We start from the raw sequence: 115,343 nt of genomic DNA, 5'->3' as shown, positions 1-115,343 counted from the left end.
ATGATTCCATTTTCGTTGTATGTAAATGAGGTACTTAACGGTGGCTGTCACGGATACGACAATAAACAGACTTAGAAAAAGAAAAGTGTCTATATCGTTATGTCCATATCTCATCAATATAGCCGAGACGCTGATGATCAGACTAAAGGCTGCCGCTGCGAGGTAAAAGGTACTTTTCATACGTCTGGAAAACCATATGGCTGCACCTATCGTTACGATATATAAGGGTGATAAAATAATTGCAAAGGAAGATAACTGCTCCATTATTTGGTATATTACTGTTAGCGTCAGAAAAGCAATAGCCGTCAAAGAGAGGGTCTGTATGAGCCATTGTGCGGTCATGACCTTTTTCATGTGTTTTAGGTATAGCGATCCGATAGCTATAGTAGTGTTAAGAGCAAATAACAAGGTACATATGTATTCAAAATTCCAATCCTTTGCTACTTGGTTACTATATAAGATGAAAGTGGTATTGATCAGAATGACATAGAGTAAGGTCAGCGGTGCAAAACTGCTGATGATCACCCAGATACTTATAAATAAAGTCCAGGCCAGAAAGAAATCGTAAGCATCGGCACCAGTCTGGTAGATCTGTCCGAATACGGCGAATAGAACCCCGACCATCAATGATGCAACTGTAAGGATAATAGATCTTAGGATAGGTTTTCGAAAATAAATTAATGCCAATAGGGTGCTAAGGGTCAATAGTCCTTCGGCAATGCCTATTTTTGCAAATTTGGGAAGATCGGTCCAATTATATGCGAAGAAGAAAACAATACCTGCTGTACAGAAACCGCAACCTAATACCAACAGAAGGTAATTCACGAATCGTTGCCAGTCACCCGGGCTGGCATGGGTATGTCGTTCAAGACTATTTTTTAAGTCTTGTGTGGTCATATCGCTATGCCGGCTTATTCGAAGTAGATCTTCTTTTGTGATTTTACCCATTTATCTTGTGATTTCATCCTTTTTGAATAGGCCCCCTGTTGTTTAACGTACTTTTTTGCTTAAAAATAATACTTTTATTTAGGAGATCAGTATATCGAGGAGATAAAAGTTTAATGTGTCGAATCTCTTTGCGATGACGCTCATCGGGTTACAATCGACTTTTAGTTGGGAACTTGGGATATTGTGTACGATAAGATCAAACGATTTAAATAATTGGGAATAGCTTGGTCTCTAACTCCTTGTCGAACAACTGTAATTTATCAAAAAAGAGCTTATTTTGGGGGTCGTCCTGTAGTAGGTAGGGGATATAGATTTGCTTGGTTCCTATTCGTAATTTATAATACCCCAACAATAAGCCATTATTTTTCTGTACGGCACGGACCTCCTTCACTTCGCTGACATCCTGGAGCAGGTTGAAGCGTATCAGCTCGCCTTTTAAGTTTTCTATACTAATATTGTCCGTGTTCGTGTCGTATCGTATGTTTTGCCCTTTCACAGCATTTGCATGATTGTTGAATACGAAAAATTGACCGATGAGGTATAAACACACCGGAAGTATAATTAAGGCGATCTTAAATTTTGCAGCGATCAGGAAGATAATAAATAGCAATAAGATGCCTGTTCCAACACTGTATAAAACCGCTCGAAGGCTTCGTTTTAGGACTTGTGTTGATACGGCCAGCAACAGGATCTGGTTGGGACGTACTCGTTTCTCTTCGATGCTTGCGCTGAAAAAATTTAGTCGGCGGAAGATATAGTATACCAATACCGCCAGCAGGACACCTATGATGATTATTTTCCCCAATGTGGATTAATATTGTTCGTTTTCTCCCGGATAATCTTGCGATTTTACATCCGCAACATATTGTGCTGTAGCCTTAGCAATATCCTCAAAGAGATGGAGGTATTGCCTCAAAAATTTTGGTTTGAAGTCTTTTGTCATACCCAGCATATCGTTAACCACCAGTACCTGCCCATCACAGCTATTCCCGGCACCGATACCAATAGTCGGAATGTGCAGAGATTCGGTTACGTCCTTCGCTAATTGTGCTGGTATCTTTTCCAGCACAAGGGCAAAACATCCCGCCTCCTGCAGCGCCAATGCATCGGATTTTAATTTTGTTGCTTCAGCCTGTTCTTTAGCGCGAACACCAAAATCTCCAAACTGGTAAATAGACTGTGGTGTCAGTCCGAGGTGACCACATACAGGAATTCCTGCCTGTACAATTTTTTTAATATTCTCGATGATCTCGATACCTCCTTCCATTTTGACAGCATGAGCACCGGATTCTTTCATCATGCGTACTGCAGCATCATATGCCTTTTCGGTGGAGCCCTGGTATTCCCCAAATGGAAGATCAACCAACACCATTGCCCGCTTGGTCGCCCGGCTCACCGCAGAGGCGTGATAGATCATATGATCCAAGGTCATCGGTAACGTGGTTTCGTAGCCCGCAAATACGTTAGCAGCCGAATCGCCTACGAGGATGACATCTATTCCTCCTTCGTCCAACGCTCTTGCCGTAGAGAAATCGTATCCCGTCAACATGCTTATTTTCTCACCACGAGCCTTCATTTCTTTAATAGTAGAAGTCGTGACACGTTTAATGATCTTGTTTACCGACATAAATTCGTGTTTGTTCTACTGCAAAAGTAGGAATAATATATATGAATTGTTTTGTTATTTTTGCACCATGATTGAAAACGAAGTCCGTACATTTAAGTTCCCTAAGTTTCGTGATCTGATTATTTATGAAGACGAGAACCTGATTGTCATCAATAAACCGCCCTTTATTGCTTCATTAGACCAACGCGAAGGAGGGGCTGTTCATATTCTTGGCCTGGCAAAAAAATATCATGCCGACGCGCAAGTCTGCCATCGTCTGGACAAAGAAACGTCTGGCCTGTTATTGATTGCTAAAAATCCGGAGACCTATCGTTCAGTATCTATCGAGTTTGAAAAAAGACGGGTGAATAAAGTGTACCACGCTATCATAGATGGTACCCACACGTTTGAAAATTTAAAAGTAGATCTCCCGATATTAAATCAGGGCAATAAAAATGTGAGCATCGACCGTGCAAGAGGTAAGCAGGCAGAAACGATTTTTAACAGTCTTCGCTATTTCAAACATTATACATTGGTAGAATGTAAGCCAATTACGGGCAGGATGCACCAGATACGTATTCATTTGGCAACACAACATGCTGCCATCGTGGGGGATGCGATGTATAAAGGTAAACCCGTGTACTTGTCACAAATCAAAAAACGTGGTTTTACGCTATCCAAAGGGGAGGAGGAAACGCCCATTATTAAGCGGTTTGCCCTACATGCAAAAACAATATCCTTTACTTTACATGGGAAAGATTATGCTTTCGAAGCGGAATATCCCAAAGATTTTGCTACCTTACTCAAACAATTGGAAAAATTTGATCTATAGAAATATGCGTGTTCACAAAAACAGATTAGCCGGGCTTTTCGTCATTATGGTACTCCTATTAACAGCATGTAACAATAATGCCGATAAGAATAAAGAGACAGCCAATGAAACAACGCCAGAGGCGACTACAACTCCATCCACCGCTCCGACACAAAATGAAGTAAGCGTTTCTGCTACATTCAAAGATGAACAAGGTACGATTGTAAACACCGCGGATTTGAAAGGAAAGGTTGTATTCATAAACTTTTGGGCAACCTGGTGTCCTCCCTGTCGGAAAGAGATGCCTTCTATCCAAACTTTATATAACAAGTTTAAAGATAACACGAATATTATCTTCCTTATCGTAGAGATTGAAAATGACGTGGAAGGAACCAAGCGTTTTCTGGCGGAAGGTGATCTTCAATTGCCTATTGTCTATCCACAGGACGACATTCCTAAGGAATGGTTGGGAGGTGCTATTCCTACGACGGTCATTTTGGATAAGAATGGGGTAATAGCAGCTAAACAAGAAGGTATGTATGACTTCGGTACACCAGCCGTAGAAGATTTTATTCAAGAGCTTATAGACGACTCAACCACAGAATGACCAGAGAAACGCTAATACAGCAAATTAAAACAAAGCGATCTTTCCTTTGTGTAGGACTTGATACAGACATAACGAAAATTCCCGAGCATCTGCTTGGTGAAGAGGATCCTATTTTTGTGTTCAACAAAGCTATTATTGAGGCTACGGAGGATCTGTGTGTAGCTTATAAACCGAATATTGCCTTCTATGAGAGTTATGGCGTTAAGGGGTGGCAAACTTTAGAGAAGACTTGGCAAGTACTACCGTCCACTTGCTTAAGTATCGCCGACGCCAAAAGAGGCGATATCGGCAATACGTCCAAGATGTATGCACAGGCCTTTTTTGATCAGACACTATCGGGAATGAGTTTTGACGCGATTACAATAGCCCCTTATATGGGCAAAGATTCGGTAACACCTTTCTTAGACTTTCCGGATAAGTGGGCCATCGTGCTCGCATTGACTTCTAACGAAGGAAGTAAGGATTTTCAGAATTTCGCCAATCCGGCACAAAAGCAATTGTTTGAAGAAGTTATCGATCGCACGAATAGCTGGGGCACGATAGACAATCTGATGTATGTTGTTGGCGCTACGCGGGGCGAAGCCTTTCTTAAGATTCGTGAACATGCACCTGATCATTTCTTGTTGGTGCCGGGTGTAGGTGCTCAGGGAGGTTCATTACACGAGGTGTGCAAGTACGGGATGAATAAAGACTGTGGCCTCTTGGTCAATAGCACACGCGGTATCATTTATGCTTCCTCTGGTAAAGACTTTGCTGAAAAGGCTCGGGAAGAAGCGGTAAAGCTGCAACAGGAAATGGAAACCGAACTGATAAACGCCGGCGTTATATAGTCTTTCTAATCCTATTTGTTCCTATTTCTCGTTGTGTCTTTATTAATATATACTAATTTGGTAGATTATATAGGACTAATTGAAAATATTTTTTTACCTTTGCTTCGTTGTTCCAAAAAAAGAATAGACAACATGTGTGGAGTGAACTATTAATTATTGAATAAAAAGTACAACAGAATTTAAGTATGCTAAGCTTTCGAACAGAATTGGAAAATCCGGTTGTCCCGCAGGAAATCATTGATTTAGACAACAACATCCGAGCCTATAGAGAAGGGAAGATTGTTGAAGACAAATTTAAATCATTAAGATTGGCTCGTGGTATTTATGGTCAACGTCAACCGGGCGTGCAAATGGTGCGTATCAAGATACCTTTTGGCAGACTGACATTCAAACAGTTGCTCAAGATTGCTGATGTCTCCGACGAATATGCTTCTTCTAATCTGCATTTTACCACGCGTCAAGATATACAGATTCACTTTGTGAGCTTAGATCGTACACCTGAGTTATGGGCTAAACTATCGGAGGACGATATTACCATTCGAGAGGCCTGTAGTAATACGGTAAGGAACGTGACCGCTTCCTGCATCGCTGGTATCGATCCGGATGAACCTTTTGATGTGGCTCCTTATGCTCACGGCTTCTTTAAATATTTTCTTGGAAATCCTGTCAGCATGGAACTCGGCCGGAAGTTTAAGTTTGGCTTTTCTTCCAGTGAAAAGGATACAGCACTTTCTTTTATCCATGACATTGGTTTTATTCCAAAAGTGAAATATGAAAACGGTGAGGAAGTAAGAGGGTTTAAAGTTGTATTGGGTGGTAGCTTGGGTGCACAGCCTTATATTGGACAGTCGGTATCTGAATTTATGCATGAAGATCTGATTATTCCGTTCTCGGAATCTGTTGTACGCGTATTTGGTATATACGGTGAGCGTGCCAACCGTAACAAGGCCCGTTTAAAATTCTTGCTAAACAAGGTAGGCTTTGATGAATTTGTAAAAATGGCGGCGGAAGAACAGATTGCCAATAAAGTAAAAACGTACAAAATAGACCGGAATACGGTACAAGAACCTGTTATTCCAGAACCTGTGGTAACACAGGTGGAAATTCCGGCTGATCGCCAATTAGCTTATGACTTATGGTTAGCCACAAATATATTTGAACAAAAGCAAGCTGGTTTTTACGGTGTCTTTATAAAAGCCAAAACCGGAGATATGTCTACAGCTACAGCGCGGAAACTTGTGGCGTCTGTAAGACATATCGTAGCCGATGATATGCGTGTGACTATCAATCAAGGCTTATTACTGAAATATGTCCGGAAAGACAATCTCGCGGAATTATTCTTAGCATTGGATGCATTAGGATTGACCGAACCGGGACATGACAGTATCGCGGATGTGACAACTTGTCCCGGAACAGACACCTGTAATCTGGGAATTTCGAACTCTATGGAATTGTCCCGCGTATTGGAATCTGTGATATATGAAGAGTACGCCGACTTTGTGTATAACAAAGAAATTAAAATAAAAATCAGCGGTTGTATGAACAGCTGTGGTCAGCATGGTATTGCACACATCGGCTTTCACGGTAGCTCGATGAAAGTGAATGGAAAGATCATGCCAACAGTACAAGTATTGTTAGGCGGGGGGGCTGTCGGCAATGGTGAAGGCCGGGCAGCAGATAAAGTGATCAAGGTTCCGTCAAGAAGAGCACCGGAAGTGTTGCGTACGATATTAGATGACTACAGTTCCAAAGCACAGGATTATCAAAGTTTTCTGCATTACTACGATGGGTTAGGCAAAGACTATTTTTATCAGTTGTTGAAGCCTATTGCCGACCAAAGTACAGTAGTGGCTGAAGATTATATCGACTGGGGGCAGGATGAGGAATTTGTAAGAGCTATTGGTGTTGGCGAATGTGCTGGTGTCATTATTGACTTGGTCGCAGCGCTACTAAACGATTCCGAAGAAAAACTGTACTTGGCAGACCTCTCTATTCAAAATCAAGCATATTCTGACGGGATCTATCATACGTATAGTTCCTTTATCAATGGGGCAAAAGCATTACTGTTAGACAAACAGGTGCATAGCAGTACACAAATAGGCATTATCAAAGATTTTGACAACTACTTTGTGGATTCAGGAGAATTTAACTTTGGTCAAAGCTTTTCGGAGTTGGTGCTTCAGATGAGCAAAAATGAGCCGACAGAGGATTTTGCAAAGGCTTATTATGCACAAGCTCAACAGTTTTTAGAACAAACTAAGTTACAGCGAGAAGCTGTATTAGCAAAGTAATCATGCAACAAAACAAACATATTGAACCAAAAGTAACATTAGTAGGGGCGGGCCCGGGAGATCCTGATTTGATTACCTTGAAAGGTATAAAAGCTATACAGGGTGCAGATGTTATTCTTTATGATGCTTTAGTCAATAAAGAGATATTGGAGCATACTAAATCTACATGTACCAAGATCTATGTGGGAAAGCGGGCGGAGAGGCTATCGACCTCGCAGGATTATATCAATAAGCTCATGGTGGATTACGCCTTGACATATGGACATGTTGTTCGGTTGAAAGGAGGCGATCCTTTTGTATTTGGCCGAGGAGGCGAAGAGTTAGATTACATTCGTCAATTTGATATTCCGACCGCGGTTATTCCTGGTATTTCCTCGTCTGTAGGGCTTACCGGGCTACAACAAATTCCGTTGACATATCGCGGTATTAGTGAGAGCTTCTGGGTGATTACGGGGTCAACTTCTGATGGAAGATTGTCAGACGATCTATACAAGGCCGTCCATACCAATGCAACAGTGGTTGTATTGATGGGATATTCCAAACTTCAACAGATAATAGCTTTATATCAAGAAAACGGGCGTGGCGAATTGCCTATCGCATTGATCCAAAATGGATCGTTGCCTACGGAGCGCGTAGCAGTAGGTACAGTAGATACTATTTTGGCGGAAGTACATAAGAATTTATTGGGTGTTCCTGCTATTATTATTTTAGGAGAAGTAGTGAGTAAACATCAGTCTTTCAATAGACTACGTAACGAAATACAGTTGCTTGAAATTTAATGAACACGTTGTTTCCCATATATGTCAAGATGGATCAGGTCCGGACGCTATTAGTGGGAGCGGGGCCGGTTGGATTGGAAAAGTTACAAGCTATTTTTCGAAATTCACCGCAAGCACATGTATATATCGTGGCCGAAAGAGTAGATGAAGAGGTCCGTGCATTTCTGGCCGACAAGCCTACAGCATCTTTAAGTCAGCGAAGCTTTGAGGTAGAGGACTTGGAAAATATAGGATTAGTCGTTTTAGCAACCAACAACGAACGGTTGAATGCGCAGATCCGGCAATTAACAATAGCGAGAAATATACTACTTAATGTAGCAGATAAGCCGACATTATGTGATTTCTATTTAGGTTCGGTTGTACAAAAGGGAAATTTGAAAATTGGTATTTCGACCAATGGCAAATCACCAACAATGGCCAAACGATTGAAAGAAATTCTCCAAGCTATCGTACCGGAGGAAATTGATGAAGCTTTGGTTCTTATGCAACAGATGCGAGACCAGCTAAAAGGCGATCTTCAAGAGAAAATTAAAGTACTCAATGCACATACACAAGAATTAGTAGATAAGAACAGATCATGATAGCGAGTTTAAAAAAGGAATTAGCAGCGTTAGATGCTCGCCAAATTATTCAATTTATCTCAGACAAATACGGCGAAAAGGCAGTTTTTTCCACTTCGTTTGGCATTGAGGATCAGGTTATCACACATATGCTTGCTGAAGCCGAAACCAAAGCGTCGGTTTTTACCTTGGAGACCGGTCGATTGTTTCCGGAGACATATTATGTATGGAACAGAACATTGGAAAAATATGGATTGCCGATTAAAGCGTATTATCCAAATACAACCGCGGTAGAACGCTTAGTGACAGAAAAAGGTCCATCCAGCTTTTATGAAAGTGTGGAAAACCGCAAAGAATGCTGTTACATCCGGAAAATAGAACCACTTAAACGGGCTATCCAGGGATATGAAGTCTGGATCACAGGTATCCGCGCAGAGCAGTCAGCCAACAGAGAAGATATGGACTTTATCGAGTGGGATGATGCGAACCAAATCATAAAGATTCATCCTTTGTTTCACTGGACCTTATCCGAGGTGGAAGACTTTCTAAAACAACATCACGTTCCCTATAATCCCCTACATGATAAAGGTTTCCCAAGTATAGGATGTCAACCTTGCACAAGAGCTATACTGCCGGGAGAAGATTTTCGTGCCGGCAGGTGGTGGTGGGAAGATAGAAGTAAAAAAGAATGTGGATTACATGCAACAAATTAAAATTAGCATAACCCTTGTAACTTATTAAAATTAAGAATGGATTACTTAGATCATTTAGAAGCAGAAGCCATTTATATACTCCGGGAAGTTGCCGGACAGTTTGAAAATCCAGCGCTTTTGTTTTCCGGTGGGAAAGATAGTATTACTTTAGTTCATTTAGCAAAAAAAGCATTCCGTCCCGGAAAATTTCCTTTTCCGCTCGTGCATATCGATACAGGGCATAATTTCCCCGAGACGATTGCTTTTCGAGATTGGCTGATCGAACAAACAGGAGAGAAGCTCATTGTGGGCTTGGTGCAGGATAGTATCAATGCGGGCAAAGTTATTGAGCAGAAAGGAAAAAATGCCAGTAGAAATCCATTGCAGATCGTCACCCTATTAGATACTATCGAAAAACATAGTTTTGACGCTTGTATAGGAGGTGCCCGCCGTGATGAGGAAAAGGCCCGTGCTAAGGAACGAATTTTTTCAGTAAGAGATGAGTTCGGTCAGTGGGATCCTAAACGACAACGACCAGAGCTATGGAATATATTTAACGGCCGAATCCATAAAGGTGAGAATGTGCGGGTATTTCCCATCTCCAACTGGACGGAGTTGGATGTGTGGAATTACATCAAGCGAGAGAACATAGCACTTCCCTCTATCTATTTTAGTCACGAGAGAGATGTTGTTTTACGTAACGGACAGTGGATGGCTGCAGCAGATTGCCTTAATATCGATGCAGAGGATAGAGTAGAACATAGATCAGTAAGGTTTAGAACAGTAGGTGATATGACATGTACAGCTGCTGTAAGTTCGCAAGCGGTGGAGTTGGATGATATTATTGCAGAAATAAAAGCTTCAACGGTCAGTGAACGGGGAGCGCGGATGGACGACAAGGTGTCGGAGGCGGCGATGGAAGAACGAAAGAAGCAGGGATATTTTTGATATGATAAGCGTATTGCGAACTATAAAGATCTCAATACTCAATACTCAATACTACAATAAAATGAATATATTAAAATTTATAACGGCAGGATCGGTAGATGACGGTAAGAGTACACTGATAGGCCGTTTACTATACGATACAAATTCTATTTTGGACGACCAGCTGGAGGCTATTCAAAAAGCAAACCGCAAGAATGATGACGGAACGGTAGATTTAGCTATCCTGACAGACGGATTGAAAGCGGAGCGTGAGCAAGGTATCACCATCGATGTCGCTTATAAATACTTCCAGACAGAGCGGCGCAAATTTATCATCGCAGATGCACCCGGTCATATTCAATACACAAGGAATATGATAACAGGAGCGTCCAATTCAGATTTGATTATCATTTTAGTCGATGCACGTAAGGGGGTTATCGAACAAACCAAACGACATTCTTTTATTGCAAAACTATTGTCCTTGAAACAGGTGCTTGTGTGTGTCAATAAAATGGATATGGTAGACTATGAGCAGGCCGTATTCGAAAATATCAAGACAGATTATGAAAAATTAGCACGCAATCTAAAACTCGAACATGTAGACTTCATTCCTGTTTCGGCATTAAAAGGGGATAATATTGTTGCGAAGTCGGATCGTATTTCGTGGTATACGGGGCCAACGTTACTTGATTATCTCGAAAATGTTGAGTTTGAGGAAAAAAATAATTCTTCTTGGCGTTTCCCTGTACAATGGGTTATACGTCCACAAACTGCAGAATTACCTGATTATAGAGGTTATGCGGGAAGGGTATTAGGAGAGGGGCTGACAGTAGGTGACGAAGTCGTTGTATTGCCGAGTGGTGTGCGGAGTTCCATAAAAAGTATCGAACTGAATCAAATCGAGTTGGATGCTGCGCATAACGGACAGTCGGTGATCTTACATCTGAGTGACGACATTGATATTTCCAGAGGAGATTTCATCGTCAGCGCAACAAATGCGGCTCTTTCAGAACGGTCGTTTGAAGCCAATATTAGCTGGTTTGAAAATAAGGCATTAGATATGAATCAAGTTTATCTGCTGCAAAATCACAGTAAGGTTACCAAAATCAAAATTCCTGAGATTCTGTATAAGTTTGATGTGAATACGCAAGAACGCATTTATGATGAAGATATTCGCTTAAATGACATAGGCCGTATTGTTGTTAAGGCTGCAGATGATGTAGTATTTGATTTAAATCGAGATTTTCCGGAAAATGCAAGAGCAATTATTGTCGACCCGCGTAATAATCTGACTGTTGGTGCATTAATTGTAGAAGATTTTGCATAAAAATATAATACAATCCGTAAATAAGAAAGCTCTCAATGTTATTTTTGAGGGCTTTTTTACCCTTGGAGGTAAGCGGTAAAAAAAGCGCATGCAATACTATTTAACATAATATGAATTATTTGACTTTCCATTATCTTTTTTCTGAGAACGAACTCTCAATTTATTTTATAGCTTTGCATGCATGAATCATCATGCTACAAAACACCGCATAATCATTAGCGCTGCTCAGCATATGGAACAGCTGGAAGACAATTCTATTGCGTTGGTAGTTACATCACCGCCATATCCAATGATAGCCATGTGGGATGAGATTATGGCGAAACAAAATCCGGCAGTTCAAGATGCATTAGATCAAAATGATGGGCATCATGCTTTTGAACTGATGCATGCCGAACTTGATAAAGTCTGGGCAGAAGTTGAAAGAGTCTTAATGCCAGGCTGTTTTGCATGTATTAATATCGGTGATGCGACCCGGACTATAAATGGTGAATTTTCATTGTATCCCAATCATTCAAGAATTATAGGCGCATTTCAAAAATTAGGCATGTCAAACTTGCCAAATATCCTTTGGCGGAAACAAACCAATGCGCCGAATAAATTTATGGGATCAGGAATGCTTCCCGCAGGCGCTTATGTCACCCTAGAGCATGAGTGGATCCTGATTTTCAGAAAAGGCGGAAAAAGACAATTCAATACGGAAAGCGAAAAGTTGCGACGAAAAGAAAGTTCCTTCTTCTGGGAAGAAAGAAATGTTTGGTTCTCTGACTTGTGGGATTTAAAAGGAACAAAACAAAAAATAGACAATTCGGATACACGAAAACGAAGCGCTGCCTATCCTTTTGAGATACCTTATAGATTAATCCATATGTATTCCTTACAAGGTGATACTGTTTTAGATCCATTCTTGGGTACGGGGACAACATGCTTAGCAGCTATTGCTTCCCAAAGAAACAGTATTGGCTATGAAATTGATCCTTTGTTTTTAAATATTATAACAGATAATATCGTGTCTACGCCAATTAGCTTTTATAACGCCATTATACAAAACCGTATTGATCAACACGCTAACTTTATTGCTGAACGAAGGACAAATGCCAAAAAGAGTGAAGTCAAACACTTTAATAAAAACCTAAAGATCCCTGTAATAACCAATCAGGAGACAGAAATAAAATTTTCAAATGTAAAAATGGTAACTCACACAGATAATCAATTGATTGCAACTTATCATTTACCGGATTCTAAAACGTAAATCGCTGTATCGACCGCATTCAAAATATTAAATAAATTATGTATTTTGCATTAAAATCAAGGGGGTGATGTCGAGTAACGCAGATAAGGCTATCCGTACAGCATATTTTAGTATCATTGGCAATTTAGGTTTGGCTGTTGTAAAATGGTTAGCGGGTTTTTTCGGGAATTCGTTTGCTTTGATTGCCGATGCCATCGAATCGACAACCGATATTTTCTCATCCGTCCTCGTTTTATTGGGCATTAAATACTCTAAACGACCTGCGGATGATACGCACCCCTATGGACACGGCCGTATTGAACCGTTAATTACCTTTGTCATTGTTATCTTTCTGGTTATCTCGGCGACAGTCATCGCCTATCAAAGTATCCTCAATCTAAGAACGCCGCATGAACCGCCCCAGGCCTGGACGCTAATTGTCTTAGGTGTCATTATTTTGTGGAAAGAGGCGTCTTACCAAGTTGTCATCCGTAAAAGCAAAGCTTTAAATAGTAGTTCTCTTAAGGCCGATGCCTGGCACCACCGAAGCGATGCCATTACCTCTATTGCTGCATTTATCGGTATCTCCGTCGCATTATGGTTGGGAGAAGGTTATGAATACGCGGACGATTGGGCAGCTCTTGTGGCCTCCGCCTTTATCCTGTACAATTGTTACCGTATTTTCCGTCCCGCCTTAGGCGAAATTATGGATGAAAATTTATATGAAAATTTAGTCGATAAGATCAAACAAAAATCATTGCAAGTCCATGGTGTGATCGATACGGAAAAATGTTTTGTCCGGAAAATTGGAATGTCTTTTATCGTAGATATCCACGCCGTTGTCGATCCCCATCTCAGTGTTCGCGAGGGACACGCGATTGCACACGCTTTGAAAGACTATTTGATGGATCAGATACCCAGTATATCTAATGTTTTTGTGCATGTCGAACCCTTTGAAGGTAATAGGATAATGAATTGACAACAATAGACTGAATAAATTGCAAAAATTTAATACAATTAGCATGTTCCATATATTTTTATTAGATTCGCAGACCTTCATATCAAAAGTTTATAAATAACAATGCTATCTCTTAAAAATTTCATCAAACACGTAGAACTGCGTAACCCACACGAACCCGAGTTTTTACAAGCGGTCACTGAAGTCGCTGAAGATATTATCCCTTATGTCAACGAACATTTTCCTGATTTCGCATCCTTAAAGATATTGGAGCGTATGGTCGAACCCGAAAGAGTAGTTTCCTTTCGTGTGACTTGGTTAGACGATAATAATCAGATTCAGGTTAACAGGGGCTACAGAGTACAGATGAACAGTGCCATAGGCCCATACAAGGGTGGTCTACGGTTTGCTCCGGATGTCAATCTGAGCATTTTGAAATTTTTGGCATTCGAGCAAGTCTTTAAGAATTCGCTGACAAGTCTACCTATCGGTGGTGGAAAAGGTGGTTCTGACTTTGATCCTAAAGGAAAGTCCGACAATGAGATTATGCGTTTTTGCCAGTCTTTCATGACCGAACTTTACCGTCACATTGGTGCTGAAACTGATGTGCCAGCAGGAGACATCGGCGTCGGTACACGCGAAATTGGCTATTTATTCGGGCAGTATAAACGGATACAAAACTGCTTTACGGGTGTCTTAACGGGCAAAGGCGTGCAATGGGGTGGTTCATATATTAGACCTGAAGCGACCGGATATGGTCTTTTGTACTTCGTCGAATGTATCTACGACTTTAACAATGAATCTCTCGAAGGTAAAGTAATAACGATATCAGGTGCCGGAAACGTAGCCTACTTTGCGGCAGAGAAAGCAATTGGTCTCGGCGCAAAAGTAATCACGCTATCCAATAGTCAAGGTACGCTGTACGATAAGGAGGGATTAACATTAGAGAAATTGGCGTATATACAAACATTAGGCAGAGATCTCAACAAATATCCACGTAAATTCAAATCGGCCACCTATCATGAAGGTGAAAAGCCTTGGCAGTTCAAATGCGACATCGCTTTGCCGTGTGCTACACAAAATGAGCTCGATGAAGCTGATGCGAAGCGGTTAATAAAAAATGGATGCAAATGTATCGGAGAGGGAGCGAACATGCCATCCACCGCAGAAGCTATTAAAGTATTCCATAAAGCAAAAGTTCATTTTGCACCTGGTAAGGCTGCAAATGCCGGCGGTGTAGCGGTATCCGGACTCGAAATGTCTCAAAATTCTATCCGTCAGCAATGGGCGACGAGCAAAGTAGACAGCCGTCTTAAAGCTATCATGGAAAATATCCACAAAACCTGTGTTCGGTACGGTAAGGAAGATAACGGTTATATTAATTACCTAAGAGGAGCTAACGTCGGTGGTTTCATTAAAGTGGCGAATGCCATGAAGGCACAAGGTGTAGTGTAACGATGAGAGCACTTGCCGAACTACCCCACCCCGACTGCAAAATTTCAATTTTTGGCATGAACCAGAAGTTTATCGTCAAATTTGAGCAAGGCAACCTCGAACAGTCTTTTAAAATCGCCGAAATGGATATTATCGGCGGTGTAAACGGCGTGTTCGAGTTGTTGGATGAAACGTTTATCAATGGAGTCTTGGAAAATTTTGTCCGTATGCGTAAAGATTTTATTGGAGCATACGACCGTATTTACAATTCCACCGGATAATATATTCTGCCCAAGCTATTCAGATCTTCCAGATAAGGCTCTTCTTCAAAGATACCAAATATTGCAGATCCTGACCCGGACATCGCCGCATATAATGCTCCTTTCTCATAAAGAGTATATTTAATTTTCTCGATGTGCGGGTATTTTTGGAATATGCCGAGTTCGAAATCATTCACGATATGGTACTTCCATTCCTGTATAGGTAGGCGCATCGCCTCACGTAGGTCGACAGTCGGTCTCTGTGGAATAACCGACCGATAGGCCTCGACAGTAGAAATATGGATATCTGGCTTAATAATGACAATACAATAGGATGATAACTGTATATCGATGGCCTCGAAAGTGGTGCCTATCCCCGATGCAAATACCGGTTTATTGTCAATAAAGAAAGGGCAATCGGCACCTAGCTGTACCGCATAGGCCTTCAATTCTTCATCGGACAACCCCAGACCATTCATTTCATTCAGAAGTTTTAAGACATGCGTCCCATCTGAAGAACCTCCCCCCAGCCCTGCCCCTATAGGAATATTTTTCAGCAGATCAATGACGACAGGTTTTATATCAAAATCCTGATACAGCAGGCGATAGGCTTTTTCGCACAGATTTTGTCCATCTGGCGTAATTACTAAGCCTTCCGTACGGAACTGAAATACATCAGCGGCCGTAATCTCAATCACATCATACAGTTTGATAGGATAAAATATAGTTTCGATATTATGATAACCATCCTGCCGCTTCTCCGTAACCAGAAGTCCTAAATTGATCTTGGCATTCGCAAATGTAAGCATAGTACAAGGTAATAATTATTTTATAATTCAAACCCCATGATATCTTTCTTCTTCTTTGTCTTAAACCGTTCGGGAACGACTTGCAGAATTTCGTTCTTCAAAGACGTGACTGCATGTTTTTTGACATAGTTTTTGGTGGTCACGAGGCTTATTTCGCGTACAGGCTCAGGTGACTTAAAATACCGGACGTGCGCCAGTTGGTCTTCATCGTAATTTGCGATACTCAATTCGGGTAATATCGTTACGCCGGAATTCAGCTCAACCATCCGTTTTAACGTCTCGACACTACCCGTATTGTATTCGAAACTTCCGGAGGACGACTGATTGTGTCGGTAACTGCATAGACTCAAAACCTGCCCCCGCATACAATGTCCCTCATTGAGCAGCCAAAGTTTCTCTTGGGCAATATCTTCAGGTATCAGCATCTTCTTTTTATACAATTCACTTTGATCCGATACATACGCAACAAAAGTTTCATAAAACAACGGCTGTTCCTGAATGGCACTCTCTCCTAAAGGCGTTGACAGCAGCCCGCAATCCAAAAAACCATTCTTCAGCTCTTCAATGATACGCTCCGTCGTATGTTCCCATATCTGAAGCTGTACATTAGGATATTTTTTCATGAAAGCCATAATAACATCGGGCATCAAATAGGGTGCAATGGTGGGGATAACGCCCACCTTAAGCTCGCCTGACAGTTCGCCCTTTTCCACCTGAATGATTTCTTTTATCTTTTGACTTTCCCGAAGGATGGTACGCGCCTGTTGGATGACCTGGGCGCCGATCTCTGTCGCAACGATAGGTTGCCGACTGCGGTCAAATATTTTAATACCTAACGCATCCTCCAGCTTTTGGATCTGCATGCTTAGTGTCGGTTGTGTGACGAAACATTTTTCAGCAGCGGATACAAAACTTTTATAGGTATCCACGGCGACAATATATTCAAGTTGGACTAATGTCATGCGGTAAATTTAAACACAAAAAATTGCTATTTTTGAAAAAAGTCAAGATATGAATAGCCATTTAAAGATTTTCGCGTTAATTGCTTGTTTTGGATTAACAGCTTTTCGTTATCCGGCATACGCTCCCGATGAGGGTATGTTTCCATTGAGCGAATTGAATCGTGCAGGGTTAAAGCAAGCAGGATTGAAAATCAGTGAAAAAGATATATACAATCCCGGACAGATCAGTTTGGTTGATGCCTTGGTCCGGGTAGGTGGATGTACCGGATCATTTGTTTCACCCAACGGTTTGGTCATTACCAATCATCATTGCGCTTTTAGTGCTGTGCAATTGGCTTCCACCCCAACACACAATTATCTGGAAAATGGATTTGTCGCCCGCTCACACGAGCAGGAGATCGAAGCGCAGGGATTAACGATCCGCATTACTGAATCGTATGAAGATGTGTCCGATAAAATACTTTCCGCTGTAGCGCAGGTCAAGGATCCCGTAGAACGTATCGAAATCATCAAAAAAAGACGGGCTGAACTAACACAGGAAGCCGAAAGGGAAGATCCGACGATAAAAGCCGAAGTATCGGAAATGTTTATGGGCAAAAGCTACGTTCTCTTCCGCTATAAGACCATTGAAGATGTCCGCTTGGTGTATGTTCCTCGTCAGGATATCGGTGAATTTGGTGGTGAAACGGACAATTGGGTATGGCCTCGACACACGGGAGACTTCTCTTTTCTCCGGGCTTACGTAGCTCCGGATGGCTCTTCGGCCAAATATTCAAAAGATAATGTACCTTATACACCGAAGAAATTCCTCCATGTGAATCCCAAAGGTGTCGATGAGGAAGACTTTGTTTTTATATTGGGATATCCGGGGCGAACATTCCGACATCGTCCCTATCAATATCTGGAATACCAACAGCAATATTTGCTTCCTTTCACATCTGAACTGTATGATTTTCAAAATCAGCAGATGCATAACGCAGGTAAAAACGATAAAGCCGTTGAATTGGCCTTAGCTACACGTATCAAGCGTAATGCGAACGTGATGAAGAATTATCGCGGTAAGCTAAGGGGCCTGCGTAATATTGATCTTGTTAAGCAAAAACGTCAAGAGGATGAAGCATTAGCCCAGTTCATAGCCAGTCACCCGGATCTAAAAACGGCATACGGTACACTTATGCAAGATATAGATATGCATTATAAGCAGGTTTTTCAAGATGCAGAAAAAGAGCTCTGGTTTAGTCATTTATATTCTGGCATCCGCAGTATGCAAATCGCACATATTATCGGCACTTTCCAAGAAGCCATCGCTCAGCAGTCTACTCCAGGCCTTCAAAAGCAATTGTTCGATTATAATATTGCAGCTGTTAAGAAACAACTCGAAAAAATATATGAAAGCTATCACACAACTGTAGACCAAAATATAGGCAAACATTTGTTTGCGCTGGCCTATAACTTTAAGGGCGAAAATACGATAGCCACCATTCAGAAGAAAGGTTTTCCCGACAGCAATGCAGCCGGAACGTTTATCGCTCAAACAATTGATAGTTCCAAGCTAAAGGATAAAAACAAGCTTTTTGCCGACGTGCTCAACAGCGTATCCACCCTTCTCGCCTATCGGGATGACCTATTGAACCTCCAACAACAATTCGCCGAGGAAAGTGAAAACTTCGATACGGAACTGACACGGCGTGAAGGCGTATTGAATAAGCTTATGGCAGATTATGTCGCTGTAAAAGAAATTTATCAGTCCAAGAACTTTATCCCGGATGCCAATTCCACGCTGCGCTTGACTTTTGGTTATATCAAAGGTTATAGCCCCGCTGACGCAACCTATATGTCGCCGTTTACATCCATCGGCGGATTGATAGAAAAGGGAAATAGTGGAAATCCCGAATTCATTTATCCTCAAGCGATTAAAGAGGAGTGGTTAAAGAAGAACTTTGGCGCCTATTACAAAAAGGAAATCGATGATGTGCCGGTCAATATCTTATACAATATGGATACCACGGGTGGCAATTCAGGTTCGCCTATTATGAATGCATACGGCGAACTCGTGGGAGTGAACTTCGACCGCGCCTATGAAGCGACGATAAACGATTTTGCATGGAACGAAAGCTACAGCCGATCCATCGGTGTCGATATCCGTTATGTATTGTGGATCGCCGACAAGATCGACAACGCCCAGTTCATATTAAAAGAAATGGGGGTTTAGTTATAATTCCCCAGCTTTTAGGAGTGCTGCAGCATAATCCGCAGCCCGAGCACTCAACGCCATAAAGGTAAGCGACGGATTTTGATTGCCTGTACTGATCATGCAGGCACCGTCTGTTACAAAGACGTTTTTACACGCATGCATCTGGTTGTATGCATTCAACAAGGATGTATTTGGATCATTGCCCATCCGGACACCTCCCATGTCATGTACTTCAAGGCCTGGCTGCCGGCCAAAGGCCTCGTGTTGATCGAGGCTGACAATATCACGACAGCCCGCTTTTGTTAGCATGTCCGTCCCCTCCTTGAAAAAATCCTCCATCATGGCGATATCGTTCTGATCATAATCTACCGAAGTAATCAACTGTGGAATTCCATATTTATCCACTTTGGTATCACTCAACCGGACATGGTTGTCCAGTCGGGGCAGCACTTCGCCTTGCATCATCAAAGACACTTGCCAACCTCCAGCTTCGGATAGCGCATCTTTAAAGGCAGCGCCCAACCCCAGGTTATCTACATTTTTGTTCCAACTGTCCCGACGTGCAGAAAGTGCCATCAGATAACTTCCGCGAAAACTAGCCGTTTCGGTATGTATGTTCTTAAACGCAGGTATAAACACCTGTGTAGGTCGTCTCCCGTAATAATACTTATCTTCAAAACCCGGCATCATCGCCTGTAGACGACCACGGTAATTATGAAATGTGATATATTTACCCAGCAGACCGTTCGTGTTGCCCAGCCCATGCGGAAAAGATTCGGATCGGGAGTTTAGAAGTATAAGGTTAGAATTTAGCGTTGCTGCGTTCAAGAATATTACCTTCGCCGTATAAATCCTTTTCGAGCGGTCTTTCGTATTGATTACACTTACACCGACAGCCCGTTGCGCTTTCTCGTCGTAAACGACCTTATCGACCACCGAATCGGTGACAATCGTGAGATTGCCTGTCTTTTCCGCATGCGGTAACGTCGACGCGTTGGAGCTGAAATAGCCACCGAACGGACAGCCTCGCTCGCACATGCTTCGCGCCATACACTTTGTACGCCCTTGCCGGCTCTGTTCCTCACCAAGCTCAGCCAGATTGGCACAACGTCCGATGATAGCCTGCCGATCAGTATAGTTTTCCCGGATAGATGCCGCGATATGTTTCTCGACAGCATTCATTTCAAAAGCGCCTACTACTTCGCTGTCCGGCATATTGTCTATACCGTCCCGTGTTCCGGATATACCGATAAATTTCTCCACATGCGTATACCAACGTTCGATATCTTTATAGCGTATAGGCCAATCCACCCCATAGTCAAAACGCTTGGGGCTATTGAATTCATAATCACTCCAACGTTGGGTCTGCCTCGCCCATAATAGGGATTTTCCGCCGACCTGATAACCCCTTATCCATTGAAAAGGTTTTTCCTGGATATAGTTCTGTTCACCCGGCTGCATATAAAAATGTGACGTGGACTCATTAAAAGCATAGTGTGCACCCACGACGGGATTTGCGGCTATTTCCGCACGCGTCGCCCTATTCCGATGTTCAAATTCCCAAGTGTCCATATTGGCCGTCGGATAGTCTTTGATGTGTTTTACCATCCTTCCACGTTCAACAACCAAGGTTTTAAAGCCTCGATCACAAAATTCCTTCGCCACCCAGCTACCACTTATCCCAGAGCCAACGACAATAACATCAAAATCTTCGTTTCGGTACATAGGTCATAAAATTAATTATCTTAAGCGAAAAGGTCAAGAGGGATGATATAAATGTTACAAGAGAGGGCCGCTCGAGCGACATCATAACCCTTTATACAACTCCAGATACCTCGAAATAGCTTCTCGTTTTTTATCGGTGAGGTGAAAGTCCAAGCTGTTCGTCAGGTAATCGAGATAATCGAAGTCTTGGTATCTCGGAAGGCCTTCAATGACATCCGCGGCATGTGTTATACCATTTGCCAATGCCCGGTTAAATCCCGTTACAAATACCGGAGGCAGTTCTTTATTGGCCACCCATACAGCAAAAGCAAATGGAAGACCCGTAAATTGTTTCCAGTAATAGCCAAGGTCGTAGGCAAAAGTCACTTCATCTTTCTTGCCAAAAGTACGATCGCCAATCAATACATAGGCATCCGCCTCTCCTTCCTGCACGATTCGGACATCACGCTTCCAATAATGTTTAAGGAGTATCCTCGCCAACCCGTTAGAGGTTTTCGACTGGTAATCCAGCCTTATTGAGTCGATTTCTTCTATCGGCTTATCGGAAAAGATAAAAACAGAGTCAACCCTGCCTTCGGTTCCGATACAATAATCGCCTATGATATGAGCATCCTCTATCTCCAGTAAAGCAGCGACCGGTATAATACCCATGTCCACCTCATTGGCGATAACTTTCCGGGCACACTCTGCCGGATAGTCCAAGCTCAGATCAATCTGATCCATAAGGGACGACGCGCGTATACCTTGAAGAAAAGGCAGCGTATTGGTATAACTAACTGCGGAAATCTTAATCTTAGTCATGGAGATCAGCTAAATGAGCAGTATTATAATAATCTACAATAGAAAATTTACCATCCTCGTACTCCAAAATATACAAGCAGGTGTTGGTATGCGGGAAATCATCCATACGACAAACCGGAGTTTTGGTCAGGTGGCAAAGAAGAATACGCAAGGCCCTGCCATGCATACAGACCAATATCGTCTTCTCATTCTTTTGTTGCAGCATATACGCTACCGCTTCCTTTTGGCGGGCGACTAACGTATTGGGCGATTCGCCCCCTTCTATGCAGTAATCCAGATCATTGTTCCGCCAGCAGGTCACTACCGTTTCAAAACCACTCATAATGCTTTCATCTTGCGGCTTTCCTTCGTATATACCCCAGCTGATCTCATCTAAACCCTCCAAATCCTCCCGGGGTATACCCAGATTGACAAACGGTTCGACCGTTTGGTGCGTACGCAGTAACGTCGACGTGTATATCTTGTCAAAAGGTACATCTTTATAGGCCTGAAAAAAATCTTCCGCCTGCTTTCGCCCATTTTCGTTGAGCGGTGTATTCACGCCCCTCCCCTGTACTATCCCCTTTAAGTTAAGGTCTGTCTGTCCGTGTCTGATAAAATAAAAAGTCTTCTTCAAAATAGCTATAGCGTATCAATTTACAACAGGAAGTGCATAATATTTAGGTGCATGCTCTTCTTCGAATACCACGTCTTTGTAGTCCGTGACAACATGATACAGTGTATCCCGTTCCACTGGATGGCGCCCGACATGTCGGATGAGCTCGACCAATTCCTTTGTCGTCATTACCGGATTCTGCTCTTCCGCACCCGCCATACTATAAATTTTTGTAGTATCATCCAGCGTTCCGTCGATATCATCCACGCCATAGGCCAAAGAAAGCTGGGCAGTATCACGCGAAATCATCGCCCAATATGCCTTGATGTGCGCAAAATTGTCCAGATATATACGTGCCACGGCATAATTACGAAGATCTTCGATTACCGACACTTCGGCAACATCCGACATCTGATTGTCTTTATTTCTAAATTTTAAGGGTATGAAAGTCTGAAAGCCACCCGTACGATCCTGCAGCTGACGGAGACGGTCCATATGATCTATGCGATGCCAGAATTCTTCAATATGTCCATACAACATTGTGGCGTTCGTATGCATACCCAGTTTATGTGCCTGCTCATGAATATCCAACCACTGCTCGGCATTACATTTATCGTGTGCAATCTTTTCCCGCACTTCCGGGTGAAATATCTCCGCGCCACCTCCAGGCATAGAATCTAATCCACAAGCTTTTAGATATTTCAGACCTTCATAGTGGCTCAGTTTTGCCTTTTTGAAAATGTAGTAGTATTCAACAGGTGTCAGCCCTTTGATATGAAGATCTGGGCGATGGGCTTTACAGCGTTTAAAAAACTCCGCGTAAAATTCCAGATTCTGCTTGGGTACGACCCCCCCCGTGATATGCACCTCCGTCACCGGTTCGCCGTCATATTTCCTGACCACCTCCATCATCGTATCGACGTCCATCTCCCAACCGTCTTCCCGTTGTTTGATAAGACGGGAATACGAACAGAATTTGCAATCGTATACGCATACGTTAGTGGGTTCAATATGAAAATTTCGGTTGAAATATGTGTGATCACCGTGCTTTCGTTCGCGGATATAGTTCGCCAGTACACCGAGGTAACCCAACTCCCCTTTCTCGTACAGCAATACACCCTCCTCAAAAGTGATGCGTTCCCCCTCTTTTACTTTTTCAGCTATTCGCTTTAGATCAGCATCTAAACCCTTGTTGTTTATTAAAAAACCTAACTTTTGCTCAGCATTCATAAACTCTCTCCTGCATATTATACAAACTTACACAAATTATGTAATACGCGACTCCTTAGAACAGTGTAAAAAGAATCTTTACACCTCAACAAACTGCTGCATATCGATCAACCTTTTGTATAAACCGTTTTGGCTTATCAATTCCAGGTGGGATCCTTCCTCCACAATTCGTCCCCCTTCGACCACCACAATTTTATCGGCATTCTGTATCGTACTTAAGCGGTGGGCTATAACGACAGTGGTTCTATTTTTCATCAATTTGTACAACGAATCCTGCACCAGTCGTTCCGACTCGGTGTCCAAGGCAGAAGTCGCTTCATCCAATAACATGATCGGCGGATTTTTCAATACCGCACGGGCGATACAGATACGTTGCTTCTGTCCACCCGACAGCTTTGATCCGCGGTCACCGATATTGGTGTGATAACCGTTGCCCAGTCGGGCAATAAATTCATGTGCATTAGCAATTTTTGCCGCGGCGATAACTTCCTCTTCGGTAGCAGACTGATTGCCAAAAGCAATATTATTAAAAATAGTGTCATTGAATAAAATGGATTCCTGATTAACGACACCGATTAGATGACGCAAAGAGTCTTGTTTCAGGTCACGAAGATCCCGGCCATCAAAATAGATTGCTCCAGCGTTGACGTCCATAAAGCGCGGTATCAGATCGACCAAGGTCGATTTTCCTCCACCTGATGGACCCACCAAAGCCACAGTTTGTCCCTTTTTAATTTCAAGGTTAATATCAGACAAAACCTCCTTCGTTTCGTAGGCAAAATGCACCTGATCGAATGCAATGGAATCCTGAAAAGAACGCACTTCGATCGCTCCTTCCCTATCCACTACCTCATTTTTTTCATCGATCAATTGGAGCACGCGCTCTCCTGCTGCCAGACCATGGTGAATATTAGCAAATGAATCGGTTAATGCCTTTGCCGGACGCATGACCTGTGAAAATAACGCAATATAAGCGATGAACTCCGACGCTTTCAATTCCCCTTGCCCGGTCAGGACGAGATGCCCCCCATATAAGAGGATAATTGCAACCATCACCACGCCTAAAAGCTCCGAAACGGGTGATCCCAGTTGCTGCCTGCGCACCATTCGCCGCATGATCTTAGCGTAATAGCTATTCTCGTTGTGGAAACGCTGTTTGACAAAGCCTGTTGCGTTGAATGCTTTAATGATGCGAACGCCCGATAGGGCCTCGTCGAGAAAAGAAATCATATTACTATAGGACTTCTGTCCTTCAATAGCTTGTGCCTTCAGGGTTTTAACGATCCTTGAAATCACAAAGGCCGATATCGGAATAACCGTCAGTGCAAACAACGTGAGTTTGCCCGATATGGAAAACAACGCGTATACATAGGCAAGCAACTGAAGGGGTTCTTTAAAAACTACCTGCAATGTACCTGTAACAGAGTATTGTACCACCTGAACATCCGACGATACCTTAGACATAATATCGCCTTTACGCTGGTTGGAAAAGAATCCCATATGCATATCCATCACGTTATCAAAGACCACACGTCTCAGATTCAACAGGGTGTTGATACGGAAATTTTCCATAACGCGCTGCGAGAAATAGCGGAACAGGTTACTGATGAATACCGAAATAATAATTCCTATACAAACATATTTTAACGCATCATAGGCACCGAGCTCGGTATATAGCTTATCGGCGTAATACGTGAACCAATCCAAAAAATCAAATGCACTGTCCGGTTTGGTGATGACCATATCTTCCGCAGCGATATCCGAATTTGAACCTTTGAAGAGTACCTGTAGCAAAGGAGCCAGCAGGGCAAGATTTAAGGTACCGAAGATAACAGCGACAACGGTAAAGATAATATATGGAATAGCATATTTCTCTATGGGCTTTGCAAAAGATAATAATCTAAAATATGTCTTCATCTATTCGATTAAGCTACAAACTTAGTATAAAAAAAGGGACTACTTTATTCATATTCAAAAAAATGTTGAATTTTTTACGATTCAACGATAATTGGAATTAACTATATAACGCATTTTTATATGAATTATGATTTTATGTGTGTAACTTTTATACCGCAGGCATATAAACTGTCCCCCGCGGCAAATACACACTATTTATGTTAAACGTAAAAAGTATTTTTATCGACTTTATGCTTATACAAAGCAATTTAAAGTGTCAAACTCATCTGGCGGTACAGCCCCGTGTGTTTATAGAAGAAGGGGTGTCCTTTCTGCGTACATGCCGTGCAACTTTGACAACACACAAAACATTTTTGCGTATAGGCGAAACGACACTGCGTATACGCAAAACTGTTTCGCATGTATGCGATGCAATATGACATGTATGCGATACGACATTGCGTGTATGCAATGCAGGAAAATATAGTATCCCCGCAGTTTTGCGTGTATGCAAGAGCACGTCACGCACACGTTGCGTTGCTTGGCATACACGTTGTGTTGCATCACGTATACGTGATACAACATGGACATCACGCCGAACGTCATGGCATAGTGGCAAAACGGAATAACGTATACGGAAAACGCCACAACCTATAGGTTGTGGCGTTTGGCGTGTATGCAGCGGCTTCATGTATATATGCGAAATTGCAATGCATGTTGTCAAAAGACCGTTCCCTTTGTCTCAACAAGGGAACACATTTTTTTACAAAGGGTTCACCTAATGCCACAAAGAGATCACTTATGAACTGTTTTTTTGGGGGGCATTTTTTAGGTTTTTATCGTTATATAACTCACGTATATAAAAAAATAGGATAATCGAAATATTTTCGATTATCCTATCTGAAAAATACATGTATGTCAGAAACGCTTACTGATGCTTCACTTCCATCTCATCGACGTAATCTTCATTCGGCACGTAGTCGGCTACTATAAGTTCCTTATAATCGACCTTCTCTCCTTTTCCAAAACGCCGCTTGAAGCTATCCATCAAGGAATAGACCACCGGAACGACAACGAGTGTCAGGAAGAGCGAGGAAAGTAAGCCCCCGATAATCACAATCGCTAATCCCCGGTTGGTATCTGCGATACCTCCTGTTGCCATCGCAATAGGGATCATACCGAAAACCATGGCAATGGTCGTCATCAAGATCGGACGAAGCCGGGCATGGTTAGCGGCAACCAGTGCATCGTGGGTATTATCGCCTGCCTCTTTTCTATGGTTGGCAAAGTCCACCAATAGGATCGCATTTTTCGCTACCAGACCGATGAGCATAATAATACCCAGGATGGTAAAGATATTCAGCGTCTGATTGGTCAGCGCCAGCAACAGTAAGGCACCGATAAACGACAATGGAATAGAGAATAAAACCACAAATGGTGTTGCAAAGCTGTCATATAAGGCTACCATAACCAAGTACACCAAGATAATGGAGGCTAACAAGGCAATACCTAAGGTACCGAAACCCTCTTCCTGATTTTCCATGTTACCGCCCCATAGATAAGTCACTCCCGGTTTGCGCGGCAATTCTTTGAACTTCGCTTCCCATTCTTGGGCAACAGTCCCTGCCGGACGGCCGATGACCTGTCCTTTTACGGATACAGATGGTGTTTTATCCCGACGTTCCAACAATGTCGGACCAGATCCGTAGGATACTTCGGCAAACTGATCTAAGGTAACCGATGTACCTTGGGCGTTGATAAACTTTAGCTTACGCACATCTTCGATACCTGTACGACCCTTGTTGTCAAACTGGATATTAATATCATATTCGTTATCACCTGCACGGAATTTGTTATCTGTATTACCCGAAAATGCCGTCTGCATGGTCATACCTACGGTTGCTACATTGAGCCCCAAGGAAGTCATTTTCTCCCGGTCGACCTGCACGTTGATTTCGGGGTTACCAGCCTCTGAGGATAGTTTCACCTGAGAGGATCCCGGTATCTCATTCAGCAGTTTCATCGCTTCGGTAGCAAACTCCAATGCATCGTCCATGGAAGGGCCTACGATAGTCAATGTCAATGGTGCCTGCTCGGCTCCCATCAATCCCATGTTGACAGTGCGTACTTTAGCGCCGATCAACTCGTTTTCTAACTCGCGTTTTAGATCAGCAGAATACACCTTTGAATTCAATACACCGATATATTCGTCTTTGAGGATCACGTGGATCTCCGATTTATACCGTGTGCCGGAGACACCACCGAAACCACCGTCGCTAGACTGACCTACCGTCGTAATCAGACGCTTGACTTCTGGCTTTGCAGCAATATAGTTTTCAGCACGTTGTGTAAGCTGATTGGTCACTTCCAATGAAGCGTCTTTTTCGAGTTCAAACTGTACCATAAACTCACCCTTATCATTCGCGGGGAAAAAGTCGGATCCAATGAATCCCATTCCCACCAATGTAATAGAGCCGAAGAATAGGACTACAGCAATCACCAAGGTGAGGAATTTATTTAACCGCGTAGCCAACGACCATTTTAAGATACCCGACACCCAATGCGTAAATTTGCTCAATCCTCTCTCAAAGCCTAATATAATCCGACCGAAGAAGGAAGAAGAACTGATATGTTCCAATTTTCCAAAGCGGGAATATAACCAAGGTACGACCGTAAAGGAAACCAATAGTGACAGTAAGGTCGATATAATAACGGTCACACAGAACTGTGCGAGGATATTGGCTACCAAACCGGTTGACATGGCTATGGGTAAGAACACCACCACGATAACCAACGTAATCGCACTGACGGTAAAACCAATTTCTTTTGCACCATCAAATGCCGCCCGCACCCTGTTTTTTCCCATCTCCATATGGCGGTGGATATTCTCAATAACGACAATGGCGTCATCCACAAGAATACCAACCACCAAGGACAATCCCAATAAAGACATCAGATTTAAGGTATATCCCATGAAGAGGAACCCGATAAACGTGGCAATCAATGACAAAGGTATTGCGACCATCGTGATAGCGGCATTACGCAGACTATGCAAGAAAAACAACATGATAAAACCCACCAGCACAATAGCCAACATCAAATCTTTCATCACATGGTTGGCCGCACTCAAGGTGTATTCACTGGAGTCGTTGGCCACTAATATCTGTATACCGTCTTTTTCATAGTCTTTCTCGACACCACCGATCACATTTCCTTCATCGTCCTTAACGGAAATGGTCTTCTGCACCAATTTGGATACGGCTACGGCATTCGCATCGGATTGCTTATAGACCTGCATCAAAATGGTATTTTTACGATCCAGACGGGCGATTTTCTCGATTTCGGCAATACCGTCCTGTATATCGGCAATATCGCGAAGGTATATGGTAACTCCCTGCGGTGTCGTAATCGGCAAGGCACGCAGTTCATCTACGGTTGTCACTTTACCGGCCAGACGGATGGTGTTCCGCTTTTCTGCCGACTGTACGCTTCCTGTAGGGAAATCCAGATTAGAAGAAGCGATGACCTGTTGTACTTGGGTGATGGATAACCCGTAACCTTCCAGTTTCTCGGGATCTACCTTCACCTGGATTTCGCGCTCTTCTCCCCCTACCATATCAACCTTGGCAACACCGCTGATACGGGCGAATACAGGTTGTATTTTGTTGTCCAATAAGTCGTATAATTCCTTTTCGGACAAACTGGAAGTAACCGCCAGACTCATGATCGGCAGGTCATCGAGAGAGAACTTATTCAAAGTCGGTGGATCTACATCCTCCGGCAAATCGTTCAATATAGCGTTGATCTTCCGCTGTGCGTCGGTCAGCAAAAAGTTGACATCAGCTCCGTCGTTTAATGTGACCGCTACAACGGAAACGTTTTCCAACGACGTGGACTCAATCTTCTTGACCATCTCCAGCGATGATATGGCGTCTTCTATCTTCTTCGTAACCGTGTTTTCCACCTCTGTCGGCGATGCACCGGGGTATACCGTCTGCACCATGATCACATTGATCTCGAACTTCGGTATCAATTCGTATCCCAATCGGGTATAGGAAAAGATACCACCAAGCACCAAGATGATAAACATCACGATGATTAAGCTTGGTCGTTTTATTGATATTTCAGAAATCTTCATACTACTCGTTCGTTCAGATTATTTAATGATAGTAATAGGCGTTTGATCGAATACGTTTATCTGTCCAGAAATGATAACCTGATCTCCAGCTTCTAAACCGCTTAAAATCTCAACGTAGTTCCCAAAAGTACGTCCTCCGACAACTTCTGCTGCTACCGCTTTTCCATCTTTGGCGAGGAATACTTTGTTGTCACTTACGCTGCCCACAAAAGCCGTACGGGGAACCACCAACACGTCGGCAGCAGATTTTCCGCCGAAGTTAGCTGTTCCGTACATACCTGCACGTAACGCATTCCCGGGATTGGCAATCTCAATCTCTACGGGGAAGTTTAAACTACCATCCGATTTAGGAGCGATAAAGGTTATCCGTCCTTTGATATCCTTGTCCGGATATACGCTTACAGATACATCGACACTTTGGCCAACCTTCAAAGAAGCAACATTCTTTTCATCCACATTGACACGAAGTTTGAGAGTACTCACATTGACAATTTCAAAAGCAGCTGTTCCGGGACTTACATAAGCTCCTGGCTCAATCTGGCGTGCGTTGACGATACCACTTACTGAGGTTTTGATCGTGACATCACCCGCCGTAAGTTTGGCGCTCCGCAGGTTATTCTTTGCGGTTTCGAATTGTAATTTTACCTGATCCAACTGTTGTTTGGTCACCCCTCCTGTTGCATAGGCGCTTTCAAAGCGCTGTACATTGGCCGCTGCATCATCGTATACGGCCTGTGCATTGGCGACATTCACATTCAGTTTATCGCCTTCGACCACAGCCAATGTCTGTCCGGCACCTACATACGAGCCTTCATCGACCAAAACCTTGACCACACGTCCGGACGCTTCTGCCGACACGGTCACTTCCTGCTTGGGTGTAAGTGTTCCATTCGCTACGTAAGAAAGATCGACCGCCTGTACACGAGCTGTATCGATGCGAACAGCAACAGTTTCGTTGGTTACGGCAGCCGCCTCTGTTACAGCCTGGTTCTTTGCCTTATTTTTATTTAAGATGTAAATTATACCTGTTAGTACCGCTGCGACAACAAGTACAGTAATAATTGCGCGTTTCATATAGTTGTTTGTGTGTTAATTATTCGTTTATTAATGATCTTAAATTTCCGTTGGCTTTGATCAATTGGATCTCTGCTACCTTATAGTTTAGTAACGATGTTGTGTAGTTATTTTGCGCATCAGCAAAAGCTTTTTCTGCATCCAGTAGATCGGTTAATGTAGCTAGGCCGTTTTTATAGTTGTTTTCTGTATCTTCTAATACTTCTTTCGCAAGCGATACATTCGAACGATTTGAATTGATTGTAAGCAATGAATTCTTAATCTGCGCCCTTGCATTTTCATTGGCTAAATCTAAAGCTAATTTCGTGTCATCCAAATCCACTTGTGATTGCTTCAGCTGTATTGTCGCTTGATTAATTTTAGCTTTAGTAGCTCCACCATTGAAGATTGGAATGGATAAATTGAGCCCCAAAGCAGAAAATGCGGATTTACTCGTTGCATTTCCAAAAAAAGGCAGTTTTTCTCCAATTGCCGTGTAACCCAAGTTGCCCGAAAACGAAAGCGAGGGATAATAGGCTGCTTTCATACTCTGACGGTTCAATTCCAAAAGTTCTATTTGTTTCTCTAGCATTCTTACTTCTGTCCGTTCTGCTAAAACCAAACTTTCCGTTAATGCTGCGGAAGGATTTACTTCAAATGTCTCTTTCGGTAAGACAATATCTTGTACCATTGGCATACCCACAGCAAACTTCAACGCGTTTTCTTTCAATTCTAATGCATTTACCACAATTTGACGATTAGCCTGCAGGTTATTTACCGCTACATTAGTACGATCTAAGTCAATCTTTCGACCGAGACCAGCGTCAACCAACCCTTGGATAACATCTCTGGTTTTTACGGTGCTATTCAAATTATCGTCAATTGTTTGTAACTGAAGTTGCGTCTGAAAAACATCATAATAGGAATTTGCTACTTTTTCTATTAACTGTTCATCCGTCAATTCTTTGTTGATTAAATAAAATTCCTTCGTCGTTTTAGCCGCCTTCAATCCTGTAAATAAAGATTGATTAAATAATTGCTGATTTACCGTAAAGTTTCCTGTGGCTTGCCAAGGTTGTCCAAATTTTATAATCATCAACGTAGGCTGCCCACCTTCTGGTGTCATTGTTATGGCGTTCTCTTGAATCAAGGGATTATAGGTCAAACTTCCAGATCCGCTGATTTGAGGAAGGGCACCTGCTCTTACCTCGTCGATTTGGTATTCGGCATTTTCTAAATCTAGACTGCTTTTCTTTGCCTCTGCTTTATGCTCCAAAGCATATTTAACAGCTTGCTGAAGTGTCAGCACTTCCTGAGCTTTCAACAGCGATCCTGAAAATAGCCCGATTATTAATAACGTTGTAATTTTACCCGTTTTCATCCTTTTATTTCGTATTTATTCGATTTTCAAATATTAATTTTGTTGCTCTTTTCTGACTGCGAAGTATCTTATCTACGTTTTCGCTATTCGGAATCCCGGTGATAATATCATGGACGTTGTGCATAATACTGATTCCCTTAATGATCTCGATGTAGGCCGAACACGTTTCATCCACATCTTCAATGACAACTTCTCCCGCATCGACAGCCCGAGTAATCAACAACTTCAGCTGATTGAGATCCTCCTTGTGACACTCCTTTAGAAACTCGTTGATCTCCACACCCTTAATCCATTCCAGATTCTCGTTGATGTGCAAGACATAGTACTTTTTAAGATAAGATGAGCGCACCTCCAGCAGAGAAAACATCGTTTCAAGAAAATTGTTACGGTAAGTAGCGATGATTTTCTTTTCTTTCTGGTGGATTTCATTCGTTACATGTTTGATGACATCTTTAATTAATTCCAACTTATCGGGATAATAATAATAAAGATTCGCCTTCGTTATGTTGAGGTCCTCCGCAATTTCGTTCATCGTCGTTTTGTTGAACCCATAATGTGCGAAACGTTTTAACGCAACCTCAACTATTTCCTCCTTACGTTTGTCCATTTTATCTTCTGACTTTTCTTAAAAATTGTTCAAAAGTACAAAAACTCAAATACAAACTCGTAGAAAACGAGTAAAAAAACATTTTCGTGACAAACTGAGAAAAAAAATTAGGAGAAGAGCTTTAAAAACTTCTTACGGTCGACTTTATACAAGCGTGCAGCACGGTAAGAGACGCCGGTCTGGCATTCATCAAGCTCTTTCAGATATCCGAGGTTAACCATCTTTTTCCGAAAGTTTCTTTTATCTAGTGTTTGACCTAAAATCGATTCGTAGACTTGCTGGAGTTGCGTAAGCGTAAATTTTTCGGGCAAGAGCTCGTAAGGTGTAAGCGTGTAGGATAAATTAGTCTTCAACTTCTTCATCGCTAACATCAGGATATCTTTATGGTCAAAGGCCAATTCGGGCAGGTCATCCATGGAAAACCATTTCGCCTGACGCATATAGTTGGTAATGGGTTTAACTTTGTTCTTCACGTTTTCATATTTTACAAAAGCCAAGTAGGCTACCGTGAGGATACGTCCTTCTGGATGCCGTTTTACGCCGGCAAAGGCCGCAAGTTGCTCCATATAGATATCTTTCAGGCCAGTCATTTCATAGGCAATACGTTTGACGGCTGCCTCCATTTCTTCGTCCTTCTCCACAAAAAAACCGGGAATTGCCCACCAGTCTTTGTATGGATATTCATTTCTTTCTGTCAGCAGTACTTTTAAGTCTCCCTCGTGAAAGGTAACAATCACACAATCGATGGTAAAATATGATAACAAAGCCCTGAGATTAAATTATTATTTCAGTTAAAAACTAAACAATAATGGACAAAATTAGTAAAAGAAGCAAAAAAATAACCAAAAAATTTATTAGTGTAAAAAATACACACTATATTCGTGTGGTCTAAATTCTAGTAAATCTTGATGAACATAAAAAAAATAGGAGTTTTTACATCTGGAGGCGACGCTCCGGGAATGAATGCCGCTATACGGGCAGTGGTACGCACGGCCAAATACAAAGGTTTAGAAGTAACAGGGATTTATCGGGGATATGAAGGTATGATGGAAGCCGACTTTGTCGAAATGTCGCGACGGTCGGTCAGTTCGATCATACAAAAAGGCGGTACCATATTGAAATCTGCACGTTGTCTGGCGTTTAAAACCAGGGAAGGGCGACAGCTGGCTTATGATAATCTTAAAAAACACGGCATTGATGCATTAGTCGCTATCGGTGGAGATGGAACATTTACCGGTGCTCACCTATTCTCACAGGAATTTGATATCCCGGTCATGTGTATTCCGGGCACGATAGATAATGATCTATATGGAACGGATTATACATTAGGCTATGATACGGCCAATAATACGGTGATCGAAGCCATCGACAAGATCAGGGATACAGCATCGTCACATAGCCGGGTCTTTTTCATCGAGGTGATGGGCCGCGATTCGGGTTGCATTGCCCTGAATGCGGGTGTGGGTGGTGGCGCGGAAGCAATTTTACTGCCTGAGATCGATTCGGGTATCGACACGTTGTTGGAAGAATTGTCATTTGCCGAGGAGCGGGAGAAAAGTTCCATGATCGTCGTCATTGCCGAAGGCGATCAAAATGGTGGAGCATATAATGTAGCTAAACGTGTTAAAGAAAAATTTGGGCATTTTGACATTAAAGTTAGTATATTAGGACACTTGCAGCGCGGAGGTGCCCCAAGCAGCTTTGATCGGGTACTTGCAACACGGATGGGATACAACGCTGTAAAGGAATTACTCAAAGGAAATACACGGGCTACAGTTGGACTTCGGGGAACTGAAATAATAACGACTCCGCTGGAAGAAGCTCTCCATAGTAAGGAATTTAAACTGGATGAAGAATTGTTGGAAATCGCCAACATAATGAATAAATAGTACATGATATTAGTTATTTTCACTGGATCAAGGTATGCGGACTGGCGTTTAGCCGAGAAAGGAAGAGTATTACATGGCTTCCGGACAGTGGGTATCAACTCGTACATCCAAGATGAAAATTTCATTAATCAGCTATTGAACAAGAATACGGAACTGCTTTATAATGCGGAACGTATCAAACGGATTTTCTTTTTCGGGGCCGGTGCATCGTCGAAGGAAAGGCAGGATAAAATCGCCCGCGTGTTTTCGAGTTTCTTTAAAAATGCGAGAGTCAAGGTATCGCATGACCTTGTTGCCTCAGCGCTATCTACCTTTGGTGATGAAAAAGGCATTATAGGTATCATCGGCTCGGGGTCGAATGCCGCCTATTATACGGGAAAGAAGGTTGTGGAGAACAATTACGGTCTGGGGTATATCCTGGCGGACGAAGGTTCGACCAACTGGTTGGCCCGGATGATGCTTAAGGATTTCCTTATCGACTCCTTACCGTCGGGCATCAAGGAAAAACTACTCGCGAAGCATAATATTGACCGAAAGGTTATTTTGGATCGGATCTATAACAGTCCCAATCCTAACATTTTCTTGACGTCTTTTGCGGAATTTTTCTTCGAAAATAAAACAGATCCGTATATCACAGCGTTAGTGAAAAGAGGATTGAATTTGTATGTGAAAACGTATCTTCTTCCACTGGCCGACAGTTATCCCGATTCGACGATACATTTTACCGGATCGGTAGCGAATAATTTTCCCGAGTGGATCAGAGAAATAGGAGCCGAAAATGGTTTACATATTAAAACGATTATACGGGAACCTATACAGAACTTAATAAAATATTATATCAATAAAAATTAGTAAAAATGAAAATTGGAATCAATGGATTTGGCCGTATCGGCCGTCTGGCTTTTAGAGCAGCAGTAAATCGTAAGGATATCGAAATCGTGGGCATCAATGATCTGGTAGAGCCGGATTATATGGCGTATATGTTAAAATATGATTCTACACATGGTCGGTTTGACGGCACGGTTGAAGTTAAAGACGGTCATTTGGTAGTCAATGGGAAAACAATCCGCGTAACCGCAGAAAGGGACCCTGCAGATTTAAAATGGAATGAAGTGGGTGCTGAAGTTATCATCGAGTCCACAGGTCTTTTCTTAACGCAGGAAGCTGCGCAGAAACATCTTCAGGCTGGCGCAAAGAAAGTTATCATGTCGGCTCCTGCAAAAGACGACACACCTACTTTTGTAATGGGTGTCAACCACAAGGAACTAAAAGCCGACCAGCATATTGTATCAAACGCTTCGTGTACAACAAACTGTCTTGCTCCGCTTGCTAAAGTATTGCACGACAACTTTGGTATTGTAGAAGGTTTGATGACGACAGTGCATGCGGTGACGGCTACACAGAAAACGGTAGACGGCCCATCGGTAAAAGATTGGCGCGGTGGTCGCGGTGCGTATCAAAACATCATCCCCTCCTCTACCGGAGCAGCAAAAGCTGTAGGGTTGGTATTACCTTCACTTCAAGGGAAATTGACAGGTATGTCGTTCCGCGTACCGACAGCAGATGTATCGGTCGTCGACTTGACGGTACGTTTGGAGAAGCCTGCTTCGTACGAAACGATTAAAGCAACCATGAAAGCTGCTTCTGAAGGTGAGCTAAAAGGTATATTGGGTTATACCGAAGATGATGTGGTATCGACCGATTTCTTAGGGGATTCCCGTACGTCTATCTTCGACGCGAAAGCGGGTATCTCATTGAGTGACAACTTCGTTAAAGTGGTATCTTGGTACGATAACGAATGGGGTTACTCCAACAAGATCGTCGACCTGGCGCAAGAGGTCGGTAAATTCATCTAAGAAGGCGAACGTCACCATCATTGCGAGGTAACGAAGCAAACTGGTGATGTAGAAACCCTATAGGAAAGGGCTGTATCAAGAGTAGAAATACTTCAGATACAGCCCTTCTTTTTGTTGATTTATTGAGAATCGGAAATATTGACAGGAAATAATAAAAAATAGCGACAAAATTACAGCATTCTGCCCTTTCAAACCAAGAGGCATCTAATTTGTTTAAAGTTTAAAACAGTTCAAAACATTTACTTTTTAATCTTTTAAAATGAATTTTAACAATTATACAATCAAGGCGCAGGAAGCTATTCAAAAAGCTTCCGAAATTGCTACAGGTAATCAGCAACAAGCCATTGAGCCCGTACATATTTTGAAAGCCCTCCTGACAGTCGATGAGAATGTCATCGGACATTTATTGAAGAAACTCAATGCCAATATCAATTACATCAGCACGGAGGTCGACAAACAGATAGCGGCATTGCCCAAAGTAAGTGGAAGCAATGTTTACCTCAGCAATACCACGGCCTCGGCATTGCAAAAAGCACAAAGTTATCTGAAAGAGTTCAATGATGAATTTGTTTCCATCGAACACATTCTTCTGGGATTATTGTCCACAAAAGATAAGGCAGCAGAACTCCTCAAAGATCAAGGGGTTAACGAAAAGGATTTAAAGCTAGCCATTAAGGAGCTGCGGGGCAATAGCCGGGTAACGGACCAAAATGCAGAAGCGACTTACAATGCGCTGAGCAAATATGCCCGTAATCTGAACGAATATGCGGAGTCGGGAAAGCTTGATCCGGTTATCGGCCGGGATGAGGAGATACGTCGGGTGATGCAGATCCTCTCGCGCAGAACGAAGAACAACCCTATTCTTGTAGGCGAGCCAGGTGTGGGTAAAACAGCCATAGCGGAAGGTATTGCCCATCGTATTATCAAAGGAGACGCACCGGAGAATCTGAAAACAAAAACGGTATTCTCGTTGGATATGGGAGCATTGATTGCAGGAGCTAAATATAAGGGTGAGTTTGAGGAACGGCTAAAAGCTGTCGTCAAAGAGGTGTCTGATTCGAACGGCGAAATTATCTTGTTTATCGATGAGATACATACCCTAGTCGGTGCAGGCGGTGGCGAAGGTGCGATGGACGCCGCCAATATTCTAAAACCGGCCTTAGCACGAGGTGAACTGCGGGCTATAGGGGCGACAACATTGAACGAGTATCAAAAGTATTTTGAGAAGGATAAAGCATTGGAACGTCGTTTCCAGAAAATTATGGTCGAGGAACCGGATGCACAGGATGCGATTTCTATATTACGTGGCTTAAAGGAGCGGTATGAGACGCATCATAAGGTGCGTATCCTGGATGAGGCGATTATAGCCGCCGTGGAATTGTCGCAGCGTTACATTACTGACCGCTTCCTGCCGGACAAAGCAATAGACCTGGTGGATGAGTCGGCCTCCAAGCTACGGCTGGAAATGGATTCGGTACCGGAAGCGGTCGATGAACTGGATCGCCGTATCATGCAACTGGAGATCGAACGGGAGGCTATCAAACGGGAAAATGACGACAAAAAGGTTTCCGAGCTGTCGGAGACGATTGCGAATCTTTCCAATGAGCGGGATTCGTTGAAGGCTGCCTGGCAGTCGGAAAAATCCTTGGTGGATCGGGTGAACCAAGAGATACAGAATATCGAAGATTACAAATTGGAGGCTGATCAGGCGGAACGTGCAGGGGATTATGGGAAGGTAGCTGAGTTGCGTTATGGTAAGATCAAGGAGGCACAGGATAATGTGGAGAAGCTGAAGGCGGAACTGACGGAAAAACAAGATAGCAGCCGTATGTTGAAAGAGGAAGTGACGGCGGAAGATATAGCGGATGTGGTGTCCCGGTGGACCGGTATACCAGTTAGCAAGATGATACAGTCTGAACGGGAGAAACTGCTTAATCTGGAGGAAGAGTTGCACAAACGTGTTGCCGGGCAGGACGAGGCAATCGAAGCGATATCGGATGCGATACGCCGCTCGCGGGCCGGATTGAGCGATGCGAAACGTCCCATAGGATCGTTTATCTTCTTAGGAACAACGGGCGTAGGTAAGACAGAGCTGGCCAAGGCTTTGGCGGAGTTTTTATTTGACGACGAACATGCGCTTGTCCGTATCGATATGTCAGAATATCAGGAACGTCATGCGGTATCGCGACTTATCGGTGCGCCTCCGGGATATGTAGGATATGATGAAGGTGGGCAGCTGACAGAGGCGATACGTCGTCGCCCCTACTCGGTGGTCTTACTGGACGAGATTGAAAAGGCGCATCCGGATGTATTCAATATTCTGTTGCAAGTGTTAGATGATGGACATCTGACGGACAATAAAGGTCGGGTGGTGAACTTCAAGAATACAATCATTATCATGACCTCCAATACGGGATCACATATCATTCAGGAGAACTTCTCGACATTGACGGAGGATAACCATGACGAAGTGCTGGCGAAGACCAAAGATGAGGTTTTTGAATTGCTACAAAAGTCTATTCGTCCGGAGTTCCTGAACCGTATCGACGAGGTGATTATGTTTACACCATTGAGCCGTGATGAAATCGGTGATATCGTACGGATGCAATTTGACCATGTGCGTCAGCAGCTTGCCGAACAGCATATCTTTTTATCCGCAAGTGATGATGCACTGGATTGGCTGGCGCAACTGGGGTACGATCCTGTATACGGCGCGCGCCCGCTGAAGCGTGTCATCCAAAAGCGTGTCTTAAATGAATTGTCCAAGGAAATACTGGCGGGAAAGGTAACCAGTGATTCGATAATCCAACTGGATGTGTTTGACGGCAAGTTTGTGTTTTTGAATAAAAGTGAGTAGGTTGCATGGATGGAAATCAAATTTATTTCAACCCCAGAAGGCAACATTGCGGAAATCATATCAGATGACGTACTCATCAAAAATCAGGAAGAAGCGCTGGATATTATGATGAATTGCTTGTACCAGGGAGCAGATATATTACTACTGTACGAAAAAAACATGAATCCGGCCTTCTTTGATCTCAGCACAAAATTGGCCGGAGACATTTTACAAAAGTTCTCAACCTATCGTGCAAAATTGATTGTTGTAGGGGATTTCAGTAAATATAGCAGTAAAAGCCTGAAGGACTTCATCTACGAAAGTAATGCACAAAAGCGTATTAACTTTGTATCCAGTCGGGATGAAGCCCTGAAAATTTTCAAAAGCAATTAACGGGAATAGAAAGAAGGCGACGTCAACTGGGCCCGATTATTTACGAACTTAGCGAAGCGTTATTAATTCAATAATGCGATCGGCGAATTCGCTGGTTTTTAATAGCGTGGCGTCTTCCATCAGGTTGTAAAAGTCCACCGTGACTGTCTTCTCTCTAATCGTTTTTGACAGCGCAGCAACAATCGTATCGGCAGCTTCCTGCCATCCCATATATTCGAGCATCATGACACCACTGAGTATCACCGAAGAGGGGTTCATCGTATCGGTATTCGCAAAGCGTGGTGCTGTGCCATGGGTGGCTTCGAAGATCGCATGCCCGGTCTTATAGTTGATATTTGCTCCCGGAGCAATACCTATCCCACCTACCATAGCGGCCAAGGCATCCGATATATAGTCTCCATTGAGATTGAGCGTGGCAATGACGGAATAATCTTGCGGAGCCAATAGAATCTGTTGCAGGAAGTTATCGGCAATAATATCCTTTACAATAATTTTTCCTGCCTGCTCAGCTTCTTGCTGTTCCCGATTAGCGGCCTCCTGCCCTTCTTTTTCTTTTGTTCGCTCCCACTGTCCCCATGTATAGGTGTAGTCCCCGAACTCCTGTTCGGCAACTTCAAAACCCCACTGTTTGAAGGCACCTTCCGTAAATTTCATAATATTTCCTTTGTGAACGATGGTTACGGAAGGTCGCTTATGTTGAATAGCATATTCTAACGCCGAGCGAATAAGTCGTTTTGATCCTTCTTCGGACACAATTTTGATGCCCACGGCTGTCGTAGGGGTAAAATGATAATCCACATGGAGAGCATGGTTTAAAAATTCCTTTAACTGTTGGCCTTCTTCTGTACCCGCAGCAAACTCAATCCCGGCATAGATATCTTCTGTATTTTCCCGAAAAACAGCCATATTCACTTTTTCGGGAGATTTGACCGGTGAGGGAACACCTTCATACCATTTTGTTGGTCGTAGACAGACATAAAGATCCAGAGCTTTACGTAAGGCTACATTGAGCGAACGGATTCCACCGCCTATAGGAGTCGTCAACGGCCCTTTGATGCCGACTAAATATTCTTTAAATGTGTCCAATGTTTCGTCAGGAAGCCAGCTTCCGGTTTCATTAAACGCTTTCTCGCCGGCAAGAACTTCTTTCCATTGGATCTTTCGCTTGCCGTCATAGCTATGCGCGACTGCAGCATCAAAAACCCGAACAGATGCCTTCCAGATATCCGGTCCTATACCGTCACCGATAATAAATGGAATGATAGGTTGATCCGGGACCTGAAGATTCCCTTCCTTATGCATTGTAATCTTAGCAGCCATAACTACCTATTTTTCTTTGTTAAACATATTACCTATCTCCCGACTGATCTTACGGAAAATAGGTGCGGTTTTGACATCTTCGTATTCGTCTATATTTTGATCTCCACGATGACTTGGGTAAATCAGAATCAGGTTTCGGCCCTGGTAGTAACTACCAACTCTCTTCCCAAGATTGTCTAATGAATCCCGATAGGATATATCTCCATATCGGGACGATACAAAAACAAGCAGTGTATCTTTATCACTCAAACGCGACAGACCGGCGATATTGTCCCAATCTTCGTAATTTGTAAAGCTCGCCGGTACACTGGATTTTGTTTCTTCCATCTCGCGGCTGATATTCTTTTGCGTCCTCCCATTACACACAAATGTAATAGGAAAGGACAATTCCTGGGCCAATTTAAGTATCTTCTCCATCCAATACTCAAACCCTAGCTCCACCTCGGCCAAAGGAGGAACAAAAACGGTAATAGATTTGTGTGATAAAAGCGGATCATCCAATCGACACATAAATAGGTTCGCATCCGTTTTATTTAATATACTTTCTGCTTTTTCGCCGATAATTTTATCGAGAAAGCTCGTTGCACTGGGCCATCCCATGATAATACAATCTGCAAAAGTCTGTTTGGCCATATGGCTGATACCGCTCGGAATATTAAAGTCAACCGTCGTTAGCATCTCGACCTCAGTTTCTGAACCTGAGGCATATCGTGCCATACTGTCCAAATTCCGACGAGCGTCGATCAAATTCTTTTCAGCCTGTTTATCGTCTGGTACGACACTCAGAATACTTATGGGAAAATGGGACTTTTTGGACTTGACTAAGGTTGCAAAATCAAGTATAGGCTCCATAGTTCCTAAATTGGCGATCGGAATAAGTATCTGTTCTTCTTTTTCATTGACGACATCGATGTGGGTGTCGTCTTGGCGTCCTTCCAGAACAGCCTTTTTAGAAGCATTCTCTGTAATAAGTGACGCGATGATACAGGTTATCAATATTAAAACGATGGTGCCGTTCAACACATTTTCATCAATAATACCGTTGCTATATCCCACCATAATAACGGCTAAGGTAGCGGCGGCATGGGCATTGCTCAGACCGAAAATCAGATTGCGTTGACTGTTGGTATATTTAAAGACCAACTGGGTCGCTGTAGCGGCGAGGAATTTGCCGGAGACCGCTACGACAGTCAACGTAGCGGCTACAATGAGCGCCATCGGACCTTTTGTGAGCACACTGATATCGACAATCATACCTACAGAGATCAAAAAAAACGGAATAAAAATTGCATTTCCAATAAATTCTATCCGGTTCATCAATGCCGAAGAATGTGGTATCAATTTATTTAGTGCTAATCCCGCCACGAATGCACCGATAATAGGCTCGAGCCCGGCCACTTCCGCCAGGAATGCTGCAAAAAAGACAACTGTTAGGACAAAGATGTAATGCCCGGTTTTTTCACCTGCGACGCGTTCGAAAAACCATTTTGCAATTCTTGGAATAACGCCGAACATGATAAATAAAAATACAGCAAAAGAAATCCCCAACGTCACCCAAAACTCCTGATTGATGCTTCCCTGGGAAGCTCCCGTGATAACCGCAAGAATAATCAAAACAGCCGTATCTGTGAGAATAGTTCCTCCAATGGTAATGGCTACAGCTTCGTTTTTAGAAATACCGTATCGGCTGACGATCGGATACGATACCAATGTATGCGTAGCGAACATACTCGCTATAAGTATACTTGGCAGTACATCGTATCCGAGTAGATAATGACAAACCGGAAAACCGATGATAATCGGGATGATAAACGTAAAAAACCCGAAAGCTAAACTTCTATTTTTTGTCTTTTTGAACTCATTCATATCGAGTTCCAGACCGGCGATAAACATGATATAAAGCAAGCCAATCGTCGAAAATAGATCGACAGCAGAGTTTTTTTCCAGCCAGTTGAGGCCATGTGGGCCGATAATGACTCCGGATATAATCAGGCCAATGATACCCGGAACTTTGATCGGGCGAAGTAATATCGGCGACAAGAGTATGATGAACAGGATTAACGCGAAAATTAAAACCGGGTTGCTTAATGGTGCATGAAACGCATCTACTAAATGTTCTATCGCCTTATTATTCATATAGATTGTTTAGATCGTCAAAATTTTATTTTGCTTTAAGACCGAAATATACAAAAAATAGCGGATTTACCTATGAAAATGATAAACCTTTATTTAAACTGTATCGTCTTTATCGGAGAAATACGGGTTATGAGCATAGACGGTATAAACAACACCAATAAGGCAATACCGACCAAAGCTACGTTCAAGAACATGACATCCTGCCACCCAATGGACATGGGTATATATTCGATGTAATAAATCGAGGGGTCGAGTTTAAAGAAATGTGTCTGGGTCTGAAAAACATAGAGCGTTATGGCGAGAAAATTGCCGATCAATAGACCATATCCAATGAGGTAAAAGGAGTTATACAAAAACACCTTTCGGATAGCCCGGCTTTTCATACCTAACGACTTCAGGATGCCGATCATGGAAGTGCGCTCTAATATGGTAATCAGTAAGGCTGAAATCATGTTGATGATCGCCACGATTACCATTAATACAAAAATGATATCGTCATTCATGTCGAGCATATTTAACCAGTTGAAGATATCTGCGAGGTGCTCCACCACATTAGTGGCCTTCATATCGACGGGTAACACTTCATTGACCTGTTCGGTCGTCTGTGCCAAGGCTTCAAAATCCGCCACACGGATTTCATAGGCACCGGCTTCATCGCCTTCGAGATTATTCAGCTTACGTATGAGGGGCAGTGATCCAATGACATAAGAATTATCCAGCTCCTCTGAGTTTGTCCGGAAGATTCCTTTTACCGTGAACTTTCGTTTCCGGTTTTGGTTTTCTTGGACAAAATTCATAATAAAACTACTATCGACGTCGAGGTTCAGACGATTGGCCGTGTATTTTGATATCAGGATCTGATTATCAGCATTGTCTGCGCCAAAATCAAGGGTATCCCCTTTGATGAGAATATTGTCAAGATATTTTTGATTGTAATCCTTATCTACGCCTTTAAGGACAACACCTTCTACTTCTCCGCGGACATTCATAATCCCAATTTTAGTCGCAAAAGGAGATACCGAGACGACATTGGGTAAATGTTTTATTTTTTCGAAATCAGTTACCGAAAGCATAATGGGTGTACGGTCTGCCGTTTGCCCGAGCTCCTGCTTCACGACGAGAATATCACTGAAGAAGCCCCGTTGTTTGGCAGTAACCTCATTCTTGAACCCTCGTAAGATGGCTACAGAAAGAATGATAGCCAGAATTGCCAATGCCAGCGCACCAATAGTCACCCGAACGATCAGTTTCGAAAACGTTCGTTCGCCCTGGAAAATGATCCGCTTTGCTAAGAATAATGGAAAATTCAAGCTTAATTTAAAATTTGTAACTTCGCAAAGTTAACAATTTTGGGCGTCGAAAGATAATTCATATGCGGATAATATTTATGGGAACACCTGCATTTGCGGTAGAGTCCCTCAAGGCTTTAATACAAGCAGGCGAAAATGTGGTTGCAGTTGTCACAGCTCCGGATAAACCGGCTGGAAGAGGACAAAAAATGCAACAATCGCCTGTAAAACAATTTGCATTAGAACAGCATATCCCTGTCTTGCAGCCCGACAAATTGAAGGATACTGTATTTTTAGAAACACTTAAATCCTATCAAGCGGACTTACAGGTTGTCGTTGCATTCCGTATGCTGCCTGAGGTGGTATGGAACATGCCTCCGCGTGGTACGATCAACGTACATGCCTCGCTACTACCCCAATATCGTGGTGCTGCTCCGATCAATCATGTGCTTATCAATGGTGAAAAAGAGACGGGGGTAACAACTTTTCTGTTACAGCACGAAATCGACACAGGTGATATCCTGCTTGCAGAGAAAGTCGATATTCTGGATACGGATACAGCGGGCAGCTTACACGACACACTCATGTATGCTGGTGCCGAAGTGCTCTTAAAAACAATCAAACAGCTTAAAGAAAATAGTTTACATCCTATTCCACAACGTGCCATCGCGGCGGAAAGTCTCCGACACGCTCCTAAAATCTTTAAAGAGGACTGTAAGATTGACTGGAATCAGGATGTAGAGATTATTTATAACAAAATCCGCGGATTAAGCCCTTATCCTACCGCGTTTACGACAATAGAAGGGAAAGTATTAAAGATATTTGAGGCAAGGAAAGAGCGTACTGTACATCACCTTGAAGTAGGAACGTATCAAACAGACGAGAAAAGCTATTTAAGATTTGTCGCGAAAGATGGCTATATCAACCTGCTTATTGTACAGGTTGAAGGCAAAAAGAAGATGGAAGTCAGTGAGTTTTTAAGAGGGTTTCGGTTCAATTCATAAATCATTCATACACAATAATATCTCCCGGCTGACAGTCCAAAGCCTGACAAATGGCGGCCAACGTACTCAAGCGAATCGCTTTCGCTTTTTGGTTTTTTAAGATGGAAAGATTGGAAAGTGTAATACCTACACGACGACTTAACTCGTTTAGGGAAACATTTCTTTTCACCATCATTTCGTCTAATCGTATAATTATTTTCATCTGTGTGTGTTTTTGTTAATGGTGATGAAGCCCTGCCTACCGCAGGCAGGTATCAGATTTTTTCATCTTCCTGTGTAATCCGAATAAATTCTGATGGTTTCATCGTATATGTTGTTTATTGATGTTCAAGTTTTAACCCGCTAAGATATCGACCGAATCGTTATATCGAATATAGAATTAAAGCTTGGTAAAAAAACAAATAGTCGCTCAAATAGTTTTTATAAGAGTGGACATAATATTAAATTCTGTTAAAAGCGTTAAAAACAGGATAAATGGAACGGTTTTTGATGTAAATAAATAATTTTATTCAAACCAGTAATCCACTCATAATGAGGAGATAAATTACATATTTTTTACAAAAGAGTAATACTATTTTTAGTATTTTTGCATTTCATTTCAGAAGAAGTTATATAAATTAATGAGACAGCTCAAAATTACACAATCGATCACTAATCGTGAATCTCAATCCTTAGACAAATATTTGCATGAAATCGGAAAGGTAGATTTAATTACCGCTGAAGAAGAAGTCGTCTTGGCACAGCGTATTCGCGAGGGAGATCAAGTGGCATTAGAGAAGTTGACAAAAACCAATTTACGTTTCGTAGTTTCCGTCGCAAAACAATATCAAAATCAGGGTCTTACTTTGGGTGACCTGATCAATGAAGGAAATCTTGGACTTATCAAAGCAGCAAAACGATTCGACGAAACAAAAGGGTTCAAATTTATTTCTTATGCGGTGTGGTGGATCCGTCAATCCATTTTACAAGCTATTGCTGAACAATCACGTATCGTACGTTTACCTCTCAATCAAGTAGGTTCATTAAGCAAGATCAGCAAAGCTTTTTCAAAACTGGAACAGGAATATGAGCGGGAACCATCTCCGGAAGAATTAGCAGATATTCTGGAAACGACTGTTGACAAAGTGTCGGATACACTTAGTAATTCGGGACGTCATGTATCTATGGACGCACCTTTTGTACAAGGTGAAGAAAATACACTTTTAGATGTATTGGAAAATGCAGATCCGGATACGGATAGTTCGCTGATCGATGAGTCGTTGTCGGAAGAAATCAAACGTTCGTTGTCGACTTTAACGGAAAGAGAACGGGAAATAATTATTTTATTTTTCGGTATCGGTTCTAATCACCCTTTGTCACTTGAAGAAATTGGTGAGAAATTCAGCTTAACGAGAGAGCGCGTACGCCAAATAAAGGATAAAGCCTTACAGCGGTTACGTCATACTTCTCGTAGCAAAATTTTAAAATCTTATTTAGGCTAATACGAATAGCACATACAGGCAAAAGCACAAGTAACCCTTGTGCTTTTTTTATGCTATTTATTATTGTAGATTTTATTGTTGCTTGGCACGGATTTCCAGGTTGACAATAATATCGCGTTTGCGTCCTTCTATCAGCGAAAGATCGCCAGCTACAAATACACCTTTCTTTCCCGAAACCATATTTCGTATACCATATACTGTTGATTCATCACCGGGATCGGACGCTCCTTCGTAACGATAGAGATAATCTATCGTATAATCGTCTGTATAGTCAAATAATTCATCAAACTCCTTATTATAATCTTTGGTGTAACCTCTTTCTCTGAGTTTTTCCAACGCAATACTTGGTGAGTCATAATTAAATATCGTTTCCATATGCTATTCCTTTTTATTAACTAAACAGTTAAAACACAATAGTTGTTTAGCCATAGGCTGCTTTTTGTCAAAAATGCCTTAAATTTGGTTTTTATTTTATCTACATGGCACAACATCACGCACCAGACACTGGACAAACTTCCGCAACGGCTTTTGAACGACTGCTCAGCATCATGAATACGCTTCGTGAGCATTGTCCCTGGGACCGAAAACAAACGATGCAAAGCCTGCGCCACCTGACAATCGAAGAAATGTACGAGTTAGCGGATGCTATTTTGGAGGAAGACGATGAAGAAATTAAAAAGGAATTAGGCGATCTGATGATGCATCTGGTGTTCTATGCACGGATAGCGGAGGAACGGGCTGCTTTCTCCATAAAAGATGTGCTCAATAGTGTGTGTGATAAATTGATAGAAAGACATCCGCATATCTATGGTGATACACAGGTGCGGAATGAAGAGGATGTCAAACAAAATTGGGAAAGTATCAAGTTGAAAGAGGGGCATAAGTCCGTATTATCCGGTGTGCCTTCAGGTCTCCCCTCTCTGGTCAAGGCTTTCCGCATCCAGGATAAAGTCCGTGGTGTAGGATTTGACTGGGAAGATAAAAGTCAGGTCTGGGAAAAAGTAGAAGAAGAGTTGTCAGAGTTTAAAAATGAGTTCGATATACAAGATAAAGAGACTATAAACCCTGACCGAGCAGAGCAGGAGTTTGGAGATCTGCTCTTTTCACTCATCAACTACGCCAGACATCTGGGAATCAACCCTGAAAATGCTTTAGAACGCACCAACAAAAAATTTGTTCGACGCTTTACCTATCTGGAAGGTCGAGCAAAGGAAAATAACCAGAAAATCCAAAATATGTCTCTGGCCGAGATGGACGTCTATTGGAACGAGGCTAAAGCACAAGGATTATAGCGAAGCTATCGGCTTCCTGAGGCCTTTTCCAGTTCGCGAACAAAGTCTTTACCCCAATATTCGATATCATAATGGGAAACCGTATCATATAGGCGTTGCATACGTATCCTTCTTTCATTTTCATCCATAACAACTGCTTTCAATAAGGTTTCTATCATATTTTTTGGATCGTAGGGATTCGTCAATACGGCATAGGGTAATTCGACAGAAGCACCGGCGAATTCAGACAACACCAATACGCCATCCCAATTCTGTAATTTCCCTTTGGTACCCACGAATTCTTTTGCCACTAAATTCAGGCCATCTCTTAAAGGCGTAATCCAGGCGATATCGCATACCCCATAGTGTACGACCACCTCTTCAAAAGGCAATGCACGATAAAAATATTTGATTGGCATCCAATCCATCGTGGCGTATTTACCATTAATCTCTCCGATGGCCTGATGCAGTTCATCTTTGATGCTATCGTAGATTTTCATCCCTTGCGACGGAGGTGTACAGATATTGATCAGTTCGACGCGTTCGCGAAACTCGGGGTACATATCCAAAAAGGCATCGAATGCTTTCACTTTTTCTAACGGCCCTTTTACATAATCTAACCGCTCGATGGAAAGTATCGTTTTTAAGTTCTTTTTCTTATTGATTTCGATATGCTTCGTGATCTTATCGGTCACCTTCTTTTTGTCCAAGCTCCTTTTAATACTCGGCATATTTACCCCCACGGGCTGTGCACCTAAATAAATCTGACGACCTTCGACTTCGATGATTTTTGTCATTTTATCGACGCCTAACGCACAGCTATACGTTAGAAACTGTTTGGCCGCATTGATTGTTTTTACGACTTTAAATGGCACATGGCTACGCAGAACATCGACAAAGTTCTCCACATAGCGCGGAATATGAAAACTGATAAAATCACACTGCAATAAGGAACCGATGATTTCCCGGCGCCATGGAATGATATTGAAAATATCGGCAGCAGGGAAAGCAGTATGATGGAAGAAACCTATTTTTAAATCGGGCCGCAACGGTTTTAAATAGGCTGGAACCATCCAAAGATTGTACTCATGAATCCACACCAAAGCTCCTTCATCGGCCTCTTTTGCTATACGTTCGGCAAAAAGCTTGTTGATTTTAAGATAATGATTCCAATCGTCATGATTGAATTTTGCCTTGTCTACAAATGAAAAGATCGTAGGCCAGAATGCTTCCTTAGAAAAAACACGATAGAATTGATCGATGTCTTTTTTAGAGAGTGAAATCGTCGAACTAATAAGATGCGGGTATTTATCTTCATTAATTAAGGCGTTAGGTACTTCCTTCTTATCTTTCCCCATAACATCCTCGCCTATCCACACACCGGATCGCCCTTTTTCAAATAAACCTAACAGCGAAGGAATGATGCCGTTCGGGCTTTTTGGTGCTGTACGTATCTCTTTGCCGTTTACGATACTTTTCTCATAAGGTAACCTATGGTAGACAATCACGAGCTGATTGCTGTTTTTTGTATGACGTTTCACCTGCTGGGGTTTCTGGCCTTTAAGATACTTTCGAAAGTTATCAAAATGATACATGGCCTCCAGGATACCGCCCGCTCCTGCCGAAGAAGCACAATAAATATGCTCGATATCCCCGACTTTAGCAAGCAGTGTTTCCTCCGACTTTCCTACAGCCACTCCTTTTAATCCAATCTGAAACATAGCCAGATCGTTTAACGTATCGCCGGCTACTAAAACATCTTGTTCGGGCACATTAAGATAATCCACCAGTTTACGTAACGTGCTCCCTTTATTCACGCCTTTGGGCAAGAAATCTAAATATTTGTCAACAGACGTGATAATATCCAGATCATGTGTCTTGGCAATAGCATGTATTTGTTCAAGATCCGTGTCCCGGGAATAAAAATAGGAACTTCGCCGTTGTTGCGGGACTTCCTGAAAGCTGATGCCATCAATTTTTAGGACATCTTCCTGAATAGCATACACTTTGGGCCAACGGGCTTCAATATCAGCCTGTATACCTTCTACTTCTTCTAATGTGTGCCCGTTTACGACAGTGGCTCCTACGTCTGCAATGATGTAATCGGGCGTAGGAATTAAAGGATCACTCAATAATGGAATTACGGACTCCAGACCTCTTCCGGTCACAAATACCAGCTGTATATCTTTCGTATGTTTTATTATTCTATATAAACGAAGGCGGTCTTCTGTTTTTCCGCCCAAAAAAGTTCCATCTAAATCTGTTGCTAAAATCATCTTCTATTTTATGTTTGTCTCTAATATTTTAAATTCTGTCTGCGCCGACATATGTTTGTAAAGAATACGGTATATAGTCGTAAGGATGGGCATTTTACATCCAAGGTGCTTAGCGGTCTCATACAACCCTTTTGTGGCCCAGTAACCTTCAGCAACCATATCCATTGTTCTTTTCACTTTCTCCACGCCCATCCCTCTTCCGATCAACTCACCAAAATTCCGATTACGGCTATACGTGGAATAGGCCGTTACGAGGAGATCACCTATATAGGAGGAGTTTGCAATATCCACATCGGTATGCATCGATAGGAGCAACTTCCGGAGCTCCTCAATGGCATTCGCCACCAATACTGCCTTAAAGTTATCGCCATAATGTAAGCCATCCGAGATACCGCATGCAATGCCGATAACATTTTTATAAATTGCCGCATATTCAATACCCAACAGGTCATCTTTGAGCGAAATATCGATATAAGAGGCATTAAAATAATCGACTAAAGAGTTCCGGAGAGCCTCATTCTTGGAACAAATCGTCAGGTAGGTTTTCTTATTACGAGCAATCTCTTCCGCATGGCATGGTCCCGCAAGTATAGCCTGATCCTGAGAATTGATCTGTAATCGCTCGCTCAGATACACCGAAGGCAGTACATTATCCACGCCAACTGTTCCTTTGATCGAACTCATGACTTTTTTATTTTCAAACCATACTGGATCGAGCTGATCGACGGTTGACTCCAAGTAGGCACTCGGAACAACGAACAGGATTTTGGTAGATTTCTCGATGACATGTTGTATATCTGTACTGGGATATACGAATGATTTATCCAATTGGACGTGATTGAGATAATCTGGATTTCTACCTTCCTGGGCAATACACGCAACTTGATCAGGTCGTCTTAGAAACCAGTTCACCTGAACACCATTTTCTGTAAGGATTTTGACCAACGCCGTGGCCCAGCTACCGCCCCCTATAACACTTATCTCTTTCAATTTCTACGGGTTTTTTCGGATTCACGAATAACATTGTACCGATACAATGTCGTATTAGGTGGACAAAGGTATAAAAAAATAGCGTATTTTCAAACCATTAGTTTATTACACCCAAAATAGCTAACTATTCGTTACTTTTTTTGATTTAAAATAAACGGAGATATAAACAGTAGATTTGGATAAAATAAAGTCTGCACAACAAATTAATTTGTATATTGTTGAGTATATAGGTAAACACCAAATAAATACATGAAGAGAACAATCAAAACGCACAAAATACGTATTGGAGATATTAGCATTTCGTATTATCTGAAAGAGGCAACAGCACAAAGCAATAAAACCATAGTCTTTATTCACGGGTTCCCGTTTAACAAAAACAGCTGGCGCCCTCAGCTCGAAAGTTTAGCAGATGACGTAACCGGTATTGCTATAGACGTGCGTGGACACGGGTTGAGCACGATGGGACATGGCTTTTTTAGCATTGACGTATTTGCCAAGGATCTGAAAGTTTTCATAGAAAAACTGAAATTGGATCCTATTATCTTATGTGGTGTATCCATGGGAGGGTATATAGCACTGCGTGCGTATGAGCTGTTTCCAGAAAAAATAATCGGGTTAATTCTAAGCGATACACATCATCTGGCAGATAATAATGAAGGTAAACAGAAACGGTTTGATAGCATACAGGCCTTGCTGGAACACGGCAAGAGACCTTTTGCCATTGGGTTTGTCAGCAATCTGTTTGCAAAAAAAACAATCGAAAATCTGCCGGAAACTGTTGAACTGATAAAAAGTAGTATCCGGAGAAATAATATCCGTAGCATTTGTGCGACCTTATTAGCCTTGGCATCGCGTACGGGTACAAGTGCGGTACTCTCCAAAATAAATATACCGACCTTGATCATCCGAGGCAGCGAAGACAAGATTACACCGCGTCCACATATGGAAGAGCTCCATCAAGCCATTGCTCATTCGCAATATGTCGAACTTGAAGGCTGTGGGCATCTACCCAACCTCGAGGATGTCGCAGGCTTTAATAAACTGATGAATGATTTTCTTACGGAAATTTAAAAAACAATACGATTGCCGACGGTTAAGCCATTGTTTTTCGCCATCACCCCGCACAAATGAAACAACAGCCTTGCTCCTACGTTTCCGTCCCATTCGTCGTCACCAGGAGCTACTTCGACTAAATCAATACCGATAATTGTTTTCGTCGATTCGGTAAGTCGGTTGAGTAGATAAATCGCCTGTTCATAAGACAGCCCTCCGGGAACAGGTGTTCCGGTATTGGGGCAATACCATTGCTGGAGAACATCGATATCGAAACTAACGGCAACATGCTCGGGCAACGAATCGATAATCTCGTCTGCCTGTTCCTGCCATGTTTTTCCTTCAAAAAGGCGTCTTTTTAAATCGGCATCAGTAAATACGGTCACTTTATCGGAGGAAAGAGCGACCTCTACTTCTTCTGCACAAAAATCCCGAATACCCACCTGTGTGAGCTTGCTTACCTGTGGAAGTTGCAATGCATTATACATAATGGAAGCATGGGAATAGGTAAATCCTTCGTAGGCTTTACGAAGATCCATGTGTGCATCGAAATGTAGGATACCAAAATCTGGATATTTTGTTCCGAGCGCATCGTAATAGCCTAATGGTGTGGAATGATCTCCTCCTAATAGGATGACAAGTTTGTTCTTCGCCTGCCAAGACAACACACGTTCTTTTAGTTCAGCTCGAAGCTGAGCCGAAGCAGCGTTGATACTTGACAAACTTTCCTTTAATTCGGAATCTTGATCGATATCTTCGCCATTTTCCAGGGCTTCGATTATAGGCTGTGCCTTCGTTTTATAAAAGTCGCTAGTCGCTTTCCAATGTGCTGGTCCTTCGTCGAGATAAATGCCGACTTTCCATAAGTCAGGGAAATCCTGATGTGACAAATCGACCTGATAAGATGCATCAAGGATAGCCTTTGGACCTTCAGAAGCGCCGGCACCGTAGCTTACCGTGACTTCCCAAGGTACGGCGATAATGACAATGTCACTTTCTTCTGCTGTAAAAGGTAGCCCATAGATGCTTGCATCCGCCAATCCTGGCTGGGATGGGTCAAAGTTTTTGATTTTTTCTGCTTTTGTCGACGTCGTCTGCATAACGATTTCCGGTTTATTGTGCGTACACATAACGTACTTCTTCCCGTAAATTATAACGGGAAGCCATTACTTCTCCATAAGCGCCAGCCGTACGGATCGCAATCATATCACCTCTTTTGCTTATCGGTAATTCTACTTCTTTACCAAAACAGTCTGAACTTTCACAAATCGGCCCTACCACATCATAGTTCAACATCGTACCCTTTTGGTATTCACCTATGCGCTCAATCTTATGATAAGCTTGATATAATGCCGGCCGCATCAATTCGGTCATACCGGCATCGACTATCAAGAAGTGTTTTTTTATACCGCTTTTTGTATAAAGTACTTTACTGACAAGACTGCCACATTGCGCTACCAAAGCTCTCCCCAGTTCAAAATGGACTTCCTGCTGTGCGTTTCTTTCTAAAAACCTGTCAAAAACATCAAAATAAGCCTCAAAATCTGGAATGGGATTTTCATCGGGAGCTTTATAATCGACACCTAGCCCGCCACCGACGTTGATCACTTTAATGTACGTCCCACGGTCTTCAAACCAAGTCTTCCACTCATTTACTTTAACACACAGGCTCTTAAAAACGTTCATATCTAAAATCTGTGATCCGACATGAAAATGTAAACCCACCAAGTTTAGATTAGCACAAGCACGTAATACAGATGCCGCCTTCTCTAACTCAGAATTGGGTACACCGAATTTATTTTCGTCCAATCCCGTTGTAATATAATGATGGGTATTCGCATCGATATTGGGATTAATCCGTAAAGATACCTGAGCGGTTACACCGGCTTGTCCTGCAAGCGTATTGATAACTTCAAGCTCCTGTATAGATTCCACATTGAATGCAAAAATACCATGATGCAATGCCGTATTGATTTCCTTATCCGACTTCCCCACTCCCGCAAAGGTAATCTGATCTGCACCGAAACCCATATCAATGGCTTTTTGCACTTCATTTCCACTTACACAATCAGCACCGAAGCCTTTGGATTGGATAACTTCCAGAATACGGTCATTATAATTCGCTTTCAAGGCATAATGAACGTGAAAGTTTCGCTTATCTGCCGCGCGCTTAGCTGCATCAAGCGTCCGTCCAAGCAAGTCCAGGTCGTAATAATAAAAAGGGGTTTCTAATGCAGAAAACTGGTCTAATATCGTCTTATTTCTGAACATTATTCGTTAAAATAATCGCGTATGCAATGATCGTAAAGCCTCGGTTTTATGCGTAGAATCCAACAATATAGACACATTATAATCTGATCCCCCATAAGATATCATACGGACAGGCAGATGTTTTACAGCGTCTAGTACCCGCGCAGCATATCCATGTGTATTCGCACGGAAATCACCAACGACACATATGATCGTCTGTCCTTCATCTACACCCACTTTTCCAAATAACTCAACCTCTTTTATGATTTCGAGCAGGTTGTTCGTATCGTCAATCGTCAAGGACACAGCGACTTCAGAAGTTGTAATCATATCGATTGGCGTTTTATAACGCTCGAATATTTCAAACACTTTCCGCAGGAAACCATAAGCCAGCAACATCCGTGTCGAATGAATGTGGATGGCGGTAATCCCATCTTTGGCAGCGATGGCACGTATTGTTCCTTTCTCTCCTCCGTTTTTCGATATCAACGTCCCATGAGCCTGAGGATCCATAGTGTTCAACAGACGAACAGGGACATTATATTTTTGAGCCGGAAATACACTTTGCGGATGCAATATCTTTGCCCCAAAGTAAGCGAGCTCCGCGGCTTCGTCAAAGCTCAGATTAGCGATCGGTTTGGTGCCGCTTACTATTCTTGGATCATTATTATGCATCCCATCGATGTCCGTCCATATCTGCACTTCCTCCGCGCCTAAAGCAGCGCCGATCAATGATGCCGTATAATCGGATCCGCCCCTTCTTAAGTTATCGATCTCGCCGAAAGAATTGCGGCAAATATATCCCTGCGTGATAAACAACATATTATCCGGATGTTCCGAGATCAATGGTGTAAGTTTCTCCGTGATATAGCTAACAACAGGCTCATTGTCTTCGTCTATTTTCATGAAATCCAAGGCAGGTAACAGCACGGATGGCACACCAATCTCCTGCAGGTGAAAATGCCATAATGTAGTGGAGAGAAGCTCGCCCTGTGCCAGGATAACCTTCTCCTCTGTCGGCGTAAAAAGATCATTACCCAATGCTTCAATAAGATTGAAGTGATAGTCGATAAGCTCCTTACCCTTCTTCAGCCCTTCTTCGGTGGTGAAAAGCGCTGCAATCAGCCCCTCATATTTATCTTTGTGGCTTTTTATCAACTTCTTCGCTTCGTCACGCCTGCTGTCCAAAAATGCCTGTCCGATCTCGACCAACGCATTTGTTGTGCCCGAAACAGCAGATAGTACTACAATTTGACGTTCAGAAGGGTCTACAATCTGCAATAACCCTTTGATACGTTCCGCACTTCCCACAGAAGTTCCACCGAATTTTAGAATTTTCATATCTAAACTTAATTATTTTTAGCTGTCGAATATAGTTAATGCTACGTAAAGTAAAAAGGGGCAGAAAAATTATTTCTTCAAGTTTTCAATTAATAAAGAAGCAAGCTCCTCTCCTATACGCTCCTGTGCTTCATTTGTCGCTGCTCCGATATGCGGCGTAAGTGAAACCTTCGGATGAGACAGCAACGATTTTCTTGGCGTTGGCTCATTCTCAAAGACATCAATACCTGCAAAAGATACTTTGCCGGCATCCAATGCTTTTAATAATCCCTCTTCATCAATCACACCGCCCCGAGAGGCATTGACAAGCGCTACGCCATCTTTCAAAAGAGCAAACTCTTCTTCACCAATGAAAGGTTTATCCAAAAACGGCACATGCAAAGAAATAAAGTCGGACGTACGCAATAATTCGTCTTTCTCAACCTGTTTTACCGGAACGTCCACCTTTAAGCCTCCGGATAAATCCAGCGACAAAGACTTAGGGCCTTCGAACAAATCATAATAAACAACATCCATACCTAAACCTAACGCAATCTTTGCCGTCTCACGGCCTATACGGCCAAAACCGACGACACCAATTGTCTTTCCTTTCAATTCTACTCCGGCGCCGTAAGCCTTTTTTAAAGCACCAAACTTCGTATCACCTTCGATAGGCATTTTGCGGTTTGAATCATACAGAAAACGAACACCATTTAGCAAGTGCGCAAATACCAACTCTCCGACAGAGTGAGACGATGCCGCTGGCGTATTTACGACAGCGATTCCTTTAGACCGAGCATAATCCACGTCGATATTATCCATTCCCACACCACCGCGGCCTATTACTTTTATATTTGGGCATGCATCAATCAACGGCTGTCTTACCTTTGTCGCACTTCTAACCGTAATTGCATCGTATGCATTTAATCGAGTTATCAACTCTTCTTGTGGAATATGATTGGTATCTACCTCAAAACCAGCTTCCTCTAATATTCTTTTTCCAACGGGATCAATACCGTCATTTGCTAATATTCTCATTTTATAAATTAAAATCTCAAAATTAAAGTCGTTGCTTCCTAAATACTACTTATGTTTTTCTTCGAATTCCCGCATGGTATCAACTAACGCGTTGATCGAAGTCAGCGTTAATGCATTATAAATAGAAGCTCTAAAACCACCGACCGAACGGTGTCCTTTGATACCAATCAGGTTTCTTTCTGCTGCCAACGCGGAAAATTCTGCTTCAAGTTCCGGATTTTCCATAACGAAAGTTACATTCATTCTGGATCGGTCTTCTACAGCTGCAGTACCTTTGAAAAAAGGATTGCGGTCAATCTCATCGTACAACGTCCGGGCTTTGATAATATTCTCTTGTTCGATAACCGACACCCCGCCTTTTGCTTTCAACCATTTTAAATTCAACATGGATACGTATATAGAGAACACTGGAGGTGTGTTGTACATCGACCCAGCCTTGATATGTGGCTCATATTCCAACATCGTTGGAATTATACGACCTGATTTTCCTAAGATTTCATCTTTTACAATAACCAAAGTCACCCCAGCAGGGCCCATATTTTTCTGTGCTCCCGCATAGATCAAATCAAATTCACTTACATCAATCACACGGCTTAATATATCAGAGGACATATCCACTACGGTAGAAACAGTTGTTTGGGGTTTCTCAAAAACTTCCGTTCCGTAAATCGTATTATTGGATGTGTAGTGGAAATATGAAACATCTGTCGGTACGGTGATATTCTTCGGAATATAACTATAGTTTTTGTCCGAGGATGAGGCTACGATCTCTACTTGCCCGAGCTTCTTCGCTTCCTTAGCCGCTTTGGTCGCCCATACGCCGGTATCCAAATAAGCAGCTTTCCCTCCTTCTGGCAGAAGGTTCAACGGAACCATCGCAAATTGTTGACTTGCACCACCTTGCAAAAACAATATGGAGTAATTCTGGGGTACGTTCAACAGTTCCCGCACCAACCGTTCTGCTTCAACAGCTACCTCTGCAAATTCTTTGGAACGGTGTGAAATTTCTAGTATCGACAATCCGGTATTGTTGAAATTTAACACAGCCTGAGATGCTTCCTGAAATACTTCTTGTGGTAAAATACATGGCCCTGCACCAAAATTGTGTTTCATAATATATTTGTGTTTAATAAGTGAAATTATTTTTATGGGACAAAGGTAGGAATATTTTCTTATCTATTTATCAATCAACGCCCCCTTAAATTTAAAAATAATGTAATATTGACAGCGTAAACGTAGAAAAATGATTATACTTCACTTTAAATATTGAAAATACCTAAACGACACAAAATTAGGGTCTACTATTTTTCAAAGCGGAATAAAACAAAGTAAAATAAGATGGATTTCAGATGTTAAAAACGCTTAAATTGTGCACATCTTTATATACGGAAAGCGAGATAAAAGTCGTATCTTCGCATCCAAAGTGTCATTCCACGGCATTTTATTTAGTTTTACAGAAACCAGATAAATAATGGCTGAAGAAACAGAAAACGAAAACAGTTTATTGCCTGCTAACGACAGGATTGTAAAAATCAACATTGAAGACCAGATGAAATCTGCTTACATCGATTATTCGATGTCGGTGATTGTTTCCCGCGCCCTTCCTGATGCACGTGACGGCCTGAAGCCTGTACACAGACGTGTATTATTTGGTATGGAAGAACTCGGCGTGACATCTGGCAAACCTTACAAGAAATCTGCTCGTATCGTCGGAGATGTATTGGGTAAATATCACCCTCATGGCGATTCGTCTGTATATGATACCATGGTGCGTATGGCACAGGAGTGGTCCCTACGCTACCCTTTGGTCGACGGACAGGGTAACTACGGTTCTTTAGATGGTGATCCACCGGCAGCCATGCGGTACACGGAAGCTCGACTGCGTAAGATCGCGGAAGAGATGCTCTCCGATATCAAAAAAGATACCGTCGATTTCCAACTTAACTTTGATGACTCGATGGAAGAACCAACCGTTCTTCCCACACGTATCCCCAACCTTCTTGTAAACGGTGCTTCCGGTATTGCCGTAGGTATGGCAACCAATATGGCACCTCACAACCTCACCGAGGTCATCGACGGTACCGTAGCTTATATTGACAACCGGGATATTGAAGTTTCCGAACTGATGCAGTTCGTTAAAGGCCCTGATTTTCCAACAGGTGGCATCATATATGGTCACAATGGTGTCCGTGAAGCTTTCGAAACAGGCCGTGGTAGAGTCGTCATGCGTGCGAAAGCGGAAATAGAAGCAACCAAGTCGGGACGCGAGATCATTGTTGTCACAGAGATACCTTATCTCGTCAACAAGGCCGATATGATCAAACGTACTGTAGATCTGATCAACGAAAAGAAAATAGAAGGTATTTCTGAAATTCGTGACGAATCAGCAAGAGATATACGTATTGTCTATGAAGTGAAAAGGGATGCGAACGCCAACGTTGTCCTAAATAATCTTTACAAATACACATCCTTACAGTCCTCTTTTTCAGTCAACAACATTGCACTGGTCAAAGGCCGCCCTATGTTGATGAATCTTAAGGATATGATCCATGAATTTGTGGAGCATAGACACGAGGTAGTTATACGGCGTACCAAGTATGAGTTAGCGGAGGCCGAAAAACGAGCTCATATCTTAGAGGGGTACCTTATCGCATTAGATCATCTGGATGAAGTGATCAAGTTAATCCGTAACTCGGATACGCCTGAAGATGCCCGTGTGGGATTGATGGAACGCTTCGGTCTCTCTGATCTACAAGCTCGTGCTATCCTCGACATGACCTTACGTAGGTTGACAGGACTGGAACGGGATAAGATCAAAGAAGAGTATGCCGAGTTGATGAAAACCATTGAATACTTGAAGCTGGTTCTTTCGGACGAAAGTTTACGGATGCAGATCATTAAAGAAGAGCTGATTGAGGTGAAAGAGAAATATGGGGACGAACGTCGCTCGCTCATTGTTCATTCTGCTGAAGATATGACGATGGAAGATTTTATTGACGATGAGGAGATCGTCATCACCATCTCACATAATAGTTATGTTAAACGTACTCCCCTATCGGAATATCGTCGCCAAGGGCGCGGTGGGAAGGGGGCAATCGGTACAAACACACGTGATGAGGATTTTACCGAGCATATCATTACTGCAACCGCCCATAATTACATGTTGTTGTTTACGGAAGCAGGTCGCTGTTTCTGGCTACGGGCATTCGAAATTCCGGAAGGCAGCCGCACATCACGAGGACGTGCCCTGCAGAATATCATTAACATACCGAAAGATGATAAAATTAAAGCTTATATACTCGTGAAGAACCTGAAGGATCAGGAGTATTTGGAGAATAATTTTATTATCATGTGTACCAAGCAAGGTACAATCAAGAAAACCTCGCTTGAAGCGTATTCAAGACCACGGGCCAACGGTATTAATGCTATTAACATCAACGAAGGTGACCAATTACTCGAAGCATGTTTGACCAGCGGCAAAAGCGAAATTGTCATGGCATTGCGCTCGGGCAGAGCCATACGTTTCAATGAAAGCACCGTGCGCCCTATGGGACGTACAGCAACAGGAGTACGAGGTGTAACATTAGCAGGACCGGAAGATGAAGTTGTTGGCATGATTAGTGTGGATAGTTCGGAGATTTCTGTTCTTGTGGTTTCAGAGAAAGGTTATGGTAAACGTACCGACATTGATGATTATCGCATTACAAACCGAGGTGGTAAAGGTGTAAAGACGATCAACGTAACAGAGAAAACAGGAAATCTTGTTGCTATCAAAGGTGTAACAGACCAAGATGACCTGATGATAATCAATAAATCAGGTATTGTGATCCGTATCGGTGTAGACTCCCTACGGGTGATGGGACGAGCAACCCAAGGTGTACGGCTAATTACGTTGAAAGAACATGACGAAATAGCGTCGATCACAAAGGTGGTGCGTGAGGAAGATGAAAACCTCGATGAAGAAAACGTCGAGGGGCAACAGACAGACAATACGGATTTGACAGATGATGTAAACACTGAAGAACAATAAATAATGAAGAATATTCTGTTCTCTTTATTATTAGTAGGTATAGGGACAGCTGCTGTAGGCCAATCCAACTATAAAGAGGCCTCCAACAGTCTGGCTCGTTATATGCAATCGGGTGACGTTAAACAGTTAGAGACGGCGAAGAAATTTACAGACGCGGCGTACAAGACCAGACGTGACTCCTCCAGCTCCCGTAATAATCTCCTGCGGGCGATGATTTATAGTTCATTGGCCTATGCCGATTCGACACGAAAGATTAAATCGGACAAAGATCCGATACTTGTTGCGAAAGAAGCTGACGCCCGCATTCGTGAACGGGACAGGGAGAAATTCAGTAACGAAATCAATTATATCCATCAAAACTTAATTGCCGCTTACATATATAAGGCGAATAAAGAAATCGTGGAGAAAAAGTACGCTGATGCTTATCAAAGTTACTTGGAAGTAGAGAATCTCGGCAATAGCACGGCAGATGTCGTCTATAATTTAGCCTTATTATCTAGTCAGGCGGGTAAAACTGATAAGTCTATTGGATATTATACAACATTGATAAAAGAAACAGATGCAAATGCTGCAAAATACCTTGAGTTAGCCGAGCTATATAAGGCAAAAAAGGATATGCAGCAATACTTGTCTACGTTAGAAAGCGCCAGGACCAAATTTCCGAAGAATAAACAGATTTTATTTCATCTTATTGAAATATATAATCTCAATAAGTCTTATGCCGCCATCACACCCATTATCGACGAAGCTATCGCCTATGAACCCACCAATATAGATCTCATCTATTTAGCTGGGTACGCGAATGAGAACATCGGAAATATTGATCGGGCTATATCTTATTATCAGAAAATAATAACATTGGACAGCAACAATTATAGTGCAAATCTCGCATTGGGATTAATTTTTCTGAATAACTTTTTGAAAAATGCGCATGATCTAAAAGATCAGTACAATGCACAAAATTATTTGCTTAAAGCAAATGAGATTAAACCTTACGACATCAGTGCGCTCAAAGGATTAGCGATGTATTATAAAACAGCTGGCGATGAAAGCCAGTTGGATCGTGTAAATTTATTATTGAATCAACTCTCAAATAATTAAAGTATGAATATCAAAAGTATTGCAATGTTTTCTGCCTTTTTAATGATTGGCAGCATATCTTTCGGACAAACCAGTAATCTCAGAAAAACGGCAAAGAATATCCAACAATATGATGAATTGCGCGTTGCGGGTACACCGCAATTGGGCAAAACCTATATTGAAGGAGCTAAAGAAGCTATAGATGCGGCTTCGGTACATGACAAGACAAAAGACTTGGCCGAAACGTGGATGTATTATGCATTAGTGTATAGTAATTTGGCTACCGCAGATAAAAGCCAAGCATACGCTGATAAAGCTAAGGAAGGTATCGAGAAGGCAACGGCATTAGATAAGGACGGAAAACATAAACAGAATATTGAAGTTGCAGAACAATTGTTAGGCAGCTACAACTTCAATCAAGGTGTCGCAAACTGGGAGAAAAAAGATTTTAAATCGGCATATAGCTCTTTCAGTACAGCCTTGGAATATATGCCGGGTGACACAACCCTTATCTATTATTCGGGGTTAGCCGCAATCCAAAATCAAGATTATAAAAATGGTATTGAGAAATACAAACAACTTATTGATAGAAAGGATTTCTCATCACATAAAATAGTAATGGTCGACTTGCCAAAGCTTTATCTTTCCATGAAGGATACGGCATCTGCTATCGAATACGCGGCAAAAGCAGTAGAAGCCTATCCCGAGGATAAAGGTGCTGCCGTACAAAATATCGAATTGAATCTGATAGTGGGCAATAACGAGCAGGTACTTTCTAATATCCAATCGCAGATTGCTAAAGATCCACAAAACAAGAATCTCTATTATTATTTAGGAATTGCCGAATCGGCAAATAACAATTCCAGTAACGCGCTTGCAGCCTACAATAAAGCTATCGAGTTAGATCCCAACTATGCCGACGCAAATTTAAATGCGGGTGTCGTATTGATGAACCAAGTACGTGATGAGTTAAACGAATTGAATAGCTCCAATGTAACCGCTACAGTACAGAATGCCAAACTGAAAGAGCTGAAGGAGAAATTAAAACCTGTTGAAGCTTTTTTTACCAAGGTTATTGAAGTAGAGCCTGCTAATACAAGCGCGCTACGTGGTCTCAAACAATATTACGATTTCGTCGAAAATGAGGCGAAGTCAAAAGAGATAGCACAGAAACTTGAGGACGCACAAAAATAACCTCAGTTCTTCTATTGTATAAAAAAACCTTCATGATATCATGAAGGTTTTTTTTTGTTCAATTTCTATTTCTTTATATAATCTATTCATGCATGCTTCTTACCAGTAAACGGTATACAGTGCAGTCACAACGATGATCACAATAGCAGATCCTATAACAAATGCGGGATGAGCTTTGAACATTTTCGGGTCGACTTCTAAGCCATTGGGGACAACTCCTTTGGCATTGTCAATCTTACTGATGATTATCATACCTAAAACACATAATAAGAATACAATCCCCATACGATCGATAAATGGAATTTCATAAACTCCAGCCGCATTCGGTACCGCAAAATTGATGGATGACAAAAACTCCAAATCCATCAGTTGAGGTGAAAACTTCAACAGTACAGAGAAAATAAACCCACCTACCGTAGCAAAAAGAGCCGCATTGGATGTGGTTTTCTTCCAAAAGAAACCGAGCAAGAACATGGCAAATATCCCGGGAGAAACAAATCCTGTGTATTCCTGGATGTACTGAAAGCCTTGTTTACCTTCTCCCATTAATGCATCGCCGACAATCAATGCTAAAAGCGTTCCTAATAAGAGAGAAATGACAACTGTTATTTTACCCACGTTCACTAACCGCGCTTCACTTGCATTTTTGTGAAAAGCTTTTTGATAAATATCGAGTGTAAAAATTGTCGCAATACTATTGGCCTTACCTGCTAAAGATGCTACAATTGCTGCCGTTAATGCAGCAAATGAAAGCCCTTTTAATCCTGTGGGCAACAACGTCAGTAAAGCCGGATATGCCTTATTCGGATCCTGAACACCAGAACTTGCCAACATTTCGTCTGCTCCTATAACTCCAATATCATTCTTAATGATGTAATATACAGCTATCCCAGGTATTACAACGATTAAGGGCATTAACAATTTTAAGAAAGCTGCAAATAGAAGTCCATTTCTTGCCGTGGGTAAGGAAGCTCCTAATGCTCTTTGGGTAATGTATTGATTACAGCCCCAATAACTCAAGTTAGCAATCCAAAGCCCTCCCACCAGGACACTTAATCCCGGCAAATCCATGTAATTTTCATTGTCTGGCTTAAATATCATATCGAAATGTTCGGAAGCTCCCTTCTGCAGATTATCAAATCCTACCAAAAGGCCCTGTCCGTCAGCAATAATATCCAGTGCAATATAGACGGCTACCAACCCTCCTATAATCAATACCAATACCTGAATAACATCGGTATAACCAATAACTTTCATTCCACCCAACGTAATAAAGATGGCAAAAATTGCGGTCAGGATGATACAGGCGCCTATACTTATGCCCGATATCCCGCTTATCGCAACGGCACCTAAATAGAGTATGGACATTAAGTTGACCACGATATACAACATCAACCAGAATATCGCCATGATCATTGCTACAGTTCCGTTGTACCGTTGGTGGAGAAACTGAGGCATGGTAAAAATCTTGTTTTTGAGGTACACTGGCATAAAGAATATAGCCACAATAATAAGTGTAATAGCGGCCATCCATTCATAGGCAGCAATGGCAAGCCCCATTTTGTAACCGGAGCCGCTCATACCGATAAACTGTTCTGCCGAAATATTGGAAGCAATAAGGGATGCTCCGATCGCCCACCACGTCAGTGAGCCTTCGGCTAAAAAATAGTCTTTTGAATCAGCCTGCGCGGATTTTTTTCTGTAATAAATGTACAGTCCGTAAGCAACGACGATTACGAAGTACAATCCGAAAACAATAAAGTCTTTTGTGCTTAAATAATTACTCATAAAGTCCTAACAATAAGTTTATAACTAGCTGTAAAAGTAAGAAAACAGAATCAAATAATTGTCACATATACACTTATTTTTTTATCCTCACCTATCGTTTCCTGACTATAATGTATAATTTGTGATAATTAAATGTTTCGTATTCCGATTATTACGTCCTTTGACATTATATAAATACGTTTTGTCAAAGTCAATAAAGTTAGCATTTATTTCGGTATATATATTGCGGATAAAAGAAGTTTCCTTAATTACTAACATCCATTTAGCAGGCTGCCGGTATAGCGCGTCACGAAGTCTTACCTGATCTTCCCGGGTAAAGGCATTTTGATCATATTCTGAAAACTGAGAGTCATAAGGAGGATCTAAAAAAATAAAATCTCGTGCTGTGGGCATTGTAATATTCAAAAACTCTTCAAAGTCTAAGTTAAAAATTTGACAATTTCTAAAAATACCTTTGACATCATCTGAAAATAGCGTGCTCACTTTTGCTCTTAGATTCTTTTTGTTATAGGCAATACCGCCATATGGAATATTAAATTTCCCTTGCGCATTGAAGCGAAACATAGACGCATAGCAAAACTCCCGGACAAAATACCATACGGCCGTGTATGCATCTGTTGGAAGATTCCCTTTTTCTTCATTCATGAGATGCCTCATGTAATAATAAAACCCACTGCGTATCGCTGTCTCTATATGATTTTTAAGCTCATGCGTTCGGAAGAGCTTCCCCACTTTTGCCGTCAGGTTTTTAATTCTTTTAAATTTGTCTTTAATGCTTTTGTCTAAATAAACACGTAACATATCTTCATCTATGGCACTAAAAGAACCCGCATTTACGGTAATTTCCAGACCTTTCGTCTGGAAATATGCCTCGATATACGCAAATAATGTAGATTGATCGTCCTTATCCGTAAGAAAGTTGTGAAATTTGTCGATAATATAATCGTTAAAAGGACGATAAAAAGTTTGAAGACCTTCCCAGGTAGAAACCAGATTAAATATTTCCTTTTTAAATTCGGGTCGTTGCAACGCGCTATAAAAGGCTATTAGATCTTCGCTTCGATCATTAATCAAGCTGGCTTTTTGTGGCTGTAATGCAAAGAAAACACCTCCGCCTCCAAAAAATGGTTCAAAATATCGCTCAAAATCAGGTATATAGCCCGAAAAAGCGGCGTACTCTTCATACTTTCCACCCGCCCATTTAATCAACGGCCTCACGAGCCCGTTTTTACTCGCCACTTTCCTTCGCAGCCAGATACCTTTCTGCTTCGAGCGCCGCCATACAGCCGGTTCCGGCAGCCGTCACGGCCTGACGATATACATTATCCTGTACATCACCGCAAGCAAATACACCTGGAATGTTCGTCGCTGTAACGTTCGGTTTAGTAATTAGATAACCGGTCTCATCCATATCCAATATTCCTTTAAATAAGTCCGTATTTGGCGTATGTCCAATAGCTACAAAAAAACCGGTTACATCCAACACCTTCTCCTCCTGTGTTTGGTTATTCTTCACCCGCACACCGGTTACCACCTGGCCATCACCGACGATTTCCTCTGCTTCGGTATTATAATGAATTTCGATATTGGATGTGCTCATTACCCGATGAACCATCGCTTTAGAGGCTCTAAATTCATCCCGGCGAATCAACATATGTACTTTGTTACACAGTTTTGCGAGATAAGTGGCCTCCTCGGCAGCGGTATCCCCTGCTCCGACAATAGCCACATCTTGCCCTTTAAAAAAGAAACCATCACAAACGGCGCAAGCAGATACTCCGAAACCATTGTATTTTTCTTCCGACTCCAGACCCAACCATTTTGCCGTTGCTCCAGTGGCTATAATTACGGTATCTGCTGTTATCGTTTTGATATTATCGATTTCTACTGTATGCATCCCTCCATCTTTTGCAAAATCTACTTTCGTCGCATATCCAAAGCGAACTTCAGTGCCAAAACGTTCCGCCTGAGCACGCAAATCTTCCATCATTACGGGGCCCGTCACGCCATTGGGATATCCCGGAAAGTTATCTACATCCGTCGTTTGGGTCAGTTGACCCCCAGGTACTATTCCGGTATAAATAACAGGTTTTAAGTCCGCCCTTGCCGCATAAATCGCCGCCGTGTATCCCGCTGGTCCAGAACCTATTATTAAACACTGTAAGTGTTCTACTTCTTGTTGTATATTCATATTGTAAAAAAGTAACGTATCTATTTACCGAATTTGGTCTGTAATTCCTTTAGCATATCTGCAGTAACCGGCTTAACCTGCTTTTTTTCCACTTTAGGTTCTTTCTTTTGTGCACGGAATTCATTCCATAATTCTTCCAGCACTTTTTTGGTATATAAAGGGAAATCACCATTTTGCATCCAAGCATAATAACTTGGTTCCTTTTCAAATATCTCGAAAACACATTTCCCCTTATGCTTTCCAAAATTTATGACTACTTTGTTTTCGTCATTGTAGACCAATCGTCCTGCAAAATCTACGGGTTTAGATAGATTTGTAAACGTATGTAACGCATCTACATCATTGACAACCGGATAAGAAACTTTCCCATGTTTATCTTCGTATGAAACGCCGTCATATTTTTTGAGCTGGGCACGGAGTACCTCATAAGTCGCCCGTACATCCGCTTCAGCCTGGTGTGCATTATCTAAGCTTTTATCGCAATAAAAACGATATGCTGCCTTCAGTGTTCGTTGCTCCATTTGGTGGAAAATGTTCTGCACATCAATAAATGATCTTCCGCGCAACGAAAACTCAACGCCTGCTTGCAGGAATTCTTCCATCAACATAGGTACATCAAATTTATTGGAATTATATCCCGCCAAATCTGAATCGCCTAAAAATACCGCTATCTCACCGGCCAACTCTTTGAAAGAAGGTGCGTCTTTAACATCCTCATCATATATACCATGAAACATGGAGGACTCCGGAGGAATAGGTCTCCCGGGATTAACCCGCTTGTTATATACATGCTCAGATCCGTCGGGCATTACCTTTAAAATAGCAATCTCAACGATTTTATCCGTCGCCACATTAACACCTGTCGTCTCGAGATCAAAAAAAGCCAATGGCCGCCTAAGTTGTAATTTCATAATAATATGGGCAAATATTTCGAGCGCTAAAATACGAATTATTATCGTAATTTCCTTTGTCGTCCGCCTATTCTATACCACTTACGCCTCCTGAAACGACCAGCTTCATCGCATCGGTGGCCGACATATGAAGTTTGGTAACACGAGATGTTTTGACTACAACTACCTGACCTGCAAAAGAATAGGAATAGGGAAAGTATACAATCACTTCATCGGACAATCCTATCTTATGTAAATCCCGTTGTGTCAGGAATCCAATTTTCTTTAAACCTGTATCATTTACCTCAACGAGTACAGGCTCATTAAATTTCTTGGCATCTCCTACAAAAGCCTCAGTAAAATCCCGGATAGACGAATACAAGGTATTGAATAACGGAATTTTATTGATCGTACGCGTCAGCCAGTTTTTAATAGGCTCGGTGACCAATGTGGTAAAGATGAGTCCCACGATCACCAATAGCGCCAGGACAGTAAGGATTCCAATGCCTGGAATGTACAACGGATTGCCTTCTTCATCCACCAAAAAATGCTGGGTAATATTCAACGCGCTATCCAAAGCAGCTACAATCCAGATAATCAAAAAAACAGCCCCTGCGACCGGTACGACAACCAGTGTCCCTTTGATAAGATAATATAATATCTTGTGAAAAATTTTTCTTAACATATCTATTCGTAATAATATTCTCTTTTAACACGGGAGGAAATACCGGCCAGCAATTCATAAGGTATGGTACCAATATCTTTGGCAGCTTGCATAATGTCCGGAAATACAACAACCTCCTCCCCTTCGATGGCTTCGATATCCGTAATATCTAACATGCACATATCCATGCAGATATTGCCCACAGTAGGAACAGTATGTCCGTGGATTCTCATCTTGCCGACACCATTTCCAAAACGTCTATCATAACCATCAGCGTATCCGATCTTGACAGTCGCAATCTTGCTATCTTGGTACAGTTTTCCTTTTCTGTCATACCCTACAGTTTCTCCCGTTTTCAGATGCTTGATCTGTGTTATCGTTGTTTTTAACGTACCGACCTGTTGCAAATTCAAATCTTGCGGGGCCATATCAACACCATATAGTCCAATTCCCAAACGCACCATATTCATATGATCTTTACGGCGATGTATGATTGCATTACTGTTGCAGATATGTTTGATGACCTCATAACGGAGGCTTTTCTCCAACTTTTCTGCTTCCTCACGAAACAGGTCTACCTGCATAGTTGTAAAATCGTCCAAATCTGGATTTCCCGCACCGACAAGGTGGGAAAATACGGATTTTACAATCACATCTTTATCGGTATACTTCAATACTCGTAGCAATTCATCCAGTTCATCCGGCATAAACCCTAGGCGATGCATCCCCGTATCCAACTTCAAATGGATAGGATATTCCACTACATTTTTATCCTTCAAAAAATCAATGAAAGCACGTAAGACCTTCATGGAATAAATCTCCGGCTCTAAGCTATATTTCAACACATCATCAAAAGTTTCGATATGTGGACTCAATACCATAATAGGCAATTGAATACCACCTTGCCGAAGCTCCACGCCCTCGTCAACAAATGCAACGGTGAGGTAATCTACCTTATTAAACTGCAAAACATTTGCAATCTCGAAGCTACCGCTTCCATAGGAAAATGCCTTAACCATCGCCATCAACTTGACGTCAGGTGCTAATTTTGAACGGTATTGCGATAGATTATGCTCCAGAGCCTTCAGGTTAATCTCCAGAACAGTATCGTGTGATTTTTGAACAAGGAGCTGACTCAGCCGCTCCAATTCAAATTTCCGGGCTCCTTTTATTAAAACCGTCTCGTCACGAAAATCAACCGTATATAGTGCGGAAAGAAGACTATCCGTATCTCGAAAAGTTAATATCTGGGCATGCATAAGGCTGTCCGCTATTTCATGAATTGCACCGCCCACCAATACCACTTTTCGGAACGCTATACTGTTGAGAAGATGGACAAGTTTGGCTTTAAATTTATCATCCCATATGACACCGATAAAATCAGTAATCACCAAACTTCTCGCCTCGTGCTGGTTTTGCTGCTCCATGAAATCCAATGCAATCTTCAAAGAAGCAAAGTCATTCGAATAACTGTCATCTACAATACTGCAGTTGTTCTTACCTTTCTTTAGCTTCAACCGCATCTCTAATGGTTGCAAATTGCCAATTCTATTCTGAATAACGGACATTTCATAACCCAAGACCAGTAATGTCGCCACACAGGTCATAACATTCTCGACGGAGGCTTTATCCTGAAAAGGTATCTCCAGCACATACGCATTATCCGCAACGGTTACCTTTATAACGGTCCGATGTGCTATGCGCTCAATCGACTCGATATAAATATCATCGCCGGGTGTCGTTCCCCAAAGAAAACAACGTGAATCTCGTAAATCTTGTGGGACAATATCCGATGGAGCAATAATTGTTTTACAATTGCGGAACAATGTCCATTTTTCTTCCAACTTCTGTCCTTTGGAGACAAAACCGTCCGCATGGGCGCTCCCTATCGACGTAAAAACACCAATATCCGGTCGGATCATGACTTCAAGCTGCTCCATTTCTCCTGGTCGGCTTATACCTGCTTCGATCAGCGCAATCTGATGGTCTACCTGTATATCCCATAGAGACAACGCTACTCCAAGTTGCGAGTTATAGCTTTTAGGGCTCTCAAAACACATGAGATCTACAGATAGCAACTGAAAAAGCCACTCTTTTACAATGGTCTTGCCATTACTGCCCGTAATTCCAACTACCGGAATAGCATGACGTCTGCGATGAAAAGCGGCTAACTCCTGTAATGCACGCATGGTATCCTCCACGCTTATAAAATTGGCATCAGGGTACTTATCTGTAAACACCACCGGATCCGATATAATAAAATTTCGAACGCCTTTATGATAAGCATCGTCTATAAAGTGATGTCCATCGCGAATATTTTTGAGCGCGAAGAATAGACTAAGCTCTCCCTGTCGTATTTTGCGGGAATCATACTCTAATCGTTGAACTTCTAATGCAGGATTAGAAATCGAAACTTTAACGGATGTAATTATCTTAAGGATGGCATCGATCGTGTACATAGCATAATCATGAACAAATGTCATCAATATTTTCAATAAGTACATGTTTTTTTGAATTTTTGTGTACATATGGATGAGCAGAACAAAAAATCAAAAATATACACTCCAGGACAGGCTAAGCTAAAAGCCGAAAATTATTGCGTATATCAGGAGCGATCACAACAAGAAGTACGAGATAAACTCTATCAATGGGGGCTTCATCAGAATGAAGTCGAAGATATCATTGCACAACTCATCACGGACAACTTTCTAAATGAGGAACGATTTGCCATAGCCTATGCACAGGGGAAGCTCCGCATGAAAGGCTGGGGCAAAGTAAAAATCAAATATCATCTTAAAGGCAAGCGGGTGTCCGACCCACTGATAAAGATCGCGTTAAATGCCATCGATATGGACGAATATCTGGAGATATTCGATAAGGTCATTCAAAAAAAAATATCAAAAGATATCCCACAACTATCCTTATCTGAAAAACATAAACTTATTCGCCAGCTGCAAAACAGAGGGTTTGAACATGAATTGATCTTTCAACGTATACGGGAGTAAGATTGTTCGGATTATAGTTATCTTTGCCCCACTTGAAACGAAAGAAATGAAGACTGTTTTTTCTGCGAAAGCTGCCCCAGCCCCTGTAAACCAAACGGTTTACGCCATCTTATTTGCTATTAGTTTATCCCATTTACTGAATGACTTGCTTCAGTCTATCATTCCGGCAATTTATCCCATGCTTAAAACAAACTTTTCGTTAAGTTTTTCGCAGGTCGGTTTAATTACCATGACATCGCAGCTGACCGCTTCGGTTCTCCAGCCCTTCGTCGGACATTATACCGATAGAAATCCAAATTCTAAATTTCTTGCCCTTGCTATGGTCATCACACTTATAGGGCTAATATGTATTTCACTGGCGCCCACTTTTCCTGTTCTTCTGGCTTCCGTGGCCTTAATCGGTGTCGGTTCAGCCATTTTCCATCCTGAAGCTTCCCGCGTTGCACATTTGGCTTCGGGTGGTAAAAAAGGATTGGCACAATCGGTATTTCAGGTTGGTGGAAACGCGGGCACATCTATCGGGCCGTTGCTTGCCGCGTTGATTATTATTCCCCATGGCCAGGGGCATATACGGTGGTTTGCTCTCGTTGCTTTAATTGGTGTAATCCTGCTGAGCTTAATTGGTCGCTGGTATCAGACAAATATGACATATAATAAACCGCTTATTTCACGCGCTGTCGGTGACGTAAGTACATCGTTAAGCAAAAACAAAATATTTTGGGCCATGTCGATTTTGCTGTTATTGATTTTCTCCAAATATATCTATATGGCGTCGATGACCAATTATTTTACGTTCTATCTGATCGACAAGTTCCATGTCAGCGTGCAACAATCGCAATTATACTTATTTGCTTTCTTAGGTGCTATTGCTGCAGGAACTATTCTCGGAGGACCATTAGGTGATCGCTACGGCAGAAAGCTCATTATATGGATCTCCATTTTAGGTGCAGCACCGTTTACGATATTATTACCTTATATGAATTTAGCGGGAACGATTGTATTGGCCATTATCATCGGAATTATCATTTCTTCCGCTTTTTCTGCCATATTGGTATATGCTACCGAGCTCGTACCTGGTAAAGTGGGAATGATCGCAGGTCTATTTTTCGGATTTGCTTTTGGAATAGCGGGCATCGGTTCGGCGGTTTTAGGAAATATCGCCGACCATACCAGTATAGCACATGTTTTTTCGATGTGTTCCTTTCTGCCGCTTATGGGGATTGTAACGGCTTTCCTGCCCAATATAGAAAATGCCCGATTCACAACATCCAGTAAGGCTGGAACCCACCGCAACGTATAGACAATGTATCTGGGGGTGTGGGGAAATTTTTAGGTATTGTCTTTAAAAATTGCTGTGTGCGGGGGCTGGATGTGTCTTTTAAATAACTTTGACGACGGTTTAAGATTTCAAGAAAGATCATCAATGTGCATGCAAACCAAACTAATATCACTAATATATATAAAAACCTTCTTAATTTCTTTAGGCGAGCGTTATGTATTTTGAATGAGAGCGGAAATTTAAACATTGGACATGCTGGATTTACAAGCAATGTCTCGCGTTCATCCTTATTCTCACATAAAAAACGTGAGCTAATTCCCTTTACTTGCATCAGACGCCCGACCAAAGGCAAAAGCACAGAGTAAAAGGAACGCCCACGCTTATAGCAGGCATTCCGACTTTCCCTTTCCCGTGCTTTATTTAAAAATTTGGTCGTATTCTGATGCGGGATCGTGAAGCGAAACACTAAGGTTTTATATTTTTAATTCTTTTTTAATTTCAATCTATAATCATTTTAATTGTATAAATTCTTACTTTTTCTTAAATCGTTTGTCAATTTACGAATATCTTACTTTATTTTAGTCAATAAATGCATACGTAATACCATCTCCGCCTCGATCAGCATGTTCATCTTCAAAACGGCTGATATGATTATACTTACGTAAATAGTCACGGACAAATTTTCGTAGAATACCGTCACCTTTACCGTGAATAATCTTCAACGAGGGATAACCGATCATAACTGCACGGTCTAACACCAACTCAATTTTCTGTAAGGCATCTTCAGTACGCATTCCCCGTACGTCAACTTCTGGATGGAAGTCTGCAATAGATTCCGAACTTACAGTGGTCTGCCGCTTGATCGCTTTCGATTTTTGCTTGCTTTTTAATTGGGTTACTCTATTCTTTTTAACAACAGTACGGAGGCTTCCCAAAGCAATAATCAAACTGTCGTTCCGCGTGATCTCCAATATTTCTCCTTCCGCACCGGTATCATCGATACGAACCCAGTCTCCTACTTCAAGTTCGCTGTGAGCAGAAGTTGCTTTTTGAGGTATATTTTTCTTTACCGCTTCTGTATGTTGATGGAGCGACTGATTGACCTTATCTCGGATCAATTTCGTCTTTTCCCGGTCAGCTTTTACGGTTTTTATTTCGGCAATTGTATTTTCAATAAGCTTATTAGCATCTTTTAAGATATCTTTCGCTTCTTCTTTAGCCTTACGGAGGATATCCTTTTTATTTTCCTCCAAATGTACCCGCAATGTATCATATTCGGTCTTCAGTGCTTCTAATTCTTTCTCTTTCTTTCGGATCGTAAGCTTAGTATCATGTGTCTCTTTTTTATCCCGCTCCAAGTCAGCCAAAAGTCGATCTACCCTATTTTGCTGTTTACCGATCTTGACTTTTGCTAAATCCAATATATCTTTTGGCAAACCTATTTTTCGGGCAATTTCGATGGCGTATGAACTTCCCGGCTTACCCATCTGCAAAATATACAGAGGTCTTAGCCGTTGATTGTCAAACAACATTGACGCATTTTGAACGCCCTCCGTATTATTCGCAAAAAGTTTAAGGTTGGAATAATGCGTCGTGATTACTCCACGCACTTTCTTTTCGTTCAATTTCTCCAAGACGGCTTCGGCTATAGGTCCACCAAATTGGGGATCCGTACCCGTACCAAATTCATCAATCAACACTAATGTCTTGGCATCCGCAAAAAGCGAAAAATGCTTCATTTTGGACAGGTGGGCACTGTAGGTACTTAGATCACTCTCAATCGACTGATCGTCTCCGATATCCGCATATATCTGTTTAAAGATACCTAAGGAGGAGCGTTCATCTGCTGGCACCAACAATCCTGATTGCACCATAAGCTGAAACAAGCCAACGGTTTTCATACAGACCGACTTGCCCCCCGCATTCGGTCCGGAAACAAGGATAATCCGGTCTGTTTGGTCGATCTTAATATTCAGCGGAACGACCGTATGAGAGGCATCCTGCTTGCTGGACAAATACAGCAAAGGATGACGCGCATTGACCAAGTCTAAAGCAGCCTCTCTATTCAACACGGGCATCACAGCATCGATATCCATGGCAAAAAGGGCTTTAGCGCGAACAAAATCCAATTTTGTCATCAGACCATGATAAGCAAACAACAGAGGCACATGCGGGCGCAATGTGTTCGTCAATTCAACTAAAATGCGGATAATCTCCCTTTTTCGTTCAAATTCCAGGTCCCGGATCTTATTATGGAGATGAAATACCTCCTCCGGCTCGATAAAAGCTGTTTGTCCCGTTGCTGACTCATCATGAATAAGTCCTCTCACCTTCCGCTTATTTTCAGCAAGTATCGGAATACAGAGCCGTCCATCACGAATAGTGGTACCACCATCTGCCGTCCAACCATTCGCCTGTGCATTTCGGAACACCGTATCCAGCCTCTTACGTGCCTCCTGCTCGTTTTTAAGAATTTGCTGATGGAGTTCGAGCAATAAGCGGGAAGCATTTTCTTTTACTTTTCCACGAGCATCCAACACATTCTCTATGCCCCGAATGATCGATTTTTCCACAGGTAAATGTTCCAATAAGAGTTCAAGATAGGGATATTGTCCCTCCCGTTCGTTAAAATACTGGATCACCGAATAGACTGTACGCAAGGATAACAACAGGTGAAAAAATTCGTCTTCGGATAAAAACGCGCCCTCTACCTTCGCTTTCTCAGCCAAAGGCTGTATCGCATACATATGATCCACAGGCAGTGGAGTATCGTGCTGCAGTAGATTTTTAAACTCCTGCGTCTGACGTAGAAATCGATCAATCTGCTCATACCGCGCCTGAGGTTGAATCTTCTCCACCATCTGCCGGCCACTTTCACTCAGACATTTTTCCCGGATGAGATTTTTAATCTCAAGGAACCCCAACTTATCTATCGCATTTTCAGGATATACCACGCGTTTTCCTTTTGTTAAACTTTATCTTAAAATGTCTATTCTATATTCTTCAAAGCTATGTGCTGCCCGTACAGTATCGATGAATGGAGGTCTAATTTCAGCCCTATCTTCCCCTGCATTCCCCTCTTCCGGATCAGACGGTGTAGGCTTCGTGAATCGATGTCGGTAGATACGCGAAGACGCCAGCGGCTGGAAGAAACTTGTATTATTCGCCTCAATTGTATAGTCCGTTGTATCCAGGTGCACGTTCAGGATAAGATCCTTCATCGCTGCCGCCCATTGTTCCAAATGTGTCACCCGGTTTATACTGTCTCGAACCCGAGCATGTTCGATCGAATCCAATTTCAATGCGTCTTTCTCATACTGGGTTAATACTTCCTTAACGGTAGTCTGAAGCTTTTCCAGCGCGATAGGATTGCCATAATAATAATCTATATTGTCAGCGAAACGTGCCGAATCAATACCAAACTTGTCAAAAAGATTCGCATACAATACCGGCATCACCTTCCGTCCGCTGTCGATAGCAAGGGTATTCAGATAACTATCCAGCAGATAAACCTCGGTCATCAAGTCCGATATCTTTTCTTCGGAAAGAATACCCTTAGGTTTCGGTTTCGAACACGATGCCGTCAAAAAAAACAGCGCTATAAGGGCAATGAATAAGCGTTCCATTTCGTAAATTTGTGCAAATTTACTAAAATGCGCTTGTATTCGGCATCTGTCCGGTCGCATTCTCTGAAATTATTTGTATCGATCATGCGTATTACAACAAACATACAAGAACTACAACAAGAATTAAGACCCATCGGCGTGGAGTTGGTGGCCGTTTCTAAGACAAAATCTATTGAAGAGATTCAGGAAGCTTATGATGCCGGACAACGCATCTTTGGGGAAAACCATGTGCAGGAACTGATAACCAAACAGGAGAGCTTACCCCAAGATATTGCCTGGCACATGATCGGGCACCTACAAACCAATAAGGTAAAATATATCGCTCCGTTTATTACGTTGATACATGGGGTAGATTCCTTTAAGCTATTGCAGGAAATAAACAAGCATGCCCAAAAAAACAATCGGATAATCGACTGCCTGCTTCAGATGTTTATAGCCGAAGAAACGACCAAATTCGGCTTGGACCACGTAGAAGTGATCGAATTGTTAGAAAACCCGCTCTTAAATACCTTAAAAAACATACGGATACGGGGATTGATGGGAATCGCCACCCATACCGATAATGAGAAAGAAGTTAAAGAAGAGTTTTATGAACTGAAAACATTGTTCGACGGCATAAAACTAAATTATTTCCGGAAGGAAACCACTTTTGACATACTATCTATGGGCATGTCGGCCGACTATAAAATCGCGATCGGACAGGGCAGCACAATGGTACGGTTGGGCAGCACGATATTCGGTCAGCGTGTCATCAAGCATTATAAAGCACAATAAATAGTATATTTCCTTTATAAAGCAACTTTATCTAAGTTTGCATAATTTTTAAACGATTAACCGACAGAATAATACATGCAGGTTTTCAAATTTGGGGGTGCCTCCGTAAAAGATGCTGAAAATATTAAAAATGCCGCATCCATCCTTTTACAGTATAAGACGTCCGAACTACTGGTCGTTGTATCGGCATTGAATAAGACGACGAATGCACTTCAAGATGTTACCGATAACTATTACGGACAGGATAATGATCCATTTGCTGTACTTGATCGCATTAAAACAGAACACTTCGATATTCTTCATCAACTCTTTAGTGATCCAACACATCCGATCTATAACGAAGTCGCCAACTGTTTTGTCGAAATTGAATGGATACTGGAAGAAGAACCTCAAGACAGCTACGATTACCTGTATGACCAGATCGTTTCGGTAGGAGAATTGCTCTCCTCAAAGATCCTTGCTGCTTATTGTCTACAAATCGGACTTCCCGTCCAATGGATCGATGCCCGGGATTATATCGTTACGGATAACACCTATCGGGAGGCCACGGTCGATTGGGCGATTACTGAAGCAAAAATACGGAAGGAGCTGCCGTCCATACTCGATGATTTCATTGTCATCACCCAGGGATTTATCGGGTCGACATCCGAAAATTTCACGACAACGTTAGGTCGTGAAGGTTCCGATTACTCGGCGGCGATATTTGCTTCCTGCCTGAATGTGGAGGATGTTACCATCTGGAAAGATGTGCCGGGCGTGCTCAATGCCGACCCAAAATGGTTTGCCGAGACAGAGCTCATTCCCGAATTGTCATATACAGATGCGATCGAACTCACCTATTACGGTGCGACCGTTATTCATCCAAAGACAATCAAACCTTTGCAAAACAAAAAAATAGCACTAAATGTACGCTCTTTTCTCCATCCAGAACAACCCGGAACAAAAATCCATACGACCAATCAGACGTTGCCTATTCCCTCGTTCATCTTCAAGGTCAATCAGGTTCTCATTAATATACAGCCACGGGATTTCTCCTTTATCGTAGAAGATAACCTAAGCCATATTTTCAACCTATTTCATATATACCGCATTAAAATCAATATGATGCACAATAGTGCCATATCGTTTTCTGTAAGCGTAGATGATTCGGGTGAAAATATCGACTTGCTTTTAAGCGACCTGGAAAAAAGGTATAAAGCCAATATCGAAAGAGGGCTGGAACTCATTACTATACGTTATTATAATCAGGAAACGATAGACCGGGTATTAGTAAATAAGAAAATTATTCGCGAACTTAAGGACAGTTATACGTGTCAGATGTTAGTGAGCAACTTGAATGAATAAATATATTCTCGATAAGGACGTACAAGAATTTCTTAAAGCAAATAGGGAGCTTTCCCCTGCGGTTCTTGCTTTACGAAAATCCCCGTTCTCTTCCGTTACCTCTTCGGAGCTGGCATCGCAAATCGACGGTTGGCAACGTAGTGTCCGGAAACTGCCGACCTGGGCCTTTTCTTCCCACATTTATTATCCCGATAAGATCAATCTCGAACAATGCTCATCCGAGCATACGGCACTGATTAAACAAACGCTCATCCGACCGGGCAGTAAAGTCGTTGATGTCACTGGAGGTTTTGGGGTCGACAGCTGCTATATCGCGCAGGAGGCTGAACTCGTTATCCACTGCGAATTAAATGAACGGTTATCGGAAATTGTCAAGCACAATGCGGTACAACTCGGTGTACATAATCTGATTTGCTTGGCCACAGATGGTGTGGCCTACGTCGGCGCTCAAGAAGATGATGCCTTAGATTACATCTATATTGACCCTTCGCGACGCGTCAACCACACAAAGGTCTTCCTTATAGAAGATTGCGAACCCAATATTGTCGAATTGCAGGAGCTTTTCTTTAAAAAGTCACGTTTTATACTCTGCAAGCTATCCCCGCTTATGGATATTTCCACGGCGTTGAGCAAGCTCCATCACGTCAAATATGTATTTGTAGTCAGCGTAGATGGAGATTGTAAAGAGCTCCTATTTGTTCAGGACAGATTCTTCGACGGGGTCACAAAAATATCGGCCGTCCGTCTATTTGCGGATCAGCTACAACTCCACACATTCACCTCAGAAGAAGAAAAAAGCACACTGGTGCCTATCTCCGAACCACTTCGGTATCTTTACGATCCCGACGTGGCCGTAACAAAGTCAGGAGCTTTTAAAACCATCGCTAAGCGCTTTAATTTTTTCAAACTGCATACGCATACTCATCTCTATACCTCAGATACGTTAAATCAGGAGTTTCCCGGCCGGATTTTTAACATTCAGCAGGTATATAGTATACCGGCATTCAAAAAAAACAACACGCTTACACAAGCCAATGTCGCCACCAAAAACTTCCCCGTAAAGGTCGATGAGATCCGTAAAAGATATAAAATTAAAGATGGTGGTCCTGATTTTTTGTTTTTTACGACAGATGCTGCAGGCAACCACATTGTCATACGAGCGCTAAAAGTTGCATAAAGACATTCTTCTTACATCACTCTTTTTTTAATAGTTGTATTTTTACGTCATGACTGCTATTAAATTATCCCTTTTAGAATTGGCAACAATTTGCAAAAACAGTGATGCAACAGCCGCCATCGCACGTGCGGTGGAAGGCGCTCAATATATCGAAAAACGAGGCTATCATCGCATATGGCTAGCCGAACACCACAACATGCCCCATATTGCGAGTTCAGCAACGGCTGTCCTTATCGGCCACATTGCCGGAAAGACGAATCATATCCGGGTAGGCTCTGGGGGCATCATGCTTCCTAACCATACGCCATTGGTAGTTGCGGAACAATTTGGTACGCTGGAAAGTATCTACCCCGGGAGAATTGACTTAGGCTTAGGCCGCGCGCCGGGTACCGATCAACTCACAGCCATGGCTTTGCGCCGCAACAACCTGAACACTTCTTTTTATTTTAAAGAAGATATCCTGGAACTGCAGCAATATTTAGATACAGACAATGTAAGTGCCAAGGTACGAGCTTTCCCCGGCGAAGGTCTCGATATCCCTTTATATATTTTGGGATCCAGTACAGATAGCGCCTACCTGGCGGCAGAACTTGGTCTACCCTACGCTTTTGCAGCACATTTTGCACCAGCTATGCTAGCACAGGCAGTGGAGATCTACCAAAGCCATTTTAAACCCTCGAGTGTATTGCAAGAGCCTTATACCATGATCTGCGTCAACATCGTCGCGGGAGAAAGTGTGGATGAAGCCGGGTTTCTATCCACAAGCTTATTCAACATGTTTGCAGGTATCCTGACCAATCTGCGGAAGCCACTTTCTCCGCCAACTGAAAAGCCGATTTATCATGGAATTCCGGAGATCGAGCAAGCGGTTCAAAATATGGTAAAATGTACATTCATCGGGACCGAAAAAGAAATTCGTGAAGAGGTTATGGCATTTGCTGCACAATATCACGCAGACGAAATCATCACGACAAATTATATTTTCGATAATGCTAAACGGCTACAGGCCTTCGATATCATCGCCAATGCGCTGTTGTAGGGTGAGAATTACCTTGGCACTATTTATGATTGTATATCCAGGAAAATATAAGTAAGTTTAACTCAATTTTAATTCGATCGCCATGCACAAGACATTTCTTTTCCTGTTTGTTTCCTTTTCGTTTCAAGCTATCGCGTGTAACCCAAATACACAGGATCGAGGAGAAACGCATACAGCAGGTGACAGTACATATGCGCCTGTAGAGAAAGATAAACCGAACACGGATTACCAGCCTGCTTTTGAAGGGCAAACACGTATAAACGGTGTCAAAACCCAAACAGCATATACCGCTAAAGTCATTGCCGAGGGTCTAAAGTCTCCATGGGGAATAGCCCTATTGCCGGATGGGCGATTTCTGATTACGGAAAAAGAAGGAACAATGCGGGTTGTCTCCAAAGAAGGAACAGTGTCCGATCCAATTACGGGACTACCTGAAGTCGATAGCCGAGGTCAAGGGGGACTTTTGGGGTTAACTCTGGATCCGAAATTTGACGAAAACAGAATGGTATATTGGGTCTTTGCCCAGCCTGTTAATGAAGGTAACCTTACTGCTGTTGGAAAAGGAAAACTCGCTGCTGACGAAAAAACAATTGAAAACGCACAGGTAATCTATCAAGCTATACCAGCCTACGATGGTAAGTTGCATTACGGCGGACGTATTCTATTCGACAAGAACGGCCACCTTTTTGTCAGTACGGGCGAACGGTCGGATTTGGCGACCCGTCCCTTGGCACAGGATCTAAAAAGTGGCTTGGGAAAGATCGTACGTATAACGACCGATGGTGAACCCGTGGGCGGAAATCCTTTTGCAAATACATCAGATGCTTTACCTGAAATCTATTCTTACGGTCACCGGAATGTGCAAGGATTAGCCTTTCATCCAGAGACGGGCGATTTATGGGAAACAGAATTCGGACCCCGTGGCGGCGATGAAGTGAATCGGATAGTCGCGGGAAAAAATTATGGTTGGCCGACGATAACCTACGGTTTGGAATACAGTGGGAAAGCGATAGGCAATCCGCCGATACAACAGAAAGACGGTCTGGAACAACCTATCTACTATTGGGATCCGGTATTGTCACCCAGCGGCATAACGTTTTACTCGGGCACAGCTATCCCGGAATGGAAGAATAATTTATTCATTGCTGGGTTAAGTAGTACGCATATCGCACGATTGGTGATAGAAGACAATAAAGTTGTCGGCGAGGAAAGGTTACTCGCCAAAGAAGGACAGCGCTTTCGTGACGTCATTGATGGTCAGGATGGAGCACTTTATAGCATTACGGATAGTGGACGATTGTATCGGATTGGAAAAAAATAAACCTCAAAATATCATCTTTGGTCTTCTTTCACCTCGATCTTTACTTGGTATTCGCCGGTATATGGATTTTCCTGCATGAGGCTTTCAGCGATAATAAGCTGATAAGTTCCGGAAATATACAGGCTATCATGGTAAGTTTTGCCAAAAGGGCCGTCCATCGCACCATCGGGCATAATGATCTGGTTGATACGGATATTTCCTGTTTCGTCGGGCGTAGACAAGGTGACATTTACAAATGACCGGCTTTTTATATCAAATGTGAGTGTGTCTTTTTTTCCAGCAATTTTTACAAGTTGAAACTGTAGTGGCTGATTCTCGGCGACAGCGGGTTGCTCTACACGTTCTATAGACACGCTATCTTGAGCCGTGTTGCTCTTCGATCCAGATTGGCATCCTCCTATAAGCAAGATAAAAGCACTGCATCCGGTAAGAACTTTGTTTTTCATCTGTTTCATTTTCACTTCGTCTTTGATCTTTCGAAGAATATAACACAAGGCTTTCGAAATTGTTTGAGCGATGTTATGGGCTATTTGCGAATATAAATGTATAATTTTGGCTTATCTTTACTATCAGTGTATGTGTTTAATAGAAAATTATCGAAAAAAGCTGTTCCTCTTTTTTTTAGTTTGCCTGGGTTTCGGATGGCAAGGTTTGTATGCACAGGTTACCAAACTCGCGGACGAATCAAGAAATTATGTTTATTTCCATTCGGACTCCATTCTCTATGCCGAAAAAGTCCGATTGCGGACAAATATGTTAAATAATCTTCAGTTGCGGGCAGATTCAAAGCGGATCCCACTCCAGAATGTCAAGTTTTTCAATACGGACGAAGGTTTTTTTGCTACCATGCATCGTGTCCCCGGCTTAGCTAATGAACAATTTTCTGAACGTATCATAGAAGGAAAGATTAATATCTTTCAGGAACGCCCGGACGAATACTGGAATTATGGTAGAAGATATAGACGTTCCAGAAATAAAGGTGACGCGGTCAGCATGCGTATGTATTTCAACAAAGGATACGACGACCTTAAGAAGGTAAATTACACAAACCTGAGCCAAGCCATGGCAGATGATGTGGAGAGCGTTAATTTATTGAAGGGATATCACAAGAATGCACAGATCAGTAAAGCGATGTATATTTCCGCCGGAGCAGCCCTCGGTGCGGCAGTGATATCGTTTTTGGTTACATCTAACCGCGATAACAGTGACTTTGATATGCAGCACGGATTTTCGCGTAAACCCCAGATGCCCAACTATACCGCAAGCTATATTTTAATGGGAGCTGGTGTCGGTCTGGCTATTGGTGGTTCTGCAGTTTATTTCTCCAATTTGAAAAAGCTCGAAGCTGCGGTCGATTATTATAACAGGACTATGGACTGAGGGATTGCAGCGTAGATCTTATTGGTATTACCGCCCTACATTAATACTTAAATCGGGTAACTCAACCTGAAGTTTTACTTTCGCTTTTAGTGCGGTAAAAACTCTCAATAAAGTGTCCATCGTTACGTTGCTTGCGTTATTTTCCAGTCTGGAAATCTGAGCTTTCTGAACCCCAATTAGCTTTCCCAACTCTTCCTGAGTCAAATTGCGTTCTTGTCGGGTTTGTTTAATCGCTTTACCAATAAAGTCCATTTGAAGTTCATACTCAAATAAATCTCTTTCCGCAGTCCCTATCTTTCCGATAAGTTCGTCTTGCACTTCATTTAATGTGTGTGTTTTCATCTGTTTGTTATATTTTGCCAACTTTATCCTCCTACACGGGAGTTCTGCTATGTTTATTTTTCATTAAAGTACTTCATCTTCAATTGTATCGCCTTTTGGATTTGCTCATCTGGAACTTTACTCCGTTTCTTGATAAAACCGTGCGTCGAAACGACCAATGTATCAGATGAGCAAGTTTTGTCCCAAAACACCAAAAGTCTATATTGAATACCCTGATATAAAGTTCTAAACTCCCATATGTCGTTATTAAGCTTTTTGAATAATTCGGAATCGTATTCTGTTTGAGCCTTACGGATATTGTAAAGTATTTTCTCATAGTGTTTGCGTTCCAGTCCTTTTAAAAACTCGAAAGCCTCATCTAAAAATACAATCTCAAATCGTTTATTCATTGACTTCACATTCTCAAACAAAGGTAGTAAAAGTTTCATTATAACGAAACTTTTTCATTTTATTTCTATATGGAGTGAAGATACCGTGCCCTGCCGGCGGCATGTTGTTATTAGGTCAACTTTAAAAAGATTGACCTAATAACAACAACTATTTTTACATTTGGATAATCGTCCCGACGCCAGTCCGAAAATGGGGAGGGTTACAAAGTGAATAAAATAGGCTTTTAGATGTGTCATAGATTGCTTATATGTGGGTAAAACATAGCTTAAATGCACAAAAAGGCCTTATCGTATGATAAAGCCTGTATTAGAGCGGAGAGCGAGGGATTGACTCAGACCCGCATCCCCCGGCTGAGCCCTGAGCCTTCCCCTTAAGGGGGGCTTCAAAGCAAAGTAAAGCCGCGCTCACTTCATGAGCTTGTTTTGTCGTTTACGGACCTTCGCTCAAGCAAGCTTGGCTTGGTCTGTAAACGACAAAACCCGACTGACGTCGGGCTTTACTTTGTTTTGGCGGAGAGTGAGGGATTCGAACCCCCGAACCTGTGACAGTTAACGGTTTTCAAGACCGCCGCATTCGACCACTCTGCCAACTCTCCGCGACAAAAGTAGAGATTATCGCCTGATTTACAAAATTTATTTCAAAAATAATAGGCTCTTAATCACCCTACAATGTACATTTTGCTAATCTTTAGCTTTTTACAAATTGTACATCAGCCGAAAATTTAACTTCATTGGATACCATTACACCTCCTGTTTCCAATGCTGCGTTCCAAGTCAACCCGAAGTCTTCACGGTTGATCTTTCCTGTGACAGTGTAGCCAACTTTCGCATTTCCCCAAGGATCCTTCGCAACTCCACCCAACTCAGCATCAAAAGTCACAGGTTTCGTCACATCTTTAATGGTAAGATCTCCGGTGACACGATATTCGTCGTCAGAAGTCTTCTCAATAGAAGTAGAACGGAAATTAATGTTCGGATAGGTTTCTACATCGAAGAAATCGCCACTTTTCAAATGCTGATCGCGTTGTTCGCTTTTGGTGTCGATAGACGCCGCATCAATAGAGACTTCAACCGTGGACTGAGCAATATCTTCACTCGCACTGCTCAGGTTAACCTGAAAATTTCCAAACAGACCCTTGACGGTCGAGATCATCATGTGACGTACTTTAAATTCAACTTCACTGTGTGCTGTGTCTAAATTCCAATTTGCCATTTTTTTTGTTTTTTTTAAGTTTCTAAATTATTTTAACACTACAAAGATAAAGCTCCTAAGCCTTAGGAAACTTAATCTATATTAAGAAAGCAGATTAACGACATAAAGTTTTCAATTATTTGATTGGAAAGCAAGAAGTTATTTAAGCCTTGCCAGAATTTACGCTTTTTATTTTGCAATTATGCGCCAAATAAGTACTTTTGCTTCACTGAAAAGTGGATGCGCCAATAGCTCAGCTGGATAGAGCAACGGTTTTCTAAACCGTCGGTCTCAGGTTCGAATCCTGATTGGCGTACATCTTAAATATCCTTAAAAGCCGTTTTCTATTAAGATTACGGCTTTTTTCATTTTCTTTTAACTTTGCCAACACTATCTCTATTTCTTAACACAGAGTTGACATTCATTTATCTACCTTTGCCGTGATTTAATTCGAACAATATATGAATAAAGGATTGGTTGCTTTGGCATTTGGTGGTCTAGCGATTGGTATGACGGAATTTACCATGATGGGTATCCTACCCGATATCGCCCGGGATATCAACATTGATATTCCCACTGCGAGCAATCTAATCGGCCTCTATGCGCTGGGTGTAGTTGTTGGCGCCCCTACCCTTGTTGCTTTTTCATCCACATATCCGCCTAAGCGGGTGTTGTTTGTCCTGATGCTCCTGTTCTTTCTTTTCAACGGCCTCTTTACCTTAGCGCCCACTCACTGGTCGCTCTTTTTCGCCCGCTTTGCCGCCGGGCTTCCTCATGGCGCCTTTTTCGGTATCGGCTCTGTGGTGGCGGCGAGATTAGCCGGCCCCGGCAAAGAAGCACAAGGCATATCTGTGATGTTTACAGGTATGACTATAGCTAACCTGGCAGGGGTGCCATTCGGGACCTATATCGGACACCATTATTCCTGGCAGCTTACCTATGGAGCTATTAGTCTGCTTGGGCTCGTCACTTGTTTGGCTATTTATTTTTGGATGCCACAACTACCTGTTAACAAAGACAGTAATATAAAACAACAGATGAGTTACTTCAAGCGCTGGGATGCTTGGTTGATGGTAGCTGTGATTGCTATCGGTACGGGCGGATTATTTGCCTGGATCAGCTATATATCGAAGCTTGTGACCTCCGTATCGGGACTGGCACCCGAAAGTGTCTCTACGATTATGGTTCTTATCGGTGTAGGGATGTTCTTTGGTAATATTATAGGCGGAAAGTTGGCCGACACCATTTCGCCAAGTAAGGCTGCCATAATATCGTTTTCGTCAATGGCCTTATGTCTCACTGTCCTGTTCTTTACAGCCCATATCACCGCACTGGCCTACCCCATGGCTTTCATTACGGGTATGATTGCTTTTACCATCGGGTCTCCGCTGCAGATGATGCTTATCAACAATGCTAAGGGGGCAGAAACATTTGCCGCCGCTGGCGGACAGGCCTCTTTCAATATCGGCAATTCGCTAGGTGCCTACTTTGGTGCCATCCCCATTGCCTACGGGTTTACCTACACTTACCCCCCCCTCATCGGTGTGGTAATGGCCTCTACAGGTGCTATTCTTGCTTTTGTTTTCTTAAAGAAGGTCGAAAAGAAAGGGACAAAAGTCATTGACAGTGCCCCTCATACCTACCTAAAAAAAGTTGGCTGATTAGAATAACGTTTTTGCAATACCGCCATCCAATGGGATACTGGCTCCCGTCAAAAATGAAGCATACTCAGAGGCTAAGAAAGCCACAAGATAACCATATTCTTTCGGTTCGCCCAACCGACGGATAGGTACAGCATTCCTCTTCTGCTGCCGCGCCTGCTCAAAGGAGATGCCTTCGCTCTCGGCTTGCATATTCATCAAGCTCGTCAACCGACCCGTTTCAAAATAGCCGGTCATCACCGAATTGACGGTTATACCATCTTTAGCAACAGCATTGGATAAGGATTTGCCCCAAGAGACCAATGCGGTACGCATGGTGTTGGACAACACTAAGTTATCCTGAGGCTCTTTGACCGTCATAGAAGATACATTGATGATCCGGCCAAAGCCTTGCTCGCGCATATGAGGCAACGCCAATGTCGTTGTATAGACCGCATTTTGAAATAAGAGTTCAAAGGCTTGCTGATAGTCCGCTTCTTGCTTCGATTGCACATCTCCTGCTGCTGGGCCATTGGTATTATTGATCAAAATGTCCACCGTGTGGTGTGCGAAGAAATTTGTAATCACTTTCTTATGCGCAGGATAATTGTTAAAATCAGTGACCAGATAACCGTGATTTTGGCCATACGAGGTATCCAATTCCAATAAAGTATCTTTTAGCCGATCTTCCGTTCTGGACATCAGCGTGACCTCTACCCCACACTTTGCCAGTTGCAATGCTATCGCTTTACCGATACCGGATGAACTTCCTCCCACGAGGGCTTTCTTTCCTAACAATTTAATTTCCATAGCTCTTTAAACGAAGTTTAATCCAAACAATATCCATATTTTTTTTGAAAGATGAACAGCCTGTTAGAATTTTTTTATTATATTTACGTTACCGTTATAAACTATCTGCTATGCAAACGAAGACAGAATTTCTTATCTGGGATAAAATTGTCAATAGTGCCAAACAGCGGTTTGACTACGCGCTTTATTCCAACAAATTCAAAGGCTTAGAAACCGATGTATTTGACACATTAGTCTTGCATATCATTGTGGGGTTCGCCTGTGGCGAATGTCATGAAACGATATCGACAAATCTTCATAATGAACTTCAACATATTGGCTTCGACATTCGTGACGAAATTATCGACACGATTGTCGAAGACAAACACGTTCTCTTTAGCAGCGAAATCTACGCCGCCTATCTGACGTTTTCCATGTTGGAAGATGGTTGCAGTGAGTTTGAAGTATTAGGCTGTGTCACCGATCTCCTTGAAAGTCAAAGAGTATACTGAATACCGAGCGAAAACCATCTGCCCGGTAAAGGAACTGCTGCTGTTTCAATGTATGACTGATTGAATACATTCGTTACATCGGCATACAAATTTAACCCTTTATGACGATGAGCCACACGAATATCCGTCAGGAAATAACTATTCTTGAGTTCCCGCTTCACAAACCTGTTGCCAGAAGAAATATGCCATACACCCTGTTGGTATGCCAGACGAAGAATAGCTTGATGTTTTAGACTTTCCAAAATATATTTAGACGTCACACCATCGGCGTAGGTAAGATCTTTGGGGGCCAGATAATGGTAGCTGCCCTCATAGCTGAATACACTTTGCTCGTTGATTTTAAAATGTTGCCCTACACTCATATGGAAACCTTGTACCCTATTCTCTCCAAAGTTCTGCGGCTGGTAAGGATCGGCAGCATCTTCCCGTATCCAATCGATGTATTCGGCTATATTCCGATAAAAATAACCGGTCTGCACACGCAGGTTGCCCACATGATATTGCAAAGAGGCTTCATATTGCCAGGCATTCTCCGACTTTAGGTCACGATTTCCCACATTTGTACCTTGATCGAGATACAAATCCGTAAAAGAAGGAATACGTTGGCTCGACCCAATATTAAGCGCTAATTTCCACGAAGGGTGGAACAAATAAGCTATATCTATACCGGGAAAGGCCTGCCAACCGTAGTCGGTATTATAGTTGACATAAGCACCTACATTCAGCAGTACGTTTCGGAGTGCATCTGTGCTGTATTCCACATAAGCACCGTGATTATCCCGATGATGATCGCCCATATTAGTGCTTTCGATTTTCTCGGAACGTGTCTCCAGACCAAAGCCAAAATCACCGATGGATGAATACAGGGTACTGTTCAATTCAGCTGAAAAAGCATTTGTACTATGTTCCGACCGTCCTTTACTGAGGTCGTCTCGATATAGGCGGAAATCGTCCTCGTTATAGCGATAACTCACTCGTGGCTTCAACACAAAACGTTCGCCAAACTGATGGCTGGATCCGACGCTCGCGATCGATGTATTCACAATTTCCTGTGATTCGACGTCATACGGCGCTGCATAATAACCGTTGGCTCCAAACGTATTATGGATGCCCCCCCCCATCCAGGTGACACTGTTCCGCTCATCGAGATCCAAGTTGGCCTGATAAAAGGCCCTCCGATTACTGGATGCTGTATTATACCGCTGTCCGTTGGACAAGTCCTGCGATACCGTCAATAAATTCTGAAAAGATGTATGGCCTACATGAGCGACCAGCTGTAAACTTCCGCCTCCATACATGCCACTTCCATCTCCAGCTTCCTTCCCTTCAAGTGCTGATCCGACTTGTGTATGTACCGAAAAGGAATTGCTCTCTTGGGTTGTGGTAATGATATTAATGGCTCCCGTCAATGCGTTGACACCATAGATACGGGCAGCAGGCCCCCGCAACACTTCAATACGCTCGACAGCGTCCAACGGCACAGGTATATTCATGGAATGATGAGCAGTTTGCGCATCCGATATCTTGACACCGTTCAACAGAATCAGCGTTTGCTCAAAACTCCCACCATCTATACCCACGTCAGTTTGGGTACCAAAAGGGCCCCGTTGACGGATGTCTACACCACCGATAAAAGCCAAGGCTTCGTTGATGGACCGCACGGATAGCTGTTGTATCTCCTGTTTCGTAATCACCTGAATATTTCGACTGGTTTTACTGAACGGAATTTGCAGCCTGTTTTCGGAAACGACGATTTCAGATATCGCTGTCGTATCTGAGGAGCGCAGTTGAGCCAAACCGACAAAGGGAATAGCAAACACGCTCAAAAAGAATAATTTTCTACCCATAAATGATATAAAATGATTTAAACATAAAATTTTCTGCAAAACTCGTATCTTTCCGGCACATAGACATAGTCCACTTTCGAGAATATGAGTAGTCCGGCCGAAGTTCCGTTTTTAAATTTCATTCAACTTGACCGTAATCATCCTACGGCCATATACCTGCAGTTAGCGCAACAATTAGTCAACGCTATACAACGCGGTTATCTTCCATTAGGCACCAAGCTCGCCGGTACACGTACACTAAGCAGACTTTTAGAGGTACATCGGCAAACTATTGTTCAGGCTTACATGGAATTGGAGGCACAGGGATGGATCGAATCGATACCCAACAAGGGGACGTTTGTTATCAGCAACGATCAGGCGAAAAAATCACGGTCTTATGCTACTCCGGTGTCTCTGGCAAAATATCCTGAAAAAACCGGTTTTCATTTTACGGTCTCGCAAATATTGACGAGCCCCTTTGAATATGCTGCTACTCCCTTACAATTTAATGACGGGATCCCCGATATGAGGCTGATCCAATTTGACCGCTTATCGAGCCTATATTCCGCATCGATGAAAAGGAAAAATACCCGACGGAAGTTTGAACAAGCAAACCACTCGGGTAGTGCTTATTTTAGGGCACAGCTGAGTAACTATCTAAATTATTCACGCGGGCTACATATCTCGGGGGATAACATACTCATCACCCGAGGCACAGAAATGAGCCTTTATCTTATCGCTAAATTATTGCTCAAACCGGACGACCTCGTGCTTGTTGCAGAATGGAGCAATTTTACAGCAAATATGATTTTCCAGGATGCGGGCGCTCATATCGAAACCATACCGCTCGACGAAGAAGGCATCCAACCGGATGCTATTCGGGAGAAGTTGAAACACAAAAAGATCCGTCTTGTCTATCTCACCCCGCATCATCATTACCCGACCACCGTTACACTGACTGCCGAAAGAAGAATGGCACTACTTAAGCTGGCCGAAAAGTATGGCTTTGTCATCGTGGAGGATGATTATGACTATGATTTTCAATATGAAAAGGGTATTGCTATGCCAATGGCGAGCGCAGATCTCCATGGTATGGTCATCTATATTGGTACCTTTGGAAAATCGCTCGCACCAAATTTTCGGGCAGGATTTATTGTGGCTCCCGTAAATCTGATGCATGAACTGCAAAAATACATCGGAATGATAGACCATCAGGGTGATATGCTGTTGGAACAGGTCTTGGGAGAAATGATTGAGGAAGGTGATATCCATCGTTTTCTTAAAAAATCGCTGAAGATCTATCGTGAGCGGCGTGAACATGTATGTGCCGAACTGGACGAACAGTTTGGCGAATTAGTAACTTATCAAAAACCGAGTGGCGGACTGGCCTTATGGCTGGAGTGGAAAAAGCCTATTCCGTTAATGCATCTAGCCAGCCAATGCCGTAAGAATGATCTCTTTATTCCAAAAAACATCCTCTACCAAAATCATAAAACCACGGCTATCCGTCTGGGTTTCGGACACCTTACTACGGGGGAAATGTCGGCAGCATTATCTATATTTAAAAAGATGCTATATGAAATAGATCGTTAGAATTAAAATACTTAGATTCGAAAATAATTTGGTCACCACACAAAATTAATAAACAATGAATGAACAAGTTGATCGCTTTTTCGAACATGCCCAAAAATGGAAGGGCGAAATGACTCTACTGCGAGAAATCGTTCTTAAAAATAAATTACTCGTCGAAGAATACAAGTGGATGCATCCCTGTTATACTTTCAAGGAAAAAAATATTGTGCTCATTCACGGATTCAAAGAATACTGCGCACTGCTGTTTCATAAAGGCGCACTATTGAAAGATCCTGAAAGTATACTGATCCAACAAACAGAAAACGTGCAGTCGGCAAGACAACTACGATTTACAAACACGGAGCAAATCAAAACACTAATGCCCACTATAAAATCTTATATCGAAGAAGCAATCGATATCGAAAAGTCAGGAGCGAAAGTAGTCATAAAAAAAGTTGCTGAGTATCCTATTCCCGAAGAGTTTCAACGGGCTCTTGATGAAGATCATACATTGCAACAAGCTTTCTCTCAATTGACACCAGGGAGGCAAAAAGCCTACTTATTTTACTTTAATCAGGCGAAGCAATCTACAACGCGGGAAGCCAGGATCGAAAAATACTATCAGCATATCCTGGACGGTAAAGGGATGAATGATTAAGTCATACTCCAAAAGAAATAACTCAAAAACTTCAACATTATGTTAAAAAAATCGAAAAAGATCTGGTTCATCGCTGCAGCACTTGTATTGATATTGATATATGCCCTGTGGGATTCCTATAGCCAGCCGGGGATCGAAAGTCTGCCTGGGCAATTTGAAGAGGTCGCTTTCGTTCGCAACGATCAAAATAAGGGTGGGATAATACGTGTGTATGCCGTTACTGTCGGCGACATCGAAAAGGCAGATTATCAAGCTTGTGCGGAACTGTTTCCTATAAACGACTTCAACAGTACAACAAAGGTTTATTTCTTCGATAAACATCAGCCTTATCCTACTTCATTAACTATCGAATCGCCACATTACGACACCAACCAATATCACGCTATAAATATCGTTAAGCGTCAGGGCGAGCGGTAAACTTAACATTTGGCTAACATTAAAAGGGTATCTTAGCAGTGAAATCAAAGGCACATATGACATCACAGTTCATTCCCCGCGATATTAGCTGGTTGAGTTTCAATGGCAGGGTACTGCAAGAAGCTGGCGACACGACGAACGCTTTACCATCACGTATCAAGTTTTTGGGCATTTTTTCCAATAATCTGGATGAATTCTACCGTATCCGGATAGCTGGACTAAAGCGCTCGCTAGCCATAGACGAAAAAGAAGCCAAGGAAATTTTCTTCGAAAAACCACAATTAATACTTGATGAGGTAAACCGTATTGTCATCGGGCAACAGAAGGAGTTTGACAAAATATGGTTGAAGATGCAAAAAGAAATGGCAAAACAGCATGTCTTCATTAAGTTTGCCGAAGATCTTAACGAAGAACAACAACGCTTTGTCAGACAATATTATGAGGATGAGGTGGAGTCCAATCTAATTCCGCTCTTATTAAGTGATGAAAGACCCATGCCTTATCTTCGGGACAAGTCCCTATACTTAGGCGTCTCCATGATGAAAGGTAGTCGACAGGATGAAGCCAAGTTCGCCATCATCGAAGTACCGACCGGCGACGTCGGACGCTTTATCAAGCTCCCCTCCGATTCCAAAGAAGTACATGTCATCTTACTTGAAGACATCATTAAATTCAACCTTCCCTTTATTTTCTCCTATTTTGGTTTTGATGATTTCCGCGCGCATGCCTTTAAGATCACCCGGGATGCAGATTTTGATCTGGACAATGACATCAACACCACGATGGCAGACAAAATCGCAAAAGCGGTAAAAAACAGGAGAAAAGGTAAGCCGACGCGTTTTGTTTACGATCAGGACATGGATGAAAAACTGGTGGAATACCTGATTAAAAAGTTAAATTTATCGAAGAAAGATAGCATTATCCCCGGGCAGAAAATCCATAATTTCAAACACTTTATGGACTTTCCCGATGTCTTCACGCAAAACCCCGCACGGAAAAAATACACGCCGTTTTTACATCCGATGTTCAAAGGAAAGCAGCGAATTACAGACGTTATTATCAAGCAAGACGTTCTGTTATCACTACCCTACCACACCTTTACGCCAGTTATCGGCTTACTCCGTGAAGCAGCGATGGATCCGGATGTACTTTCCATAAAGATTACCGCCTACCGGTTGGCTGAGCATTCAAAAATTGGGAACGTATTGATCAACGCCGCCCGAAACGGTAAAGAAGTTACGGTCATGTTGGAACTCCGGGCACGGTTTGACGAAACGCGTAATCTGGAGTGGAAAGAACGATTTGAAACAGAAGGTGTAAAAGTAGTGGTCGGCATACCGAATAAAAAGGCACATGCGAAGCTTTGTATTATCCGAAAGCGAGTTCAGGACAAGATTATCCAGTATGGTTTCGTGAGTACCGGAAATTTCAACGAAAAGACGGCCAAAACGTACAGTGATTACTGCATTATGACGAGCAAGAAGAGTATTATGACGGATATCAATAGGCTCTTTACTGCCGTACAAGATACCAAGCGTAGTATCTCAGAGAGTCTTATCTCGGGCAAGGGACTTCTTTTCTGTCCGACAGACATGCGAAACACCATATTAGCCTACCTGGATAAGGAGATAACGGAAGCAAAAGCTGGCCGAAAAGCACATATCATCATAAAGATCAATTCTTTGAGCGACAAGGATATTATCAAAAAACTATATGAAGCTGCCGCAGCGGGAGTTGAGATAGAAATGATTGTTCGTAGTATCTTTTGTGCCGTAAACCAAAAGGCATTTAAGAAGCCTATCCACGCCATCAGTATTGTAGACGAATACCTCGAACACGCACGGGTGATGTACTTTTATCATGCTGGCAAAGAACATCTCTATATTTCATCCGCCGATTGGATGACCCGTAATTTAGATCATCGTATCGAAGCCGCCGTCCGGATTTTTAATAAGGACATTAAGTCCGAGCTGCTCCACATGTTAAAGATGCAGCTAAAAGATAACGTCAAAGCGCGGGTACTGAATAATACGCTGGACAATGCATATGTACAACGTGAGGGCGAACCGTTTCGCTCTCAGGTAGAGCTGTATCGTTTTCTAAAAAACCAAACCCATAAATCATAGTTTCTTTACTCTTGTAACTAAAATTATTAGTATTTTTGTTTTCTAATTGAGGTAGAGATGGAAGACAAGAAATACATCAAAGGTCGAGGAGCACAATACAATCCACACAATAAATTTAAGAAAGACATTTATGGCCAGTATCATGCAGAGGGTATCGACGAGTGGGAAGAAGAAAACAAAAAAACCATATTTATTCCCTCTTTAGCCAAGACATTCGTTCATAAGGTAGATAGTCCCGATGTAGGCATGATGTATTCGGCCAATCCTTATCAGGGATGCGAACACGGGTGCATTTATTGTTACGCACGCAATTCGCATGAGTATTGGGACATGAGCGCAGGGCTGGATTTCGAGCAAAAGATTATCGTCAAGACGAATGCTGTACAGCTCTTTAAGGCCTTTATCTCTCGAAAAAGCTGGGACTTCTCGCCTATTCACCTATCGGGCAACACGGATTGCTATCAGCCGGCCGAACGCAAGTTTCAATTGACTCGTCAGACCCTCGAAACTGCCCTCGCCTATCAGCAACCCATTAGCATCATTACCAAGAATAGCCTTATCCTTCGGGACTTGGATATCCTCAGCGAACTGGCCAAGAAAGATCTGATCAAAGTGTTCCTGTCAGTGACAACATTAAATGAAGATACCAGACGCAAATTAGAACCCAGAACAGCGACTGGTCAACAACGCTTGAAAGTCGTCGAGGCATTAAGTCATCACGGTATTCCGGTCGGTATTAATATGGCGCCCATCATACCCGGTCTGACAGACCATGAAATTCCAGCTGTGCTTCGGGCTGCCAAGGAACACGGTGCACTGTGGGCCAACTATATCATCGTACGGCTGAATAGACAAATCGGTGCCGTATTCGAAGATTGGGTTCATGCGTCTTATCCGGAAAGAGCGCAAAAAATATGGCATAGTATCCAAAACTGTCACCATGGGCAGGTCAACAACTCGAATTTCGGTGAACGCATGCGCGGGAATGGCAAAATCGCTGAGATCATCCGTGACAGCTTCCGTTTACATTGTTTAAAAAATCAGTTGAATCGTGTGTCTTTTGAATACGGAAGACCTGATAGAAGGAGCATCGGTAATATACAGCTTTCGTTGTTTTAGGTATGTGTCAGGATCATTCCCAGCACTCCCGCTGCCAATAGATAATATAAGGTTGGGATGATGGTCTTCCTCAAAAAGGTCCCTTCTTTACCCATTAGCCCCACAACAGCCGCTACGGCCACAATATTATGGATGGCGATCATATTGCCTGCTGCAGCTCCAACGGCCTGCAGGGAGACAATAAGGACATTAGAATAACCCAGCTTATCGGCAACGCTGTACTGGAACTCGGTGAACATAAGATTGCTTACGGTATTACTCCCGGCTATAAAAGCACCCAACGCCCCAACAAATGGGGATATAAATGGCCAAATATCCGCAGTCCTGGAAGCCGTCCATTCGGCTAAAGCGACCGGCATGCTGGCAAGACCACTTGTATTCATGCCCGAATTGATGTATATCCGCACCATCGGAATGGTAAACAAGAGAACAAATGCTGCCATCACGGATATCCTGGCAGCTTCAATAGTAGCCTTCTTCACCTTTGCTCCTGGCATCCGGTACACGAATACTGCTGTCAGCGCAGAAAGTACCATCATAGTAGCCGGGAGATAGAGAGGTGTCGAATTTGCCGAGATAGTTGTGCCAAATATAGAGGACCAGGAAATTTCAAAGCTTTTTAGATAATTGCCTATGCCCCATCCCACTTTCCGCGTGACGATCAGTAAGACGGAAACAACAAGATAAGGCAGCAGCGCCTTGAAGATACTCATACCCGGAGCAGCTATTTCCCGGGAATCGGCCTGTATCTTTCCCGACCAGCTTTCCGGCCAGCTCGATTTATCCGGAAAGTCCCAGCTATCTTTAGGAATCAGAAATCGGTATTTGACAGCAGTAAGCACCACTAGAAGACCGATCATGGAGCCCAGCAGCGAAGGAAATTCCGGGCCGAAGAACATAGCCGTAACAGTATAGGGAACAGTAAAAGCCAAACCTGAAAAAACAGCAAATGGCGCAATGGTCAGACATTTTTTCCTGTCTGTCCGCTTCCCGAAAAAGAGAACAGACATTACGATCATCAGCCAGGGGATAAAGGTACCTACAAGGGCATGGATGATACTGGCCTGAGAAGTCACATCCTGCAAAAACCTCACTTTATTCTCTGCTGTCATAATACCTTCTGTAAGTCCGTTATTTACACCAATTAATATAGGCGTCCCGATCGCCCCAAAAGTAACAGCCGTGCTCTGCACCATGAGTCCTACCATAACCGCAGCCATGCCCGGAAAGCCGATGGCAACCAACAAAGGCGCAACGATAGCCGCGGGAGTACCAAAGCCGGAAGCCCCCTCCAGGAAAGAACCGAACAACCATGCTATAATAATAATCTGTATCCGTCTATCGGGGCTGATCTGTGTGAAATAATAGCGGATAGCGCCAAGACCTCCCGAGTATTTCAAGATGGAAAGCAGAAGCAAGGCGCCAAGAATAATGTAGAGCACATCAACGGTGATGAACAGCCCCTGAACAGCTGAGGCGGCAATCACCATGATATCCATCTTCCACACGGATATAGCAATGGCGACGGTAACGGCAAGCACGATGGGCATGGCATACCGAGCAGCAAGCCGGAAGCCGACCAGCAGGATCATGGCCAGAAGGATAGGAAGAAAAGCCAACACGGCCTGGAGAATCAATGTCATAATCTGTCTATAATTTCAGGTGAATGTTTGAAAAAAGCACATAGAAACAAACTGTTCTACGTGCTATGGTATGATAAACTAATCCAGCTGCTTCGCCGCAAAGATATGCAGCGCATAAGGGTCATTGGCTACCGCCTGGTCTTGATACTTCTCTTTCAGTACCGCATTACCGATATATTTATAGGCTTTTGCAAGCAAATAGCTGTAATAGGCTGTACGCTGCTCCGAAGCGGAATCACAGAAGCTGACAAAGAACGGAGTGGTCGAAAAATAACCGGGATCTTCCTTATCAATACCTTCTTTCCACTCCTGCAGTGTATAGTTCATCAATACATCCCCTCTAAGGCGATCACCAAGTTCCCTATAGCAGAGCGCCTGATAGTACGGCAGCTCGGGAAGGTGCATATTGCTAAAGTGGTCGATCTTGATGTCGGTAATGAACTCAAAGTTTTCCCTAGCCTTGGTTTCGTTGCCCAACGATTTCAAGCAGATACCTTCATAGTACTTATAGGGCACAAGCTTTGCTATGTTCCATAGTCCGGCACCGAGATTCTGTGGAAGGGTCTGGGCCTTGCTGAAACACTCGGCAGCTTCCTGCATTTTGTTCTGGGCCATCAGCTCGCGTCCTTTTAGGTAATACGCCATCATATACTGCTCGGCTACGGCATGCTCGCCCCCCTCGGCCGGAACAAACGTTCGTTTCTCCAGCAGTGCCAAAGCTTTATCCTCCTGTCCTGCCATATTGTAGGCACGCGCCCACTCCAGAACGATATCATCCCTGGTTATGACGGACTGATGGCTGTCCAGAAAAGCAATGCGCTCGTTGGGATCCACGCCTGTCCTTCCCATGACATAGACCGTCTCCCAGATCAATTGCTGTTCCTTGGGGTTAGCCGATAGCGCCTTTTTAAGCAAAGGAAGCGCTTCCTCTCTACGCCCCATATGTGTGTAGTAAGCTACGGCGAGATTCCGGAGCGTACGGTAGTCCTTCGACCCAATCTCTTCCCAAAGTGCAACAGCATCCTCGAAATGCCCCTTGCCATATAGGGCGCACCCCAGCTGGAACCTGGCCTTATCATTCCCTTGATCAGCCCACTTTGTCAAGGCGGCTATTTCGATAGGACGGTTCGGAAACGCTATTCCTTCATTGGCCGAATTATCAGGTGCGCCACCTTGAAGGTCTGCATAGATGGCAGATAGGCTAAAAGACAGCGGCTCTTTCGCTTTCAGCATCTCGACCAAAGTAATGGACTCCTGTTTCAGATCGGCGAGTAGTAGAACCTCCAACAAATCCAGACATACCTGGTTGCGGTCTGTCTGGATATCTTCCATAAACTCGTTCCCTGTTAGTCCTCCCATAAGAACATTAAAGAAACGTGCAAAATGATTGATTTTGTCGCTTGCCTCTACTGATGCCAACCGGTCTTTTGCCGCGTCTTTATCCCCTTTCAAATACAGTGCATAGATCATCATTGCATTTGCAATGACATTATTCCTGTTATATATACCAGATGCATGAAGATGTTGGATCGCTTTATCATAATCACCATTTGCGATATCCAACAAGGAGATATAAGTCATCGAAGGCGAGACATAACCGCTGCTCCAGGCTGCTTTCTGCAGATAGTCGTAGGCCGTAGACGGCTCACCCAGGGCCAGATAAACATGGCCCAACAGATAATATAGCTTACCATCTTCCAGACGAGTATTAAACCGTGTCAATACCTTTTTCGCTTTTAGAAGGCAATTCAGCGCTTCGTGATAGAATGCATGGCGAAACTTATACTCTCCAAGACCAATGAGCGCCGGCGCAAAATCGGGGTCACGCTTGAGCGCCTCCTCATAATAACTTGCACTCTGTGTCGCCGGATCACGGTATTGGTCCACATGCAGACCGGCGAGGTAGAGCTGATGGGCACTTTCGGTCTTCTTAAAGTCAGGTATGCCCTCACGGATATGGGGGACGTTGAACCTATCATATTCCTTGACAGTATAGGACATCAAGACCCTACCCCCCTTTTCAGACACCTCGATGGTATATCCCATCTGCATGTTGATATCAGCGGGCACCGCGTACTCCTGCCGCGTTTTCATGGCAACATCACGGGAGAAAAGAACTCTCTCCCCATCCCTGACCATAACCTTTACGTTCTCCGGCCTGTTGAGCTGGATCTTAATAGTGTCCTTGCAATAGATAGCCCCTGTCGTGTTTGCAAAATCGGGAATGCCTACCGCCCCAATCGGGAACCAGTACTGGGAGAACGATTTGGTCTCCATGGGCTCAAGCCAGGTGAAATCGGGTTGGTTGTCCGAATAGCTGCCGGCCATTAGTTCACAATAAGCACCATCAGTATCCGTCAGCGCTCTCTCCCACGATTCGGACAGTTGATTATAAGCCCAGGTAAACATCTTTTTACCCGGTGACACATGATGTTCAGCAACATGTACTACCCCGCGTTTCTGGCCGTTATCATAGCCACCAAAAAAGTCATAGTTGGATGCTGCACTGAAAAAAGAAGTTGGTTGTATGGTATTCTTGTGTTTGCTGATATCGACCCCAGTACCAAAATCGATACCGTTGAACACTCCTGTAGCATTCGAGGCCATGGGATAAGTCGTCACCGACTGCTTATAGTGGAAATGTACATGGCTGACGTCATGCGGGAAGAATATCTCATAGTCACGGTTCGAGGGTACGGCAACGTTCTCCCACCACAGGAAGGACCGGCGGAGTGGCGTAATGTTAGACAGCCTTACCCGTGTTTCGAATATACATTCGCCCGGATTAAGCACAATGCCTACCATTCCCTTCATGCGATCCACAGGGTCATGCTCCGACATCCAGACGATGGCCCCACCATTGGCGAGTTTCTCTATCTCGTAATCCACAGGCATGAACGCCGAGGGCCGGTGGTGAAACGGCCAGTTGAATTCCAAACCGCCCGAAGTCCAGGAACCTAAGGCACCTATCAATGCCGGTTTGACTACGTGGTTTTTGTAAAAAAAGTCATAGCCATTGGTCTTGTCTTTGGCTGCGTAGATCTTCCCACCAAGTTCCGGAAGAATCTGGATTTCCAAAAATTCATTTTCCAGGGTAATGAGTGTATATTCTTTCTCTACACGTTCCTTCCGGTTGACCTGGAGGACAATCTTATTTGGATAGGGATTCCCAGAAGAACGTTGGTGTACGCGGTTTTCGGCGAACATCGGGAGATCTTCTTTGGCCGGCTCAGGGTAGGTCGGAATGACCGTACGGCCTACAGTGACCTTTACGGACTGCGCATTTGCCTGAAAGACAAATAAAAAGATAACAACAAATAATTTTACAGGTTTCATAATAAATTAACTATAGAGAATTGATATTAAAATATGATACGATATAGAAATTAAAGACAACTTTTTTAGTACGAATAAATTATAGCGTTTTCGGACAAATTTTCTTCACGCCGAGCGCCGTTTTAAGCGTCACCGTAGCTCCAGGCTCAATAGTTATAACCTCCTTCTCAGGTGTGAGCGGGGCCACGTTCAACGCATCGATCAGACAGGTCTGCGGTTCTATGGTCAGCAGATCCCTCCTCCCCCCGTTCCACAGCATCCAGAAATTATAGTTCATGTCGGCCTGATAGAATATGCTCCACCCCGAACTTATGTCGGTAAGAAGCATCTCTTTCGTTTTGTAACGTGAATAGAAATTGGACAATATGTGGGCATGTGGCTGCAACATACCTTCCCGGAGGTCATCTCTCAAGGGAAAATCTGTCAACCGTTCCCCTGTGGGCACCAACTGCACTGTATCGCGCGGATACTCGGAATCGACTGGGAGCCTGAGACGGACATCCCCTACATTTCCACCAGGAACAAAAGGGATGTTGAAGGTCGTGTGAAATGCCAGAGCGAAAGGCATACGGCTGTCACTGGTGTTCTTCACGCTGACTTCCTGATGGAGCCCCAAAGTATCGACCCTATAACATACGCGCAGAATGAACGAATGCGGAAATAGGAGATACGGCTGCTCCGTGGTGGCGACGAATTCCAGTTCTACTTGTCCTTCAGTCTGCCCGACCAGGTGAAATGGCGTATGGTGCAGCTCTCCGTGTATAGCTACATTCCTCTCCGGTTCGTTGATCGGCCATAAGTACGTTCTTCCTTCAAATTCGAAGCGGCCCCCACGGATACGGTTGGGAAAGAAGAGCAAAGGCATCCCGTACAGTAAGGGGGTCTTTGCTATCTCTTCTACAGCTTTCGGGGCCCGCAATACCTCGATTCCGGTAGGCAGATGGGTCAACCGAACACAGTTACCGCCGTATGCCGGATTGATCTCCGCACGGTACTCCGGACATTGGATGACCACATTGGACGTGCTTTGCTCATTGCCTCTTACTGTGTAGAAAGAGACAATAATCTGTACGGCCAGTATTATAAAGCGACGTGTTTTCACTATATTTCGATAGCTTTGATATCTTTAAACCAATTTACTTACTCAGCAACGCATCGTAACGGACGTGCAATTGCAAAGGAACCACCCGCATCTACACGTATTTCAGTAGCCCCCACCACATTCCTAAAAGCATAATTATTCTCAGGGTTGATGGTAGAGGTCCAGTAATAGGCAGCGGTACCTACGGAAGCTAACTTACCACCATCTCGATGTCCAGATTTTGGCAATACTATCGAGATAGAGGGGTCATTATAATCCGTCACAATGCGGCTATTCGTCGATGACGATCCCGTAGAGGAAACATTGTCTGGCCAAGCAGGGTACTGTATACCCCCCGTCCCCCCCCAAACACTCGTGAAAGACAACCACATCTCGTCACTAGTCGCCACACGATATCCCGGAGGACATGGGTCATAAATGCTCTTCAAACCATTACGGATACTGTGTGTATAATTATGTATAGCGTCAGTGCCATCCAGATAACCTGCATAAGTAGAAAATGGCGCTACGTCATCTCCCCATGCCGTTGTCGGGATATCAGTAGCCCAGTTGCCCCCAGACGAGTAAAATACCATAGGGTTTTTGACAACTTCCGAGATGGACACCAAGGTGTTTTCAACGCTAAACCCAGAGCCAAAATCGGGGTTCGTATAAACCGGAAGAGTCCTGTCACCAAAGGCATCTGGCTCAGTTCCGCTACTTCGAAGGAGCCGTGAGCCTACAAATGGGTCTTTTCGACCCCATTGATAAAGCAAACCGGAGGCGCCAACATTTTCTCCTACGGTATTGATCGCACCGATATTACGATCCAGCCAAGCTAATGATTGAGACTTCGCGGCCAGATTTTTACTGACCCAATCCACCTTCATCTGGTCTGTGGATTTCCCGGCAACCCAGATGTGCCAACTCCATACGATGGTACGGGTACCTCCTGTAGTATTATATAAAGCGATAACGGCATTTCCTACATTTCCTGTAGCGGTAAAAGATATTCTTCCCTCTTGCGCATCGTAGGCGATATTCTTTATGATATATTCAGCATTTTGGGGACTTACTGCACTTTGAATTTCCGAATTGTCGCTTGTCCATTCATAGGCAACATCTGTCCACAAAAAATCTGCACCGTCGCCTGAAAGCACGGTATTATTTATCAACTTTGTAGCAAAGGAATACTCCCCTTCCATTGGTACAACATAACAGTTGGCCAATCCGGCTATAGATAAATCAGGATCTACCGGCTGTGCTACCGCTTGAAAATCCACATCCATATTGATGTTCAGAATCTGTTCGGCTGTTAAATTAACCAATGCCTCCTCCTTCGAAAAAGTCTCCCCTATACTACTCGTCAGCGTGATATTTAGCGATTGATAATTGCCGGGAGGAATTAAAACGTAGACTTTCTTCGCTTCATTGTTCAACGCAAGGTCTACGACACGCTCCACGTAAGACTCACCACCGGCAGGAATTTGCAATACAGGAAAATCGGTATTCATATCTACCTTTCCGGGGCCCGAGAATAAAGCAGTATTCCCATCTGCATCTGTTCCTTCGACTTTCACGGTGGATACAATCCCCTGACCTACCATATTTAGCGACAGCAATGCGCCTACACCTTTAAAGTCCATACCTGTCTCTTTCGTCCCCTTGCCTGCCATCGGCCAGAAAGACGCCGGTTGTTGTACAGGTATTTGTAGGGATAGCGATGAACCATCAAAGGCTCCCTCCAGGCTATATGGATGGATTCCGTAGAATTGATCTCCTTCTGTAACAGGACCGATAAAGCTTATTTTGGGAAGCCCTCCCTCTTTGGCGACAAACTCAATCCCTACAACATCCTGATTGGAGAAAATCCGGATGTTGTCACCTTCCAGCCATAAAGCTTTACCTTCATTAATTGGATTGTATATGGAAGCTTTTATCATCATTGTTTTGCTTTTTGCCAAGCCTGCTGCGGGATCTTTCTCACAGCCTGTCATGATGAGTGTGCAAAGCGTAATAAACGCCGTAAACAAACAAATACGTTTCATAATATTGATTTTTAATGATTTCGTTTTTATTATTTAGAGGATGCTATTTCTTTATCAACATCCAGGTGTCGGGTTTACCTGTGTCGGCGAAAGTGAAAGTATCCGTCGTCTTCCCATCAACCATAACGGCGTTGAATCTAAAATAATTACCGCTCGCCTGTAAGGTAGAAAGAGGGATTTTGATTTCCGAAAGATATCCATTGTCAGCACTTCCATCGTCCACGACGCCTGAAACTTGATTGGCGATGGTAAGAAATGAAGCACTTGTCGCCTCCCAGCTACTGCTATTCCATTTGGCACAGGAGACAATACCTGTCGGTCCGATGGTTATTTTTAATGAATTATCGTTCAACGAATTACCCTCATTATTATGAAAATATAAATCTATATTGTCCCCTGTCGCTACATAGTTGTCACGCCGCTCCACGAGCAGATATAGATTTTGGGCATCTACCGCGGACCGGAAAGTAGCCTGCGTTGGCCCCTGACTTCCGATGAACAGCGCGTCGGTATGCGTCCAGTCACCGATATCTCCATCTACCGTAATGTTCTTTTGAGGAGCATTGATACGATGGTTCAGTATGAAACGCCCGATCATAATGGTGCCACTTTTATGCATGGTACCTACAATAGAGTGCGTGCCATCGACTTCGAGGCTACCCCAATATCCCGTTCCCGAGAAGGGCTGATACCATTCGGTAGCCCAGGATTTATGATTGAAGTTCCGGGCTTTATTATCTCCAACTTTCATGCTAAACAGGTTGTTGATGTTACAGGAGATTACTGTCTCGCCCGACCGGAATTGTGCCAAATAGCCGCCAGCTCCCCTAAAAAGGTTGGATTGACGATCTGTCGGGCCGACCTGATCTCCACTGAGATGCTGCCAATTATCTTCGCCATACACTAAAGACATCATGTAGTAAGAGGTGCCATCGGGCTGGTTATTAGTTTCCAACCGAGCTTCCATAAATCCGGCTAATGTCTTTCCGTCATTCAACATTCTGACAACAGGCATCTGATCGGTATAGATACGCCGTCCCTGGTTAAGATATTTATACTGTCTTATGACTTTATAATTGTTGCTCGTACCCGAGGGAGACCATGTATTGCCACCATCACCAGAAACAACCATAGAAGTTCCTGAATTGCTATAAACGGGATCCGTATCGGTAAAATAGCAGTGTAACTCTCCAGAAGGGAGCTCTAGTATGTAGGGTTCCCAATTTGTACCGGTATAGATAACCTGCTCAGGGGCCCATGTAAAACCGTTGTCTTTACTGCGTCTTATCATGATACCATTGGTTTCCGGACTATATCTATAAGCTTTATTTGCCCGGAAAGAGGTAACGGCCAGGATATCACCATTCGTTAACACCACAGCATCAGCACTTGAGTATCGTCTGCTGTCAGCACCTTGTGATGATGTTATAGCTGTCTCCTGAAATACGGTCTTCCCACCTGACCATGTTTTTAGATCCGCGCTGTTCGAGTAATATATATTGGACCCAATTTGTCCATTTTGATAAAATAAGATATAGCCTCCTGATTTTTTCTTTTTTATCCGGGAATACACTGGGTTGGTAATTCCCAGTGTGGCAGACGGGACTTCTACGTACGAATTAAAGTCAAGTTCGAGCACGCTGGAACTTTCTTCACCTGCGTGCGAATCGAGTGATCCTTCCTCTTTATTTAATTCATAGATATTATGAATTCCCACAGTATCTGGCATAGAACCGGGAGGCGTATCCTTTTTCCCACATCCATCTAATAACAGACCCGATATGGCCAACATTAAAATACTCATCTTCAACTTCATTTTACGAATTATTAGATTTATTTGTTTACTGTGGTCGTATCCTGCCCAACTGATGATTTGTTTACCGTCATTTCACGTATAAAATCGACCTCCGCTTGGCTATATGGAGTACCGTCAACACGAAAAATATCATGAAACCACACATCAGGCTCCGGATCTCCAGCTTTACTGGACCACTGCAAATGAAAATTACACTTCCCTGCAACCAACCCCCAACTTGTAGCTCCAACATGCTCTCGTTTGAGGATAGGCATTATATCTTCAAAAGTCGAACGCGGGCGACCCATATATTCGGTACAGATTAACGGGCGGTTAAAACGTTTCAACATTTTGATAAAGGTTTCCATGACTTCGGGCTCATAATAGCAATGGAAACTCATAACATCACTGTGTTCGCCAACGAAACTCACGATATCTAACGCTGTCCGTGTGCCTTGAGAACCTGGAAGTAACCAAATCGGTGCCGTAAGTGGCTGAGAAGGATTAACTTCCCTACCCCATTTAAAAACTGCCCGTAATAACGGAAGGCTCTCGGCGCCCAATTTCAAATTTTCAGGTTCATTATACAAACACCATAGCAGTATCCGATCGTCGTTGGCATGTACCGTCAAGATATCTTTCACATAACGTTCTAATATAGGCCATGCCTGAGGATCATTTACTTTAGCAGATCCAGGGCTTTGTATCCATTGCGAATTGTGCACGCCTGGAATGGATTCAGGCTGAGGTCCTAATTTTGGGTTTTCAAAACGTCCACCATTTGTAAAGAATGTAACAATAGCTTTCATCTTATGATCCTGGCATATACCCAAGAACTTATCTAACCGTTGTCTGAATCCTTCTGGATCTGCTTCCCAAACCATATCATGCAAAAAGATACGTACCGTATTGAATCCCAAGTCTTCCGCCCAACCCAACTCCCGGTCTATCGTCTCTGGATCAAAAGTTTCTTCCTGCCACATTTCAAACTGATTGATAGCCGTAGATGTTATATAATTTATTCCAATAGGCCATTCCTGCTTCGCATACCAATCATTTGCTTTTTCCTCACTCCATCGCCCGGCCGTTTCCGGTGTACAGCGATACATCCCGAAAGAGTATAAAGCAATCATAAATACGACTATTCTTTTCATGTTATTTCGTCTTTTTTTATTCTATTTTTTTTAATTCCTAATAAAGTCCGTTCGCTAATACATTCACATTATCATATATTGATATGACAGGATCTATATAATTTAATAGCCAGGATTCTGATCTTTATTTGGATCCACTCCCTTATTGTATAAAAATTCCTGATCAGGGATAGCGAACCAATATCCTGCCTCGCTAACCACAATACCCTTTTTGTCTAAAACATACTCTGCTAGTTTACCTGTTCGTTTAAGGTCGTTATACCGTTTTCCTTCATAACAGGTCTCGTATCCACGTTCAGTTAAAACCAACTCGATAAATTTTTCTTCCGTATTGTAATCATTAAGTTTATAATCAACAGATGGATCTGCTACGCCGCTTCTCTTGCCATAAGCACGTCGATGTACCATATTGAGCTTTTCCATGGCGTCTGCTGTCGGAATACCATTGTTGGCCCGACACGCCGCTTCTGCATAAAACAAAAGGACATCCGCCAAACGGTATAATGGAATATCGCTTCCTCCACTATCTCCTACTGCATCTGTCTCGATAAACTTCTTATTGTAAATGAGATTCTGTCCACTCACGTTGACCACATATACATTGAAAGCCTTCCGTAAATCGTTATCTGACCAATTGGCATAGAAGGGGTTTGCATAGGTCGAATGGATTCCAGAATATGCATTCCCATTATAATACTGTTTACCCCGATGTAACATAGAAGCGAAAGCGGATCCATATTCTTTTCCCTCTCGATATTTCAGGTAAAAGATTTCTTCCGTAGAATTGACCAATTTAGGATGGTAAAGTTTATAGAAATCATCCGACTGGCTGACCTCTACCAAACGGTATTTGCCCGAATTAATCACATCCAGCGCATGATCACGTGCTTTAGCCCATTCCTCTAAATGTAAATAAACCTCTGCGAGTACGGCTTTTGCTGTCATTTTTTGTGGACGCCCTACTACAGGTTGATTATCCGGTAAATCGGCGGCTGCAATTTCTAAATCTGATGCCGCAAAGGCAAAAATTTGATTTTGTGGAATACGTGGCAAGTTGGTTTCTTCGCTATTGGACAGTTCTTCTTCCGTAGACAACGGTACTGCACCCCATAACTGTGCTAAATGTAAGTAACAGAACGCCCGAAGAAAACGAGCTTCGGCTATTAATTCCTTAATCTCTTGAGGTGACGCTTCTTCCGCATCAGGAGCATATGCGATAATCATATTTGCAAAACGAATAGCCCGATAAAAACAAGCCCATACATCATTCATACGGGATGTAGTCGTCGGATCGGCTCCTAGATATCGTCCTACATATTCAAATGACCCTATTGAAGAGGCATAATCAGCCAAGGCCTCAATATTGGTATGGTAATAACGGCTAAAACATTCGTAACGCTTAACCTGATAATAACAAGAAAGCAACACCGACTCAATATGCTCCGCATCTGTCATAAAGCCTTGAGTCGCCTCTTTTACTGGTTTTTCTTCTAATATTTCCAGATCTCCACAACCAGAGAAAGTTAGTGTCGTAATCAAAGCAATATTTAATATTAATTTATTTTTCATTTTTAAGATCTTTTGAAAATTAAAACTGCATTCTCACACCAGTTGTATATCCCTTGGCCGAGGGGTAAGAAAAATTGTCAACACCTTGGCTCACGGAAGACGAACCTCCATACGTATTGACATCAGGGTTATAGAATGGATAAGAGCTGAAAGTGAATAAATTCTGCACACTGCAATATACTCCCATGGATTGTATCCAGTTTACACCTTTCAACGGAATATTATAAGACAACTCTACATTTCTCAGTCGGATGTAGGAACCATCGTACACAAAGCGATCAGACATCCGCAACGAAGTTGTCGCTGCTGCTGTTAATGCAGGATAAGTGGCATTCGGGTTTTCAGGGGTCCAGTAATCGTATAACACGTCACGGAATGTATTTATACCCCGGTTACCACTGTAGTTATGGGTAAGGCTGGCCATAGCTAATGAATAGATATCATTACCATACGAGCCTTGTGCAAATGCACTTAACGTAAAGTTTTTATAAGCAACACTGGTGCTTAATCCAAATGTACAGAAAGGATTAGGGTCACCAATGATATCTTTGTCGAGCTCATTTATTAGACCACCGCTATCATTATCGAGATTTTTATAACGGATACTGCCAGCTGCATCATAGCCGTCTTCAACATATCCGTAGAACACGCCTATAGGCTGTCCTTCCCTCAATAAGTTAATATAGTCGTTGATGATGGTGATACTCCGTTTAGTTCCTGGCACATCTTCGTCAAAAGGGAGACTATATACTTCATTTTTATTGAACGATGCATTCAAGGAGAGATCCCACTTGACCACCCGATCTAGCAGACGAGCATCAGCTTGGAATTCGAATCCTTTATTCCGCATCTCTCCGATATTTTTTGTTCCACTGATAAAGCCACTTGATTCAGGCAATTCCACATTATTAAGTAGATCGTAGGTGTTCTTTATATAATAATCAGCCGTCAATCTTAGGCGGTTCTGCCACATTCCTATATCTATACCAAAATTCCATTGCGCCGTAGTCTCCCATTTCAAAGCATGGTTGAAAAAGCTCGAAGGATGATACAGCTGATACTCTTCTTTACCGAATATTGTCGACATAGGGGTCAGCAAATCAAGTGTAGCATAAGGACTGATTGCGGTATTCCCAGATTCACCATATCCTGCACGTAATTTTAGATTATTGATGATATCGATATCTTTCAAAAAAGATTCTTCTTTTACACGCCAAGCAAATGCTGCCGAAGGGAAATATCCCCACTTACTCCCCTTACTATACCGAGACGAACCATCTGCCCGAAAGCTTACCGTTGCCAGATATTTATCATTATATGTATAATTCAAACGTCCCAAATAAGAAAGCATGGCCCATTTCGAATAGGAAGCCGTCGGGGTATCTTTCATTTCTGCTGCTGCAATATTATAGGTACCTCCTAAATCATTTAAAAAGCCATGTCCCGACATGGAAGTTCCTTTACTTTCACTTTGTTCGTATGTCACCCCGCCCATAATGGAAAAATCATGAAGACCGATCTTCTGTGCGTAGGTCACTGTGTTGTCGTTGTTGAGTGATAAATCTTCAGATTGGTCAATACTTGCATCTCCTGTAGACGTCGGATATTTTGTAGTCGTATAATCATCTTGTCGGGCATTTGACATATTAGCATTCAATGCAATCCTAAATGTCAGTTCCTCGATCGGCTTGTACAGTACGGCAGCGTTAGCCATTGTTCGGTTGGATGTCCAAAGATAACTTTTTTCCCGGATCTGTGCTTCGGGGTTATTTTGTCCCGAAGGAGAAAATGGATATAGGGTACGAAAGTCTGTATAATTACCTTCATCATCATACGGCCCTGCAGTAGGAGGTGCCATCACAAAGGAACTCAAAATACCACTTTGTTTATTATGCTTTGTCCGTGTATAGATTAGGTTGCTAATTATACTTAATTTATCAGATATTTTTTGGTTGATATTACCATGTAACGATACCCGGTTTATGTCACTTCCTTGAATAATTCCCTCTTCATCATAATAACTCGAGCTAAGTGCTACACGCGTTTTGTCTGTCCCTCCTTTTAAGGATACCGAATGCTCATTCGTCCGAGCATGGCGAAAAGCTAATTCCTGCCAGTCGTATCCCACGCCAGCATAATCAATATCTTCTTGTGAAAAATAAGGAACACCCAATGCATTTACATTGAGTATGTTTTGATACTGCATATATTCATTCGCCATCATCAAAGGCAACCTTCTGGCTACAGTAGAGACACCATAGCGACCATTATAATCTACCTGCGCGCGCCCCACAACCCCTTGTTTGGTCGTTACAATGATTACTCCGTTGGCTCCTCTCGAACCATATATTGCGGTAGCAGAAGCATCTTTAAGTACCTCGACGCTTTCAATATCTGCTACATTTAACATATTGGGCATTCCCGGAAATCCATCTATAATCCATAACGGCTCGTTTCCTCCCATAATCGAGTTGGTACCACGAATACGAATCTGAGGAGTCGCTCCAGGCTCAGAACTTGTCATACGTACTTCAACGCCGGGGAGCCGGCCTTGAAGAGATTGTGAAATAGTGGTATTGCTAAATGCAGCAAGCTTATCACCATCGATGGACGCTACAGCTCCTGTAAGGTCTCGTTTTTGGACAGATCCATAACCAATCCCAATCACTTTAACATCCTCCAACATCAACTTGGTGATTTCCATCTGCACATCAATATTCGATCTCTCCTGTACAGGGACTTCCATGGTCATTCTGCCCAAATGCCGAAATTCGAGAATAGCATCTGTAGCGACGTTAGGAAGGACATACCGACCATTATATCCAGTTACGGCATTCCGGGAAGGATCATCTTTTAGCGAAACACTTACACCGACAAGAGCTGCATTTTCATCGTCAGTAACCAATCCCGACACGGTAATAGATTGTCGCTCTGCTTGTCGGCTCCTTACTACGGTTTTATTTAGCGTAATTATCTTATCCTGAATAGCATAGCTTATGCCTGTATTTTTAAAAATCTCTTGCAAGGCTCGTTCGGGAGATACATTTGTCAGCGATACTGAAACCCGATGATTGAGGTTAACAATATTGCTACTGTACATAAAGGAAAATCCCGATTGATCCTCGATGATTCTCATGACGTTTCTCAAAGGTGTATCTTTGACATTGATGGTCACAGCAGCACTTTGAGGTTGCTGCGCCAAACCTGTCCCCATAAGGGATAAGCCAATAAAAAAAACCAGAAAGCAGTTTTTTAAAGCTCGATACTTTCTTCTTAAGGTTAGTTTTTGTACGTATTTATTCATGGTTTATAAAATGATTTTATATTATAATACCCTACATTATACCCTTATGGTATATACGGTTTTTAAAAAATTCTACTTGAAGATTTACAACAAGGCTTATTATCAGTTCAATTTCTAATAATACGTATCGAGTAGAGCAAAACCCCTATTGAAAATTTAAAAATTGTAATAAATAGGCTTCTAATACGTCAAAGGGCACATCTTTAAGAAGTACCTTTTTATTTTTATCCAGTAAATACAAGGTAGGTAGTGCTTTAAGATCATATAATTCCCTGGTCTTGATATACCTGGTTTTGTCGTGCGCATTCAGCCACTTTGAAGGAAAATGGGCCATGTGTTCATACCACAGTGCTATATTGCTGTCTGTATACAGATGAAGCACTTTCAATAGGGGTTTTCCATTTATTTTTCTCTCCAATAAATTCAATATGATTTCCGACCGGGCTATCCTATCTGTCATTTCTTTGCACGCCGGGCATGCTGGATTACCGAAAAACAAGATTAAGAATTCTGCTTCTATATTATACAAAGAGAATCTTTTGTTATTGTTCAGCGTGAAATCAAAATCAGTAGCGTACTCACCAATACTGTTCTTTTGCATTAACAGCAGTAGCTTTCTGTAGCGCTCCCTTTGGAGTGTATCTAATACAGGTGTGGTCAACGCCCGCTGAAGCAAAACTTCAAAAAAATCTTCATTTCGAAAGGGAGAATTGGGATTAAAAAAATATTTTTCAGACCAGGTTAATATATTGTATAACATTAAACTATCCGTAGCCACATTAACTATCATTTCATCTAATGACTCTTTGGCAAAGGAAGGATCCTTTTGGACTAGGAAGGAGATATAATTGACAAAGGTGCCTTCCGTCCAACTCGGTGTGTTGCTTATGATTTCTCTTCCATCTTTCCTGTCTTGTCGTCCGATGACCAACCAGCACAAAACAACCGACAACAGGCCGACAAATGCCCACCCACCCCATCTTCCTTTGTCCCCATTTCCGGATATGGATAAATCCCATGACAAAATATGAGTTGACTAAAAATCGAAAAAATTGATATAACTTCTTAACGTTCGTCGCGCCGCCGTCATTTGGTTTTCTACCGTCTTTAATGATATAGACAGGCGTTCGGATATCTCCTTATTGGATAAGCCGTGTTCTTTGCTCAGACGATAAATCTCCTGTCTTTTTTCGGGCAATGTGTTTATGGCCTGATCTACCAATTCCCGTAGATTTTTGAACTCGATCTCATATTCTGTTTCCTCGGACAGTTCCGAAGGAAAGGCTGCATAAAAATTTTCCCTTTTTGTATGTTCAGATTTCTGTTTACGAAACAATGAAATCATCTCATTGTGTGCCATAGAAAAGAGCAAAGATTTCAAAGATCTGGTTTTATCCAATAGTGTACGCTTCTTCCATAATAGAATAAATACATTTTGTACTACCTCTTCAGCAATATAATAATCTTTTGAAACGCCCAGTATAAAACCAAAAACACCTTCTGAATAGCGAAAAAAAAGCATATCAAATGCTTTTAGTTCCATTTTAGGAGACAACAGCATTTCTACTAAAACGCTATCTGACAACTTCGTGTTTTTCACTGATACTATTCCAATTTAATATTTACTAATATATATATCCTTTTCTGCTGTATTTTCATTGATTTGGATACTATACTTAATTGGTAAAGATTTTTTCACTGTTTCAAGAAACTGCTCTAAATTTTCAAACCTGATTTTAGCCGTAAAAAGCATATTTTTCAACTCTTCGTCTTTCAATATAAAATTTACATTGTACCAATTACTTAACTTCTCGAACACATTCCACAGCGGTTCATCTTCAAAAAGTAATTCCCCGTTGACCCATGATTTATAAAGTGCTACAGGCTTTTCGTTATAGGTGATCGATTTTGTTTTTGTATTGTATCTGGCAAGTGATCCGGGATTCATACTAAGCTTATGTTCTGCATTTGCCAATGTAATTTCACCTTCCATAAGTGATGCCTCAAAAAAACCTTTTTTAGTTGATGCATTAATATTAAACTTCGTACCTGTCACGATCGTCTTCATCATCGTATTATTAATAATAAAAGGATGTTCCTTATCTGATGTGACTTCAAAATAGGCCTCTCCTTCCACCATAGTAACCAATCGTTCCTTACCCTTAAATTCGCGTGGGTAACGGAAAGTAGTCGATTGATTTAACCAGACATGGGTACTGTCACTTAATAGAAGTTGTGTGACTGTACCTGGATGTGTGGTCACTTCTAAAAAATCCTCTTTATTGTATTCCGAAGAAGGAGCCATAAGGAAATAAAGAATCGCTCCTAATAATGGAAAAAATAAGATAACTGCGACTCGCCTGTACAAGGACATGGAACGAAGCATGAATAGTGTGGTACGATTTTTCCTATCGGGTAGTCCTAGTTTCTGATGGATATTATTTAACATATCGTCAAAGTTAGGTGCCCCCTTTTTCATAGTTATATTATACCCGTCCCATACTTTTTTAAGTTTTTCCCTCGGTACCTGCGATATAAAATCCTGATAATCATCATCGACCTCTTCCCTTTTCTTTCCTCTTAAGTATTCTAATAGTTCTTTTTCTTCCATTTTGACACTTTATCTACTATAGTACGTAACCAGCTTTGCCTAACCCCTATTTACTCTATAATTTTTATAACAAGAAATCATCCGCGACAGCTTCCGTTTACATTGTTTAAAAAATCAGTTGAATCGCGTGTCTTTTGAATATGGAAGACCTGATAGAAGGAGCATCGGTAATATACAGCTTTCGTTGTTTTAGGTGTGCATAAACTGGAAGCCTCGATTTTCAGTAACAAAACTGTTAAAAAAATGATAAAAGAACAGAAAAAAGAAGGTGACAATAAGTTTGGCACCGAGTTTGATATGTATAAAGTAATTTCATATTTAGGTTAATAATTGGTTTGGTTAAAATCCTGGAGCTCCCCGCTTCAGGATTTTTTATGCCCCTTACGC

The 115,343-nt window shown here is 42.5% G+C and carries 95 protein-coding genes and 2 tRNA genes (3 of these 97 cut by a window edge); 42 read left to right on the top strand and 55 right to left on the bottom strand.

Annotation, left to right across the window (positions count from 1 at the left end):
• Positions 1 to 2, bottom strand: partial view of a DUF4401 domain-containing protein gene (locus tag G5B30_RS08195; RefSeq protein ID WP_165319489.1) — a 2-nt sliver only. Its footprint begins 1,081 nt before the window's first position; only 2 of the gene's 1,083 nt are visible here; its start codon straddles the left edge of the window (only 2 of its three bases are visible, at positions 1 to 2); the stop codon falls past the left edge of the window.
• A protein-coding gene (locus G5B30_RS08190) for a DUF2157 domain-containing protein (RefSeq protein WP_240903139.1) crosses the window boundary here: on the bottom strand, positions 1 to 948 show its 5' portion. It extends 9 nt beyond the left edge of the window; 948 of the gene's 957 nt are visible here — the first part of the coding sequence; the start codon lies at positions 946 to 948; the stop codon falls past the left edge of the window. Before G5B30_RS08190 ends, G5B30_RS08195 begins: the two co-directional genes overlap by 11 nt.
• 205 nt (positions 949 to 1,153) lie before the next feature.
• On the bottom strand, positions 1,154 to 1,753 hold the full coding sequence (locus G5B30_RS08185; protein WP_165319488.1) for a hypothetical protein: 600 nt from the start codon (positions 1,751 to 1,753) through the stop codon (positions 1,154 to 1,156).
• Positions 1,754 to 1,759: 6 nt separating this feature from the next.
• Complete coding sequence (gene panB / locus G5B30_RS08180; RefSeq protein WP_165319487.1) at positions 1,760 to 2,575, bottom strand: 3-methyl-2-oxobutanoate hydroxymethyltransferase; 816 nt, start codon at positions 2,573 to 2,575, stop codon at positions 1,760 to 1,762.
• A 67-nt stretch (positions 2,576 to 2,642) separates the two neighbouring features.
• Between panB and G5B30_RS08175 the strand changes: the two genes are divergently transcribed.
• The 13 genes from G5B30_RS08175 (at position 2,643) to G5B30_RS08115 (ending at position 15,279) form a co-directional block, all read left to right on the top strand.
• A complete protein-coding gene (locus G5B30_RS08175) occupies positions 2,643 to 3,386 on the top strand; it encodes an RluA family pseudouridine synthase (protein ID WP_165319486.1) in 744 nt (247 codons plus the stop codon).
• A 4-nt stretch (positions 3,387 to 3,390) separates the two neighbouring features.
• The gene (locus G5B30_RS08170; protein WP_165319485.1) at positions 3,391 to 3,972 is read left to right on the top strand and encodes a TlpA family protein disulfide reductase; all 582 of its coding nucleotides are present in this window, start codon (positions 3,391 to 3,393) and stop codon (positions 3,970 to 3,972) included.
• The gene (pyrF, locus tag G5B30_RS08165; protein ID WP_165319484.1) at positions 3,969 to 4,802 is read left to right on the top strand and encodes an orotidine-5'-phosphate decarboxylase; all 834 of its coding nucleotides are present in this window, start codon (positions 3,969 to 3,971) and stop codon (positions 4,800 to 4,802) included. Before G5B30_RS08170 ends, pyrF begins: the two co-directional genes overlap by 4 nt.
• 185 nt (positions 4,803 to 4,987) lie before the next feature.
• Positions 4,988 to 7,093 carry a nitrite reductase gene (locus G5B30_RS08160; protein WP_165319483.1) on the top strand — a complete coding sequence of 702 codons (2,106 nt, stop codon included), beginning with the start codon at positions 4,988 to 4,990 and terminating at the stop codon, positions 7,091 to 7,093.
• A gap of 2 nt (positions 7,094 to 7,095) precedes the next feature.
• Positions 7,096 to 7,872, top strand: coding sequence for a uroporphyrinogen-III C-methyltransferase (gene cobA / locus G5B30_RS08155; RefSeq protein ID WP_165319482.1), 777 nt, complete (start codon positions 7,096 to 7,098; stop codon positions 7,870 to 7,872).
• On the top strand, positions 7,872 to 8,453 hold the full coding sequence (locus G5B30_RS08150; RefSeq protein ID WP_165319481.1) for a bifunctional precorrin-2 dehydrogenase/sirohydrochlorin ferrochelatase: 582 nt from the start codon (positions 7,872 to 7,874) through the stop codon (positions 8,451 to 8,453). Before cobA ends, G5B30_RS08150 begins: the two co-directional genes overlap by 1 nt.
• Positions 8,447 to 9,145, top strand: coding sequence for a phosphoadenylyl-sulfate reductase (locus tag G5B30_RS08145; protein ID WP_410528440.1), 699 nt, complete (start codon positions 8,447 to 8,449; stop codon positions 9,143 to 9,145). The genes G5B30_RS08150 and G5B30_RS08145 overlap by 7 nt, the downstream gene beginning before the upstream one ends.
• Positions 9,146 to 9,181: 36 nt before the next feature.
• A complete protein-coding gene (gene cysD, locus G5B30_RS08140; protein WP_165319479.1) occupies positions 9,182 to 10,072 on the top strand; it encodes a sulfate adenylyltransferase subunit CysD in 891 nt (296 codons plus the stop codon).
• A gap of 61 nt (positions 10,073 to 10,133) precedes the next feature.
• Entirely contained in the window at positions 10,134 to 11,378 is a 1,245-nt protein-coding gene (locus G5B30_RS08135) for a sulfate adenylyltransferase subunit 1 (protein ID WP_206367052.1), read from the top strand.
• Between the two features lie 232 nt (positions 11,379 to 11,610).
• Positions 11,611 to 12,627: a DNA-methyltransferase gene (locus tag G5B30_RS08130; protein ID WP_165319477.1), complete on the top strand. Its 1,017-nt coding sequence runs from the start codon at positions 11,611 to 11,613 to the stop codon at positions 12,625 to 12,627.
• Positions 12,628 to 12,694: 67 nt separating this feature from the next.
• Positions 12,695 to 13,585: a cation diffusion facilitator family transporter gene (locus G5B30_RS08125; RefSeq protein ID WP_165319476.1), complete on the top strand. Its 891-nt coding sequence runs from the start codon at positions 12,695 to 12,697 to the stop codon at positions 13,583 to 13,585.
• A gap of 102 nt (positions 13,586 to 13,687) precedes the next feature.
• Positions 13,688 to 15,019 carry an NADP-specific glutamate dehydrogenase gene (gene gdhA, locus G5B30_RS08120; RefSeq protein ID WP_165319475.1) on the top strand — a complete coding sequence of 444 codons (1,332 nt, stop codon included), beginning with the start codon at positions 13,688 to 13,690 and terminating at the stop codon, positions 15,017 to 15,019.
• A gap of 2 nt (positions 15,020 to 15,021) precedes the next feature.
• Positions 15,022 to 15,279 carry a hypothetical protein gene (locus G5B30_RS08115; protein ID WP_165319474.1) on the top strand — a complete coding sequence of 86 codons (258 nt, stop codon included), beginning with the start codon at positions 15,022 to 15,024 and terminating at the stop codon, positions 15,277 to 15,279.
• Here the strand turns inward: G5B30_RS08115 and ispE are convergent.
• On the bottom strand, positions 15,261 to 16,067 hold the full coding sequence (ispE, locus tag G5B30_RS08110; protein WP_165319473.1) for a 4-(cytidine 5'-diphospho)-2-C-methyl-D-erythritol kinase: 807 nt from the start codon (positions 16,065 to 16,067) through the stop codon (positions 15,261 to 15,263). The genes G5B30_RS08115 and ispE overlap by 19 nt on opposite strands.
• Before the next feature lie 20 nt (positions 16,068 to 16,087).
• The gene (locus G5B30_RS08105; RefSeq protein ID WP_165319472.1) at positions 16,088 to 17,029 is read right to left on the bottom strand and encodes a hydrogen peroxide-inducible genes activator; all 942 of its coding nucleotides are present in this window, start codon (positions 17,027 to 17,029) and stop codon (positions 16,088 to 16,090) included.
• Between the two features lie 49 nt (positions 17,030 to 17,078).
• On the opposite strand from G5B30_RS08105, the gene G5B30_RS08100 reads away from it, so the two are divergent.
• Positions 17,079 to 19,241, top strand: a complete 2,163-nt coding sequence (locus G5B30_RS08100) for a S46 family peptidase (RefSeq protein ID WP_165319471.1) — start codon at positions 17,079 to 17,081, stop codon at positions 19,239 to 19,241.
• Here the strand turns inward: G5B30_RS08100 and G5B30_RS08095 are convergent, their stop codons facing one another.
• From G5B30_RS08095 to G5B30_RS08050, 10 genes are all read right to left on the bottom strand, one after another.
• Positions 19,242 to 20,948, bottom strand: coding sequence for a GMC oxidoreductase (locus tag G5B30_RS08095; protein ID WP_165319470.1), 1,707 nt, complete (start codon positions 20,946 to 20,948; stop codon positions 19,242 to 19,244). It abuts the gene before it with no gap.
• 81 nt (positions 20,949 to 21,029) lie between these two features.
• Positions 21,030 to 21,749, bottom strand: a complete 720-nt coding sequence (locus G5B30_RS08090) for a menaquinone biosynthetic enzyme MqnA/MqnD family protein (RefSeq protein WP_165319469.1) — start codon at positions 21,747 to 21,749, stop codon at positions 21,030 to 21,032.
• On the bottom strand, positions 21,742 to 22,365 hold the full coding sequence (locus tag G5B30_RS08085; protein WP_165319468.1) for a histidine phosphatase family protein: 624 nt from the start codon (positions 22,363 to 22,365) through the stop codon (positions 21,742 to 21,744). The genes G5B30_RS08090 and G5B30_RS08085 overlap by 8 nt, the downstream gene beginning before the upstream one ends.
• A 15-nt stretch (positions 22,366 to 22,380) precedes the next feature.
• On the bottom strand, positions 22,381 to 23,574 hold the full coding sequence (gene mqnE, locus G5B30_RS08080) for an aminofutalosine synthase MqnE (RefSeq protein WP_165319467.1): 1,194 nt from the start codon (positions 23,572 to 23,574) through the stop codon (positions 22,381 to 22,383).
• A 78-nt stretch (positions 23,575 to 23,652) separates the two neighbouring features.
• On the bottom strand, positions 23,653 to 25,491 hold the full coding sequence (locus G5B30_RS08075) for an ABC transporter ATP-binding protein (RefSeq protein WP_165319466.1): 1,839 nt from the start codon (positions 25,489 to 25,491) through the stop codon (positions 23,653 to 23,655).
• A 907-nt stretch (positions 25,492 to 26,398) separates the two neighbouring features.
• Complete coding sequence (locus tag G5B30_RS08070; RefSeq protein ID WP_165319465.1) at positions 26,399 to 29,608, bottom strand: efflux RND transporter permease subunit; 3,210 nt, start codon at positions 29,606 to 29,608, stop codon at positions 26,399 to 26,401.
• Between the two features lie 18 nt (positions 29,609 to 29,626).
• A complete protein-coding gene (locus tag G5B30_RS08065) occupies positions 29,627 to 30,682 on the bottom strand; it encodes an efflux RND transporter periplasmic adaptor subunit (RefSeq protein WP_165319464.1) in 1,056 nt (351 codons plus the stop codon).
• A 19-nt stretch (positions 30,683 to 30,701) separates the two neighbouring features.
• Entirely contained in the window at positions 30,702 to 32,042 is a 1,341-nt protein-coding gene (locus tag G5B30_RS08060) for a TolC family protein (RefSeq protein ID WP_165319463.1), read from the bottom strand.
• 4 nt (positions 32,043 to 32,046) lie between these two features.
• Positions 32,047 to 32,649, bottom strand: a complete 603-nt coding sequence (locus G5B30_RS08055) for a TetR/AcrR family transcriptional regulator (RefSeq protein WP_165319462.1) — start codon at positions 32,647 to 32,649, stop codon at positions 32,047 to 32,049.
• Positions 32,650 to 32,756: 107 nt separating this feature from the next.
• Positions 32,757 to 33,413 (bottom strand): NUDIX hydrolase, encoded by a 657-nt coding sequence (locus tag G5B30_RS08050; RefSeq protein WP_165319461.1) that lies wholly within the window; start codon positions 33,411 to 33,413, stop codon positions 32,757 to 32,759.
• Between the two features lie 144 nt (positions 33,414 to 33,557).
• On the opposite strand from G5B30_RS08050, the gene pfkA reads away from it, so the two are divergent.
• The 5 genes from pfkA to G5B30_RS08025 all read left to right on the top strand — a co-directional run bounded on the left by pfkA (position 33,558) and on the right by G5B30_RS08025 (position 39,623).
• Positions 33,558 to 34,538: a 6-phosphofructokinase gene (gene pfkA, locus G5B30_RS08045; protein ID WP_165319460.1), complete on the top strand. Its 981-nt coding sequence runs from the start codon at positions 33,558 to 33,560 to the stop codon at positions 34,536 to 34,538.
• A 3-nt stretch (positions 34,539 to 34,541) separates the two neighbouring features.
• Positions 34,542 to 35,390 (top strand): hypothetical protein, encoded by an 849-nt coding sequence (locus G5B30_RS08040; protein ID WP_165319459.1) that lies wholly within the window; start codon positions 34,542 to 34,544, stop codon positions 35,388 to 35,390.
• A 5-nt stretch (positions 35,391 to 35,395) separates the two neighbouring features.
• Positions 35,396 to 36,394, top strand: coding sequence for a type I glyceraldehyde-3-phosphate dehydrogenase (gene gap / locus G5B30_RS08035; protein ID WP_165319458.1), 999 nt, complete (start codon positions 35,396 to 35,398; stop codon positions 36,392 to 36,394).
• 259 nt (positions 36,395 to 36,653) lie between these two features.
• Positions 36,654 to 39,251 (top strand): ATP-dependent chaperone ClpB, encoded by a 2,598-nt coding sequence (gene clpB / locus G5B30_RS08030; RefSeq protein WP_165319457.1) that lies wholly within the window; start codon positions 36,654 to 36,656, stop codon positions 39,249 to 39,251.
• A gap of 9 nt (positions 39,252 to 39,260) precedes the next feature.
• Positions 39,261 to 39,623, top strand: coding sequence for a DUF4180 domain-containing protein (locus G5B30_RS08025; RefSeq protein ID WP_165319456.1), 363 nt, complete (start codon positions 39,261 to 39,263; stop codon positions 39,621 to 39,623).
• A gap of 48 nt (positions 39,624 to 39,671) precedes the next feature.
• On the opposite strand, the gene icd is transcribed toward G5B30_RS08025, so the two are convergent.
• The 3 genes from icd to G5B30_RS08010 form a co-directional block, all read right to left on the bottom strand.
• Positions 39,672 to 40,943 (bottom strand): NADP-dependent isocitrate dehydrogenase, encoded by a 1,272-nt coding sequence (gene icd / locus G5B30_RS08020; protein ID WP_165319455.1) that lies wholly within the window; start codon positions 40,941 to 40,943, stop codon positions 39,672 to 39,674.
• A gap of 6 nt (positions 40,944 to 40,949) precedes the next feature.
• Entirely contained in the window at positions 40,950 to 43,079 is a 2,130-nt protein-coding gene (locus G5B30_RS08015; protein ID WP_165319454.1) for a cation:proton antiporter, read from the bottom strand.
• 89 nt (positions 43,080 to 43,168) lie between these two features.
• Positions 43,169 to 44,389, bottom strand: a complete 1,221-nt coding sequence (locus G5B30_RS08010; protein ID WP_165319453.1) for an ABC transporter permease — start codon at positions 44,387 to 44,389, stop codon at positions 43,169 to 43,171.
• 62 nt (positions 44,390 to 44,451) lie between these two features.
• Between G5B30_RS08010 and fmt the strand changes: the two genes are divergently transcribed.
• Entirely contained in the window at positions 44,452 to 45,372 is a 921-nt protein-coding gene (gene fmt, locus G5B30_RS08005) for a methionyl-tRNA formyltransferase (protein WP_165319452.1), read from the top strand.
• A 1-nt stretch (position 45,373) separates the two neighbouring features.
• Here fmt and G5B30_RS08000 read toward each other — a convergent pair whose 3' ends face one another.
• Complete coding sequence (locus G5B30_RS08000) at positions 45,374 to 45,574, bottom strand: helix-turn-helix domain-containing protein (RefSeq protein WP_165319451.1); 201 nt, start codon at positions 45,572 to 45,574, stop codon at positions 45,374 to 45,376.
• A 418-nt stretch (positions 45,575 to 45,992) separates the two neighbouring features.
• Between G5B30_RS08000 and G5B30_RS07995 the strand changes: the two genes are divergently transcribed.
• A complete protein-coding gene (locus G5B30_RS07995) occupies positions 45,993 to 46,853 on the top strand; it encodes an RNA polymerase sigma factor RpoD/SigA (protein ID WP_165319450.1) in 861 nt (286 codons plus the stop codon).
• 72 nt (positions 46,854 to 46,925) lie between these two features.
• On the opposite strand, the gene G5B30_RS07990 is transcribed toward G5B30_RS07995, so the two are convergent.
• Positions 46,926 to 47,228, bottom strand: coding sequence for a hypothetical protein (locus G5B30_RS07990; protein ID WP_165319449.1), 303 nt, complete (start codon positions 47,226 to 47,228; stop codon positions 46,926 to 46,928).
• Between the two features lie 104 nt (positions 47,229 to 47,332).
• Here G5B30_RS07990 and mazG point away from each other — a divergent pair, with 104 nt between their 5' ends.
• A complete protein-coding gene (mazG, locus tag G5B30_RS07985; protein ID WP_165319448.1) occupies positions 47,333 to 48,145 on the top strand; it encodes a nucleoside triphosphate pyrophosphohydrolase in 813 nt (270 codons plus the stop codon).
• 5 nt (positions 48,146 to 48,150) lie between these two features.
• Here mazG and ggpS read toward each other — a convergent pair whose 3' ends face one another.
• Both ggpS and G5B30_RS07975 read right to left on the bottom strand, forming a co-directional pair.
• Positions 48,151 to 50,400 (bottom strand): glucosylglycerol-phosphate synthase, encoded by a 2,250-nt coding sequence (gene ggpS / locus G5B30_RS07980; RefSeq protein WP_165319447.1) that lies wholly within the window; start codon positions 50,398 to 50,400, stop codon positions 48,151 to 48,153.
• 3 nt (positions 50,401 to 50,403) lie between these two features.
• Positions 50,404 to 51,390, bottom strand: coding sequence for an NAD(P)H-dependent glycerol-3-phosphate dehydrogenase (locus G5B30_RS07975; protein WP_165319446.1), 987 nt, complete (start codon positions 51,388 to 51,390; stop codon positions 50,404 to 50,406).
• 249 nt (positions 51,391 to 51,639) lie between these two features.
• Between G5B30_RS07975 and G5B30_RS07970 the strand changes: the two genes are divergently transcribed.
• On the top strand, positions 51,640 to 52,461 hold the full coding sequence (locus tag G5B30_RS07970) for an alpha/beta fold hydrolase (RefSeq protein ID WP_165319445.1): 822 nt from the start codon (positions 51,640 to 51,642) through the stop codon (positions 52,459 to 52,461).
• On the opposite strand, the gene G5B30_RS07965 is transcribed toward G5B30_RS07970, so the two are convergent.
• The 5 genes from G5B30_RS07965 to serC all read right to left on the bottom strand — a co-directional run bounded on the left by G5B30_RS07965 (position 52,458) and on the right by serC (position 58,164).
• The gene (locus tag G5B30_RS07965) at positions 52,458 to 53,573 is read right to left on the bottom strand and encodes an agmatinase family protein (RefSeq protein WP_206367050.1); all 1,116 of its coding nucleotides are present in this window, start codon (positions 53,571 to 53,573) and stop codon (positions 52,458 to 52,460) included. The genes G5B30_RS07970 and G5B30_RS07965 overlap by 4 nt on opposite strands.
• Positions 53,557 to 54,714: a diaminopimelate decarboxylase gene (gene lysA, locus G5B30_RS07960; RefSeq protein ID WP_165319444.1), complete on the bottom strand. Its 1,158-nt coding sequence runs from the start codon at positions 54,712 to 54,714 to the stop codon at positions 53,557 to 53,559. The genes G5B30_RS07965 and lysA overlap by 17 nt, the downstream gene beginning before the upstream one ends.
• Positions 54,715 to 54,720: 6 nt before the next feature.
• Positions 54,721 to 56,034 carry an aspartate kinase gene (locus G5B30_RS07955; RefSeq protein WP_165319443.1) on the bottom strand — a complete coding sequence of 438 codons (1,314 nt, stop codon included), beginning with the start codon at positions 56,032 to 56,034 and terminating at the stop codon, positions 54,721 to 54,723.
• A gap of 69 nt (positions 56,035 to 56,103) precedes the next feature.
• On the bottom strand, positions 56,104 to 57,051 hold the full coding sequence (locus G5B30_RS07950) for a D-2-hydroxyacid dehydrogenase (protein ID WP_165319442.1): 948 nt from the start codon (positions 57,049 to 57,051) through the stop codon (positions 56,104 to 56,106).
• A gap of 45 nt (positions 57,052 to 57,096) precedes the next feature.
• On the bottom strand, positions 57,097 to 58,164 hold the full coding sequence (serC, locus tag G5B30_RS07945; protein ID WP_165319440.1) for a 3-phosphoserine/phosphohydroxythreonine transaminase: 1,068 nt from the start codon (positions 58,162 to 58,164) through the stop codon (positions 57,097 to 57,099).
• A 358-nt stretch (positions 58,165 to 58,522) separates the two neighbouring features.
• Here serC and gyrA point away from each other — a divergent pair, with 358 nt between their 5' ends.
• Genes gyrA through G5B30_RS07930 form a run of 3 tightly spaced genes read left to right on the top strand, consistent with a single transcriptional unit; the run spans position 58,523 to position 63,355 of the window.
• Positions 58,523 to 61,081, top strand: coding sequence for a DNA gyrase subunit A (gene gyrA / locus G5B30_RS07940; RefSeq protein ID WP_165319438.1), 2,559 nt, complete (start codon positions 58,523 to 58,525; stop codon positions 61,079 to 61,081).
• A 3-nt stretch (positions 61,082 to 61,084) separates the two neighbouring features.
• The gene (locus G5B30_RS07935; RefSeq protein ID WP_165319437.1) at positions 61,085 to 62,182 is read left to right on the top strand and encodes a tetratricopeptide repeat protein; all 1,098 of its coding nucleotides are present in this window, start codon (positions 61,085 to 61,087) and stop codon (positions 62,180 to 62,182) included.
• A 3-nt stretch (positions 62,183 to 62,185) separates the two neighbouring features.
• The gene (locus tag G5B30_RS07930; RefSeq protein ID WP_165319435.1) at positions 62,186 to 63,355 is read left to right on the top strand and encodes a tetratricopeptide repeat protein; all 1,170 of its coding nucleotides are present in this window, start codon (positions 62,186 to 62,188) and stop codon (positions 63,353 to 63,355) included.
• Between the two features lie 99 nt (positions 63,356 to 63,454).
• Here G5B30_RS07930 and G5B30_RS07925 read toward each other — a convergent pair whose 3' ends face one another.
• The 6 genes from G5B30_RS07925 to G5B30_RS07900 form a co-directional block, all read right to left on the bottom strand.
• Complete coding sequence (locus tag G5B30_RS07925) at positions 63,455 to 65,143, bottom strand: sodium:solute symporter family transporter (RefSeq protein ID WP_165319434.1); 1,689 nt, start codon at positions 65,141 to 65,143, stop codon at positions 63,455 to 63,457.
• A 105-nt stretch (positions 65,144 to 65,248) separates the two neighbouring features.
• A complete protein-coding gene (locus G5B30_RS07920; protein WP_165319432.1) occupies positions 65,249 to 66,382 on the bottom strand; it encodes a DNA adenine methylase in 1,134 nt (377 codons plus the stop codon).
• The gene (trxB, locus tag G5B30_RS07915) at positions 66,372 to 67,328 is read right to left on the bottom strand and encodes a thioredoxin-disulfide reductase (RefSeq protein ID WP_165319572.1); all 957 of its coding nucleotides are present in this window, start codon (positions 67,326 to 67,328) and stop codon (positions 66,372 to 66,374) included. The genes G5B30_RS07920 and trxB overlap by 11 nt, the downstream gene beginning before the upstream one ends.
• A gap of 26 nt (positions 67,329 to 67,354) precedes the next feature.
• On the bottom strand, positions 67,355 to 68,245 hold the full coding sequence (locus G5B30_RS07910; RefSeq protein ID WP_165319431.1) for a 3'-5' exonuclease: 891 nt from the start codon (positions 68,243 to 68,245) through the stop codon (positions 67,355 to 67,357).
• A gap of 67 nt (positions 68,246 to 68,312) precedes the next feature.
• Positions 68,313 to 68,909, bottom strand: a complete 597-nt coding sequence (locus G5B30_RS07905; RefSeq protein WP_165319430.1) for a DUF502 domain-containing protein — start codon at positions 68,907 to 68,909, stop codon at positions 68,313 to 68,315.
• Positions 68,910 to 68,911: 2 nt separating this feature from the next.
• Positions 68,912 to 71,392: a bifunctional UDP-N-acetylmuramoyl-tripeptide:D-alanyl-D-alanine ligase/alanine racemase gene (locus G5B30_RS07900; protein WP_240903138.1), complete on the bottom strand. Its 2,481-nt coding sequence runs from the start codon at positions 71,390 to 71,392 to the stop codon at positions 68,912 to 68,914.
• 24 nt (positions 71,393 to 71,416) lie between these two features.
• Between G5B30_RS07900 and G5B30_RS07895 the strand changes: the two genes are divergently transcribed.
• Positions 71,417 to 71,893, top strand: a complete 477-nt coding sequence (locus G5B30_RS07895) for a regulatory protein RecX (RefSeq protein ID WP_165319429.1) — start codon at positions 71,417 to 71,419, stop codon at positions 71,891 to 71,893.
• A gap of 46 nt (positions 71,894 to 71,939) precedes the next feature.
• Complete coding sequence (locus G5B30_RS07890; protein WP_165319428.1) at positions 71,940 to 73,193, top strand: MFS transporter; 1,254 nt, start codon at positions 71,940 to 71,942, stop codon at positions 73,191 to 73,193.
• 557 nt (positions 73,194 to 73,750) lie between these two features.
• Here the strand turns inward: G5B30_RS07890 and G5B30_RS07885 are convergent.
• The gene (locus G5B30_RS07885; RefSeq protein WP_165319427.1) at positions 73,751 to 76,126 is read right to left on the bottom strand and encodes an endonuclease MutS2; all 2,376 of its coding nucleotides are present in this window, start codon (positions 76,124 to 76,126) and stop codon (positions 73,751 to 73,753) included.
• A gap of 21 nt (positions 76,127 to 76,147) precedes the next feature.
• A complete protein-coding gene (locus G5B30_RS07880) occupies positions 76,148 to 76,798 on the bottom strand; it encodes a DUF4296 domain-containing protein (RefSeq protein ID WP_165319426.1) in 651 nt (216 codons plus the stop codon).
• 84 nt (positions 76,799 to 76,882) lie between these two features.
• Between G5B30_RS07880 and G5B30_RS07875 the strand changes: the two genes are divergently transcribed.
• The 5 genes from G5B30_RS07875 to G5B30_RS07855 all read left to right on the top strand — a co-directional run bounded on the left by G5B30_RS07875 (position 76,883) and on the right by G5B30_RS07855 (position 82,453).
• On the top strand, positions 76,883 to 77,572 hold the full coding sequence (locus G5B30_RS07875; RefSeq protein WP_165319425.1) for a YggS family pyridoxal phosphate-dependent enzyme: 690 nt from the start codon (positions 76,883 to 76,885) through the stop codon (positions 77,570 to 77,572).
• A 75-nt stretch (positions 77,573 to 77,647) separates the two neighbouring features.
• Positions 77,648 to 78,916, top strand: coding sequence for an aspartate kinase (locus tag G5B30_RS07870; RefSeq protein WP_165319424.1), 1,269 nt, complete (start codon positions 77,648 to 77,650; stop codon positions 78,914 to 78,916).
• A complete protein-coding gene (locus G5B30_RS07865) occupies positions 78,909 to 80,093 on the top strand; it encodes a THUMP-like domain-containing protein (RefSeq protein WP_165319423.1) in 1,185 nt (394 codons plus the stop codon). Before G5B30_RS07870 ends, G5B30_RS07865 begins: the two co-directional genes overlap by 8 nt.
• A gap of 49 nt (positions 80,094 to 80,142) precedes the next feature.
• Positions 80,143 to 81,132, top strand: coding sequence for an LLM class flavin-dependent oxidoreductase (locus tag G5B30_RS07860; RefSeq protein WP_165319422.1), 990 nt, complete (start codon positions 80,143 to 80,145; stop codon positions 81,130 to 81,132).
• 82 nt (positions 81,133 to 81,214) lie between these two features.
• Positions 81,215 to 82,453 (top strand): PQQ-dependent sugar dehydrogenase, encoded by a 1,239-nt coding sequence (locus tag G5B30_RS07855; RefSeq protein ID WP_165319421.1) that lies wholly within the window; start codon positions 81,215 to 81,217, stop codon positions 82,451 to 82,453.
• Between the two features lie 11 nt (positions 82,454 to 82,464).
• Here the strand turns inward: G5B30_RS07855 and G5B30_RS07850 are convergent, their stop codons facing one another.
• Entirely contained in the window at positions 82,465 to 82,899 is a 435-nt protein-coding gene (locus tag G5B30_RS07850; protein ID WP_165319420.1) for a hypothetical protein, read from the bottom strand.
• 130 nt (positions 82,900 to 83,029) lie between these two features.
• On the opposite strand from G5B30_RS07850, the gene G5B30_RS07845 reads away from it, so the two are divergent.
• Positions 83,030 to 83,833 carry a hypothetical protein gene (locus G5B30_RS07845; protein WP_165319419.1) on the top strand — a complete coding sequence of 268 codons (804 nt, stop codon included), beginning with the start codon at positions 83,030 to 83,032 and terminating at the stop codon, positions 83,831 to 83,833.
• A 27-nt stretch (positions 83,834 to 83,860) separates the two neighbouring features.
• Here G5B30_RS07845 and G5B30_RS07840 read toward each other — a convergent pair whose 3' ends face one another.
• The 4 genes from G5B30_RS07840 to G5B30_RS07825 all read right to left on the bottom strand — a co-directional run bounded on the left by G5B30_RS07840 (position 83,861) and on the right by G5B30_RS07825 (position 85,777).
• Positions 83,861 to 84,175, bottom strand: coding sequence for a helix-turn-helix domain-containing protein (locus tag G5B30_RS07840; protein ID WP_165319418.1), 315 nt, complete (start codon positions 84,173 to 84,175; stop codon positions 83,861 to 83,863).
• Positions 84,176 to 84,228: 53 nt separating this feature from the next.
• On the bottom strand, positions 84,229 to 84,564 hold the full coding sequence (locus tag G5B30_RS07835) for a type II toxin-antitoxin system RelE/ParE family toxin (protein WP_165319570.1): 336 nt from the start codon (positions 84,562 to 84,564) through the stop codon (positions 84,229 to 84,231).
• Between the two features lie 508 nt (positions 84,565 to 85,072).
• Positions 85,073 to 85,160, bottom strand: a tRNA-Ser gene (locus G5B30_RS07830).
• A 92-nt stretch (positions 85,161 to 85,252) separates the two neighbouring features.
• Complete coding sequence (locus tag G5B30_RS07825; protein WP_165319417.1) at positions 85,253 to 85,777, bottom strand: YceI family protein; 525 nt, start codon at positions 85,775 to 85,777, stop codon at positions 85,253 to 85,255.
• A gap of 221 nt (positions 85,778 to 85,998) precedes the next feature.
• On the opposite strand from G5B30_RS07825, the gene G5B30_RS07820 reads away from it, so the two are divergent.
• Together G5B30_RS07820 and G5B30_RS07815 are read left to right on the top strand one after the other, a co-directional pair.
• Positions 85,999 to 86,072: transfer RNA gene (locus tag G5B30_RS07820), tRNA-Arg, on the top strand.
• A gap of 145 nt (positions 86,073 to 86,217) precedes the next feature.
• The gene (locus G5B30_RS07815) at positions 86,218 to 87,417 is read left to right on the top strand and encodes an MFS transporter (protein ID WP_165319416.1); all 1,200 of its coding nucleotides are present in this window, start codon (positions 86,218 to 86,220) and stop codon (positions 87,415 to 87,417) included.
• Here G5B30_RS07815 and G5B30_RS07810 read toward each other — a convergent pair whose 3' ends face one another.
• A complete protein-coding gene (locus G5B30_RS07810; protein WP_165319414.1) occupies positions 87,418 to 88,206 on the bottom strand; it encodes an SDR family oxidoreductase in 789 nt (262 codons plus the stop codon).
• A 110-nt stretch (positions 88,207 to 88,316) separates the two neighbouring features.
• Here G5B30_RS07810 and G5B30_RS07805 point away from each other — a divergent pair, with 110 nt between their 5' ends.
• On the top strand, positions 88,317 to 88,697 hold the full coding sequence (locus G5B30_RS07805; protein WP_165319413.1) for a hypothetical protein: 381 nt from the start codon (positions 88,317 to 88,319) through the stop codon (positions 88,695 to 88,697).
• Here the strand turns inward: G5B30_RS07805 and G5B30_RS07800 are convergent.
• Positions 88,682 to 90,544, bottom strand: coding sequence for a TonB-dependent receptor plug domain-containing protein (locus G5B30_RS07800; RefSeq protein ID WP_165319412.1), 1,863 nt, complete (start codon positions 90,542 to 90,544; stop codon positions 88,682 to 88,684). The genes G5B30_RS07805 and G5B30_RS07800 overlap by 16 nt on opposite strands.
• An 84-nt stretch (positions 90,545 to 90,628) precedes the next feature.
• Here G5B30_RS07800 and G5B30_RS07795 point away from each other — a divergent pair, with 84 nt between their 5' ends.
• From G5B30_RS07795 to G5B30_RS07775, 5 genes are read left to right on the top strand one after another with little or no spacing between them, the layout of a single operon-like run.
• Positions 90,629 to 92,116 (top strand): PLP-dependent aminotransferase family protein, encoded by a 1,488-nt coding sequence (locus G5B30_RS07795; RefSeq protein ID WP_165319411.1) that lies wholly within the window; start codon positions 90,629 to 90,631, stop codon positions 92,114 to 92,116.
• 55 nt (positions 92,117 to 92,171) lie between these two features.
• Positions 92,172 to 92,753, top strand: coding sequence for a YdeI/OmpD-associated family protein (locus tag G5B30_RS07790; RefSeq protein WP_165319409.1), 582 nt, complete (start codon positions 92,172 to 92,174; stop codon positions 92,751 to 92,753).
• A 39-nt stretch (positions 92,754 to 92,792) separates the two neighbouring features.
• Positions 92,793 to 93,170, top strand: a complete 378-nt coding sequence (locus tag G5B30_RS07785) for a hypothetical protein (RefSeq protein WP_165319408.1) — start codon at positions 92,793 to 92,795, stop codon at positions 93,168 to 93,170.
• 56 nt (positions 93,171 to 93,226) lie between these two features.
• Complete coding sequence (gene ppk1 / locus G5B30_RS07780) at positions 93,227 to 95,296, top strand: polyphosphate kinase 1 (protein WP_165319407.1); 2,070 nt, start codon at positions 93,227 to 93,229, stop codon at positions 95,294 to 95,296.
• 57 nt (positions 95,297 to 95,353) lie between these two features.
• Positions 95,354 to 96,415 carry a PA0069 family radical SAM protein gene (locus G5B30_RS07775; protein ID WP_165319406.1) on the top strand — a complete coding sequence of 354 codons (1,062 nt, stop codon included), beginning with the start codon at positions 95,354 to 95,356 and terminating at the stop codon, positions 96,413 to 96,415.
• Here G5B30_RS07775 and G5B30_RS07770 read toward each other — a convergent pair.
• The 12 genes from G5B30_RS07770 to G5B30_RS07715 all read right to left on the bottom strand — a co-directional run.
• Positions 96,412 to 98,058, bottom strand: coding sequence for an L-lactate permease (locus G5B30_RS07770; RefSeq protein WP_165319405.1), 1,647 nt, complete (start codon positions 98,056 to 98,058; stop codon positions 96,412 to 96,414). The two genes, G5B30_RS07775 and G5B30_RS07770, sit on opposite strands and share 4 nt — an antisense overlap.
• Before the next feature lie 78 nt (positions 98,059 to 98,136).
• Positions 98,137 to 101,394, bottom strand: coding sequence for a DUF5107 domain-containing protein (locus tag G5B30_RS07765; protein ID WP_165319404.1), 3,258 nt, complete (start codon positions 101,392 to 101,394; stop codon positions 98,137 to 98,139).
• 79 nt (positions 101,395 to 101,473) lie between these two features.
• On the bottom strand, positions 101,474 to 102,496 hold the full coding sequence (locus G5B30_RS07760; protein ID WP_165319403.1) for an aldose 1-epimerase: 1,023 nt from the start codon (positions 102,494 to 102,496) through the stop codon (positions 101,474 to 101,476).
• Between the two features lie 38 nt (positions 102,497 to 102,534).
• On the bottom strand, positions 102,535 to 104,523 hold the full coding sequence (locus G5B30_RS07755) for a hypothetical protein (protein ID WP_165319402.1): 1,989 nt from the start codon (positions 104,521 to 104,523) through the stop codon (positions 102,535 to 102,537).
• A 43-nt stretch (positions 104,524 to 104,566) separates the two neighbouring features.
• Positions 104,567 to 106,339, bottom strand: coding sequence for an exo-alpha-sialidase (locus tag G5B30_RS07750; protein WP_165319401.1), 1,773 nt, complete (start codon positions 106,337 to 106,339; stop codon positions 104,567 to 104,569).
• Positions 106,340 to 106,356: 17 nt separating this feature from the next.
• Complete coding sequence (locus G5B30_RS07745; protein WP_165319400.1) at positions 106,357 to 107,472, bottom strand: hypothetical protein; 1,116 nt, start codon at positions 107,470 to 107,472, stop codon at positions 106,357 to 106,359.
• A 102-nt stretch (positions 107,473 to 107,574) separates the two neighbouring features.
• Positions 107,575 to 109,041, bottom strand: a complete 1,467-nt coding sequence (locus G5B30_RS07740) for a RagB/SusD family nutrient uptake outer membrane protein (RefSeq protein WP_165319399.1) — start codon at positions 109,039 to 109,041, stop codon at positions 107,575 to 107,577.
• A 19-nt stretch (positions 109,042 to 109,060) separates the two neighbouring features.
• Positions 109,061 to 112,345: a TonB-dependent receptor gene (locus G5B30_RS07735; protein ID WP_165319398.1), complete on the bottom strand. Its 3,285-nt coding sequence runs from the start codon at positions 112,343 to 112,345 to the stop codon at positions 109,061 to 109,063.
• Positions 112,346 to 112,490: 145 nt separating this feature from the next.
• The gene (locus G5B30_RS07730) at positions 112,491 to 113,369 is read right to left on the bottom strand and encodes a DUF5106 domain-containing protein (protein ID WP_165319397.1); all 879 of its coding nucleotides are present in this window, start codon (positions 113,367 to 113,369) and stop codon (positions 112,491 to 112,493) included.
• 12 nt (positions 113,370 to 113,381) lie between these two features.
• A complete protein-coding gene (locus G5B30_RS07725; protein ID WP_165319396.1) occupies positions 113,382 to 113,867 on the bottom strand; it encodes an RNA polymerase sigma-70 factor in 486 nt (161 codons plus the stop codon).
• A 93-nt stretch (positions 113,868 to 113,960) separates the two neighbouring features.
• The gene (locus G5B30_RS07720) at positions 113,961 to 114,956 is read right to left on the bottom strand and encodes a FecR family protein (RefSeq protein WP_165319395.1); all 996 of its coding nucleotides are present in this window, start codon (positions 114,954 to 114,956) and stop codon (positions 113,961 to 113,963) included.
• Positions 114,957 to 115,337: 381 nt separating this feature from the next.
• Positions 115,338 to 115,343, bottom strand: the end of a protein-coding gene (locus G5B30_RS07715) for a crotonase/enoyl-CoA hydratase family protein (RefSeq protein WP_165319394.1). 885 nt of this gene lie beyond the right edge of the window; 6 of the gene's 891 nt are visible here — the last part of the coding sequence; its start codon lies off the right edge, out of view; it ends in the stop codon at positions 115,338 to 115,340.

Source organism: Sphingobacterium sp. SGG-5, assembly GCF_011043525.1.
In the GTDB taxonomy this organism is placed as follows: Bacteria; Bacteroidota; Bacteroidia; order Sphingobacteriales; family Sphingobacteriaceae; genus Sphingobacterium.
Note: the sequence above shows the minus strand (reverse complement) of the source record. Positions and strands in the feature narration are given on the sequence as shown.

Bases quoted from the DNA above. Each gene is read 5' to 3' on its own strand.
- panB (WP_165319487.1), bottom strand. From the start codon at position 2,575: ATGTCGGTAAACAAGATCATTAAACGTGTCACGACTTCTACTATTAAA.
- G5B30_RS08175 (WP_165319486.1), top strand. From the start codon at position 2,643: ATGATTGAAAACGAAGTCCGTACATTTAAGTTCCCTAAGTTTCGTGAT.
- G5B30_RS08170 (WP_165319485.1), top strand. From the start codon at position 3,391: ATGCGTGTTCACAAAAACAGATTAGCCGGGCTTTTCGTCATTATGGTA.
- pyrF (WP_165319484.1), top strand. From the start codon at position 3,969: ATGACCAGAGAAACGCTAATACAGCAAATTAAAACAAAGCGATCTTTC.
- G5B30_RS08160 (WP_165319483.1), top strand. From the start codon at position 4,988: ATGCTAAGCTTTCGAACAGAATTGGAAAATCCGGTTGTCCCGCAGGAA.
- cobA (WP_165319482.1), top strand. From the start codon at position 7,096: ATGCAACAAAACAAACATATTGAACCAAAAGTAACATTAGTAGGGGCG.
- G5B30_RS08150 (WP_165319481.1), top strand. From the start codon at position 7,872: ATGAACACGTTGTTTCCCATATATGTCAAGATGGATCAGGTCCGGACG.
- cysD (WP_165319479.1), top strand. From the start codon at position 9,182: ATGGATTACTTAGATCATTTAGAAGCAGAAGCCATTTATATACTCCGG.
- G5B30_RS08135 (WP_206367052.1), top strand. From the start codon at position 10,134: ATGAATATATTAAAATTTATAACGGCAGGATCGGTAGATGACGGTAAG.
- G5B30_RS08130 (WP_165319477.1), top strand. From the start codon at position 11,611: ATGGAACAGCTGGAAGACAATTCTATTGCGTTGGTAGTTACATCACCG.
- G5B30_RS08125 (WP_165319476.1), top strand. From the start codon at position 12,695: ATGTCGAGTAACGCAGATAAGGCTATCCGTACAGCATATTTTAGTATC.
- gdhA (WP_165319475.1), top strand. From the start codon at position 13,688: ATGCTATCTCTTAAAAATTTCATCAAACACGTAGAACTGCGTAACCCA.
- G5B30_RS08115 (WP_165319474.1), top strand. From the start codon at position 15,022: ATGAGAGCACTTGCCGAACTACCCCACCCCGACTGCAAAATTTCAATT.
- ispE (WP_165319473.1), bottom strand. From the start codon at position 16,067: ATGCTTACATTTGCGAATGCCAAGATCAATTTAGGACTTCTGGTTACG.
- G5B30_RS08105 (WP_165319472.1), bottom strand. From the start codon at position 17,029: ATGACATTAGTCCAACTTGAATATATTGTCGCCGTGGATACCTATAAA.
- G5B30_RS08100 (WP_165319471.1), top strand. From the start codon at position 17,079: ATGAATAGCCATTTAAAGATTTTCGCGTTAATTGCTTGTTTTGGATTA.
- G5B30_RS08095 (WP_165319470.1), bottom strand. From the start codon at position 20,948: ATGTACCGAAACGAAGATTTTGATGTTATTGTCGTTGGCTCTGGGATA.
- G5B30_RS08090 (WP_165319469.1), bottom strand. From the start codon at position 21,749: ATGACTAAGATTAAGATTTCCGCAGTTAGTTATACCAATACGCTGCCT.
- mqnE (WP_165319467.1), bottom strand. From the start codon at position 23,574: ATGAATGCTGAGCAAAAGTTAGGTTTTTTAATAAACAACAAGGGTTTA.
- G5B30_RS08075 (WP_165319466.1), bottom strand. From the start codon at position 25,491: ATGAAGACATATTTTAGATTATTATCTTTTGCAAAGCCCATAGAGAAA.
- G5B30_RS08070 (WP_165319465.1), bottom strand. From the start codon at position 29,608: ATGAAGATTTCTGAAATATCAATAAAACGACCAAGCTTAATCATCGTG.
- G5B30_RS08065 (WP_165319464.1), bottom strand. From the start codon at position 30,682: ATGAAACGCGCAATTATTACTGTACTTGTTGTCGCAGCGGTACTAACA.
- G5B30_RS08060 (WP_165319463.1), bottom strand. From the start codon at position 32,042: ATGAAAACGGGTAAAATTACAACGTTATTAATAATCGGGCTATTTTCA.
- G5B30_RS08055 (WP_165319462.1), bottom strand. From the start codon at position 32,649: ATGGACAAACGTAAGGAGGAAATAGTTGAGGTTGCGTTAAAACGTTTC.
- pfkA (WP_165319460.1), top strand. From the start codon at position 33,558: ATGAACATAAAAAAAATAGGAGTTTTTACATCTGGAGGCGACGCTCCG.
- G5B30_RS08040 (WP_165319459.1), top strand. From the start codon at position 34,542: ATGATATTAGTTATTTTCACTGGATCAAGGTATGCGGACTGGCGTTTA.
- gap (WP_165319458.1), top strand. From the start codon at position 35,396: ATGAAAATTGGAATCAATGGATTTGGCCGTATCGGCCGTCTGGCTTTT.
- clpB (WP_165319457.1), top strand. From the start codon at position 36,654: ATGAATTTTAACAATTATACAATCAAGGCGCAGGAAGCTATTCAAAAA.
- G5B30_RS08025 (WP_165319456.1), top strand. From the start codon at position 39,261: ATGGAAATCAAATTTATTTCAACCCCAGAAGGCAACATTGCGGAAATC.
- icd (WP_165319455.1), bottom strand. From the start codon at position 40,943: ATGGCTGCTAAGATTACAATGCATAAGGAAGGGAATCTTCAGGTCCCG.
- G5B30_RS08015 (WP_165319454.1), bottom strand. From the start codon at position 43,079: ATGAATAATAAGGCGATAGAACATTTAGTAGATGCGTTTCATGCACCA.
- fmt (WP_165319452.1), top strand. From the start codon at position 44,452: ATGCGGATAATATTTATGGGAACACCTGCATTTGCGGTAGAGTCCCTC.
- G5B30_RS08000 (WP_165319451.1), bottom strand. From the start codon at position 45,574: ATGAAAATAATTATACGATTAGACGAAATGATGGTGAAAAGAAATGTT.
- G5B30_RS07995 (WP_165319450.1), top strand. From the start codon at position 45,993: ATGAGACAGCTCAAAATTACACAATCGATCACTAATCGTGAATCTCAA.
- G5B30_RS07990 (WP_165319449.1), bottom strand. From the start codon at position 47,228: ATGGAAACGATATTTAATTATGACTCACCAAGTATTGCGTTGGAAAAA.
- mazG (WP_165319448.1), top strand. From the start codon at position 47,333: ATGGCACAACATCACGCACCAGACACTGGACAAACTTCCGCAACGGCT.
- ggpS (WP_165319447.1), bottom strand. From the start codon at position 50,400: ATGATTTTAGCAACAGATTTAGATGGAACTTTTTTGGGCGGAAAAACA.
- G5B30_RS07970 (WP_165319445.1), top strand. From the start codon at position 51,640: ATGAAGAGAACAATCAAAACGCACAAAATACGTATTGGAGATATTAGC.
- G5B30_RS07965 (WP_206367050.1), bottom strand. From the start codon at position 53,573: ATGTGTACGCACAATAAACCGGAAATCGTTATGCAGACGACGTCGACA.
- lysA (WP_165319444.1), bottom strand. From the start codon at position 54,714: ATGTTCAGAAATAAGACGATATTAGACCAGTTTTCTGCATTAGAAACC.
- G5B30_RS07955 (WP_165319443.1), bottom strand. From the start codon at position 56,034: ATGAAAATTCTAAAATTCGGTGGAACTTCTGTGGGAAGTGCGGAACGT.
- G5B30_RS07950 (WP_165319442.1), bottom strand. From the start codon at position 57,051: ATGAGAATATTAGCAAATGACGGTATTGATCCCGTTGGAAAAAGAATA.
- serC (WP_165319440.1), bottom strand. From the start codon at position 58,164: ATGAAACACAATTTTGGTGCAGGGCCATGTATTTTACCACAAGAAGTA.
- gyrA (WP_165319438.1), top strand. From the start codon at position 58,523: ATGGCTGAAGAAACAGAAAACGAAAACAGTTTATTGCCTGCTAACGAC.
- G5B30_RS07935 (WP_165319437.1), top strand. From the start codon at position 61,085: ATGAAGAATATTCTGTTCTCTTTATTATTAGTAGGTATAGGGACAGCT.
- G5B30_RS07930 (WP_165319435.1), top strand. From the start codon at position 62,186: ATGAATATCAAAAGTATTGCAATGTTTTCTGCCTTTTTAATGATTGGC.
- G5B30_RS07925 (WP_165319434.1), bottom strand. From the start codon at position 65,143: ATGAGTAATTATTTAAGCACAAAAGACTTTATTGTTTTCGGATTGTAC.
- G5B30_RS07910 (WP_165319431.1), bottom strand. From the start codon at position 68,245: ATGAAATTACAACTTAGGCGGCCATTGGCTTTTTTTGATCTCGAGACG.
- G5B30_RS07905 (WP_165319430.1), bottom strand. From the start codon at position 68,909: ATGTTAAGAAAAATTTTTCACAAGATATTATATTATCTTATCAAAGGG.
- G5B30_RS07900 (WP_240903138.1), bottom strand. From the start codon at position 71,392: ATGTACTTATTGAAAATATTGATGACATTTGTTCATGATTATGCTATG.
- G5B30_RS07895 (WP_165319429.1), top strand. From the start codon at position 71,417: ATGGATGAGCAGAACAAAAAATCAAAAATATACACTCCAGGACAGGCT.
- G5B30_RS07890 (WP_165319428.1), top strand. From the start codon at position 71,940: ATGAAGACTGTTTTTTCTGCGAAAGCTGCCCCAGCCCCTGTAAACCAA.
- G5B30_RS07880 (WP_165319426.1), bottom strand. From the start codon at position 76,798: ATGGAACGCTTATTCATTGCCCTTATAGCGCTGTTTTTTTTGACGGCA.
- G5B30_RS07875 (WP_165319425.1), top strand. From the start codon at position 76,883: ATGCGTATTACAACAAACATACAAGAACTACAACAAGAATTAAGACCC.
- G5B30_RS07870 (WP_165319424.1), top strand. From the start codon at position 77,648: ATGCAGGTTTTCAAATTTGGGGGTGCCTCCGTAAAAGATGCTGAAAAT.
- G5B30_RS07865 (WP_165319423.1), top strand. From the start codon at position 78,909: ATGAATAAATATATTCTCGATAAGGACGTACAAGAATTTCTTAAAGCA.
- G5B30_RS07860 (WP_165319422.1), top strand. From the start codon at position 80,143: ATGACTGCTATTAAATTATCCCTTTTAGAATTGGCAACAATTTGCAAA.
- G5B30_RS07855 (WP_165319421.1), top strand. From the start codon at position 81,215: ATGCACAAGACATTTCTTTTCCTGTTTGTTTCCTTTTCGTTTCAAGCT.
- G5B30_RS07850 (WP_165319420.1), bottom strand. From the start codon at position 82,899: ATGAAAAACAAAGTTCTTACCGGATGCAGTGCTTTTATCTTGCTTATA.
- G5B30_RS07845 (WP_165319419.1), top strand. From the start codon at position 83,030: ATGTGTTTAATAGAAAATTATCGAAAAAAGCTGTTCCTCTTTTTTTTA.
- G5B30_RS07840 (WP_165319418.1), bottom strand. From the start codon at position 84,175: ATGAAAACACACACATTAAATGAAGTGCAAGACGAACTTATCGGAAAG.
- G5B30_RS07835 (WP_165319570.1), bottom strand. From the start codon at position 84,564: ATGAATAAACGATTTGAGATTGTATTTTTAGATGAGGCTTTCGAGTTT.
- G5B30_RS07825 (WP_165319417.1), bottom strand. From the start codon at position 85,777: ATGGCAAATTGGAATTTAGACACAGCACACAGTGAAGTTGAATTTAAA.
- G5B30_RS07815 (WP_165319416.1), top strand. From the start codon at position 86,218: ATGAATAAAGGATTGGTTGCTTTGGCATTTGGTGGTCTAGCGATTGGT.
- G5B30_RS07810 (WP_165319414.1), bottom strand. From the start codon at position 88,206: ATGGAAATTAAATTGTTAGGAAAGAAAGCCCTCGTGGGAGGAAGTTCA.
- G5B30_RS07805 (WP_165319413.1), top strand. From the start codon at position 88,317: ATGCAAACGAAGACAGAATTTCTTATCTGGGATAAAATTGTCAATAGT.
- G5B30_RS07800 (WP_165319412.1), bottom strand. From the start codon at position 90,544: ATGGGTAGAAAATTATTCTTTTTGAGCGTGTTTGCTATTCCCTTTGTC.
- G5B30_RS07795 (WP_165319411.1), top strand. From the start codon at position 90,629: ATGAGTAGTCCGGCCGAAGTTCCGTTTTTAAATTTCATTCAACTTGAC.
- G5B30_RS07790 (WP_165319409.1), top strand. From the start codon at position 92,172: ATGAATGAACAAGTTGATCGCTTTTTCGAACATGCCCAAAAATGGAAG.
- G5B30_RS07785 (WP_165319408.1), top strand. From the start codon at position 92,793: ATGTTAAAAAAATCGAAAAAGATCTGGTTCATCGCTGCAGCACTTGTA.
- ppk1 (WP_165319407.1), top strand. From the start codon at position 93,227: ATGACATCACAGTTCATTCCCCGCGATATTAGCTGGTTGAGTTTCAAT.
- G5B30_RS07775 (WP_165319406.1), top strand. From the start codon at position 95,354: ATGGAAGACAAGAAATACATCAAAGGTCGAGGAGCACAATACAATCCA.
- G5B30_RS07770 (WP_165319405.1), bottom strand. From the start codon at position 98,058: ATGACATTGATTCTCCAGGCCGTGTTGGCTTTTCTTCCTATCCTTCTG.
- G5B30_RS07765 (WP_165319404.1), bottom strand. From the start codon at position 101,394: ATGAAACCTGTAAAATTATTTGTTGTTATCTTTTTATTTGTCTTTCAG.
- G5B30_RS07755 (WP_165319402.1), bottom strand. From the start codon at position 104,523: ATGAAACGTATTTGTTTGTTTACGGCGTTTATTACGCTTTGCACACTC.
- G5B30_RS07750 (WP_165319401.1), bottom strand. From the start codon at position 106,339: ATGAAGTTGAAGATGAGTATTTTAATGTTGGCCATATCGGGTCTGTTA.
- G5B30_RS07745 (WP_165319400.1), bottom strand. From the start codon at position 107,472: ATGAAAAGAATAGTCGTATTTATGATTGCTTTATACTCTTTCGGGATG.
- G5B30_RS07740 (WP_165319399.1), bottom strand. From the start codon at position 109,041: ATGAAAAATAAATTAATATTAAATATTGCTTTGATTACGACACTAACT.
- G5B30_RS07735 (WP_165319398.1), bottom strand. From the start codon at position 112,345: ATGAATAAATACGTACAAAAACTAACCTTAAGAAGAAAGTATCGAGCT.
- G5B30_RS07725 (WP_165319396.1), bottom strand. From the start codon at position 113,867: ATGCTTTTTTTTCGCTATTCAGAAGGTGTTTTTGGTTTTATACTGGGC.
- G5B30_RS07720 (WP_165319395.1), bottom strand. From the start codon at position 114,956: ATGGAAGAAAAAGAACTATTAGAATACTTAAGAGGAAAGAAAAGGGAA.